Origin of the sequence: Marinomonas sargassi (genome assembly GCF_025716875.1) — a bacterium.
Taxonomy (GTDB): Bacteria; Pseudomonadota; Gammaproteobacteria; order Pseudomonadales; family Marinomonadaceae; genus Marinomonas; species Marinomonas sargassi.
Genome location: NZ_JAOVZB010000001.1, coordinates 747,166 through 862,508, shown reverse-complemented (window position 1 = coordinate 862,508; position 115,343 = coordinate 747,166). Strand labels below are relative to the sequence as shown.

Genomic DNA, 115,343 nt, shown 5'->3' with positions numbered 1-115,343 from the left:
TTTTCACGCTGCTCATTTGCCTATGTACTGCTCTTTTGGGTTTTATCGCCTACATAGGGGACACCTCTCATAATAATGATCGCCGAGTTTTCGAAAGCTCCGTATGGAATGCATTACAACTACAAGTTCAGTCCTACCGCTTTATAAACTACTTTTCCTCACTGGACAGTAGTAGCGCAGTAACACACGATGATATTTCCTTTGAATACGAATTGTTAATGAGCCGAATCGATTTACTTAGAAAAGGCGAGATCGGGGAGCTTATCCGAGAATTTGATGACGCTCGTATTATAAAGCTGCTCAATGTCATCAATGGTGAGCTAGAGCTAGTCAGTTTTGATATTGCAAAAATTGAAGAGGGAGATAATAGCTACATAGAAAAGTTATTAGTCCGAATGAATCGCATTGAGCCCAACATAAATGAGCTCATTTCTTTAATTAATAAAGATAACACTGAGTACATCAACACTAAATTCCTTGAGCACCAAACAAACCTCACCACGATTGAGGTACTTTCCGGCATTCTCGCCACTTGTCTCCTGCTACTTTGTTTTTTTTCGATGAAAGCCTTGTCAGAGTTGCGTGCCGCTTTTGTAATCAACAAAAGATTGCAGTCTGGTATAGAAACGATTCATGAAAATAAAACCAATATGACAACTCATGTACTCCATGAGATGCGACACCCTATTAACGCTATATTAGCAGCGACAAAAGCGCTAAGAAATAAAGATGAGGCCTCTCCTCTCACTAAAGCGGAATTACCTAACCATATTGAAGAGTCTGGCCAACAACTGTTAAATACCGTAAATATGTTTTCTGATTTATCTGAAATCAACATTCAAAAACTCTCACTGTCTCCTTACTTAGAGCATTTACGTAACCGTGTCGAAACTTATATCGACACTTTAGAGCATCAGCTAGCGCGTAAAAATCTACTATGCTCAGTCTACGTAGACCCTAGCTTACCAACCTATGTTTCTTTGGATTTCAATCGAGTTAAAGCCATCGTTATTGGGCTAGTGCAAAATGCCATATCCCATACCGTAAAAGGCAGTATTTGTATCCAAATTCGACCTTCATCTCTTACTACTCCTCTATTATCAGGACCAATGCAAGAGGATCGAATCACTCGTGGTAGTGATACGCGAATGCTACAAATTGCAGTCAAAGACACAGGGCTTGGTATGCCGAGCCAATTACAAAACGACTTAAGAACTATGCCTTCCTTACGAAGAAAAGAGGATGAAGATATTCTTGATAAAGTTGGCTTGAATTTATCGCTCTGCTTTAAGCTCGTTGAATTGATGAAAGGGGAAATACAGTTCACTTCAGTAGAAGGGGAAGGTTCTGAATTCTGGGTGGATATTCCATATAACTTGCCTGAGAAACAACCTGAACAGCCTACTCAACTAAAGCTTTCCAATACACGTGCCCTAATCATTGAAGAAGACCAGCAGCTGCGTGAAGTAATAGCGCAACAGCTTGCTATATTTGACATAAACACTTCGCTTAGCTCTGAGTGTACAGGGCATAACAATCAACAATACGATCTCATTATTTTAGGGAGAACAGACTGTTATGAGGGCGATTTACTCGAAGCGATTAATCAATGGCATACTGAAGCGACGCCTATTATTAATTATCAATCGAAAGTTTTTAAAGGCATCGAAGCAGCCTTAACACCGATAACCTTCCCCCTTCTACAAAGTAAATTAGAAGAGACACTAACTCATTTGTTTAAACACAAGATCGCAGAATAACGACTGATTAGCCCAACCTACTCGGCAAAAGTCCAAGCAAAGTCCGTACATTGAATAAATGTGTCTACTAATAATTCAATACCTTGCTGATCGACTTTTGAGAATCGCCCAACCTTCGGGCTGTCTATATCAAATACAGCAATAAGTTTACCCTCAGCCACTACTGGAATAACAAGCTCAGAAGCCGACATTGCGTCACATGCAATATGACCTTCAAAGGCATGAACATCCTCTATTCTCTGTGTTTTCAGACTAGTCGCAGCAGCCCCACAAACGCCCCTGCCAAAAGGTATTCGAGTACAAGCCACTTTGCCCATATAAGGCCCTAGAACAAGCTCAGTACCACGAGAGAAGTAGAAGCCAGCCCAATTTAAATCTTCTAAGGTCTGCATGATAAACGCGGAGAACTGAGCCCCGTTACAAATGAGATCTCGCTCACCACTGAGTAATGCTTCTAATTGGCTATTTAATTCCACATAAGCTTCATAAGATTGGGGGGAGGTATTCGCTTCTATGTTAAACATGTCATTCCTTGGTTTATAGAAAACCAAATCATAACAAAGCCAGAGAGAAGCAACATTAAGAAAAAGAGAGGGGAAGAAGGGAGACTCCTCTCTTAACAACTCGAGTCATTAAGAGAGGAGTAAAAAGACGCTTATTCGGCGTCTTCTAATTCAGATTTAAGGTCTTTTGCCTTAACGTGGCGAACATCAACACCTTTAATCATATAAATCAAATGCTGGCAGGTATGGCGAGCATGGTCACCAATACGTTCTAATGAACGAAGTACCCAGATAACATTAATAATGTTAGAAATGCTACGAGGGTCTTCCATCATATAAGTCACTAATGAACGCAAAGCAGTCTCGTATTCTCTGTCTACTTTACGGTCTTTGTTAGCCACTTTAATCGCAAGATCGACATCTAAACGAGCGTAAGCATCTAAAGATTGATTGATCATTTTAGACACCATTTGACCAATACGGTTAATTTCAACATAACCGCGATGCGTTTCACCTTCACCCATCAGAGTCAAAGACAATGACGCAATCTTCTTCGCCTCATCACCAATACGCTCTAGCTCACTCACCGCTTTGCTGATTGACAAAATCATACGCAAATCCGATGCCGCTGGCTGGCGTTTCGCTAGAATACGCGTACATTCTTCATCAATAAGTCCATCAAGCTGATTAACAGAAGCATCTCTTTCTCGAACTTCTTCTGCTAATTCACCTTGTGCTTCTAACAAAGCCTGTACAGCATTTTCAACTTGAGTCTCTACCACACCACCCATAGTAAGGAAGTGTTGGCGTAACATTTCGAGTTCTTGATTGAACTGCTGAGAAATATGATCCGTAGTTAACTCTTTCATAACTCTTCCTCCTACTAGCCGTAACGACCAGTGATGTAGTCTTCCGTTTGCTGCTTACTCGGATTAGTGAACAAAGTGTTTGTGTCACCGAATTCGATCAAATCCCCCATATACATAAACGCCGTGTAATCTGAAACACGTGCTGCTTGCTGCATGTTGTGAGTTACGATAGCAATAGTGAAATCATTCTTAAGCTCATGGATCAGCTCTTCAATTTTCAATGTAGAGATTGGATCCAACGCCGAAGCAGGCTCATCTAATAGTAACACTTCAGGTTTTACTGCAACGGTACGAGCAATAACCAAACGCTGCTGCTGACCACCAGACATGCCCAAAGCACTTTCATGAAGACGATCTTTCACTTCATCCCATAGTGCTGCAGAGCGCAACGCCCATTCAACTGTTTCGTCGATGACACGCTTTTTGTTAATGCCCTGAATACGTAGGCCGTAAGCCACGTTTTCATAAATGCTTTTCGGGAATGGGTTTGGCTTTTGGAATACCATACCAACACGACGACGAAGCTCAGCAACGTCTGTTCCTTTCGCATAAATATTGCTGTCATGAAGGTTGATTTCACCGGTAATACGGCAGCTATCAACCAAATCATTCATGCGGTTAAAGCAACGAAGAAGAGTCGACTTACCACAACCAGAAGGCCCGATAAATGCCGTCACTTTCTTCTCAGGGATGACCATGTCTACCCCTTTAAGTGCTTCTTTTTCGCCGTAGTAAAGGTGCAAGTCCTTTACAGAAAGGCAAACGGTTTCGTCTTCGATGTTCAACGCTTGTTGGCTGCGTTGCATCGCTGAAATATCAATTGAGTGTGTTTGTTCTTCGCTCATAATAATCTCTTCTTCTCCGCTTACATTTCTAGCGATTTGTATTTTTCACGTAGGTGGTTACGAATAGTCACTGCTGAGAAATTCAACAAGGCAATAACCATCACAAGTAATAGGGCTGTTGCATACACTAACGGACGAGCCGCTTCTACGTTCGGGCTTTGGAAACCAACGTCGTAGATGTGGAAGCCTAAGTGCATGAATTTTTGATCTAGGTGAATAAATGGGTAGTTACCATCTAATGGTAAAGTCGGTGCTAATTTCACAACACCTACTAGCATTAGCGGCGCTACTTCACCTGCAGCACGAGCAACGGCAAGGATAACCCCTGTCATAATCGCAGGGCTTGCCATAGGTAATACCACACGCCATAAGGTTTCAGCTTTAGTTGCACCTAATGCAAGGCTACCTTCACGGACGTTACGAGGGATACGAGATAAGCCCTCTTCTGTCGCTACAATAACCACAGGTACTGTCAAAAGAGCCAAGGTAATCGACGCCCACATCAAACCACCCGTACCAAATGTTGGTGACGGTAATGCTTCTGGGAAGAAGGCTTGGTCGATACCTGAACCTAGGAAATAAATAAAGAAACCTAAGCCAAATACACCGTATACAATGGAAGGTACACCAGCCAAGTTGTTTACCGCGATACGAATGATTCGAGTAATCAAACCTTGTGTTGCATACTCTCGCAAGTAAACAGCGGCAACTACACCAAAAGGCGTTACCAACACTGTCATTAACAAGACCATCATCACAGTACCGAAGATAGCAGGGAATACACCACCCTCTGTATTGGCTTCACGAGGTTCGCCTGATAAGAAGTCCCACACTTTCACAAAGTAGAAGCCCATCTTCTCAACCACACCCATCGCGTTAGGACGGAAAGCATGAACAATCTTAGACACCTGCATCTCATGCACCGTGCCATCCATCACTTGTACAGTGAAGGTATCACGGTTGATTTGCTGATAAAGTGCCGCCAATTGTTGCTGAAGGCCTTTGTATTCTGCATCGTATATTGCACGCTCTGCAGCAAGGTCCGCTTCTGCTTCAGGTGTTAGATCATCATTCAACTCAAGACGGCGCTGCTCTAAACGAATGCGCTCAAGGGCGTAGTTGATCTTGCCGATATCAGCCTTCTCAATTTCCTTGATCTCATGATGGATCTCAGTCGCACGTTCAATGCTTTTCTCAAAAGCAGCCCATGTCGCCAGTGCAGAGTCTGTTGGTGTAATGTCTTGAGTTTCAGACACCACCTGACCATTCTCTTTTACCGACTTAACATAGCCGTACAAGTTACCCCATTCGTGTCGTTCTGCTGTGAACAACATTTCTGGTGTTTGAGAATCGCTAATGTATTGATCAATTACCCAGCCAAAATCAGCACCGTAAACATCACGGTTACCCATTTTCAGCAAGGTACGTTGTAGCAGTTTGTCACCTTCATCAGGAAGGTTGATACCCGCTTCACGAAGCTGTGCAGAAGTAACATCAACACTTTCTACACGCTCAGCCGTCACTGTGTACGGTGTTTCACCCGGTAGAGAGTAAGTTGATTGCACAACATCAGCAGGCCAAAAATGACTTAAACCTCGAACAGCAATCAAAAGTAATAAACCTACTACCATGATAACTGAGATGGCCACTGCGCCAGCGTTTAACCACACCCATGGATCACCAGAGCGAACCCATTCAGATACGGACTTTTTTTCCATTTTCATTTCAGTGCTCATTATAACGACCCGTATTTTTTGCGTAGGTGCTGACGCACAGTTTCAGCGATGGTGTTCACTATGAAAGTAAAGATAAACAACACAAACGCCGCCAAGAAAAGAATTCGGTAGTGCGAGCTACCCACTTCGGACTCAGGAACCTCAACCGCTAAGTTAGCCGCTAAAGTACGCATACCTTCAAAGATATTAAAGTCCATAATTGGTGTATTACCCGTCGCCATAAGTACGATCATAGTTTCACCAACCGCACGGCCCATACCAATCATGACTGCCGAGAAGATACCCGGACTAGCGGTTGGAAGAACAACGCGTGTCATGGTTTGCCAGTATGTTGCACCTAAGGCTAGAGAACCTTGCGTCAAGGCTTTTGGCACACTGAAGATCGCATCTTCGGTAATAGAGAAGATTGTCGGAATAACCGCAAAGCCCATAGCAAAACCAACCACCAGCGCATTACGTTGGTCGAATGTAATACCTAGGTCGTTAGTGATCCAACCACGAATATTACCGTCAAACGCGTACAACTCGATAAATGGACTCATACCTAGACAGAACCAAGCCAACAGAATAATCACTGGGATCAAAAGCAGTGGCTGCCAGCCTTCAGGAACCATCCAACGAATGTTCTGAGGTAGACGAGACCAAAGGTAAGCAAAGGCCACAATACCAAGAGGTAAAATAATCAGGATACTAAAAGTAGCCGCTAGATTTTCCTCAAGGAAAGGCGCAAAGAACAAACCTGCTAAGAAACCAAGAATAACGGTAGGCAATGCTTCCATTAACTCGATAATAGGCTTTATTTTTCGACGTAAGGCTGGCGCCATGAAGTAAGCCGTGTAGATCGCACCACAAATCGCCAAAGGCACCGCCATTAACATAGCGTAGAACGCTGCTTTCAAAGTACCGAAAGCCAATGGCATTAAGCTGTATTTTGGTTCGAAGTCATTATCCGATGCCGAGGACTGCCAAGTGTAAGTCGGTTCTTGATAATCTTCGTACCAAACTTGACCCCAAATAGAAGACCAAGATACCTCTGGGTGCTCATTATCTACATAATAGAAATGAATGCCCTTACCATCTTCTAACAACAAACCATTTGCACGAGGTGCAAAGCTGATGAGTCGAGCACTTTCGTCGCTCAACACTTCATCAATCACTTGACGCTCAGAAGTGGCATTGTAAACAGCAACCAGTCCACGATCATCTAGTGTCGCAAAACCTTTACGACGTTGCTCCATCGCGATATTCGTTAAACCAGATGTCTGATCAACATCACGGATGAAAGTCAGCTTCTCTTCATTGGTTGAGTTATCACGAACATTAAACCACTGGCTTACTCGACCTGAAGAGTCCGCTAGCATCACTGAGGTATTACCTAGTAAGTAACTCATCGAGACAAGTTGAGCATCACCTTCTAAGGCTTGAATCGTGTCTTTTAAACGAATGTTGCTAAAGTCACGCAGATCAAACTCATTAACTTGGCCAGACTCTGTAGCAACGTATAAATAACGCTGATTACCACTGACTAATAAACTATGAGTATTTTCAATGAAAGGTAAGGTTTCTTGCTCTTCTGTTAACTCAACTTCTTCTGTGATGAAGTTAACATCCTTAGTGACTTTCAGAATAGTGCTTTGAGACTCACCTGACGCCGCTAAAGTGAAACCTTCTTCACCTTCACGGAACGACAAATTAGTAATTGAGAAATCGGCAACTTGAATCGCATCTTCACCATAAGGGTATTCAACAAATGGTGTGATTTGACGTACGCCGTCTGGGTAAGAAATACGGTAATTGTGTTTCGTCACCAGGACTTTACCGTCTTCATAGCCAAATGCTAACAAACCACTTGTATCGGATTCTACTGCAAAACCGGTAACCTTCTCTTCACGAGGGTTAGTTACTGTTTGAATTACAGATCCGTCTGCAATAGAAAAGAAAACAATGCTGCCATTACTAGCAACACGCATCCCAATCTCGGCTTGCTCTTCCGTGGTTAAATAAAGGCTTTCCCCTTCTTGCTGAGCAGGTAGCGAGTAGGTCGCCTTATGCTCAATAGAAGCACCCATGAAAAGAGGGGCTACTTCATAAAGAAGGTAAAAACAAATCAGCAATACAGCAAGGATTACGCTGCTGCCGCCGATGGCAATACCCGTTCCAGCCGCACGGTCTTTCAGGGCGCGAATTTTACGGTGACGCTTTAACGCTGGTGTATCAAAATCCAGCTCAGGCATCTGATGGTCAGTTGTTTTAGTCATCCGATTTCATCTTTTTTTGTGACATTTTTATGACACAGATTAGAGCGAAAAAGCAGGATAGTGATTAAACTATCCTGCTTCTATACGTTCTATCCGAATCGCTAAGCTTACTTGATACCTAGTTTGTCTAGGTAACGATCAGCAACTTTAGCTGGTAGAGGTACGTAACCGTCTTTTACAACAACCTCTTGACCCATTTTAGAAAGAACCATTTTAACGAATTCACGTTGTAGTGGTGCTAACGGCTTGTTAGGCGCTTTGTTTACGTAAACGTAAAGGAAGCGAGACAGAGGGTACTTACCAGTTGCTGCATTTTCTAATGAAGCTTCAACAAATGCACCGCCTTCTTTCTTAGCGATTGGCAAAGCACGTACTGAAGACGTTTTGTAACCAATACCAGAGTAGCCGATACCATTTAGAGAAGTTGAAACAGATTGTACTACAGATGCAGAACCAGGCTGCTCATTTACGCTGTTTTTAAAGTCACCTTTGAAAAGAGCGTTTGATTTGAAGTAACCGTAAGTACCAGATACTGAGTTACGACCGAACAATTGAACGTCACGGCCAGCCCAAGCACCAGTCAAACCTGCTTTACCCCAGTTAGTGATGTCTTCGCTGTAACCACCTTTACGAGTAGAAGAGAAGATTGCGTCAACTTGAGGAAGAGACAAACCTTTGATTGGGTTATCTTTGTGTACGAATACTGCTAGAGCGTCGATAGCAACTGGGATAGCAGTTGGCTTGTAACCGAATTTCTTTTCGAAAGCAGCGATTTCTTTGTCTTTCATTGTACGAGACATAGGACCGAAGTTAGATGTACCTTCAGTCAAAGCTGGTGGCGCAGTAGAAGAACCAGCCGCTTGAATTTGAATGTTTACATTTGGGTATAGACGCTTGAAGTCTTCTGCCCATAGAGTCATTAGGTTTGCTAGAGTATCAGAACCAACACTAGAGATGTTACCAGAAACACCGCTTGATTTAGTGTAAGTCATTAAGTTTGAATCAACACTTGCGATAGCGTTAACAGAAACGCCCATTGCTGCTGTGATTGCTAAGCCTGCAACTAGTTTTTTCATTTCATAAACCCCAATGGTTATAGTCAAATAATACGAGCAAATGCTCATGTCTCTTTCGATGGTTGCTACTATAAAAAAGAAATGTGACAGAAATGTTAAAGAATGAAATATTTCTAAAAAATTTAGCACAGGGCCTAAAAGCTGCAAATTAAACAGGGAAAATTTACGATATATATAGAGGGGATAAAGGCCGCTCTTGTGAGGTTATTGCTGTACATATAAAAGGAGCAGCTTTTTTATATACGTAAGTAGAACGAATTTTTTAGATTAGACAGACTGTCTTTCTCAACCTATATCCCTCCAATAAACCCTCAAACGCCTTATTACATGGTATTTACACTGGGTAACATATTCCCATAAGTGGCGTTATCCAATAGACTAACCCTCCCTATTTTTCCGCTTTATAGAAGCGTTTGAAAAATAACAATTAAAACATTATGGGTACTTTTCTCTATGTTAAATAAACTGGTCCGTTTTGCTGAGACCATTTCCCATTACACTGGAAAATGCGTCGCTTGGCTCACGTTGGGTATGATGCTACTTACCTGTCTTATTGTATTGCTGCGCTATGGCTTTGATTTTGGTTCCATCGCCCTGCAAGAGTCTGTGCTGTATCTCCACGCTATGGTGTTTATGCTAGGTGCCGCTTATACCTTTAAAGACGACGAGCATGTTCGTGTTGATGTTTTCTATCGTGGCTTCTCTGCAACTAAGAAGGCAGGGGTAAATGTCATCGGTGGTGTATTCTTTTTATTGCCCTTTACCCTCTATACCGCTTATTTAAGTGCTAATTATGTTGGCGCATCTTGGAATGTGTTGGAGACCTCTCCTCAACCTGGCGGGCTACCTTTCGTTTATTTATTAAAAACCCTGATTCCTGTGATGATGATATCGCTGATTATTCAAGGTATTGCTGACATTTTGAAAAATGTTGGCGTTATTCTTTCTAGCCGTGAAAACATTCCCACTGCTACTACAACAAATGAAGGGGTCAAGTAATGGCTGAATTTCTTCCTTTATGGCTTTTTGCTGCGGTTTGCCTTTGCCTTTTATTTGGATACCCGGTCGCCTTTTCTCTAGGTGGTACAGCATTAATATTTGCAGGTGTTGGCTCTTTATTTGGCACCTTTGATGGTATTTTCCTCGAAGCTTTACCAAACCGCTTATTTGGCATCATAGGAAATGAAACCTTAATCGCCGTACCGCTATTTGTTCTCATGGGCGTACTATTAGAAAAGTCTAAACTTGCAGAAAAACTGCTCGATTCCATGGCGATGCTATTTGGTACGCTACGTGGCGGCTTAGGTATCTCTGTAATCATAGTGGGCATGTTACTCGCCGCGAGTACTGGTATTGTTGGTGCAACCGTTGTGACCATGGGCATGATATCGCTGCCTACTATGCTACGCCGTGGCTACGACCCAGCATTAGCAACAGGCACTATCTGTGCGACAGGTACATTGGGGCAGATTATTCCACCTTCCATTGCCTTAGTGCTATTGGGGGATGTTATGTCCAATGCCTTCCAAAAAGCGCAATTAGAAATGGGGATCTTCTCTCCAAAAACCATTTCAGTTGGCGACCTTTTTGTCGGCGCATTGATTCCGGGTCTAATATTAGTTGGCTTGTACATCCTGTACGTAATCATGGTGGCTTGGCTACAACCCCATAAAGCGCCAGCGGTACCGCGGGATGAATTGCGTAGTGGCTCAACGGAGCCTCTTGCTCTTCAATTGTTTAAAGGTTTAGTTCCACCACTGGTTCTTATCTTCTCTGTGTTGGGCTCTATTCTAAGTGGTATCGCCACACCAACAGAAGCCGCTGGTGTGGGTGCATTTGGTGCCGCTATTTTAGCTCTTGCCAGTGGAAAGTTGAGTTTACCGACCCTAAAAGATGCCGTGTACTCGACTACGAAAGTCACCTCCATGGTATTTATGATTTTGATCGGCGCGTCTTTGTTCTCATTGGTGTTCCGAGGCTTTGGTGGTGAAGAGTTAATTGAAGAGTTCTTCTCTCATCTACCTGGTGGTGTATACGGTGCACTCTTAGTCGTAATGCTGCTGATGTTTGTGCTTGGTTTCATTCTAGACTTTATTGAAATCACTTTTGTGGTCGTTCCGATCGTCGCCCCTGTGTTATTGGCAATGGGGTTAGACCCTGTTTGGTTGGGTATTATGATGGCTATCAACTTACAGACGTCCTTCTTAACACCGCCGTTTGGTTTTGCTTTATTCTATCTACGCGGTGTTGCACCACCAGAAGTGAAAACTCAGTCTATTTATAAAGGGGTGCTACCCTTTATTTTGATACAGCTATTTGTACTCGTTATGCTAGTTATCTGGCCAGAGCTTGCCACTTGGTTACCTGAGCAAGTGTACGCAAACTAACTTTATAGAGGACCTATAAATGAAAGCTATGCAGATTATGAATTACGGTACAGCGAATGATTTATCCTTAGTGGAGACCGCTGTTCCTACGATTAATGAAGATCAAATTCTAGTTAAGGTTGGGGCTGCAGGCGTCAACCCAGTAGACACTTACATTCGCTCGGGTACAAACAACTACACAGCTAACTTCCCTCACACTCCGGGCTTAGACGGCGCTGGAACTATCGTCGAGTTAGGTAAGAATGTTGTGGGCTTAGAAGTTGGTCAACGTGTGTATTTCAGTCGCAACCTAACAGGTTCTTCTGCTGAGTATGCGGTGTGTGCCACTACTCATACCTTCCCATTGGCAGACTGCCTGTCTTTTGAAGAAGGAGCTGGCATTGGCATTCCTTATACAACAGCTCACCGAGCTTTGTTTGGTCGTGCCAACGCACAGGCTGGAGACAAGGTATTAATTCATGGTGCCACAGGTGCCGTTGGCCTTGCCGCTGTACAACTCGCCCTAGCTTCGGGAATGGAAGTGGTTGCTAGCTCAGGCACCTCAGAAGGCGCAGAGTTACTTCGTCAACAAGGTGTGGGCGATGTCATCATGCACAATGAAGAAGGCCACCTAGCACCTTATCAGTCGCTAGAGGCAGGCTTTGATATCGTTATCGAAATGTTAGCCAACCATAACCTAAACCAAGATTTAAAAGCTCTGGCTGTGGGTGGTTGTGTTGCGGTTGTTGGTAACCGAGGTACGGTTGAAATCAACCCTAGGGACTTAATGGCTCGTGACGCTTCTGTTATCGGTGTTGCGTTAGCGCAAATCAAACCAGCTGAATTAGCGCTCATCGCTAAATCATTACGCCCTTTGTTTGAGAAAGGTGTTTTGAAGCCTGTTGTACGACGCGCTTACGCTCTTGAAGAATTACCGCAAGCCCATGAAGATGTATTGAAAAGTGGTGCGCTAGGAAACCTAGTCATTAGTATCGAAAACTAAGACCTAGACTCCTTATAAATAAAGGCTTTGATTAGGTTTACCAAACCACATCAAAGCCTTCTTTTTATGTGGGTTTTATGGCTCTAAAAGACGTTGAGCTTGTCGTTGCTAATAGGCAGCATTCAGCTTGTTTGCTTTCGGTTAGCCTTTCCCCCATTATACTTTTGATAATGACACACGCCTTCAGATGGACTCTTTGTGACCAAACTCGACTCTGACATTTTAAGCCTACCAAGCGAAGCCAGTGCCCACGATCACGACTACCACCAGCTAGTAGTGGTATTGGACGGCAATACGGACTTCGATATCCAAGGTAAAGGCAAACAAATGCATATGGGGGAAGGTTGTATTCTTCCTTCTGAGAACAGCCATGCTTTTGCAGGGTTAGGGGAAAACCGCATTATGCTGGTCAACTTACCGGTTCCTCCCCAAAAAGCAATTACCGATGAAGAGTATGAGGTTGTTTCACGTTTATTTGACCAAGCCGCCTACTTTCAATTGAATCCGCGTTTACAAATTCTGGCTTCTGCCTTATCAGGTGAATTACAACAATATCCAGACGACCCTATGCTAGCTAGGGCTTGTGGTAACACGCTACTCAGTGCCGTTAGACACCAAATCAACAATCAAAGTAAAACAATTCGAGGAAAGCATTTAGACATAGATAAGCTTGACCAGTTTATCGAGTTAAACTTATCTCGTCGTGTGCACATAGATCAATTGGCTAATTTTTGTTTCCTCAGTGTTAGCCAATTCCATGAGCGATTTAAAGAAAAAACAGGTATCACACCTCATCAATATCTAATGCGTAAACGCTTAGAACGAGCTAAACACCTACTTAGGGAAGGTTTCACCCCTATTCAAGTGGCAGAAATGTCAGGCTTTTCTAGCCAAAGTGCCATGACCAGTGTCTTTACTCAGGTACTGGGGGTTTCGCCTGTGAAGTTTCAAAAAAGTTTACTCTGATACTAGTTAACCTCATTTCCTTTGCATAAAACCTCTTACTGTTATATCTCCTCAGTCACGTCTATTTTTAATTTAGTTGATCGGATTTTTTTGTAAAAAAAACCGAGTTTTTCGAAAGACAGTATCTTCCCCTAATGATTAAAGTGTCGTCATTATTTTTATACTAATGCGGGAGAACATAATCATGTTTACAGCTATTGAAGTGCTTAACCCAAGCTTCATAAATCAATCACCCAGCACGCTATGGTCGCTCATTTCTCCTCTTTATAAAGTTGATGAAGAAAGCTGGCTAAAAGAGCTTTTACCTCTTGCCAAACCATCAGCAGAACAATTAAAAACTCAAACAGATAATGCCTTCCATTTGATTACTGAGGTACGTAAAGATGACGAGAGCATGTCTATGATTGATGCGCTTTTGTTGGAATACAGTCTGGACACCAAAGAAGGCATTTTACTTATGTGCCTTGCCGAAGCCCTAATGCGCGTGCCAGACAAAGACACCGCTGATGCTTTTATTAAAGACCGACTCAGTGTTGCGGATTGGGCATCACACACTAAGAATTCAGATTCCTTCTTCGTCAATGCTTCTACTTGGGGTCTATTGCTTACGGGCAAAGTCGTGACCATGAGTGAAAAGCAAGACGGCTCACCGGCTAATTTAGTAAACCGCATGGTGAACCGTGTATCCGAGCCTGTCATTCGCAAAGCAATGAACCAAGCCATGAAGATTATGGGGCATCAGTTTGTTTTGGGTCGTGATATTAAAGAAGCGCTATCCCGAGGTAAAAAATACCGCGATAGAGGCTACACCTATTCTTTCGATATGCTTGGAGAAGCTGCATTAACCGCAGACGATGCTAAAAAGTATCTGACTTCTTATGAACGAGCGATTCAGTCCGTTGGTAAGGATTCTTATAAACAGGATCATCGTCCAACCATTTCCATTAAGCTTTCTGCACTTCACCCTCGTTACGAAACAGGTTGTGAAGAACGAGTCATGACAGAGCTGTTTGAAAGCGTTAAAGGGCTTATTCAGCAAGCTCGCGCCGTCAATGTAGGCATTACCATAGATGCAGAGGAAGCCGACCGTTTAGAGCTGTCTTTAAAACTGTTCGAGAAGTTATTTCTTGATGAAGTAACCAATGATTGGAACTTGTTTGGCCTTGTTGTACAAGCTTACTCAAAACGCGCCCTAGCTGTTTTAGCTTGGCTTACGGCGTTATCCAAGCAACAAGGTAAACGTATTCCTGTACGTCTAGTAAAAGGGGCTTACTGGGATTCAGAGATTAAGCTCTGCCAGCAAAAAGGCGTGAACGGCTACCCTGTTTATACACGAAAAGAAGCAACCGACGTGTCTTACCTTGCTTGTGCGCACTTCCTATTAAGTGAACATACTCGCGCTAACTTGTTCCCTCAGTTTGCTAGCCACAATGCCCATACCATAGCGACCATTCATACTATGGCGACGCAGCTAGATGCGACAACAGATGAGTTCGAATTCCAACGTTTACACGGTATGGGAGACGCACTTTATAACCATTTAATAGACAAGAATAATATCTGTGTCCGTATTTATGCCCCTGTAGGCAGCCATAAGGATCTCCTTCCTTACCTTGTACGTCGCTTATTAGAAAATGGTGCCAACAGCTCATTTGTTCACAGACTGATCGATGCCAGCTACCCAGTAGAAAATTTGGTAGAACACCCTGTTACCTTATTGGAAGGGCGCCAGTCTTTGGCTAACCCTTATATCAAGCTACCTGAGAGCTTATTCAACGACAGAAAAAACTCATTCGCTCCAAATATTGAAATAGATTCCGAGTGGACTCCTTTCCAAGAGAAGGTAAATCACTTTATGTCAGCAGATATACAGTGGCGCGGATACTCTCTCGTTGGCGGCGAAAAAGTGGCGACGAATAACTCTCCAATCGTAAAAAGCCCTTACGATCACTCTCAAGTAGTGGGTAAAGTTGATTGCGCCGAACCAAGCACTGTCGATGAAGCCATTAATATCGCTCAAGAGGCTTTCCCTGCTTGGTCTTCTCTCACTATGGGTGAACGCGCTAATTGCTTAGAGAAAGCCGCAGACTTGCTAGAGGAAAACTATGCAGAGCTGGTTGCTATCTGCCACAGGGAAGCAGGCAAAACAATTCAAGATAGCCTTGATGAAGTAAGAGAAGCCGTCGACTTCTGTCGTTATTACGCCCAACAGGCAAGGGATCATTTATCTGGCGAAAAAATATATACAGATTTTCTGAAAAATGAAAAAAGGGTTCAAATAGTGGGGCGAGGTGTATTTGTTTGCATTAGTCCGTGGAATTTCCCTTTAGCTATCTTTATGGGTCAAGTGGCTGCCGCATTAGTAACGGGTAATACCGTTATCGCCAAACCTGCTGAGCAGACAAGTCTTATTGCTTTTCGTACCGTAGAGCTTCTCCACGAAGCGGGTATTCCAACCAATGTGCTGCACCTTGTTATAGGTAAAGGCTCTTATATAGGGAATAACCTTACGAATAATCCACATATTGCAGGGCTGGCTTTTACTGGCTCAACGGGTACTGCACAAAGGATTAATCGTAGCTTATCAAACCGTGATGTTGACCCTATTCCTGTTATCGCTGAAACAGGTGGGCAAAATGCCATGTTAGTGGACTCCACCTCTCTTCCAGAACAAGTAGTACGAGATGTGGTTCGCTCTGCCTTTGCGTCTGCAGGCCAACGTTGTTCAGCTCTACGTGTCTTATTTGTGCAAGAAGACATTGCCGATAAAGTTATTGTGATGATTAAGGGTGCCATGAAAGAGCAATCTGTCGGTCTACCCTATTTACATAGTACGGATGTGGGCCCAGTTATCGATAAAAACGCCCAAGAAATGCTCTTAGACCATATAGAAGACATGAAAGTAAAAGGTAAATTAATTGCTCAAGCAGCATTACCTAGCTTTGCTGAAAATGGCACCTTTGTACCACCTACGGCATTTGAAATAGATAACATCAATCAAATCTCGGATGAAAAGTTCGGCCCTATTTTGCATGTCGTGCGCTATAAAGCTCGTGAGCTAGACCAGATTATCGACACCATTAACAACTCAGGGTTCGGTCTCACCATGGGCGTCCATAGCCGAAACGAAACAACGTGTGCCCGTATTGTTGATCGCGCTCGTGTCGGTAACATTTACCTTAACCGTGACCAAGTTGGTGCTGTTGTTGGTGTACAGCCATTTGGTGGCCAAGGTTTATCGGGCACTGGGCCAAAAGCAGGCGGTCCCCACTACCTTCCACGTTTCGCATTAGAGAAAGAGCTTTAGAGGAAAACGACTATGACAACAACACATACAAACCAAATTCAGGTCGCTTTAAATGCTTTTGAGCGATGGGACAGACTGGGTGTCACTGGGCGCTGTGATGCGCTAAGAAAAACACTCCCTTTATTAGCTGAAGAACAGCAAAAAATGGCAGAGTGGCAGCTCAATAATGCCCAAGAAAAAATAGCTGATAAGCAGATTATGCCGGGACCAACAGGTGAGCGTAATGAGCTATTTTCTCAAGGTAGAGGGCCATTTCTATGCTTAAACGATCTCGCAGGTGAACATGTCAGCACAGCGTTAGTTGGCCAAGTTTACACAGCGTTAGTTGCTGGTAACCCTATTATTACGTCAGGGTTAGAAGGAAAGCGCCTTATAGATATACTGCAGCCTTTGCTCCCTGAAGGTGTTGTGCAGAATATCAGTGATGTGGTTTTAGATGCTTTACTAGAAGCTGACTCGTTAGCTGGTGTGGCCATCCTATGTGATATGAAAAAAGCCAAGTCATTGAACTCAAGACTAGCAGCAAAAGAAGGTTTACTTTGCCAACTGGTCGCTGAAACCAGTGATACGTTAGCAAGAATAGCAAAGCCTAACTATATTCTAAATTTCATAACCGAAAAAACTGTATCCATAAATACAACGGCTATTGGCGGAAACGCAACCCTGTTAGAACTTGGCAGCAAAGCAGATTAATCCTGCTCATAAGCTGACAAAACCTAACAGCAAAGTAGCCCAAAAAAAGAGCCCCTTTTACTCTTCAGTAAAAGGGGCTCTTTTTAAGCTATAACCCTGTTTATTCTGTCTCACGACCATTGATATAAGCACGTTCAGACACTTCGTGCCATGCTCGAACCTTGCTACCAAAGTCTTTAAACGAGTCATACACTTTTCGACTTAGTGGATCTGCAGAGGCAACCTCTTCTAATGTCTCATCAGATGCTTTTTTCAATGCAGACAATACATCAGCAGGGAAAGGTTTAAGGATAACGTTATGCTCATTCACCAAAGTTTGTAGAGCAGAGTTGTTCAACGCTGTGAACTCATCAAGCATTTCTGCGTTGGCTTGACGTGTCGCTGCGCGGACAATTAGCTGTAGATCCTGCGGTAGAGCTTCAAATGCTTCTTTGTTGAAAAGCGCTTCCATTGTAGAACCTGGCTCATGCCAGCCCGGGTAGTAGTAGAATTTAGCGGCTTTATACAAACCAAAAGCTAAATCGTTGTATGGGCCAACAAACTCAGTCGCATCAATAGCTCCCGTCTGTAGTGAAGTAAAGATTTCACCACCCGGCAAGTTAATTGGTGTGCCGCCTACTTTCTTCAAGACTTCGCCACCCAAGCCCGGGATACGCATTTTTAAGCCTTGGAAGTCTTCAAGGGAATTGATTTCTTTGTTAAACCAACCACCCATTTGTACGCCTGTGTTACCAGCTGCCATTGGAATCAAATTAAATGGGGCGTAAATTTCTTCCCATAGCTTCAAACCGCCACCATGGTGAATCCAAGAGTTGATCTCTTGAGCGGTAAAACCAAAAGGTACCGCAGTAAAGAATTGAGCTGCAGGCGCTTTACCTTTCCAATAATACGCAGCACCATGGCCCATTTGAGCTGTACCACGGGATACCGCATCAAATACTTCTAAAGGTGGAACAAGCTCACCGGCCGCATAGACTGTAATGTTTAAGCGACCATTGGACATATCATTAATACTTTTTGCTAAATTCTCAGCACCAGTACCTAACCCTGGGAAATTTTTTGGCCAAGTTGTCACCATTTTCCATTCAATGGTTTCTACTTTTTTCTCTACTTTAGCGGTTTCTTCGGCTTTATCAGAGCCTCCGCATGCCACTAATGTCGCTGTTGCTAAACTAACAAGAGCTAACTTGCTCCATGTTTGTATTTTTCTCATTATGTTTTCCTCAGGATATTTATTTTTATGTTTTCCATTAAGTAACCGGCTTGCTTGACCTTTGTTTTTCAAAATAGCTAAAGAAAGTATTAGCCATTTTTATAAACTAAGTAACGAAATAGTATGAATTGATGCCCCTATCCTCAAGTTCTTTTTTGCGTTTTGGTAACTTTCTTATTATTAAAAAAAGAAAAGCCCCATTATTAAAAATAATGGGGCTTTTTCAACCAAGATAAAACGATAAAATTAACTTAGTCGTTTGCTCGGCCATTAATAAAGGCACGCTCAGAAACATCATGCCAATCGCTTACTGAGCTACGGAATGCTTTAAAAGCGTCATATACTTTTTGGCTATCCGCATCGCTAGCAGCCACTTCTTCTAGAGTTTCTTGAGACGCTTGTTTTAGCGCTTCCAATAAATCTTCTGGGAAAGGCTTCAAAATAACACCATGGTCATTAACCAAAGTTTGTAACGCAGCGTTATTACGGGCAGTAAACTCACTTAGCATATCTAAGTTCGCTTGCTGTGTTGCAATACGAACAATGGCTTGTAAGTCGGCAGGCAAAGCTTCAAAAGCATCTTTATTGAAGATAGCTTCTACCGCTGAACCCGGCTCATGCCAACCTGGGTAGTAGTAGTACTTAGCCGCTTTGTATAAACCAAAAGCTAGGTCGTTATATGGTCCAACCCACTCAGTTGCGTCAATAGCACCGGTTTGAAGAGATGTGAAAATTTCACCGCCTGGCAGGTTAATTGGTGTCGCACCAATTTTCTTAAGTACTTCTCCACCTAAGCCCGGCATACGCATTTTCAAACCTTGGAAGTCTGCTAAAGAATTGATTTCTTTATTAAACCAACCACCCATTTGTGCACCTGGGTTGCCTGCTGGCATAGGAATCACATTGAAAGGAGCATACAGTTCTTCCCATAGCTCTAAACCACCACCGTGATAAACCCAAGCATTAAACTCTTGTGCTGTCAGGCCAAAAGGTACTGTCGTAAAGAACTGTGCAGCGGGCACTTTGCCTTTCCAGTAGTAAGAGGCACTGTGACCCATTTCTGCAGTGCCACGAGAAACGGCATCAAACACTTCCAATGGTGGTACTAGCTCACCTGCCGCATATACTTTAACCGTTAAACGGCCACCAGACATTTCCGTTATGTTCTTTGCTAGAGATTCAGCACTGGTACCGATACCTGGAAAGTTTTTCGGCCAAGATGTGACCATTTTCCATTCAAAACTTTGTACCTTTGTTTCAGAATTTGTTTTTTCTGTAACTTGTTCTTCTTGTTTATCAGAGCCACCACAGGCAACCAATAAAACGGCGAACAATCCAACAAAAGCGAATTTACTCAACTTGATTAGGTTCGACATATTTTCCCCTCTGGGAATAAGTTAGGTATTAAAAATAAGCGTCTATTAAAAGCATTGGTATAAAGAAACTTCTCTTCAGCTTTTTATAACCATGCTTCTATAAAATGTTGTTATTTTTTTAAGGTAGACAAGAAAAAGCCCTTGCTCGGCAACATGCTTAACAAGGGCTATGGATGATAAGAATTGCTAGGTCTATGCTCAACCTTTATTTAAATAAAAAAGCTAAAAATTCAACTTAATGGCATTTTTATAGCCTTTCTATTCAATTAAGGGCTTTTTCGCTATTTAAAGCACTTCTAATTTTGCAAAAGATAAGACCAACCACTTGCTGCCTTCATCATCAAAATTGACCTGAACGCGGGCTTGGGGACCTTGACCTTCGTAGTTAATCACTAAACCTTCGCCAAACACAGGGTGTTTGACTCTATCCCCCATGCTGACGTTCACTTCAGGAGCTTTATGTTGATTCAAGACACTGCTGTTCTTCAGCTTCATTTTTTCTAGGTTGTAGTCTGGACGATCTAAAGAAACAGGACGACTCACTTGCGAGCGTAAACGCACTTCCTCCAAACATTCCGCTGGAATTTCTTTAATAAAACGCGAAGGACTATTGAAAGACTCACTACCAAAGAGACGGCGCGACTCAGCGTAGGTGATGTAGAGCTTTTCCATAGCACGCGTTATGCCTACATAACAAAGTCGGCGCTCTTCTTCTAAGCGACCCGGCTCTTCGAAAGACATTTTGCTCGGAAAAAGATTTTCTTCCACGCCCGTTAGGAACACCAATGGGAATTCTAGGCCTTTTGCAGAGTGTAAAGTCATCAGCTGGACAGCATCTTGGTATTCATCTGCTTGAGCTTCACCAGCATTCAAAACAGCTTCGTCGAGGAAGGCCATTAGAGGTGAGTTAAATTCTTGATCTTCTTCACTCCAGCTAAAGCCACCAGCGGCACCCACCAACTCTTTTAAGTTCTCGATACGTGCCTCGCCTTTCTCACCTTTCTCTTTCTCATGGAAAGGGATCAAGCCAGCTTCTTCAATGACCTGTTCAAATACATCGTTTAAGTTCAGCTCAGGGTTATTAACCGTTGCACTTAACCCTTCAATAAGATGGAGGAAGGCTTTAATTGCATTAGTTGCTCGCGCTGTCATTAGAGACTGACGAACCACTTCTTGAGCTGCTTGCCACATAGAGAAGCCATTATCACGGGCAATTTCTCGAAGTGTACCAATACTTCGCTCACCAATCCCCCTAGGAGGAACATTGATGATCCTCTCCATGGCGCCATCATCATTAGGATCAAGAGCTAAGCGAGCGTAAGCTAATGCATTTTTGATCTCTAGCCTGTCGTAGAATCTGTGCCCACCATATATACGATATGAAATCTGTTCCCTAACTAGGCATTCTTCCAGTACACGAGACTGGGCATTGGAGCGATACAGTATTGCCATATCCGATAAGCTGGTGCCTTTATCACGCCATTGCTTGATGATGCCGACAATAAAACGTGCTTCATCTTGCTCATTGAAACCTGCATATAGGGAAATAGGGTCGCCTTCCCCACTGTCCGTCCACAGCTCTTTGCCTAGTCTATCGTCGTTGTTTTTGATCAAGCCATTAGCCGCATTTAGGATATGGCCTGTCGAACGGTAGTTTTGCTCTAATCGAATTGTGCCTACATCATTGAAATCTTTAGTAAAATTTTGAATGTTTTCTATTTTTGCACCACGCCAACCATAAATGGATTGATCGTCATCCCCCACCGCCGTGATGGTGCCCTGGTCACCCACCATGATTCTCAACCAAGCATATTGAATGGTGTTGGTGTCCTGAAACTCATCCACCAGCACATGGCGAAAACGTTCTTGATAATGGCGCAACAGTGCAGGAGTACTTAACATCAACTCATGGGCACGCAGTAATAACTCACCAAAGTCTAACAAGCCTCCTCGTTCACAGGCTTCCTCATAGTGATAATAAAGTTCACGCATACCTTTGGAGAATGGATCATGGCTATCTGGCACATGGGCAGCACGTCGACCTTCATCTTTTTGAGCATTAATAAACCACGACACTTGCTTTGGCGGCCATCGAGTATCGTCGATATTCAGTTCTCGCATGATTCGCTTAATCAAACGTAGCTGATCATCGCTGTCCATTATTTGAAAGTTCTCTTTCAAACCAGCATCACGCCAATGAGCTCGCAGTAATCTATGTGCCAAACCATGGAAAGTACCAACCCACATACCTTGCGGTGGCACACCTACTAACTGCTCAATACGGCCTTGCATTTCACGAGCGGCTTTATTAGTAAAAGTCACGGCCATTAAGCTATATGGCGATAATTCATAGGCGTGCATAAGCCAAGCAATTCGATGTACCAATACACGTGTTTTACCCGACCCCGCACCAGCTAATACCAAGCTATTTTGAAGAGGAGCAGCGACTGCCTCCCTTTGCTTATCATTGAGAGAATCGAGAATAAAAGAAACGTCCATTACATTCCGCCGTGGTTAATTAATTTATTTGTCATAAAAAACAGTTAAAAATAGGTTGATTTTTGTGCAAATTATGTTTTTTATTAACTTGAACATGAGTTGTCTGTCTATTTTGTCTTTTTTCAACTATCGATGACAGTAGTCTATGCGCTTCTATGTCGTCGTAAGGCCAAAAGGGTGTCACGATGAGCAATGTTTCCGAAACATTAACTGAAGTAAAAACTGACATTATGCATGCATCTATTAGCTTGGATAATGAAATCAAACAAAAAAATCAAAAGGAAGACGCGGCACGTATGTTAAAAGCCCGCCGCGCAATTGAACAGCATTTAGAAGAAAAACGTTTAAATGAAAATATTTCCAGCGGTTGGGATGATTAACATTTCTTGATCTTTACCTAAGAAAGGTGCCCCCAAAAAATAGCACCTTTCTTAAACTGTACCCACACTTTCATTGATCAATTTGATTGATGATGAGCCTCTTCTGCCATAAATAGAACGACTTCTCCTAAATATACAAATATATACGTGATAACCCCCTCCTAATTTAAGCAATTTATAGCTGTTATTGGCGTCTTGGAGTACCATATGCTCTGATTTTTTAGATCCTCTAAACCCATAATAAGAACAGAAAATAACCCTCTTGGGGGAGTTACCATGTTTGAACACATTCAAGCCGCTCCTGCAGACCCAATTCTTGGTCTGAATGACGCTTACAAGAAAGATGAAAACCCAAATAAAATTAATTTGGGTGTTGGTGTATACAAAGATGAAAACGGTAATACACCTATTTTAAAAGCCGTTAAATTGGCAGAAGAACGCTTATTAACGAAAGAGCAATCAAAAAGCTACTTGAGCATTGAAGGCTCTCCAGCTTACTGCTCTGCAGTCCAAAAGCTTTTGTTTGGGCAAAATCACAATATTATTGCTAAGCAACTTGCCAAAACTGCCCATACACCTGGCGGTACAGGCGCACTTCGTGTTGCTGCAGAATTCATAAAAAAACACCTTTCTGGCGCTACGATTTGGGTCAGTAACCCAACTTGGGCTAATCATCAGTCAGTTTTTCAATCCGTTGGATTAGAAGTAGGTAGTTATTCTTACTATAATGCTAACAGCAAATCTCTGGACTTTGAGGCTTTGCTAGCAAGCTTGTCACAAGTGCCTGAAGGTGATGTTGTTCTATTCCATGGTTGCTGCCATAACCCAACAGGAATCGATCCAACCCCTGAGCAATGGTACCAACTTGCTAAATTAGCAAGTAAACAAGGCTTCTTACCTTTATTTGATTTCGCATACCAAGGGTTTGGACAAGATCTAACGGAAGATGCGCAAGGCTTAAGAACCTTCCTTGAACACGTTCCTGAAATGCTAATCGCTAGTTCTTTCTCAAAGAACTTCGGTCTTTATAACGAACGTGTTGGCGCATTAACGATTGTTTGTGACAGTACAGATCAAGCTGAGGCCGCTTTTACTCAGGTGAAACGCTGTATTCGCACGAACTATTCAAACCCACCTTCCCACGGTTCTGCAGTTGTATCTGAAATACTTAATGATTCAGAACTGTACTCATTATGGGAAAGTGAGTTGAAAGATATGCGTACTCGTATACATGAAATGAGAAGCTTGTTTGTTAACACATTGAAATCTAAAGGTGTCGATCAGGACTTTTCCTTCATATCTCAACAACAAGGTATGTTCTCTTTTTCTGGCCTTACCCCTGATCAGGTTGCGCAATTACGTAGAGACTACGGCATTTACATTGTTGGTTCAGGGCGTATCAATGTTGCGGGCATGACTCACAACAACATGGAACCTTTATGTGACGCTATTGCTGCAACACTTAAAAGCTAAGCTCTAGGGAAGGTGCGAATAATAAAGGTTTATCCACACGCTGAAGCCAGTGGACTTGTTCGTACCTTCCCTAGATTTAGATTCCATTAAAAAGCGGTTATCACTTTAGGGTGATAGCCGCTTTTTTTGTATTAGGCTCTTTCTTTTGTTCTTTATTTATCAATAAGTTGCTAAGTTATAGCACTCAGTTTTTCATTATTTAAGTTTTTGGAGGCATGTATGACGGCCACTCTCATCTATTGTTACGACCCTATGTGCAGTTGGTGCTGGGGGTTTCGCCCCACATGGGACAAGCTAAAAAGCGCCTTACAGCCACTTATCGATGCCGATGAGCTAAATATTCAATACCTACTTGGTGGCTTAGCTGTAGACTCAGACAGGCCTATGGAAGAAGGTATGAAAGCGGGGCTTGAAGCGACATGGCAGAGAATACAAAGTACATTGGGTACAGAGTTTAACTATGAGTTTTGGCGATCTGCGTCTCCACGTCGCTCTACCTATCCTGCTTGTCGAGCTTGTTATGTCGCACGAGATACCAGTCTAGAAGATGAAATGTACCATGCGATTCAAAAGGCCTACTATTTGAATGCTAAGAATCCATCAGATTTAGATACCTTAAGTGAATGTGCTGAACAAATAGGGTTAAAGGCAGATAGCTTTTTAAAGTCCATGCAGCATGTCAAAGATAACGCTTTGCTAGAAGATGAGATTCAACAAGCTAGACACCTTGGATTAAACTCTTTCCCTTCCATCGCGCTACTCATTGCCGATCAACTTGTCTCGATACCATTAGATTACAAAGATCACTCTAGTATGCTTGAGGCAATAAAAAAGGCGCTGTCATAGCGCCTTATCTTTTACCTATTTAATTAGCCAAAGTCATGATTAATTAAATCTAACATAGGATTATAAACAGGCTCCGCCGCTGCATCCTTAGACTTACTTTCACTCTCTTCACTCTTTGCTTCACTAGTTTGTTGAATCGTTTCTTCTTTACTATCAGTCTGTGCTTTGTCTTCTACTAGAGAATCAGAGGCGATATCTTCTTCTATTATTTCTTCCGCTATTAGCTCTTCTGGGTTTATTAAGGACTCTTCGTCACCGCTCTCTGACTCACTATCACTAGTGGTGCCTTCGTCTATCTCTGATGGTGTTTCCTCAATCATCAAAGCATCAACCAAGGCTGCAGCTAGTGGCTCAATATCATCCAAAGATAGGTTAACGGCTAACCAGTGATTCGCATCCTTTTCATGGGAGATGAGCTCTCCGGGCACTATTGCATGTCGATAACCCACTAATAGAGACGTCATGTTACTCATATCTATGGGAGTATCTAAATATAGCCATAGAGACAGTCCGCCTTTGCTAGAAGCAAAGCTAACTCTTTCCCCTAAACTAGACTCTAGAGAAGCTTTTAACTTTTCTGAATTAGCCCATATATTTCTAGCTCTTTTTGTAAGTGAGCGTTTACTTGATGGTTTTAATATATCATTTAAGGTGACTTGCTGAGCATCGTTTAGTGCCATATCTGCACCTAAGAACGCACCTTCTAGCAATGCTCCATGGCGTCCAGGTAAGCACCAGCTGTAGGATAAACCAGCGCCTTTTGACTCTACACCACCGATATAAACAATATGATCCGACTGATCTAAGGATTTATAAGTAAGCGTTGCTGAAGGATGATAAGCAAGGTGAGAACAAAGATCCCATTCAATCGTTGGTAACTTCATTTCATCAATAATAGCTAACCATCTACGTAAGCTTAAATTACTGATTAATTGACCCGTGGGGAAAGCAAACTGGCTAGGTAAAACAAGTAAATGTATCTCTTCATCTCGTAGACAACGAATCACTAAATCTAAATCAACGCCTCGTTCGCCAGCACTAATAGAAATGACCTTTCTACCAAGACTTTGTATTGTTGTGGTTATTCTGGGATCACAAGGGCTAAGAACCAATACTGTATTACCCGGTAAAGTTAAGCTTTGAACTGTTTGGGTAAAGAAGGTTAAAGGGGAATGACCTAGCCAAAGATGAGAAGCATGGGACTTTATACCAAGGCGGTTTAAGTAGTTACAAACCGTCTCACGAGATTCAAGATTACCTTTCCCTAAAACAGGAAGCGCACCTGTTTCTTGACCGGATAAAGAGCTTACAAAATTATCGCTTTGATCAACTAAAGCGCCACGATGAGACAAACAAGACCAAGCAGGCTTTATTTCGTCTGCTTTTAATCGACTAAGCTCCTCACCTGCTAGCAATAAAGCAGGCTTACGCTCGCTTCTATGGCACACAAAGTAACCAGACTTAGGGCGTGATTCGATCCAACCATCTTTACTTAATAACTCATAACCATGAATTACGGTATTTAGGCTTAGACTCAGCTCTTTAGAAAGTGCGCGTAACGAAGGCATCTTCTCGCCGGGCACAATTTTTTCCTGTGACATCTGATCAAGAAACCAGTCTACGACACCTTTATATAAAAAATCTGCCACGTTATTTGTACCTTTGCTTGTTTATTACTCACCATCTGTCATCAATGATTATAGTTGTTTAAAAAAAACGCAAGTAAAACACCAATATTTCCCGCTTTTTATAGGAGTTAGGGTACAATTTCACTTAATTTGCGCTTACTTACACTTGTATTGTCTGTTGAATAACAAAACCGTATTGATTGCTAACCCCTTTATTAAACCTATGTAGTAGAACCCATGGCTTTTGATCCTTCATTGCTTCGCTCACAGTTTCCTATTTTATCTCAGCAGGTAAATAGCCACCCCTTAACCTATTTAGATAATGCTGCAACCACTCAAAAACCGGCTTGTGTTCTAAAAGCTGTCCATGACTATTACTGTACTAGCAATGCCAATGTACACCGTGGCGCTCACTTTCTGAGTGATAAAGCAACCAACCAATTTGAGCAGGCAAGGGAAGTTGTCCAAGACTTTATTAATGCCCCATTAAAAAGTCACATCATTTGGACAAAAGGCACAACCGAATCAATCAACATGGTGGCTTATGGTTTAGAGCACATTCTTAAGCAAGGCGATGAGATCTTAATTACCAGCCTAGAGCATCACGCTAACCTAGTTCCTTGGCAACAATTGGCTTTTCGCACTGGGGCACGCTTAAGAGTATTACCACTAACCTCTGCCGGAGAATGGCAAGAAGAGTTCGCCTCTTACTTCACAAACCGAACTCGTATTTTCGCAGCGACACAAGTTTCGAATGCAATTGGTACCCACACACCATTAAAAGAAATGTTACTTAGAGCTAAACAACAAGGCGCTTTTACTTTAGTGGACGGTGCTCAAGCGGTTGCGCATTACCCAGTTGATGTAGAAGAGTTAGACTGTGACTTTTATGTTTTTTCAGGTCATAAAATGTATGGTCCCACAGGTATTGGAGCCTTGTATGGAAAGCAACACGCTTTAGAGGTACTGATTCCCTATCAAACAGGTGGTGAAATGGTACTAAAAGTAGCTTATCAAGCCACTGAATTTAATGTGTTGCCTTATCGCCTAGAGGCAGGAACACCTAATATAGAAGGCGCTATTGGCCTAGCCGCTGCGTCCGAGTTTTTAAACAAACAAGATAGAAACGCTTTGTTAGAGTGGGAACAAAAACTCGCAAATCATGTTTATACGCGACTCAAAAAAGCAGGGGGGATTGAAATCTACTCTCCAGAGAAACATACAACACTGGTGTCATTTTCTGTACCCAATATCCATTTAATTGATTTGAATGGCTACCTTGATGGCCAAGGAATAGGTATTAGATCAGGAAGCCACTGTACCCACCCACTAATGGAACAGCTAGGGGTTCACGGAACCCTAAGGGCCTCCTTTGCTTGTTATAATACCTTAGAAGAAGCTGATCGCTTTTGCGATGCATTATTTGATGCTATGGAGCTACTAGGCGATGAGTGAATATTTAGACATAAAAAAACAACTACAAGCCTGCCGTAGTAAAGAAGAAACCTTCAAATCTTTGGTAATGTTAAGCAAGCAGCTTCCTCGGCTTTCAGACGATGAAAAAGTAGAAGAAAACAAAGTAAAAGGCTGCGAGAGTGCAGTTTGGTTAATAAGCGAAGAAATAAATGACTCTCGCCACTTCAAGGCCGATAGTGATGCCAAGCTCATGCGCGGTGTATTATTCGCTATTCTTAGCATTGTCGAAGGAAAAAGTGTCGCTGATATTCAATCTATGGATATACAGGCAGAACTCACCGATCTTAACCTCTCCAGCTACTTAACTAGCTCACGATCGAATGGTGTGCTGGCTATCTTAGAAAAAATCATTGCCTCGTAATGCATTTAACTATGATCGCACAATAAACTCTGGCATTAGAGGCACGACGCTTTTAATCGTTTGAATAAAATTATGCAAAGATGCATGCGCTTTAATATTCGTTGGGTACGCGATACCGTACGGATAACTAATATCTGGCTTAAACTCTCTTAAAATGACTCCTTTCCCCTTCCATGCACTTGCTGCAAATGGCTCTAGTACACCAACAGATATACCCGATGCAACAATAGCGTAAGCGGTATGAGAAGTATCAATATGAATACCCTGATGGATTTGCTCTTTAACAGGAGCAAGAGCACTCTCCAGCCTATTCCAGTAGCCAGGGTAAGTATCCATAACAGCTAGGACAGACTCGCCTATCAAGTCTTGTGCTGTCACTACCTTCTTATCTTTAAGCCTATGCTGAGCATGCATAGCAAATACGAAACGAGCATCTCCAATAAACTTTCTTTCTATTCCTGCTAGTTGAGGAAGTTCTAACCCAACAGCTAAATCAATAGAGTTTGTCTGTAGCTTCATGGCAATTTCAGACATGGGCAAAGTATAAATCGTAATATGCTCTTCCGGATAAAACCTCTTATGCTCTTTTAATACCAAAGGGAGTAAAGAGCTGGATATAGCCGAAGTACAGGCAATTTTAAGTTCAGTGGGAGTCTTATTACGTATTCTATCTGCAACAGATTCCAATTTTTGAAAACCTAGGAAGCTCTCTTCTACAGATCGAAAAAACTCACTTGCTTCTTGGGTTGGGTGTAAACGCCCTTTTCTTCGATCAAATAATTGAAAACCTAATGAATATTCCAAATCACTTAATAGCCGACTAACGGCAGGTTGGGATATATACATCTTCTCAGCAGCTGCTGATGTCGTTCCCTGCAACATGGTATAGCGAAAGGCTTCTATCTGACGAAACTTCATAAGGCATAACCTTTGATTATTAACTATTAATAAATATAAGTAGATATAATAACATTAAGTTTTCATTATAAAAATATATGGGTGCTAATCGCTCTTTGCATTGCATGAGTAATTACATGAGCTCTTATTAAGAAGCACCTTTCTTATTACGCGAGTTTTTGATGAGAAAATATAAATAATGAAAGAAAGCCGACTGCGCTCAATACTAATCAGAGAGAAGCTATCAAGGAAAAAGTACTCTCTACTAGATACTTACTCACTGAAGAGTTTGGCTCCAACAGGTAAAACGCCACAATGAGTAATATCTTTTCAGCGTCTATTCAAACGACTACTCAATGGTTGGTCGAATACTTTGGGAAAGACGAGTACAAAAACGCCAGTGTCGAAGCATGGGTATTTGCTGATAAACAGCAGCGACTTGCAGCAGAGTCAGCTTTACTCAAACTAGGGGTACAATCCAAGATACAAAGTACCTATAAGCCTTTACTACACTTTTTCTTAGAAGATATGCCACTGTCCTGTAAAGAGTTTGTTCGTGCTGAAGTTCATTACCCTATTCACAAGTCAGCAGTTAGAAATCGATTTTTATTAGAAACATACCCCCTAGCAGGAATTTTTGATGAGCATTTAATCGATTTTATTGCTGACACTAACTCACAAAATACATATACGGTTATTTTCCACCTAGTAACTGGAGAGACGGTAACGAAAAAGGTATTTGCCCCAAACCATCTACACCAAGACTTAATTAATGAAAGCCGCCTTTCTCCAACGGGTTGGTTAAGAATTACTGACCCTTCAGGGAATATCATTAAAAATGAACGACTATTTACAGACTATGAAAGACTATTTCATGATGGAATATTAGCTATTTCCGCCTATCAATGGCCTAAAGTAGAGCCCCATTTTGAAGAACTCAATATTCAAGTATTTTTACCTTGGAAAGATGAAAAACTTAGCTATCAACAAGAGGTTATAAGCTTAAAAGAGGCTCTTCATGAAGATTTTTATTTTTCAATTCTTGAATGGTTTAACGTTAAGTCTGGTTACAAATTAAACTCTAGACAAGGTCAACCTGGGCAAATTATCCCCGAAATTATCTATAGTGATAATGAACGTATTAGCATAAAAATAGAAACTCGACCCTACCAGTTAAATACTTCCACAGGTAGACAAATATTGGCTAAAGCTAGCTACCCTATTAGCATGGAGCAAATTAGCGAAGAACTTAATAGAGTTTCAGGTAGTTCCTTTTTTACTACAACAATTACAGGTCGAACTGTACAAGCGCGATACCATAAGGGAGAAGACTCTCCTGTCATGATAAGTGGAGGGCAGCACGCTAATGAAACCACTGGGGTAGTAGGCGCGTTAAGGGCAGCACAAGTTTTAGACCAACAACCGAATAGCCACTTTACGATATCGCCTTTAGAAAACCCTGATGGTTACGCATTACACCAACGGCTCATCGCGGATAACCCATACCATATGCATCACTCAGCTCGATATACAGCACTAGGTGATGATTTAGAAAGCCGAGATTCCCACTCACTTTATGAAAAGGAAATCCGGCTCATTGCAAGAAGTCTTAGCCGAGCTAAGCTACATATAAATTTACACGGATACCCTTCTCACGAATGGACTCGCCCTTTATCAGGTTATGTACCAAAAGGTTTCGATATGTGGACTCTGCCGAAAGGCTTTTTCATTATATTACGCCATAGGCCGCAAAAAGAATGGAGAGAATATGCGGAAGCATTTCTGACATTAGTAACAAATGAGCTAAGTAAAATTAAAGGCCTAATGGAATTTAACGCCAAACAAATCAGTCTTTACCAAAAATACACGGGAGAAAACAACTTTCGTTTTATTAATGGTTTCCCCTGCCTTATATCCACAAGCAAGTCGGAAGATGTGCCAATACAGCTGATTACTGAATACCCGGATGAAACACTATATGATGAACATTTTATAGAGGGTCATACTGTTCAAAAGCATACTGTGCTTGCGGCCTATCATGCTCACCAGAAGCTATCTAACAGTATTAGCTAACCTATCTAACACCCTAGAAACGGCAACAAAACCAAAGGTTGCTGTGACTGCGGTACTGGCACCAAAGCCTGTATCGCAGTTCATTTTTGTTTCTGTATCCCCTTTTAGCCTACTATGTGAAACTGTACCATCACCCTGAGGGTAGTTTAATTGCTCCATAGAAAACACACATTCAATTTCAAAACGACGCTTTGGGTTACGGCTGAAGTTATAATAACGACGGAGAAAGTTTCGCAATTTAGAGGCTAAAGGGTCCTTTTCCGTTCTTGATAAATCCGCAATCTGTATTCTCGTTGGATCCATTTGACCACCGGCACCACCAACCGTGATCACTTTGCGTTTATTGCGCTTACACCAAGCCATAAGAGCCGCTTTTGGTTTAATACTATCAATGCAATCAATAATGTAATCAAATGGCTCAGATAGAAGCTCAGGGATGTTATCAGGGGTAATGAAGTCCTCGATACAGTTAACTTGGCAGTCTGGATTAATTAACCCTACTCGTTGGGCCATAACATCCGTTTTTGCTAGCCCTACAGTACCATCAAGAGCGTGTATCTGACGGTTTGTGTTCGTGATGCAAACATCATCCATATCAATTAGCGTGATATGTCCTATGCCAGAGCGCGCTAATGCTTCTGCAGCCCATGAACCAACACCACCAATTCCAATAATACAAATATGGGATTGTCTAAATTTTTCGTATGCAGCATCGCCATAAAGGCGACGTATACCACCAAAACGTTGATCGTCTGTCACTTTTTCTCCTCGCAGCTAGATAGGCCTGCGCTTTTCATTTTAATCGGTGTATTCTTGCCATTATTCGTTTCAGGTTTTATGGGATAAGGTTTTCCAATGATTCAACAAGCTTTTGAGCAACTTGGTTTAACAGCAAGAGAAACTTTGCTTTATCAAACATTGTTAAAACTGGGTCCCGCTTCTATCAGGGATATTGCCGAACACAGTGGTATCAATAGAGGAACCGCCTATGAAGCTTTAAAGCAACTGCAAACAAAAGGGGTTGTTAGTTACTTCCCTAAAGGAAAACGTCGCTTCTTTACGGCTGAAAGCCCAGAAATATTACTAAACCTCGCAGAAGAAAAGCGTAACCGTTTAGATAAAACCATTGAATCACTAAAAAACACCATTATTCCCAACCTTCACCAACAACAGCCAGATTATCATCAAGCAAATGTTCGCTATTATGAAGGCGATGATGGTATCGAATGGGTTTTACGCGACATTTTAAACGTGGTTTCTCAACAAGACCATAAAGAATACTGTGTATTTTCCTCTAAACCCATACGGCCTTTCTTATATCGCCCTTTCCCGAACTACACCAAACAAAGGGTAAAGCTAGGAATTAACGTAAAAGTAATCGCTTTAGGTGAAGGTGGTGAAGATGCGGAATTATCTGAACGTAAATGGATAAAAACAGAAGGCTCCGTTGATGCAAGCTATATCGCTATTTACCCACCTAAATGTGCCATTATTTCACTGGCTAGTGACAATTTTCCATCAGCCGTTGTACTAGAATCAAAAGATATTGCTAAGGCACAGCAAATCATTTTCGATACACTTTGGAAGATGCTTTAAACGCCTTTCAAATTCATTCTAAATAGACATAAAAAAAGCAGCCCTTAGGCTGCTTTTTGCTTTTCTATTCAATCAGTTGCTTAGTTAGAACTAAACTGCTGAATCGTACGTAAACGAGCAACCGCTTCGGCTAACTCTGCTTTCGCACGTGAATAATCGATATCTGTGCTTTGACTCGCTAATAGCTCTTGTGCGTGCCCTTTAGCTTGCTGAGCTGCACTTTCGTCAAGATCTTTCGCACGAATAGCAGTATCAGCCAAAACAGTGACTTTGTTTGGTTGAACTTCTAAAAAGCCACCAGAAACAAAGATAAATTCTTCTTCACCGTTTTCTTTAACCACACGAACAGGACCAGGTAGCAAGGTTGTTAACAACGCTGCATGACCAGGCATAATTCCTAAGTCGCCCTCAATACCAGGAGCAACGACAGAAGCAACTACGCCAGAAAAGATCTCTTGTTCAGCGCTTACGATATCGCAGTGTACTGTGATAGCCATAAGTAGCCTCTCTTAATCATACAAAGTTAAAACAGCTTTCACTGCTTTAACTTTGTTTCGTGGTTAAAGGTTCTTAGCTTTTTCGACAGCTTCGTCGATACTACCAATCATGTAGAAAGCTTGCTCTGGAAGGTCATCATATAGACCATCCAAAATGCCTTTAAAGCCAGAGATAGTATCTTTCAAAGATACATACTTACCAGGAGCACCAGTAAATACTTCAGCTACGAAGAAAGGCTGAGACAAGAATCTTTGGATTTTACGAGAACGGTTAACCGTTTGCTTATCTTCTTCAGATAACTCGTCCATACCCAAGATTGCGATAATGTCTTTAAGCTCTTTATAACGCTGAAGAACCATTTGTACGCCACGAGCAACGTCATAGTGCTCTTGACCAATTACAAGTGGATCAAGCTGACGAGATGTAGAATCTAGAGGATCGATCGCTGGGTAGATACCCAAAGATGCGATGTCACGAGACAATACAACTGTTGCGTCCAAGTGAGAGAAAGTCGTTGCTGGAGACGGGTCAGTCAAGTCATCGGCAGGTACATATACTGCTTGTACCGATGTGATAGAACCAGTCTTAGTAGAGGTGATACGTTCTTGAAGAACACCCATCTCTTCAGCAAGTGTAGGCTGGTAACCTACCGCAGATGGCATACGACCTAGCAATGCAGATACTTCCGTACCCGCAAGCGTGTAACGGTAGATGTTATCTACGAAGAAAAGAACGTCACGACCTTCGTCACGGAACTTCTCAGCCATAGTCAAACCAGTCAATGCAACACGTAGACGGTTACCTGGTGGCTCGTTCATCTGACCGTATACAAGAGATACTTTATCGATTACGTTCGAATCCGTCATCTCGTGGTAGAAATCGTTACCTTCACGTGTACGCTCACCAACACCAGCGAATACAGAGTAACCACTGTGCTCGATAGCGATGTTACGGATAAGCTCCATCATGTTTACGGTTTTACCTACACCGGCACCACCGAATAAACCAACTTTACCACCCTTAGCGAAAGGACAAACAAGGTCGATTACCTTGATGCCTGTTTCTAGCAACTCATTACTAGAAGACTGCTCAGAGTAAGAAGGCGCTGAACGGTGAATAGACCAACGGTCTTCTTCGCCGATAGGGCCTTTTTCATCAATTGGGTTACCTAGAACGTCCATAATACGTCCTAGTGTTTTCGTACCTACAGGAACAGAAACTGGGCTGTTTGTGTTTTCAACAACCAATCCACGTTTCATACCATCTGTAGAGCCCATGGCAATAGTACGAACAACGCCGTCACCTAGTTGCTGTTGAACTTCCAACACCAACTCTTTGCCCTCAATTGTGAGAGCATCATATACTTTTGGCACTTCATCACGTGGGAATTCCACGTCGATAACAGCACCGATAATCTGTACGATTTGTCCGCTACTCATGTTCGGATCCTCTTAAAATACCTAAATACCTTAAACCGCTGCCGCGCCGCTGACTATCTCAGATATTTCCTGAGTAATCGCTGCTTGACGAGCCTTGTTGTACACCAGTTGTAATTCATCAATGATATCACCAGCGTTATCTGTTGCATTTTTCATGGCAAGCATACGTGCAGCTTGTTCACATGCAATGTTCTCAACAACTGATTGATACACTTGAGATTCAATATAGCGAACCAATAATTTATCCAAAATCTCAACAGGATCGGATTCGTAAATATAGTCCCAATGGTGCTGTAACTCTGTACTCTCTTCTGCTTCTAATGGCAAAAGCTGATTAACCGTCGGCTTCTGAGTCATTGTATTAACGAACTCATTTGAAACCACATAAAGACGATCAATACGACCTTCATCAAATGCATCTAGCATAACTTTTACACTACCGACTATATTGTCGACTTTAGGTGCATCACCTAAACCAGTAGAAGCTGCTGCTACATTTCCGCCATAGTTTTTAAAGAAAGAAACTGCTTTTGTACCAATTGCACAGATATCGATTTCAACACCTGAATCAGCAAACTGTTTCATTCCTTTTAGGGCTTCTTTGAACACGTTAACGTTCAAACCACCACATAAACCACGATCAGAAGAGACTACGATATAACCAACACGCTTCGCCTCACGCTCGGTAAGGTAACGGTGTTTATACTCAGGATTCGCGTTGGCCAAATGACCAACTACTTGGCGAATTCGTTCCGCATACGGACGAGAAGCGGCCATACGATCCTGAGCTTTACGCGTTTTACTTGCAGCTACTTTTTCCATAGCACGAGTAATTTTACGCGTATTGTTAATGCTCGAAATCTGAGTACGTATCTCTTTTCCGACTGCCATAATAGAACTGCCCTTGTGAGAATGTTATTTCACAAACTGCTAGAAATGGTGGCAAATATAACCTTTGCCACCGAATTCATTACCAAGTCTGCGTCGCTTTAAACTTCTCGATTGCCGCTTTAAAAGTCGCTTCAATCTCGCCGTTATAGTTACCAGTTTTGTTAATGTCAGCCATAAGCTCAGTGTGTTCACTGTTCATGTAGCTCAACAAAGAACTTTCAAAACTGCTAATTTTGCTTGTTTCAACATCTTCAAGGAAGCCATCATTGGCAGCGTAAAGAACTACGCCCATATCAGCTACAGACATAGGAGAGAACTGCTTCTGTTTCATCAGTTCTGTTACTTGCTTACCATGTTCTAGCTGCTTACGAGTCGCTTCATCTAGGTCAGATGCAAACTGAGCGAAAGCCGCCAATTCACGATACTGAGCCAAAGCAAGACGAATACCGCCACCAAGCTTTTTGACAATCTTAGTTTGCGCAGCACCACCAACACGAGATACCGAAATACCTGCGTTCATTGCTGGGCGAATACCAGAGTTGAACAAGCTTGATTCTAGGAATATCTGACCATCAGTGATGGAAATTACGTTTGTCGGTACGAAAGCCGATACGTCACCACCTTGAGTTTCAATGATTGGCAATGCCGTCAATGAACCTGTTTGGCCTTTTACTTCACCATTTGTGAACTTCTCAACGTAATCTGCGCTTACACGAGATGCACGTTCAAGAAGACGAGAGTGAAGATAGAAAACGTCACCTGGGTATGCTTCACGACCTGGTGGACGACGAAGTAGCAAAGAGATCTGACGGTAAGCCCAAGCTTGCTTGGTCAAATCATCATATACGATCAATGCATCTTCACCACGGTCACGGAAGTATTCACCCATAGTACAACCAGTGTAAGGAGCAAGGTAAAGCATAGCAGCTGGGTCAGATGCACCCGCTGCGACTACTGTCGTATATTCCATAGCGCCAGCTTCTTCAAGCTTACGTACTATGTTGGCAATAGTTGATTGCTTTTGACCAATGGCAACGTACACACACTTAATACCACTCTCTTTCTGAGCGATAATAGTGTCGATTGCTAATGCTGTTTTACCGATCTGACGGTCACCGATGATTAACTCACGCTGGCCACGACCGACTGGTACCATGGCATCAATTGCCTTGTAACCAGTTTGAATAGGTTGATCAACTGACTGACGAGCAATTACACCCGGTGCCACTTTTTCAACTTTATCAGTTAGTTTTGCTTCGATAGCGCCTTTGCCGTCAATTGGGTTACCCAATGCGTCAACTACACGACCTAGCAATTCTGGTCCTACTGGAACTTCCAAAATACGACCAGTACATTTTGCTTTTTGACCTTCTACAAGGTCTTGGTATTGACCTAGTACTACCGCGCCTACAGAGTCACGTTCTAGGTTCAATGCAATACCGTAAACGCCGCCAGGGAATTCAATCATTTCCCCGTACATAACGTCTGCCAAACCGTGAATCAGAACGATACCGTCTGCCACGCTGACAATTGTGCCCTCATTTTGGGCATCAGAAGCAACATCAAGTGTCTCGATGCGCTTCTTGATAATCTCGCTGATCTCAGATGGATTCAGTTGCTGCATGCTAAATTCCTCAAACCCTGGTTTCGAATAAACGAAACGCTAGGAGTTTATCGCCTCGGACAGTTTCGCTAATTTACCGCGAACTGAACCGTCGATGATTAAGTCACCTGTACGAATAACCACGCCACCAATTAGGCTTGCGTCTGTTTCACTAGCCAAATTAACCGTACGGTCTAATTTTTTCGCTAATGAAGCGGCTAATACTTGTGTTTGTTCTTCTGATAATTCGAAAGCAGAAGTAAATGTAACATCTACTGCTTTTTCAAAATTCAGTTTGAACTGTAGAAACAAATCGTAAATCGCAGGAAGAAGCGATAAACGTTTATTTACAGCAAGAGTTAGCAAAAATGCTTTCCCTTGTTCTGTTGTTGTTTCAACACAAACTTCCGCTAGAGCGTTTGCCTTCTCTTCCGCACTAAAAGCTGGGTTTTCAAGCGCTACTTTCAGCTTAGGCTCTAAAGTAACAGTAGCTAATACGTTTAACATATTAGCCCATTCTGAAACTTGACCTTGCTCTCTAGCAACTTCAAAAACCGCTTTAGCGTACGGTCGCGCGACTGTTTTTAGTTCAGCCATTAGACCCTCGCTTAAAGCTCTTTGGCGAGCTGTTCTACGATCTCGCTATGTGCTTTTTCGTCAATGGTGGCGCCCAAAATTTTCTCGGCTCCGGCGTAAGCTAAAACAGAAACCTGAGCACGCAATGCTTCTTTAGCACGCATGACATCTTGTTCTATTTCCGCTTGAGCAGCTTCGCGTAGGCGTTTGCCATCAGCAATAACTTGCTCTTTTGCCTCGTCGATCATTTGATTCGCACGTTTGTTGGCTTGTTCAATTATCTCGGCCGCTTGTTCCTTGCTATCACGTAATGTCTTATTAGCTTCTTCTTGCGCTAATTCAAGATCACGAGATGCACGGTTAGCTGCTTCCAAACCGTCTGCTATCTTCTTAGTACGCTCTTCAAGAGCAGCAATAATTGGTGGCCACACGAATTTCATGCAGAACCACACAAAGATAGCAAACGAGATAGCTTGGCCTATTAGTGTGAGATTAATATTCACGCAAATATCCTCGCTCTAGTCGTTCAAAAAATAAGTCACTTATAATACAGCGAATTATTAGCCAGCAACCTGAGCAATGAATGGGTTCGCGAAAGTGAAGAACAACGCAATACCAACACCGATCATAGATACCGCATCAAGAAGACCAGCAACGATAAACATTTTAGTTTGTAGCATAGGCGCAAGCTCTGGTTGACGAGCACTCGCCTCCAAGAATTTACCACCTAAGATAGCAAAACCAATCGCTGTACCCAGTGCAGCCAAACCAATAAGGATTGCTACAGAGATAACAGTTAAACCTACTACAGTTTCCATTTTAACTCCTAAATTTCACAGTTTTTAAAGATTAAAGTTTTTTATTCAAAAGAATTAGTGTTCTTCATGTGCCATGCTGAGATACACGATCGTCAACATCATAAAGATAAATGCTTGCAAAGTTATTACTAATATATGGAAGATCGCCCATGGAACAGACAGCGCCCATTGAGCAGCCCAAGGTAATATAGCAATAAGAATAAAGATCAATTCACCAGCATAAAGGTTACCAAACAAACGAAGTGCCAATGATACTGGCTTCGCCAATAAACCAACCATTTCTAACACAAAGTTAAAAGGAATCATGATTGGTGTATTAAAAGGTTGTAAGGTTAATTCTTTAATGAACCCACCAAACCCTTTAATGCTGATGCTGTAGAAAATGATCAAAGCGAATACAGATAAAGACATACCCAAAGTGGCATTAAGATCTGTAGTCGGTACGATTTTGAAATAATTCAAACCGAACACGTCATGAGCAATTCTTGGTACGAAATCGACAGGAATCAAATCCATCAAGTTCATTAAGAAAATCCAGACAAAAATAGTCAGCGCTAATGGCGCTATTACTTTGCTTTTGCCGTGAAAACTTTCTTTTACTGATTTGTCGACGAACTCAACCATCATTTCTACAAAGTTAAGTAGACCTGAAGGTGTCTCTGCAGTCGCTTTTTTTGCTGCTATGCGGAACAACCATAAAAATAGAATACCGAGACCAATTGAGAATCCCATCGTATCTAAATGAATTGCCCAAAAGCCCATATCAGCAGCTTCTTTAGATGATTCCGCAATACCCCATGAACCGTCAGGATGTTGACCAAAGGTCAAATTCTGAAGGTGGTGCTTTATGTATTCGGAAGCACTTGGATTTTCACTTGCCATATTTACATCCACGCTCTCTTAATGATTAAAACTTTTACCTTTCCTGCTCTTAGCGATTTAGCAAGAAAGGGCTGAGCCAATGACTCAAAATAGCAACACCAAAACCTGCTAGAAACGCCTCTGCAGATAAAGGTTTTATAAGTACAAAAGCTAATGAAAGTAGTATGGCTGTTATAACTAACTTTCCTGCTTCTCCACGATAAAAAGAACTTACCACTTCTTTTGCTGGCCGAGCACCTTTGTGCCCAAAAATGCGCCACGCCATATAGATGCTAGGCAATATACTGGACATTGCTCCCAATATAAAGGAGTACCAATGAAGGCCACCAGCAAATAACAACACTCCCACGGATATAAAAACTATGAGACAGCACTGTAAGAGGATAAAACGAAAAATAGCCCGTTTTTTTGCGCTAAGAATAGCACTTGAACTTAACGGCTTATTCATCCCCATTGCTTAACTCTCTACCCTGCACCAGATGAGTGCAACTCACGTGGAAATTAATAAATCCGAGGCATTATATGGGGTTTAGCTATAGTGTTCAACATAAACTAATTAATTGAATTTATTTCCAATTGTCTGACTTTTAGATAAATTTAATCTATAGATTGGCTTTTATTGATCTTTTGTAAGTTCACTTATCAGCAGCTCTAGATGCTCAGGGTTTCTATATTCAATAACTAACTTCCCTTTACCTTTTGCTGATGGCTGAATTTTTACTGACGCATTAATCTTTTGGCTAATACGTTCAGCATGCTCACTTAGATCAGGCAAAGAAGGTGTGTCTTCAGGCTTCTTCTCATCTGTTTGAAAAGTTTTTACTAATCTTTCAGTTTCGCGAACGGATAATGATTTAGTAACAACGATAGAAGCAGCTTGAATTTGGTCATCATGCTCTAAAGGCAATAGAGCTCGGGAATGCCCCATCTCAATATCACCATGTTCTAGTAACCTTCTTACTTCAGGCGTTAAACCTAATAACCGCAGTAGATTCGCAATAGTCGATCGAGATTTACCAACAGAGTCAGCCACCTCTTGTTGAGTTAAGTTAAAGTCGTCTATCAAACGTTGTAGTGCAAGAGCTTCTTCTACTGGATTTAGGTCCTCACGTTGAATATTTTCTATAAGAGCCAATACCACAGCATCAGAATCTTCAACATGACGAATAATGACAGGAACTTGAGTCAAATCAGCAATTTTTGCTGCTCTCCAACGACGTTCACCAGCAATTATTTCGTACTTATTGTGGCCTATTGAACGCACTACAATAGGTTGCATAATACCTTGCGTACGAATAGAAGCAGCTAGATCTTCAAGCTGTACAGGGTTCATATCACGACGAGGCTGAAACTTCCCTTTAGAAAGCCATTCGACAGGCAGGTAAGTCAGGCCCTTTATTTGATCATCATTAGAACCATCTTCTTGCGTACTTGTTTCTGTATTTTTTGGTGCTAATAATGCGTCTAGGCCGCGACCTAAACCTCTTTTTTTCATCGTCATTTAATTTAACCCTAATTAACCCTACAGCATGCTTGATAAGTATTTAGCGTGTTGCGCATTTACGAATGAACTCTCCAGCCAATGCAAGATAAGCGATTGCACCACGTGAACTTTTTTCATAATGCAGCGTTGGTAAACCATAACTTGGTGACTCAGCTAAACGAATGTTCCTTGGTATAACCGTATCATAAACCTTATCTTCAAAATGCTTATGAAGCTGAGATGATACATCATGAGTCAAACTGGGACGAGGGTCATACATAGTTCGCACAATACCTTCTATTTCAAGAGAGGGATTTAATGCATTGGCAATGTGTTCAATGGTCTGTAATAAAGCTGTTAATCCTTCCAAAGCATAATATTCGCACTGGACAGGAATTAAGACACCTTGTGCTGCAGATAAAGCATTTACTGTCAGCATGTTTAATGAAGGAGGACAATCTAACAGGATATAGTCAAAATCATTATCAACTTCATAGAGGCCAGCTCTAAGACGTGTTTCTTTACTTGGTAAATCCAGCAGTACAACTTCAGCACCGGTCAAATCACCATTAGCTGGTAATACCCAAAAATCACCCGGTGAGGTTTTCTTCATCACCTCTTTTACGCCATGTGTACCCACTAAAACATCGTAAACACTGGTTTCTAATTCCTCTTTTATTAACCCACTGCCCGTTGTGGCATTTCCTTGAGGATCTAAGTCAATCAATAAAACACGTCGTTTCATAGCAGCAAGTGAAGCGGCCAAATTGACGCAAGTGGTCGTTTTACCTACGCCACCTTTTTGATTCGTAACTGCAATAATTTTTGCCATGTTTTATCCTTTACGAGTCATTATGACCATATGTCGCTCAGCCTCAACACTCGGAACATTAAGAGGCTCTACAGACTGAACTTCCACTTCTTTTGGTAAAGCATTAATTTCATCACTAGGGTATACACCTTTCATTGCTAGAAAGTTACCTGATGACTTAGGGAGAGGTAAAGTCCAATTGATCATATCTTGCAAAGATGCAAAGGCTCGTGAAATAACATGATCGTAAGAACCTTGGTTGGCATGCTTTTCTACTCTTTCATTAGCAACGGTTACATTTCCTATTCCCAACTCCATTTTTACTTGAGTAAGAAAACGCATTTTTTTTCCATTACTATCGAGTAATGTGAAGTGTTTTTCTGGATAACATATTGCAAGCACCATACCTGGTAAACCAGGTCCTGTACCCACATCAATAATTTTGTCACCTTTTATATAAGGCAATGTTGCTAGACTGTCTAATAAATGCAATGAAATCATTTGGTTAACATCACGGATAGCGGTCAGGTTATAAGCCTTATTCCACTTTTCCAATAATGCTAAATAATCAACAAGAGTCTGAATGGTGGTATCAGAAAGTGCAGCGCCCATTGATTGGGCGCCTTTTTGGATAGTTTCAAAGTGCGTCACAGCTAGCCTATTATGCAAAAGTAATAATTAACCGACAATTCTAGGCACTTTTGTGAGCAATGGCACGCTTTTTAAGATGGATTAAAAGTAAAGAAACTGCCGCAGGCGTTACTCCTTGAATACGAGAAGCCGCTGCTAGCGTTTCAGGACGAAGCTGATCTAATTTTTGCTTAACCTCATTAGATAGTCCTTCCATACTCATATAATCAAGGTCTTCCGGTAGCGTCATATTTTCTTGGCGACGCAAGCGCTCAATATCTTCTGCTTGTCGAGATATATAACCTGCATATTTCACCGCTATTTGAACCTGTTCAGAAACTTGCTCATCTACCGCTTCTTCAGGTGCATTTTTTAAGTGCGCTACATCAGAATATGTAATAGTTGGTCGTTTCAGTAAATCTAATAAGCTGTACTCATGACTAATCGGTGTTTCTAATTTTGGATTAATTTCTTCTGCTTCAGATGTATTAGGAACAATCCAAGAAGATTTCAAACGCTGTGTTTCTTGCTCAATTGCCTCTCTTTTTTTACAAAAAGCAGCCCAACGTTCATCCGAAACAAGACCTAACTCTCGACCTTTTTCAGTTAATCGCATATCAGCGTTATCTTCACGTAAAATGAGTCGATATTCCGCACGGCTAGTAAACATACGATAAGGCTCTTTTGTCCCCATAGTAATTAGATCATCTACTAATACACCAAGATAAGCCTCATCACGACGAGGTGACCAAGACTCTTTATCTTGCGAAAGTAAGGCAGCATTTAAACCAGCAAGTAAACCTTGTGCCCCAGCTTCTTCATAGCCAGTTGTACCGTTAATTTGCCCCGCAAAAAATAGTCCGGGCATATGTTTTGTTTCTAATGAGTACTTCAAATCTTGAGGATTAAAATAGTCGTATTCGATAGCATAACCGGGGCGCATAATATGCGCATTTTCCATCCCCTTCATTGATCGAACCATTTCAATCTGCACATCAAAAGGTAGAGATGTCGAAATACCATTCGGATAAAGCTCGTGGGTAGTTAATCCTTCTGGTTCGATAAAGATTTGGTGGGAGTTTTTATCGGCAAAACGAACAATTTTATCTTCAATAGATGGGCAGTAACGAGGGCCAACACCTTCAATAACCCCCGTGTACATAGGGGATCGGTCCATACCAGAACGAATGATATCGTGTGTTTTTTCATTAGTATGGGTAATAAAACATTCTATTTGTCTTGGGTGCATAGCACGGTTACCCATGTATGACATAACCGGAGTAACATCATCGCCGGGTTGAGCCTGCATTTGAGAAAAATCTACTGAACGAGCATCAATTCTAGGTGGTGTACCCGTTTTTAAACGATCTACTCTAAAAGGCAAAGAACGTAATTTTTCAGCTAAGCCAATAGAAGGTGGATCTCCAGCACGACCTCCGGAATGGTTTTGTAGGCCGACATGAATGATGCCACCTAAAAAGGTACCGGCAGTAAGCACAACGGTTTTACTATTAAAACGAATGCCTGTTTGAGTAACAACACCACGTGCCGCTCCATCTTCAACAATTAGATCTTCTGCAGATTGTTGGAAAAGCCATAAGTTTTCTTGATTCTCTAATTTATGACGAACTGCCGCTTTATATAAAATACGGTCAGCTTGGGCACGAGTTGCTCTAACGGCAGGACCTTTACGAGAATTTAAGGTCCTAAATTGAATACCTGCTTGATCTGTAGCTAAGGCCATGATGCCGTCTAAAGCATCAATTTCTTTTACTAAGTGGGATTTACCTATACCACCAATCGCTGGATTACAGGACATTTGCCCCAATGTTTCAATGTTGTGAGAAAGTAATAATGTTTTAACTCCCATACGAGCTGCGGCTAAGGCTGCCTCTGTACCAGCATGTCCACCACCAACCACAATAACATCAAAACGACTTGGGAAATCCACAAAAACCTCGGTATAAAAAAGAATAAAAAACGATCAATACGTTGAGGCCGCTAGTATATCGGTAAATTATGAAAAAGAAAGTCAGTCTCCCTTTCTTTCCCCGGTCATCAATATAAAGAATAAGATTATATATAGTATGTATTTATGTTTATTACTCTTATATAGCAGATAAAAATCTGTTGATAATTTATATTTTTATATATAAATCATAGTTTTACTGTCTTCAAAACCTGTTCTCTTTAGGGTAAGTATCTTGTTATGTGGATAACCCAAACCTGTGAATAAAGTGGTGAGTTATACACGCTGTTTTTAAAAGTCTATTTTTATTAAAAACTGTGCAAAACTTCCTATCAAGGTATTACCATACTTATTAACAGGTGGTTTATTTTGGAATAAAAAGATTTTGTTATTGATTTTAAAGTAATTTATTTGATTTTTTGTATTTTTAGATGAGCTTTCTTAAAAAAAGTATCCACAATCAAAAAAATTATACTTTTTGTTAATTACTAAACTTTCTAGCTTCTACTATGATCATGGGAGTCAAAAAATAACTATGTAAGCTGATAAGTTAAGCTGTTTCTTAAAAAACTGAATGAATAGCAGGAGTTTCTATGTTTAAAGCCCTTCAAGTCACAAATATAGATGGTAAAACATGTGCCTCTATTTCGTTGATAGACGAAGAAGAACTGCCTAAATCTGAAGTAACGATTGAGGTTCACTATAGTACGATAAACTATAAAGATGCCTTGGCGATAAAAGGTGCGGCACCAATTTTACGGTTTTTTCCTATGGTTCCAGGAATTGATTTATCAGGTGTAGTAACGCATTCAGAAAGTAGCGAGTTCAGCAAAGGGGATTGGGTCGTACTTAATGGCTTTGGTGTAGGTGAGAAGCATTGGGGTGGTTTATCTGAAAAAGCTTGTCTTCAAAGTGATTGGTTAATTCCTTTACCAAAATCTCTTACAGCAAAACAGTCTATGGTAATAGGCACTGCTGGCTACACTGCTATGCTATCTGTATTGGCGCTAGAAAAACAAAATGTCATGCCAAATTCAGGGGATATATTAGTAACAGGTGCTAATGGTGGTGTTGGTAACTTTGCTATTATTTTATTAAATCGTCTTGGTTATAAGGTAGTAGCTTCAACTGGACGATTAGAAGAAGCCAATCACTTAAAAGCTTTGGGGGCGACAGAGGTTATTGATCGACAGTCTTTATCTGAGCCGGGTAAACCATTACAAAAAGAGCGTTGGGCAGGCGTTATAGATTGTGTAGGCAGTCATACTCTAGCCAACGCATGTGCGAGCACTCAATATGGCGGTGTTGTTACTGCTTGTGGTTTAGCTCAAGGAATGGATTTTACCGCTTCCGTTGCACCTTTCATCCTAAGAGGAGTTAAATTAATTGGTATTGATAGTGTCATGCGTCCAAAACAAGACAGAATTGAAGCATGGCAACGACTCTCTGATCTTCTACAAGAAAAAGACTTTGAAAGCCTGTATACAGAAGTCACCTTAGAGGAAGTCGAGGAAACGGCCTATAAATTGCTTGATGGTAAGGTACGTGGTCGAGTTCTAGTTAACATGAAACCTGACCAGTGACATTACTCTATTAATATATGAATAAAAGGATGCCTATGAAAATCATCATTGCACCGGATTCCTTTAAAGAAAGCTTAACGGCACTTGAAGTCGCAAATGCAATAGAAACCGGGTTTAGCTGTATCTATAAAAATGCTGAATTTATTAAAGTTCCAATGGCCGATGGTGGGGAAGGTACGGTTCAGTCCATGGTGGATGCGACGCATGGCTCTTTTATTGATATTGAAGTAACAGGCCCCCTTGGAAATAAAGTATTAGCTCAATATGGCATTTTAGGCTCACAACAAAATGCTAATACGCAAACTGCAGTAATAGAGATGGCTTCTGCTTCAGGGCTTCATCTAGTACCAAGGGAAGATAGAAATCCACTTGTTACCAGTAGCTATGGAGCTGGAGAGCTCATCAAGGATGCACTCGATAGAGGCATAAAACATATTATTTTAGGGTTAGGTGGCAGTGCTACTAATGATGCTGGATTAGGTTTAGCACAGGCATTAGGCATTAAGTTTAAAAATATAGAAGGTGAGGAACTGTCTTCTGGCGGCCTTGCTTTAGCCGAGCTTCATAAAATAGATATGTCTGAAGTCCACCCTTTACTGGCTTCATGCAAAATAGATGTGGCTTGTGACGTTGATAACCCTCTATGTGGTGAATATGGTGCTTCTGCTATTTTTGGTCCTCAAAAGGGCGCGACAAAAGAAATGATAGAGCAATTAGATAGTGCGCTAGGGCATTTAGCTGATGTGATCGTAAAAATGGGAGGAGAAGATCATAGGCTTTTCCCCGGTGCGGGCGCGGCTGGTGGTATGGGGTTAGGCGTAAAATCCTTTTTGGATGCAGAGCTAAAACCCGGTATTGATATTGTTATGGAAACCGTCGGTTTAGCTGATCATTTAGAGAATGCTGATCTCGTTATTACTGGTGAAGGTCGAATAGATGGCCAAACGGTTTTTGGTAAAACGCCGATGGGGGTTTTAAAACAAGCGAATCAAAAAAATGTCCCTACCATTGGAATTGCAGGGACACTTGGTAAAGACGCTGAAGCCATTTTAGAACATGGAATGAAGGCTATTTTTCCTATCATCCCTGCTTTAGATAGTCTCGATAAAGTATTAGCAGATGCTGAAAAAAACCTTATCAATACATCACGTAATATTGCGGCAAGTATGATGTTATTTACCGATACAAAATGAACCAAAGATTCGACCAAGCAAATCATCACTGGTAAAGGCACCAGTGATTTCACTCAATGCTTGCTGAGCTTCTTTTAAGTCTTCAGCAAGCAACTCTCCTGCTCCGTAGCCATGTAACTGCTCATTACCAGCATCAAGAAAGCGAGCTGCTTTATTAAGTGCTTCTATGTGTCTACGACGTGCTATAAAACCACCCTCAGTCGTGCTATCAAAGCCCATGACACTTTTTAAATGCTCTGTTAACTCGTTAACACCCTCACCTGTTTTCGCAGATAAAGAAACGACAGGGATACCATTTACCGTTTCGATCCCAGTTGTTTCTTTAGTTAAATCCACTTTATTTCGAACAAGCGTTAAGTGTTTAGTATTTGTGAGTTTTTCAATAAATTCAGGCCAAATTTCATGAGGGTTTTTACTATCAACGGACTGGCTATCTACCATCATTAGAATTCGATCCGCCTTACTTATTTCATCCCACGCTCTTTGAATACCAATACGCTCTACTTCATCAGGGCTATCACGTAAGCCTGCTGTATCGATAATATGTAAAGGCATACCATCTAGGTGGATATGTTCTCTTAAGACATCACGGGTGGTACCTTCAATGTTGGTGACAATAGCGGACTCTTTGCCTGATAAGGCATTCAGTAAACTGGATTTCCCTGCATTAGGTCGGCCAGCAATCACCACGCTCATACCTTCACGTATTAGAGCACCTTGATTCGCTTCTTTAAGGACTTCTTTTAATGTACTTTGAATCCCAGCTAGCTCATTAGCCACTTTACCATCACCAATAAAATCAATTTCTTCTTCAGGAAAATCAATTGCTGCTTCCACATAGATGCGTAAGTGAATTAAGGCTTCTACTAACTCATCAACACGTTTTGAAAATGCACCTTGTAATGAACGTAAAGCGCATTTTGCAGCTTGTTCGGATGTACTGTCGATTAAATCTGCAATCGCTTCGGCTTGAGTTAAGTCCATTTTATCATTCATGAAAGCACGTTCAGAAAATTCCCCTGGTCGCGCTAAACGGGCACCTAAAGACACACAATGGCTTAGTAGCATATCCATAATGACTGGGCCGCCATGGCCTTGTAGTTCAAATACATCCTCCCCTGTAAAAGAGTTAGGGCCAGGGAAATAAAGTGCTAACCCCATGTCTAATTGATCATTATTAGCATCTTTGAAAGGTACGTAATGGGCGTAACGAGGCTTTGGCTCGAAGCCTATAATTGTTTTGGCAATGGATAAACTTTTAGGTCCTGATAAGCGAATAATTCCCACACCTCCCCGTCCTGGAGCTGTTGCTTGTGCTGCAATTGTGTCTTGATCAGCGGTGTATTGGAAATCAGTCATAATGTTACTCTGTACAATTAATTGAGAATATTTGTATTGTCGGTTAGCTCGAGGTTCATGGCAATCTAAACATAAAAAAGGCTCCCCTTAGGAAGCCTTTTTTAATAGCAGAGAGAAGAGCTTTTTTAAGCTTCTCGCTCAATACGTTTGGTAATGATGTATTGCTGAATAATAGACAAAGTATTATTCACTGCCCAGTAAAGTACTAGACCACTTGGGAACCACAAGAAGAAGAAGGTAAATGCGATTGGCATAATCTTCATAATCTTGGCTTGCATTGGATCTGGAGGTGTTGGGTTTAGTAGTTGCTGAGCAAACATACTCGCACCCATCAAGATAGGCAGCACAAAGTAAGGGTCCATTGCAGATAAATCATCAATCCATAAGAAGAATGGTGCATGACGAAGTTCAACAGACTCCATTAGTACCCAGTACAAAGAAAGGAAAACCGGCATCTGTACCAAAATAGGTAAACAACCGCCAAGAGGGTTAATTTTCTCTTTCTTATAAAGGGACATCATTTCTTGAGACATACGCTGACGATCATCACCGTATAAATCTTTTAGCTTAGCGATTTCTGGCGCGAATTTACGCATTCTTGCCATAGAGCGATAACTTGCTGCAGAAAGTTTGAAGAAAATGGCTTTCACACAAACAACGATCAAGATGATGGCAATACCCCAGTTCACTACAACAGACTGGATAATAGTAAGTAACCAGAAAAGAGGCTTCGCCAACCACCATAACCAACCGTAGTCTACTGTTAACGCTAGGTTTTCTGCTGTTGCTTCAAGTTGATCTTGTAATTTAGGACCAACATAAAAAGTAGAGCTTAAAGTACCTTGGTCACCGGATGCTATCTCAACAGATGGGCCTGTGAAGCCAATAATGTTAAAGCCATTATTATTTCTAGCTTGCAGGGTCACTTTTTGACCTTGCTCAGGAACCCAAGCAGAGACAAAGTAATGCTGAAGAACGGCTACCCAACCTTGTGTAGTAGTAACCTTTACAGGCTCTTCTGCCATATCAGAGAAAGAGATTTTGTTGTACTTGTTCTCTTCATCAGAAATTGCACCACCAAGATAAGGCTGTAAGCCCATGCCAGTTGCTTGACTTGGATCTTCAGAGTTATCACGTTTAATTTGAGCAAATAAGTTACCACGCCAGTTTTCTGAAGAGGTGTTATCCACAGTAATTAATTGGCGAATGCTGTATTTGCCTTTTGAAAAGCGGAAAGTCTTTGTGTATTTCACGCCATTGGCATCGGTGAAGTATAGGTTTACATCAATAGACTCTTGACCTTCTTCTAAACGGTAAGAAGTGCTTTCAGACTGATAAACAGGACGACCGTCTTTAGAAGCATCAGGACCATTCTTACCAATTAAGCCACTCTGTGTAATATAAGTGCGTTGAGCACCATCTTCTAGAATGACAAAGTTCTCAGATTGGCCTAATTCTTTTTGATATTGTAGAAGCGCTGCTTCAACTAGGTCACCACCAACAGGGTTTATAGAAACTCGAAGTGTATCTGTTACCACTTCAATGAGTTGTCCTGATGCGATTGTGGTTGCACCTTTAGGAGTTTCTGCATTCGCGGCAGAAGTATTTTGTGAAGCTACTGGTAAATCAGCGCCGGTATCTGTACTTATTTCGCTTTGAGTAGCGTTAGCTACACTTTGCTGAGAGGACTGAGAACCATAATCCTGGTTCCACTGTAAAAACAGTAGGTAACCACTAAGGAAAAGCGCAGCCCATAAAATATAACGTCTGTAATCCATGGTATTCAACTAATCTATTTGGTTAGACAATCGGTTCAATGAACCCTAATTAAAATCACGCGCTATTAAAGCAGTCTTTGACAGTTTTTTCAGCCTATTTCTGCTTATCTGAGTGGTGTTTTTTTCTTTGAGGAGGTTTTGAAGCCTTTTTTGCTAATTGATCCCATGCTTTATCAAGGCGGCGGTGTAAATTCGCATTATCTATGTCTTTAATGCCATTTCTAGCGAGGAAGACAATATCTAATCCAGACAGCAATACTTTGTGGTGTCTAAAAGAGTCGCGAACAACTCGTTTGATGCGGTTTCTGCCGACAGCATGTTTATCCGTTTTTTTGGATACAATAAGACCTAACCGTGTTTGGTTATCATCTCTTTTTCGTGTCAATAAAAGGAATTCGCCAGCGAAGACTTTAGAAGAGGTGCCATTAAAGACAGATTGATAATCCTCGGCATTCAGAAGTCTGACATGCCGAGGAAAACAATAATCGGTCATCAGCGTATTATGCGCTTAGAACCTTGCGTCCGCGAGCGCGGCGACGAGCGACGATTTGACGTCCACTTTTTGTAGCCATACGTGCACGGAAACCGTGGTTACGTTTACGTTTTAAAACGCTAGGTTGGAAAGTTCTTTTCATTTTCATTTTTAATGCTCTCACTGAATGCAGTGTTTGAGTTTTGAGGGTTAGCTACCGCCAAGCCTCTGCAATTTGATTATTAAATCAGGGCGCGAATTCTAGAGCCTTTCCCTAGGTAATTCAATGCTTTCAGAGGAATTTTTACTTAAAAAATAGCAATTTAATATATAAAAAAATACACACAGGTTTGTACCTGCTTAGTGGATAAAAAAAACTAACAAACTTAAAGTTACCCACATTGATTGGGTGTTTTTAGTTTTTGTGTATAAAAATCATAAAGATAAAAATAAATTTTTCTGTGAATAAGTGAAAAATATGAATATATTTACATGTTGATAACTAGACGCTTTATGCACACATGTTGTTTTTATCTACTCCTGTTAATAACTTCTTCTGTTATTAACATATAGCAAAGGGAAAAAGAAAAAGTTTTTTATTTTTTGGTGTGGATAACTTGCTGCAACCTAGGTAGAATCTCTACCTTATCTGTCATTTTACTGGGAGTATGCATACAGTGTCTTTGGAGCATTGGGACCTTTGCCTGCAAAAACTGCAGGGCGAGTTTTCCACATCTCAATTCAACACATGGATTCGTCCATTGCAGGCTGAAATGATGTCGAATGGTGATTTGTGCTTAAGTGCACCAAATCGATTTGTCTTGGATTGGGTCACTAATAAATATCAGGCCCGCATAAAAGAGCTATTATCGGAGTTTGCTGGTGATGGTCATGCGCCGGCATTACAGCTTGTTGTCAAATCATCAAACTTTGCGCAAGCAAATACGACCCCACCACCCCCACCTCCACCGACTCAAGTTGAGCCGCCGGCGAATTCTTTTAACAGCGAAGTCGTTAATGACTCAGGCTATAGACCTGGTTTTAATTTAATGGATGAAGGGGACAAAAGTTCCCATGCAGACTTAGAATTCGAAGCACCATTAACATTGTCTAGCTCAAGCCTACGTGGTGACCTTGAACCAAACGAGCAAGGGCAATTACCTCTTACTCCGCCAAAAAGAAAGGTACAAGTAGAAGGTGGTATCAACCATGGTGCGAACTTAAATAACTCATTTACATTTGATAACTTTGTCGAAGGTAAATCGAACCAATTAGCCCATGCTGCTGCATTACAAGTCGCTGAAAACCCGGGTGGTGCATATAACCCACTATTTATATACGGTGGCGTTGGCTTAGGTAAAACCCACTTAATGCAAGCCGTGGGTACCGAGTTAATGCGCCATAATCCAAACGCGAAAGTGGTTTACTTACATTCGGAGCGTTTTGTTGCGGATATGGTAAAAGCATTACAGCTGAATGCGATTAATGACTTTAAACGTTATTATCGTTCGGTGGATGCTCTACTGATTGATGATATTCAGTTCTTTGCTGGTAAAGACCGTACCCAAGAGGAATTCTTCCACACCTTCAATGCGCTATTAGAAGGTGGTCAGCAAATGATTCTGACATGTGATCGATACCCGAAAGAGATTCAAGGCTTAGAAGATCGTCTTAAATCTCGTTTTGGTTGGGGACTAACCGTCGCTATTGAGCCTCCAGAACTGGAAACTCGAGTTGCAATTTTAATGCGCAAAGCAGATGAAAGTGGTATCAAACTGTCTTATGATTCAGCTTTCTTTATTGCACAAAAAATACGTTCAAACGTGCGTGAATTAGAAGGTGCTTTGAAGCGAGTTATTGCCAATTCACACTTTACTGGCCGTGCGATTACGCCGGACTTTGTTCGTGAATCATTAAAAGATTTACTCGCACTGCAAGACAAGCTGGTAAACATTGATAATATTCAACGTATTGTTGCGGAATATTACAAAATTAAAATTAGCGATTTATTGTCTAAGCGTCGTAGCCGCTCTGTTGCTCGCCCTCGCCAAGTGGCAATGTCCCTTGCGAAAGAGCTGACCAACCATAGCTTACCTGAAATAGGTGATGCCTTTGGTGGCCGTGACCACACGACAGCTTTGCACGCTATACGCAAGATAAAAGAATTACAGGATACCGATTCGGATATCCGAGAAGATTACAAACAACTAATGCGAATCCTGACCACCTGATGGTCTAAGACTTTGAGTTTACGAGGAAAATAATGAAATTTTCAGTCGTCCGCGAGACACTTCTTAAGCCATTACAATTAGTGGCAGGCGTTGTAGAACGCAAACAAACTATGCCTGTATTAGCCAACGTATTAGTCGAAGTAAAAGACAATGTATTGACGTTAACTGGCTCAGATTTAGAGGTTGAGTTAATCGGCCATCTACCATTAGACGAATGTGAAGAAGGTCGAATTACCGTACCTGCTCGTAAGTTAATGGATATTTGTAAAAGCTTACCAGACAGCGCAGTAATCGAATTTGCGCTTGATGAACAAAAAGCTGTGATTCGTTCAGGTCGTTCTCGTTTTAGTTTATCTACCTTGCCTGCAGAAGAATTTCCAAATATTCAGGATATGCAAGGTGATTTAACGGTATCCATCGCACAAAATAGTGTTCGTCGATTAATTGATAGAACTGGCTTTGCCATGGCAAACCAAGATGTGCGCTACTACTTAAACGGTATGTTATTAGAAGTAGCGGATGGTCAGTTACGTGGTGTGGCGACTGATGGTCACCGTTTGGCTACCGCAGTAGAAGATGCTCAAGTATCAGGTGATTTAACGCAAGTTATCATGCCTCGTAAAGGTGTCCTAGAGTTAAACCGCTTGTTGGCAGACAGTGACGATTTAGTTGAGTTAGTGATTGGTGCCAATCATATTCGTGCGAAAGTAGCAGACTATGTGTTCACTTCTAAATTAGTAGATGGCAAGTTCCCTGATTACCACCGTGTTATTCCACGCAACAACGAAAAAATCATCATTGCTGATCGTCTAGAGCTGCGCCAAGTTTTCTTACGAGCTTCGATTCTGTCGAATGAAAAATACCGTGGCGTGCGTTTGATTCTTTCCAATGGCATGTTGCAGGTATTTGCTAACAACCCTGAGCAAGAAGAAGCTGAAGAATCTGTATTGGTACAGTATCAGGGTGAAAACATGGAAGTTGGCTTCAATGTTGGTTACCTATTAGATGTTCTAGGCGTGGTTGATTCCCAAGAGGTTCGCTTGTCTTTGAACGATTCCAACAGCAGTGCTTTGATAGAAGAAGCACAAAGCCATGCAGCACAATACGTTGTGATGCCAATGCGTCTATAACCTTTATCACACAAACAGTACCCGCTTAGCTCTGCTGGGCGGGTTTTTCTTTATATGAGTAAGGTTCCGCTGTTATGCCGCTAATGCGTTTGGACATATCCCATGTTCGCAACCTTTCTAGTGTGCGTTTTGAGCCCTCATTACAGGTTAACGTCATTATTGGCGAAAATGGCAGTGGTAAAACCTCCATATTAGAAGCGATTCATCTTTTATCCTTCGGTCGTTCCTTTCGTAGTCACAAACACAAAACCTATATTCAGCATGACAATGACCATTGTTTGGTCTTCGCCCAACTTGATCAAGAAAAGGGCTCACCTATCCCTGTGGGCTTACAACGTCATCGAGATGGTCAAGTGGATGTGAGAATCCAAGGACAAAGAGCTCAGTCAGCCACAGAGCTTGCAGAACGCCTTCCAGTACAGCTAATTAACCCCGATTCTTTTCGATTATTGGAAGGCTCTCCCAGTGTAAGAAGACAATTTGTTGACTGGGGAGCCTTTCATTTTGATAAAGGCTTTATTTCTGCTTGGAGAGGCTGGCAAAAAGCATTAAAACAGCGGAATACCTTGCTTAGACGTGGTAAAATATCCAACAGTTTATTGGCGGCATTTGATTCGGAATTGATCCGACTTGGTGAACAAGTAAATGCGTCCCGTAAAGCCTATGTTGAAAAGCTAACACCCTACTTTTTAAAGGTTTTATCTCAGCTCTCTGAGGACCTAAAAGTAGACTTACATTTTTTCCAAGGCTGGGATGCTCAAAAATCACTAGCCACTGTGGTCGACGCTGGACGTGATAGAGACATTGAACTCGGTTACACCAGTACTGGGCCACAAAGAGCCGATTTAAGAGTCAAGACAAATAATGGCGATGCGCAAGATAGCTTGTCTCGTGGGCAACTAAAGCTGGTGGTTTCTGCTTTAAAGATTGCCCAAGGGCAATTACTGATTGATATGGGTCGTCCTTTGGTTTTTTTGATTGACGATTTAGCCGCCGAATTAGACGCTAATCACCGACAAAAGCTTTGTCAGTTATTAGCATCATTAAATAGCCAAATTTTTATTACAAGTGTTGCTCCAGATACAACGGACTTGGTTTGGGGTGACACAACAGACGTTCGCCAGTTTTCAATAAGAGATGGCGAATTGTCTAAATTGAGCAATGGTTTGCAGGAGAGTTAAATGAGTGAAAATAATTACGATTCGTCCAGTATCAAAGTGCTCAAAGGGCTAGATGCCGTTCGTAAACGTCCAGGCATGTATATTGGTGATACGGATGATGGTACAGGTCTACACCACATGGTGTTTGAAGTCGTGGATAACTCCATTGATGAAGCTCTTGCTGGCCACTGTGACACAATAACTGTACTCATTCACCCAGATGAATCGATTTCTGTTTCTGATAATGGTCGTGGTATCCCAGTAGATATGCACGAAGAAGAAGGTGTTTCTGCTGCCGAAGTTATCATGACGGTATTACACGCCGGCGGTAAGTTTGATGACAACTCCTATAAAGTATCAGGTGGTCTTCATGGCGTAGGTGTTTCAGTGGTAAACGCACTATCTGAAAGCTTGACACTGACTATCCGTAAGAACGGCAAAATCTACGAACAAAACTACGTTCATGGTGTTCCTCAAGCCCCTCTTGCTATTGTTGGCGATACTGACGGTGCAGGTACTAGCGTTCACTTTAAACCTTCTGCCGATACCTTTAGTAACATCCTTTTTGTTTATGACATCCTAGCAAAACGTCTTCGTGAGTTGTCTTTCCTAAACTCAGGTGTTGCTATTCACCTTAAAGATGAGCGTTCTGGTAAAGAAGAGTTCTTTAACTACGAAGGTGGCTTACGCTCTTTCGTAGAGCATTTGAACACCAACAAAACGCCAATTAACGATATTTTCCACTTCATTTGTCAGCGTGATGATTTAGAAGATGGCATCGCCGTTGAAGTTGCATTGCAGTGGAATGAAGGCTTCCAAGAAAACATCTACTGTTACACCAATAACATCCCTCAGCGTGATGGTGGTACTCACTTAGCAGGTTTCCGTGGTGCGTTAACTCGTACGCTGAATAACTTCATCGAAAGTGAAGGCCTAGCTAAGAAGCAAAAAGTAGCAACAACAGGTGATGATAGCCGTGAAGGTTTGACTGCCATTGTTTCTGTGAAAGTGCCAGATCCTAAGTTCTCTTCTCAAACCAAAGACAAGCTGGTTTCTTCAGAAGTAAAAACGGCGGTTGAGCAAGAAATGGCGAAACGTTTTGCTGAATACCTTCTTGAGAAGCCAAACGAAGCGAAAATCATCGTTAATAAAATGATTGATGCGGCCCGTGCCCGTGAAGCAGCCCGTCGCGCTCGTGATATGACTCGCCGTAAAGGCGCATTGGACATTGCAGGCTTGCCGGGTAAATTGGCCGATTGTCAGGAAAAAGACCCTGCGCTTTCTGAAATCTACCTAGTGGAGGGTGATTCCGCTGGTGGTTCTGCGAAACAAGGTCGTGATCGCCGTACACAAGCGATCCTTCCGCTTAAAGGTAAGATTCTAAACGTTGAGAAGGCGCGTTTTGATAAAATGCTGTCTTCTGCAGAAGTAGGTACACTGATTACTGCATTAGGTTGTGGTATTGGCCGTGATGAATTCAATGTAGAGAAGCTTCGTTACCATAGCATCGTTATCATGACCGATGCCGATGTGGATGGATCTCACATTCGTACCTTGCTATTGACCTTCTTCTTCCGTCAAATGCCTGAAATTCTTGAACGTGGTCACATCTTTATTGCTCAACCACCACTATTTAAAATTAAGCGTGGCAAGCAAGAGCAGTATATTAAAGATGAAGCGGCGCTAGATCAGCACTTAATTGAAGTTGCTCTAGATGGTGCTCATATGCATGTGAATGAAGAAGCACCAGGTATTCAAGGTGAAGCCTTGGCTAAACTGGTTCGTGACTACATTCATATTGAAGAAGATATTGAGCGTTTGTCTCGTGTGTATCCAAAAGATGTAATGACGAAACTTCTGTACTGCAAGCCTCTTACTCAAGAAGACCTTGCATCTGAAAGTGTTGTCGCTGAATGGGTTGAAGAAATTCGTGCGCACATGCCACAAGATGCTCGTACTGGCTTCCGCTTCGACTTCTCAGTCGATAAAGACGAAGAGCGTAATATCTACCTTCCAGTAGTGGATATCATGTCTCACGGTGTTTCTAACCGTTATCGCTTTGAAGGAACCTTCTTCAACTCTCCTGAGTACAAGCGCATTGTTGATATGGCTGAAACGGTTGCTGAGCTATTTGGTGAAGAGTCGTACATTCAGCGTGGTGAGCGTCGTCAGCCGATCACAACCATCAGTGATATGAAAGCTTGGTTGATGAAAGAAGCGTCTCGCGGTATGACAATACAGCGATACAAAGGATTGGGAGAGATGAACCCTGAGCAACTATGGGAAACCACAATGGACCCAGATGCTCGTCGTATGCTTCGCGTTACTATTGATGATGCGGTTGCTGCGGATCAAATGTTCACAACCCTAATGGGTGACGAAGTAGAACCTCGCCGTAACTTCATCCAAGACAACGCCTTGAGCGTAGCCAACCTAGACGTTTAATTGTCTAAGTAAATTACTAAAAAGCCCCTATTCCTGAGGAATAGGGGCTTTTTTATGGGTACTAGTTCTAACTATCAAAAAAATATAGCGCGAATTAATTCCCTCTGATGTGCTTAATAGAGTTTATTTGTAGGTTCTCCCCTTCCAGTTCGTAAGCCTTACCAAAGCCCTTCACGAAGCGCCCTGATGTTGGTGTGAGCTGAAATAGTACAAAGTCACCTAACTGACTTAGCTGTGTCACTTGCTCTCCTAACTTCTCCGTCATAGCTTGGATAGCTTGATGCCATAATGGCTCATCTCTAGAAATCACATTCGATGTTATTTGGTAGCTTAAGCGCAATCTGGCAAAGACATTGGCGCAGTTGTCTTCATCTTCAATAAATAGCAGCGAGGCATGAGGTCGATCTATTAGGTTTTGAGTATGTGAAGCCAGCCCACTAATAAAAATATATAGGTGCTGGTCATAGGTAACAAAAGGGGCGTAGGAAGCAGAAGGTAAATTATCTTCCCCAAGAGTAGAAAGCATTAAGCTTTTTCGGCTTTGTATAAAGGCTTCAATTTCCTCTATTACCTTTTGCCCTAGTTTTGCATTAGCCATGAAAATCTCACTCACTTAGTTTGTCTTTAAGCTGCATTATATAGGTTTACCACCCTTAAAGAAGCAAGGTATTAGCTTCTTCCATGTTGTCGGTTCTTGAGTAATAGCAGCATGAAATAACTACCGCCTATGATAGCTACCATAGTACCTGCTGCTAGGTGATTCGGGTAAATCACTGTTTGCCCTAACCAATCTGCGGCTTGTAGTAAGCTTGCACCAATTAAAGCAGAGACAGAAACTTGTGAAATGACATTACGTGCTCCTAGCAGGCTGGCTAAATGAGGCGCAACAATACTGACAAAAGCAATAGGCCCAAGCAATGCCGTTACGGAGGCGCACAAAGCTGCAGCCAGTATCAGTAAGAATATAAAACTTGGTTTTATGGCTATACCTCTCGCTGCTGCGGTTACTCTGCCCATAGACATAAGTGTTAGCCAGCGATGCAAACTCAAGGTTAGTGCAACTAATACTGCGCTCACGGCAGTGAGTAGTAAGGCTTGGTCAGGCGTGACACGATAGGTTGAGCCCGCTAGCCAACGTAAAATGTCATATATATCCTCTGTACCTTTCATTAAAGAGAACTGAACAAGTGTTTCTATAAAAGCAGCTAAGGCAACGCCCGTTAGAATCATTGGTGTTGCTGAAAAGCGAAACTTTCGACCTAAGAAGAGCAATATACACAGAATGGTCGCACTACCTAAAAAGGCGACTAAAGGCCCCACCTCACCTAAGCGAATACCGAAGAAAGCACTGCAACCTACCATAGCCAAGACTGCGCCTGCAGATAAGCCAAGTAAATCTGGGCTGGCTAATGGGTTATGTATGAGTCTTTGCATGATGACCCCTGAGACTGCCATAGCAGCCCCCGCAGATAAGCTGGCGGTAATTCTGGGCCACTTTAGTTGCCAGCTAAATGAATTTGGCCAATGTAGTACATATTGATTGTTTTGGAAGTGAGAAAAAATACTAATGAATACAATCAAAACCAGCATGCCACCAATGATGCTAATAGAAGAGCGAGATAGGCTTCTCTTACCCACTATCATCTGAAAGCTACTATTGTTGTCTTGGTTGAGTTTTTGGCGAATCAGCCAAATAAGTAAAGGGGCTCCAATTAACGCAGTGCTTAACCCTGTAGGAACAATATCAAATGTGGCTAAGCTTATGAGTACAGATATATTGTCGGCCAGAATTAAGAGCGTGGCTCCAAGTAGGCTAGACCAGTAAAGTTCAGAGGTTGGTGTTCTCGCTCCAATTAGGCGAGCTAGATTGGGGGCGACAAGTCCAAGGAAGCCAATAACCCCAACCATGGTGATGGCTGCGGATAACATCCAGAGTCCGAATACTAGCAAGACTAAAAATAGTGCTTTTACATTTAAACCCCGCCCAGCTGCGCCATTTTGCCCGAGTTTTAGTAAGGCCAGTGGTTTTCCTGCATAGAGCAGTATGCCTATTGCGATTAAACAATGGGGCCATAGCCATTGCACTTTATCCCAGCCATTTTGGCTTAAGTCTCCTGCTCCCCAAATGAATAAGTTCTGGGCATATTGTTCGTTGAGTAAGATAAGCGCGGTGGTAATGGCACCAAACAGTAGATTTACCGCCATACCAGAAAGAACGATGGATAATCCAGAGAACTGTCTGATTCCGCATATGAGTAAGACTAAAGAGAGCGCGATTATTGAACCTAGCATAGCCGCGAACACTTGATAGTTAGCTTGCCCTTCTGGCCATACTATGGATAAAACGATTAAGCCTAACCAAGCGCCACTTGAAGTCCCTAGGGTGGTAGGAGACAGTAAAGGGTTCAAGGTTAGTTGCTGAATCACACTACCAATAAGGCCCAAACAAGATCCAACTAATAGAGCAATTACCAGTTTAGGGAGGCGTGAGTAAGCCCAGTCTACCTGCTCAAAGTCTTGCTCTACGTTACCTTGTATTATCTGCCATTGGGTAGTGATATCGAGGCTGGTATCTAATTGTAGAAAGATATAAATAAACAGGATCAGGGCGCTTATCGCCCCGAACTGTTTTTTCGTGCTAGAGGTGCTCATTGCTGATTAGCAACCTCAAGCAGTGAGTCTGTCATTGCTTCTGCTAAATATTGTAATGACATAGCGCCACCGTAAGTCCATGTAGACGCGACAGACGCGACCTTATTCTGTTGCACAAAAGGCATAGCTTTCCAAAGAGGGGAAGCGTTCAACTTTTCTTCTTCATAGAAGGGTTGGAAGTACAGCAGCACATTAGCGTCAACACTACGCAGAAACTTCAATTTCTTTTGGGTTACACCCCATTGTGTATTGGCTAAAGAAAGTGCATTTTCTATTCCCACTGCTTCTAAGGCATATTGAGGCATAGCATTATCGCCATATACATACGCGGATGTGGTGTTCGCAAAACGCATACTAGCGACTTTTGGAAGTCCATTTGGGAATGCTGTATCTAGCTTAGTTTTTAATTCTGCGAACACTTGTGTTCTCGTTGCGAGTTTTTGCTTAGCTTCTGCTTCCTTGTTTAGCAAAGTAGCAATACTCATAAAGGCTTTGTCGACCTGCTCCGCATTGTTATGCTCTGCTTGGTAGGAATGAAAAAAGACGACCGGTGCTATTTCTTCAAGCTTTGACTTTATGCTGTATAAGGCAGCACCAATGAGAATGACATCAGGCTTTAACTCGGCTAACTTCTCTAAATTAGGTTCTGCCCTGTCACCAATATCTTGTGTTGTTTGAGGTAATTCAGGACGTTGTACCCACTCTCTGTAGCCAGCAATATCAGCTGTCGCAATAGGAGATACACCAAGCTCGATTACATTCTCGGTTAGTTCCCAGTTGAGAGAAGCAACGCGCTTAGGTACCTCGGAAAAGACTTGCTCACCAAGACTGTCTTGAATCTTGATATCAGCAAAAGCCATACTAGAAAAACATAGTGTAAGAAGGCTTACGGCCTTTCTTACAGTAGATAAATTAGAAGTAAGTACTAACATACAATTGCTACCTTAGAGTCGTGTTTGGGGTGATTAATAAGAGTCATTGGAATGTCGTATAGCGTTTCTAGTGCGTCTATTTGCATTAATTCGTCAGCATTTCCTTGGAACAAAACCTGCCCCTGTTTCATCGCAAGAATATGGTCCGCGTAACGAGCGGCTAGGTTGATATCGTGCAGAATAATCACCATCCCTTGCCCTGTTTTTTGGTTTAAATCTTTTAATAAACTGAGCAGCTCATACTGGTGGGAAACATCCAATGCGGAGGTAGGTTCATCCAATAATAAGACGGGAGATTGTTGTGCAAGCAACATGGCAATCCAGGCTCGTTGTCGCTCACCACCAGATAAGTCTTCTATAAATTGATCTGAATAGCTTTCTAAAGATACTTGCTCGATAGAACGGTTAATAATTCGATTATCTTCAGCTTGCATCCTTCCCCAAGTGCCACGCCATGGGAACCGACCTAATTGCACAAGCTCCCTAACCGTCAGGCCTGATGACGCTGGTAAGTGCTGAGGTAGGAATGCAATTTCTTGTGCTAGCTTTCTTTGAGAGAAGTGATTGATATCTTGATTATTAAAGACAATAGAGCCGGTATCAGGAGATAACTGGCGAGCTAGGCATTGCATTAGTGTGGTTTTCCCCGAGCCATTGTGCCCGAGTATTACGCAGAGCTTGTTACTAGGCAGTGTTAGATGAGGGACATCTAAAATCTGCTTTTGATTTCTTTTAATGGCAAGGTTAGCGAGTTCAAACATGGTGTTCTCTGACTTTATGTTTCTTATGGATACGGGGACAGTTATTGCAAAACTCGCCATCATTACGTCTATAATGTAGGCAGCAAGTACGGCGATAAAAGATTAAACTATCTGTACCTTCAATTTTAATTTTTGATAGATCTGTATTTAAATTTAATGCGGTCGCCCACAAGATATATTCTGCTTTTATAGTTTCAATACTGGCAAAAGCCTGTCCTGCATTCACCATAGAACTAAGTAAAAGGTCCGCTAAGATAGCTCGATATTGAGATTTTTTGCCGCCTAGCAGTGTAATGTGGGTGCTTTCTAAAGCTTCAAATAAGATTAGAAGCTGCTGAGCTGCGTATTGGATAAGTAAGTTGTGTTCACCTGAGAACCATTCACCATCAGGTAATGCATATCCTGCAACATAATCATGCTGTTGAGCTTGGTGTAGAGCATGTAACTCTTTAGGGACTAACTTAATGTGATAGACACAAATCAGTGCTAAATAAATAGGTTGCCAGCAACTTAATTCCCAAGACCTAACACGCCAGTAAGGCATACCCGTTTCTGGGTATGCCTTACTGAGAGTGATATGCAAATTTTTTAAGAAAGGTGTGGCCGATGAAGGGGATAACAACATCGGACTACCTTCTAACTGAGGATCTAACTCGCACCCTTTTAAGGCGGCTAGAAACTCTTTGCTATCGTTAAAAAGGTGCTCTAAATGCCCTTTCATTTATCTTCAAACCACTTAGAACTCATAACGACCTTTCAACTCGAAATAGCGATCTGCACCAAACCAGCAGTTAGATGTGTCGTAACAGGTGTAATAGACTTCATCGAAGGCGTTAGATACAGCGAACTGTAAACTAACTCCTTGCCAATCGGCGGATAAGTAAGAGAGGTCATATCCAACGGAAAAGTCTACAAGGGTATACGACGGAACTGTATCTGAGTTCTGCGCATCAACTTGAGTTTTACCTACGTGACGCACACCTAAGTTAAATTTAGAGCCTATTAGCTTTCCTTTATTAGGTTGGTACGATAACCAAGTATTGATTAGTTTATCAGGCGTCCTAATTGGTGTATTACCAGTAATTGCATTTGTTGAATCTTCAGTAATTTCAACTTCTTGGAAAGTAATCGAAGTCGCCAAATTCAATTCAGGAGTGATTGATTTTTGAATATCGATTTCAATACCGCGAGAACGAGCTTCTTCGACCTGCCTCGTGACATAAGTGCTTGTAGTTGGCGTTAAGAAGTTATCTTTAATAATTTCATATGCCGTAATACCCGCATGAAAACCATTCGACGTGTACTTTAAGCCGGCTTCAATCTGATCAGAGATTGATGGTTTGTTAACATTACCGCCACTGTCTGATCCACTTAAAGCCTCGAAACTCTGAGAGTAACTCGCAAATGGTGATAGACCGTTTTCAAACTGGTAGAGTGCTGCAACTCGGCCTGAGAATTCACTAGCATCAACGGTATCTGTAGCGTCGCTACCATACTTTGTCCCGCTTTCTTCATAATCATATTGATCATAGCGTCCACCCGCTATAAGTACCCATTGATCTACTCTAATTTGATCTTGTAAATACAGACCTAACTGAGATCTTTTTATATTGAAGTCACTACTATAACCGGATGCGGCAAAGTCTAAATTACTGAGACTAAGCTGATAATAATCTGGATCATATAAATCTATAGTCGCAGCTACAGCATCTTCATATTTAATATCAGAGGTTAAATACTGATAATCAATGCCAGCGAGAATATTATGTTCAGCATTGCCTAGATCAAATAAGCCAGATAATTGGTTATCAATATTGAAGCCTGTTGAAGCCTCATCAGTAATGTAGGCTCTTCGGTTAAGCGTACTTTCGTCTGAATCTAGGCTCGTTGAGTAAACATTTTGTTGGTAGGCTTTAGCAAGCGTCACTCGAGCATTTTGGAGTAAACTCCAAGTGTTATTAATTGTATGGTCTAATTTATAGCCAAACAGTAATACTTCACGCTCATATGTTTCCCAGCCAGCATCGCCAGCATAAGCATCTGAATCTAATTGACCATTAATATTTTCATATACTGTTCCTTTAGAAGGTAAGGCCGAATACACCCCCATATCTGGATCATTTTGATAGTACATGTTGATGTTTAATTGAGTGTCTTCACTGATTTCGATATCAATAGATGGAGCGATCATAATTCGCTCTTCGCCAGCAGTTGTAGACTGAGCATCTTTTTGTCGAGCCAAGCCTAACACCCGATAATTTACCCCTTCGCTTATAGCGCCTGTACTATCAAAAGAAACCTCTGTTTTATTGTCGCTACCTAGAGCAATATCAATACTATTAGATGATTCATCTTGAGGTGATTTGCTTATCATATTGACCATACCGCCAGTTGCGGTTGCGCCATATAGCGTTGATGTTGGACCTTTAAATACTTCAATTTGTTCTATAGCAGTGCTATCTATTTGAGGTTGAATATTCCAACCATTAAAAGGTAGCTGTAAACCATCATAATAAGCGATGTTGTTACTAAAACCGCGAACATTGAAGAAGTCAAAGCGTGTAATTGCACCACCACGTAATTCACTGTGGACACCCGAAGAATAACGAAGTGCTTCAGACAAGCTTTCTACGCCTCTTTCCTCTAATTCTTCACTAGAGACGATTGTAATGGCCTGTGGTGTTTCTTCAATCTCCAATTGTGTTTTGGTTGCTGTGTTACGGTAAGCTTGACCTTTAATTTCAATTGTTTCTAATCTAACTATTTCATTTAAATCTGTATCTGTTTCTTCTGCATAGGAGAAAGGTGCGCTTGCCGCTGAGATCGCAACGGCTAACAAAGTAGGACGAAAGTGAATTGAACGTTTCATTAGTGCTCCAACAATACAATAAGGATGTTATTGATAATGAATCTCATTGTATTGATTGAAAAACGCTGAAACTTAACCTTTTGGTGCATCTTTACTCAAATAAGGTGAAAACTTGACGTATTCCTAGGCTCAATAGGCAGCCAATATTCCATATAGCTGTTTTTATTATGGGGGTCATAATTTGGTGTGTAGACTTCGAGCTCAAAGCCTGGGGTATTGCAGTAGCTTGACTCTGGTAGCCAATGAAAGAAAAACCATTCAACAGCAGATTCTAGTGCTCTCACCTCTCCATGTACGGGAATAACAGCGTACTCCTGCTCTGGAACTTCAAGGGTGCTTTCTGCCTGTTGAGAGTTTGTTGTGTAACCTGCCCAATATAATAACTCATCTGGATGCTTTTGATTCTCTCTAGTGTCAATGACGCCGATAGGATTTTGAGTTAATTCATTAAAGTGAGTTGGGTAGTTTTCTACAAAGCTTTGCCAAACCTTGGGTACCTGCTCTAAGAAGTTAGGTTCTTTTGAGAAAGGACCGCTTATCCAGTCACAGTGCCCCATAACCTTAAAGGCAGGACGGTTCTCTATGCGGATTTGAGTAAAAGCGGTAGGGCTCACCCATTTTCGTTTTGGCATACAATGTTTGAGTGGTGTTCTTAGCCCGACTCTCTTGCCTCGTTGGCGATATTGCTTTGGCGTACATTGAAACATTTGTTTAAAAGCGCGACTAAAACTAATCTCTGAATCAAAGCCGCACGCGATGGCAATTTCTAAGTGTTTGTTCTGACCCTTTAATAGCAACTCAGCTGCTTTGCTCAAACGCAGCTCTCGAATGTATTGTGCTGCAGTTAATCCTGTAGCAATGCCAAAAACCCGTTGGAACTGCCAGCGTGACCAGCAACTCTTTTCAGCTAAGTCCGTTACTTGTATAGGTTCATCAAGATGGGCATGAATGTAATTCAGTACATTCTCAATACGTGTGAGCGTGGTATTTTGCATAGGAATAATACTTTACAGCAAGGTATTTAATGATAATGATTCTCATCATTCTATCATGAGTCCAATAAATTGGGTATTAGGAATACTCACATTTGATGAAATTTTGTTCGATATTTTAAGGTTGAGTAAAAAGCTATTTGAGTTAATGTGGTATAAGGTAAGTGATCACTTACTTTATACCGCTACATTATGAATGGTTATGTAAGACTGATACGGCAAATGCTGATAGATCGGTATAGATAGAGAAGGGAAAATCGATTTCTTTGCTTTGAGTCGTACGACCTTTTCCTGTTAATACTAGGACAGGGGTGCAGCCTCTTGCTTGGCCTGCTTCTAAGTCCCGTAAAGAGTCCCCCACCATAATGGCTGGGTAAGTTTCAAAGTTTACTCCCAGTTGTCTTTCGATTGACTCTATCATTCCGCTTTTAGGTTTACGGCATTGGCAATTATCGTCTGGTCCATGGGGGCAATATTCGATACCTGATATGACACCCCCCTCTTTTTCAACTAGAGCAATCATTTTATCGTGCATCGCTTTGAGTGTGTCTTCGTTATAGTAACCACGGGCAATACCTGATTGGTTAGTTACCACAAAAATTTTAAATCCAGCTTTCGATAATGCTGCAATAGATTTAATGCTACCGGGAATCGGTTGCCATTCTTCAACTGATTTTACATAGGCAGCAGAGTCTTGATTGATCACGCCATCTCGATCGAGCAGAATAATGGGTTTGTTTTGTGACATAGGAAGGGCCCTTGTTTTATTAATGTTATGTTTTTCTTTCGCCAATATTGGCGAACAGCGAGCGGTGACATGCTTTACTTAAGTCATCGGGAGATATACCTATATCTAAGCCTCTCTGGCCACCGCTAACGTAAATTGTTGAGAAGTTAAGGGCAGTTTGATCAATGCAGGTGGTAAGGTCTTTCTTTTGACCTATGGGGCTAATACCACCAATGAGATAGCCTGTTAGACGTTCCGCCTCTTTAGGTTCCGCCATGCGTAATTTCTTCACTTCAAACACGCTTGCTGCACGCTTTAAATTAAGAGTGCCGGTAACCGGTACGATAGCCACAAAGAATTGTTTGTCATCACTTACTAACAGTGTCTTAAAGACGCTAGCTGGGTCTAAGTTCAGCTTTTCAGCGGCTTCCTCACCAAAGTGGGTACATTGCTTATCATGTTCATATTCACGGAGGCTAAAAGATAAGCCCTGTTTCCTTAATAGATTTATTGCTGGTGTCATAGATATACCTTGGCTGCTTTAACTACTTCTGCCAAAACATTGGGGTGAATAATACCAGTAGAGTAAATACTTCTAAACGGCCTAGTAACATGGAGAAACACAGCATCCATTTTGCAGCGTCTCCAATTCCCGCAAAGTTTGCCGCTACATCGCCAAGCCCCGGCCCCAAGTTGTTTAAGGTAGCAGCGACAGCAGACCAGGCTGTGACTTGATCTAACCCTGTTGCCATCAAACCTACCATAAGGATGATATAAATCATTAAATAGGCTGAGAAGAAGCCCCAAACAGCAGAAACAACTCGCTCTTGTATGGCTTTCCCGCCGACTTTAACTGGTATTACTGCGCTAGGGTGAATGAGTCGTTGAATCTCACGTAGACCTTGTTTAAGAATCAAGAGAATACGAATAACCTTCATACCACCACCCGTAGAGCTCGCACAACCACCAATGAAGGATGTCACTATCAATAAGAAAGGTAAAAAGTGAGGCCAGCTAGAGAAGTCGGCAGTGCCAAACCCTGATGTGGTCGCAATTGAAACGCTTTCAAATACTGCGTAGCGAATCGCTTTGTCCCATTCATAAGTTGAGGTCATGGCAAGCACAAGTGCGGTAAGTACAATGGTGCCAGAGAGAATGAATAAGAAGAATCGCGCTTCTGGATCCTTCAAGTAATGCCAAACACTTTTGTGTCGCCATGCATAGAAGTGAAGAGCAAAGTTAAATGCGCAAATGATCATGAAGAAAGTACAAATCATTTCAATAGCGACACTGTCGAAATAGCCAATACTGGCATCATGTGTTGAGAAGCCGCCAATGGCTACGGTCGAGAAACTATGACAAATCGCATCGAATAATGTCATGCCCGCAGCCCAATAGCCTAATGCACATACTGCTGTAAGGGTGGCGTATATGTACCAGAGTGCTTTCGCTGTTTCTGCGATTCTGGGTGTCAGCTTGCTGTCTTTTACTGGCCCTGGTGTTTCGGCTCTATAAAGCTGCATACCACCAATGCCTAACATTGGCATGATAGCAACGGCCAAGACGACGATACCCATACCACCTAACCAACTTAACAATTGACGGTAAAATAGAATGGATTTTGGTAGGTCATCGATGCTTGTGAGGATTGTTGCACCTGTGGTTGTTAAGCCTGAAATAGATTCAAACAATGCATCAGTAAAGGCCAACGCAGGCATTTCTGCTAAGAAGAAAGGCATAGATCCGAAGAAGCCTAGTACTGTCCAGAACAAAACAGTTACTAGAAATCCGTCACGTATTTTTAGTTCGCCACGCTCTCGCCTAACAGGCAACCACAGTAAAAAGCCGGCAACTAGGTTGATCCCAAATGAATAAATAAAGGCATTCAGTGCGCTGTCAGAATAGATAAGAGAAACAATAATAGGCGGGATGAGTGATACGCTGAACACCATAACCAACAAACCGATGACGCGTAAAATTACCTTAAAGTGCATGTTTTTGTCCTACAGTCTGACAGTTAGTTTGGTCAGGTATCACAGTTTTTAATAGTCGTTTTCGTTCATTCTACATCTATTAGATTGGAACCTATTAGATCAGAAGAAAGTTAGCCCAACCTGGAAGAGCTGCTCAACCGCTGGGATTTGTTTTTTGTTGGTGACGAATATGATGACATGGTCTTCTGCTTCAATCACTAATTCTTTAGTGGCAATGATTAGCTCTTCTTCACGAACGATAGCACCAATAATGGCACCATCAGGTAAGTTTAAGTTCGCGATACTACGGCCAACCACTTTAGAGGATTGGAAATCTCCATGTGCTACTGCTTCGAGTGCCTCTGCAGCGCCTTTACGCATGGAGTGAACATTCACAACATCACCGCGTCGGATAAAACTTAATAATGAACTTGTGGTGGTTTGTTGTGGTGATATCGCGATATCAATCATACCTTCTTGAACAATATCAACATAAGCTGGGTTGTTGATAATGGTCATAACGGTTCTTACACCTAGCACTTTTGCCAACATGGAAGCCATGATGTTGGCTTCATCATTATTGGTTAATGCACAGAATACATCGGTTGATTCTATATTCTCTTCGAGGAGTAGTTCCTGTGTAGAGGCGTCACCATTCAGGACAATCGTATTGTCTAATGTTTCTGATAAATATCGGCATCGCTCGGCATCGCGTTCTATGATTTTAACCTTGTATTCTTTCTCTAAACTGCGAGCAAGTCGTTCACCTATGTTACCCCCTCCTGCAATAATGATGCGCCTATACGGGTTATCTAGAGGGCGTAATTCACTCATAACATCTAATACATCACGTTGAGCCGTCAGGAAAAACACTTCATCGTTAGCATGTATTTTTGTATTGCCATCAGGTGAAATAGATTTACCGTTACGATAAATTGCTGCAATTCTGGTGCGGATAGAAGGCATGTGCTCCTTCAAATAGCTGATTGGTTGGTCGATAAGTGGACCTCCCTTCTCGGCTTTTACTACCACTAACTGGACCCTACCTTCGGCAAATTCCATGACTTGTAACGCACCCGGATAACGAATGAGCCTGCTTAGATGTTTAGTAACCTCTTTCTCTGGACTAATTCGAACATCCATAGGTAAAGCCTGATCACAAAATAGCTCTGGGTATTTTGAGTAAGCACTAGAGCGGATACGGCCAATTTTTGTGGGAGTCTTGAAAAGAGTATGGGCAACCTGACATGCCATCATATTCGTTTCATCTTGGTTACTTACGGCAATTAATAAATCTGCATCATTACACCCAGCTCTTTCTAACACATCTGGGTGCGCGCCATTGCCTTCTACAGTTTGTATATCAAGCCTGTCTTGTAGTTCTCTAAGGCGGTCTAAATTAGTATCAATTATGGTTACGTCGTTATCTTCACTGGCTAGGTTAGCTGCTAATGTACCGCCAACTTGTCCTGCACCGATTATGATAATTTTCATATGTTGCCTTAGAGTCTAGTACTCAAAAATTGTAAAAAGGCTTATCTATCGCCCATTTCTACTGACTAGTTAATGAAGTATATGTGGCCTTGATTTTACTCTCATCATAAATAGAAATTAACCAGAACTTAAAAATAGTCGATATTATTTTCGCTGACGATTATTTTCCTATTTTGGCCGTTCTCATAGACTAATTTCATATTGCTTTTAGATAGGGTTTATATTTACCGAGCTATGGACTGGTGATTAGGTCGTGTCAGTTAAAGGTATTTTTGATACAGACTTGCCGCAATTGGTAACAGTTTATAGAGTGCACATAAAGAAGGGGCATTGTTTCATGTGAAACAATGCCCCTTCTTACTCTACGATTTTTCTAAAACGATCAGAACATTAAGAGTCCATAATTGTAGTAGCTGAAATGACTCAAGCTTTCTTTTTTAGCAGACAATAATAAAAACCATCGTGACCATTTTCGTTGGGAAAAAGTTGTCTTCCGTGGCTCACCTCTATCCCCCACTCTATTTTTAGTGTCTCGTTTAGAGAATTTAATGGGATTTCATGGGCATCTTTTTGGGTTTCCAGAAAGTCAGCTATTTGTTGTTCATTTTCTTCTGGAAGTAGAGAGCAGGTTGCGTAAAGCATATAACCATTTGGTTTTAATGTTTTCCATACATTATTTAAAATGGCTTTTTGAATGACAAGTAACTCTTCAATATCAGCAGGCTTTCTGTTTATTTTGATATCAGGGTTTCTTCTTATTACACCTGTAGCAGAACAAGGAACATCGAGAAGGATCTTGTCGAATTGATTATTGTCCCACCAAGCCGATAAATCTGAAGCATCAGCACAGATAAGATCGGCTTGATAAGAAAGGCGTTCGAGATTCGATTCGATTTTCTCTAATCGCCACGGCTCTAACTCTACGGCTGTAAGCTCTATAAATGGAGACATTTCTAGTAAATGGCCTGTTTTACCCCCCGGCGCTGCACAAGCATCTAGTATTTTATCTCCGTTTTTTGGGGACAAAATATGTGCAGATAATTGTGCCGCCTCATCTTGTACACTTACCTCACCATCTAGAAAATTTGGTAGCTGATTTACTCCAACTGCTTTTTTAAGGTATAGAGAAGTTGGGGAATATGGCCCTTCAAAGCAATCTATACCCTCTTCTTGTAATTTTTCTATGTATGTTTCACGTGAAACTTGCTGCTCATTTACGCGTATGCACATAGGCGGGCGACTGTTTCCAGAAATTATAGTTTTCTCAAACTGTTCACTCCAATGCTTTTTAAAACGCTTAACTAGCCATTTTGGATGGTTGAATTCGACAGACGGCATCTTTATCAGCTGATCGATAATTTCGCTCTCTTCTCGCTGGTAACGCCTAAGTACTGCATTGATAAGTTTGGTTGCCCATTCTTTATCAAGGTAACGACAAGCCTCGACAGATTCGTTGATTGCTGCATGATCTGGAGTATTCATGTATTTCAATTGGTAGAAGCCGAGCAATAAAAGAGCATATAAATCGGTGTCTTTTTCTTCGAAGGGATGTGCTAATAAATGAAGCCCAATGCTGTTCAATTTTGGGTATTGATGGCAAACACCAAAGCATAACTCTTTCAACAAAGGTGCGTGCTCGATTGCCACGCTCGACTGGTGTCTCGCCAACTGAGTGCTAAGAGAGCCTTTTTTGAGAAGAATGTTGCTAAGCACTTTAATCGCAACATGTCTTGGCTTTTGGTGTACTGAGTTTGTGTCTGCAGACGTCATCATAGTTACTCGTTTGTGCTTAGGTGGGGTGTATTAATAACAAAGCTAGCGTTGGCAAAACTAGTTGTTTTCATTGTTTGAAGACGTTAGCTTTTGTCCTACTTGCAAGGCTGCTTTATGTTTGCCATTAAGCGCATCTTGAACCGACATACGCTTGCTGCCCGCAAATTGAATACTCGTAATTAAGATGCAGCCATCTCTTGTAGATACCAAAAGACCCTCTTTAGTTGCTGCAATAATTTCACCGGTGCTTGCGTTAGTCGTACTTGCGTTAGTAGAAGTGTCTGAAGGCTGAGCTGCGTGAATCTTCATAATGCCAGCTTGGCTTGTTGTGAAAGCGGTCGGCCAAGGCGATAGACCACGAATTTTTCGAGCAATGGTCTCCGCATCTTCGGTCCACTCTATATCACCTTCCTGCTTTACCAGCTTAGCGGCATAGCATGTGAGGTTTTCATCTTGCTGTACTGGCTCAAGCTTATCTGCCTGCAGAAGATCTAAGGATTGAATCAGCGTCTGTCCACCTAAGTCTGCTAACTTGTCATGTAGGCTGGCTGAGGTATCTGTTTCTTCAATCTCACAATATGATTTAAGTAACATATCTCCTGTGTCCAATCCCACATCCATTTGCATGATGGTGATACCGGTTTCTTTATCGCCAGCGATGATGGCTCTATGGATAGGAGCTGCACCTCTCCATCGTGGCAATAGAGAAGCATGAACATTAATACAACCTAGTTTAGGTGTATCTAAAACCACCTGAGGCAAAATGATTCCATAAGCCGCGACAATCATAAGGTCTGCATTTAAGGCTGCAAGTTCAGCTTTGTCGTCCTCGTTTTTGAAATTTAGAGGTTGGAAAACGGGAATATTGTGAGCTAGAGCTAATTGCTTTACTGGACTTTGAACAAGCTTTTGCCCTCTCCCTGCTGGTCTATCTGGTTGAGTGTAAACACCGACTAACTCATATTGCTTAGCTTCTCGGTTATCAAGTAAGGCTTGTAAGCTTGCGGCCGCAAACTCAGGGGTGCCGGCAAAAACGATTTTTAAAGGAGAGGTTGGCATGACAGTGTCCTTAACAAAAAATCAGGCGATTGCCTGATTTTGTAATAAATATTGATGCACGATATAAAAGAAATTTAGCCTCTTTTGGCAGCTAGCTTTTGCGCTTTTTCCAACTTGCCTTTAATGCGATTACGTTTCAATGGAGAAAGGTAGTCGACCATAAGTTTACCATCTAGATGATCTACTTCGTGTTGTACGCATACCGCTAGCAATTCATCTACTTCCATTTCAAACGGTTTGCCGTGACGATCTAAGGCTTTCACTGTCACTTTGGCTGCACGATATATGTGTTCGTAAAAACCAGGTACAGATAAACAGCCTTCTTGGAATTCATTTGGCGCATCATCGATGATATCGAATTCAGGGTTTATAAATACGATAGGTTCGTTTCGCTCTTCTGAGAAATCCATAACAACGAGGCGGTGGTGATAATCCACTTGTGTTGCTGCAAGCCCCAAACCATTTTGGTCATACATGGTATCTAGCATGTCATCAATTTGAGTTTGCAACTCATCAGTAAACTCTGTGATAGGTTGTGCGACTTTTCTCAAACGTTTGTCTGGGTATTCAAGTACAGGTAAAACGGCCATGATTCTTATCCAATGAAAATATCTTTGTTCAGCAAGAGAGTTACCACTCTCTATATTTTATACGTCTATTGTAACGTAACTGCTCAGCTTGAGCAGTGATCTATTGATGCATTTGGTGAATATATTTCTATCTCTTAGATAAAAAATACCAATATCAAACTGATCTATCTATTGCCCCCTTTAATGCTAATTACGTCATCGCTGCTGGATGAACTAAACTGACAATACCTAATGCTTCATCAGATATGCTGCATGGGGTATTTGTTGGATGATTTGAAAGGATGCTAGTCATGGATATCTCTAATATAAATGAGCCCAACGCTACGGGGTTATCACTGGTGGATTGGCTAAGTTTAAGCTTTGTGTCTGGAATAGGCCCTGCTCGACTCTCGCGGTTATATACGTATCTAAGCCACCCTAATTTAGCACTATCAGATAATCAGCAAAAAACGGATAGTAAGCAAAGCTTACTGATAGAGCCTAGTTCCAAACCTTCTGGTAGCTCCATTATTTCCTATGAAGTTTTGACATCGCTAAAGTGGCCTGATCTGACGGCTCAACAAGCAATGGCCTATTTATCCACGGGCAAACTCACATCAGAGCAAGAAGCAAAGAAAGCCATATCACTCGCTTGGTTAGCCGAAGACAACCATTACATTTTGCTTAGGCATACCCCCTACTACCCAGATGACCTAGAGGAAATTAGTACAGCACCTGCTTTCTTCTATCTTGAAGGGTCTTTAAAAGGTTTGAGTCTTCCTAAAGTGGGTATTGTCGGCGCTAGAAAATGTACTCGTTATGGACATGACATAACCTTTAGACTTGCCGCTGAGCTTTCAGCTCGAGGTGTTTGTGTGGTGAGTGGTGGCGCTATCGGTGTTGATACTGCAGCACATTGTGGCGCTCTTTCAAGTACAGACTCACCGACCATAGTAGTTATGGGAACAGGCTTATTACACCCTTATCCAGCTAAAAACATTACCTTATTTCATGATGTACTAGAAAAGGGTGGCGCTCTGATAAGTGAGTATCCTCTTATGACGACGCCTAGACCTCACCTTTTTCCGCCTCGAAATCGAATTATTAGTGGTTTAAGTAAAGGAGTATTAGTGACTGAAGCCTCAGTGAAGAGTGGATCATTGATTAGTGCTAACTATGCGGTACAGCAAAACAGAGAGGTGTTTGCTGTACCTGGGCGAGTCACCGACCCCCAATCGTTTGGTTGCTTTGAATTATTGAGGCAAGGGGCAACCTTGATAAGAGGTGTTGACGATATTTTAGAAGAACTGCCAAATTTAGGCCTTTTAAAAAGCGACCAATCTAAACCAGAGATGGAAGCGACACAATCAGAAGCAAGCTCTAATGTTTCACGTGAAAGAATACATTTGGCAGTAGAGGAGTCTCATCAGGATAGGGAAACGTTTCAAAAGCTACCCGAAGATGCTTCTGAGGCTGCACAGGTGGTATTAAAGGTTTTAGATAAGGAAGAAGGCAGCCCGCTAGATTTCGATCGGTTAATCGTTATGAGTGGGCTTGAGGCAAATCAAATGATGCAGGCGCTGATAGAATTAGAACTGTCTTCATGCATTGAAAACAGGTCTGGCTTATATTTCCGAATTTAGTAATGAAGTCACGTTTGAGATAAAGATATTCTTAATCTAGGTCGCTGAAAATATCTTTCTTTAACTGCTTAATGTCCCTACGCTCTTTCTTATTTGGCTTGTGATCAGACATGATACGCCCGCCAAAGGACTTATTCTCTAGCGCTCTTTTCGCGCGTTTCTCAACAGACTCCGGTGTTTCCTCATAAAGCAGTTGAGCTTCAGGAGCGCCTCTCCGTTGTTCACTAATCGCTTTAATCTCGACGACTTTTTCATCCCAACCAATACGGATACCAACTAGCGCACCGACTTCTACATTACGACTCGCTTTGCCCTTGCTACCGTTATAAGTCACCTTGCCACCGTCAATAGCGTCTTTACATATTGATCGTGTTTTAAAGAAACGCGCTGCCCAAAGCCATTTATCTAGTCTAACCGCTTGTGGAGAAGCCTGCTTTTCTGGTTTACTCATAACTACGTACTGACCCTATTCTGTTGTCATCATTTAGAGGCTGCCATGCAGGAAGCAATAACACACCCTACTTATTTAGCATTGAGAAAAATAATACATGAAGCAGCGGATGCTATCATGAATATTTATCAAGGTGCAGATTTAGGTGTTGAAGAAAAAGCGGATGATAGCCCTGTTACTGCGGCTGACCTAGCCGCCCATGAAATTATCCTAGCGGGTTTGCAAACACTTACTCCTGATATTCCTGTGTTGTCAGAAGAAGCTGTTATCCCTTTTGAGGTTCGCTCAAAGTGGCCTATCTTGTGGCTTGTTGATCCTCTCGATGGCACTAAAGAATTCATTAAGCGAAATGGTGAATTTAGTATCAACATTGCTTTAGTGGAAGACGGCGTTCCTATCTTGGGAGTGGTGTATTTACCGACCACGACAGAAGGTTATTTTGGTGTCACCAAAGCTTGGAATAACCTGCCTGTAGGAAGCATAAAATGGCAAGGTGATGATGCCCATGAGCCTATTAAATTGCGTGAACCAAGAGAGCCTATAGTAGCTATGACAAGTCGTAGCCATGGCCCTGCCCTGCCAGCTGATTTAAAAGAAAGCTTAAAACGTGATTTTGAACAAGTGCGTGAGTTGCCAAAAGGCAGCTCAATTAAAGGCTGCCGAATTGCCGAGGGGATAGCGGATATTCATTTGCGCCGCGGCCCAACCAGTGAGTGGGACACTGCGGCTCAGCAAGCCATCATTGAAGCTGCTGGCGGTATGCTGGTTACGCCTCAAGGTAAACCTTTTCGTTACAATCAAAGAGAAACGTTACTTAACGGACACTTCTTTATCACAGGACCTCAGCTGGCTCCCTATGTAACGGATTGGTATCTCAACCATAATGACGAGAACCTAGACCAAGACTAAATCAACCTAATAGCCACAGTAGAAGTGAATACTTACATATGCAAATGCTTCTCTTTTCCAATATGCTTTTTTAACACTATTTGGAATGGCTGTTTAGTGTATTGATAATTCGTTCTTGTGCACGCTTTATAAAATCGCTTTGTCGTACAGCGTTAAAAGATCGTGCAATTGTGACTGTTCCTACTAAAGAAATGACCGTTTCTTCCGCAACTTCCTTGGGTTGTGTTACCCCTCTTTTTAATAGAATCCCACTAAGACGATCGACCAGTGAATCAAAGCAACTTTGATAGACCTGTCTAACCTTCTCATCTTTATGTGCTGCATCCGTGACTAAAAATTCTAGTGGCGATGGATGCTCTTTATCGTTTTTACTCCAACTCAAATAGCGAGTAACAAGTGCTTTTAAATGCGTTTCTTTTGTTTCTGTTTGCTTTTGATTTCGAGCCCAAAATCCATTGGAAGAAGCAAACTCCATAGCGGCTTCATACAAACTACTCTTTCCCGAAAAATGAGCGTAAAAAGCGCCGTGGGTCATGTTGGCCTTTTTCATAATTTCAGTAAGCGTTACTCGATCAAAGCCGTGAGAACAAAACAGTCGTGCCGCAGCATGCAATATACGTTGGCGGCTTTGTTCTTTATGTCTGGCTGTATAAGGCATATATAACCTCCTGAATATTATCTTGATCATATATAGAGTCACATTAGCATGTGCTGTGTTGTTATGCAGACATATTTAGGAGGCTTGCATGAAATTCTCAGAGCGTATTGTTATTACTGGAATGGGACTAGTTTCACCACTAGGTGTTGGTGTTAATGAGGTTTGGCAACGACTGATTAATGGTCAATCCGGTATTAGTGCATTACCGACCTCAATATCGGACGGCCTTTCTACAAGTATTGCCGGTCAGGTGCCGAGCCATGAGGAACAAGCTAATGGACTAAACGAAGATGACTATCTGAACCCAAAAGAAAGAAAGCGAGTAGATCTGTTTACATTATTTGCGTTAGCTGCGGCTAAAGAAGCTTTGTCTCAGGCAAACTGGTTCCCTTCATCAAATGAAGATAAGGAAGCCACAGCGACAATCATTGCGACAGGGATAGGTGGTCTACCTACTATTACGCAAGCGCACACTGTATTGGAGAAGCAAGGTGCTAGGCGTTTATCTCCTTTTACTGTACCTGCTTTCTTAGCAAACTTAGCAGCAGGTAATGTATCCATTAAATACGGTTTTAAAGGCCCTATTGGTACACCTGTTACAGCTTGTGCAGCAGGTATACAAGCAATAGGGGATGCTATGCGTATTATTCGGTCTGGAGAAGCTAGTATTGCTTTAGCTGGTGGCACTGAGGCATGTATTGATCCATTGTCCTTAGCAGGCTTTGGCGCACTAAAGGCGTTGTCAAAAAATAACCTTGAACCTCAACAAGCATCAAGACCGTTTGATAAAGACAGAGAAGGCTTTGTGATGGGGGAAGGAGCTGGATTAGTGGTATTAGAAACACTGGAGCATGCTCTTTCTCGAGGGGCTACACCTTTGGTGGAATTAGTTGGCTATGGCACGAGTGCAGATGCGTATCACCTGACAGCTGGACCTGATAACGGTGAAGGGGCAGCTCGAGCAATACAGGCGGCATTGAAGATGGCAAATATTGATACTTCACAGATTGGTTATGTGAATGCCCATGCTACTTCTACCCCTGTTGGGGATAAAGGTGAAATCAATGCTTTAAGATCTGTATTTAAAAGTGAGCTATCAAACGTGGCTATCTCTTCTACCAAGTCGGCAACCGGTCATTTACTCGGTGCAGCAGGAGGAGTTGAAACTATTTTTAGTGCGCAATCTTTATTAACTGGCATGCTACCTCCAACCTTGAATTTACATAATGTCGATGAGGCCATGGCGGACTTGGATCTTGTGCCTTTGGTTGCACGTGAAAAAGAGGTTGATTATGTGTTGTGTAATGGTTTTGGTTTCGGTGGGGTTAACGCAGCTGTTATTTTGAAGCGTTACTAACTTGGACGTTTGAATGTTATTAAATAGAAAAGGGTTCCACTAGAAAGTCTTCTAGTGGAACCCTTATGGCATAGCATATGTATGCTTGCGTTTTAGCTTGTACGTTTTAATTTGGCTTTCTTATTAGGCAGATCGGTAATACTGCCAACACCCACCTCTGCGGCTAGACCAACAGTCTCATGCAAACTTGGGTGGGCGTGAATGGTGAGAGCTACGTCTTCCAGTGTTGCACCGAATTCAATGGCTAGTGTTAGCTCACCTAATAGTTCGCCAGCATGGGAGCCGACAATACCTGCGCCAAGCACTCGCTCGGTTTCTTCATCATAAATGAGCTTAGTTTTTCCTTGGGTAACGCCTGAAGCAATAGCTCGTCCGCTAGCCGTCCATGGGAAAGCTGCGGTTTTAACTACAAGACCTTGCTGCTTAGCTTCGGTTTCTGTTAATCCCACCCAAGCCACTTCAGGGAAAGTGTAGGCAATAGAAGGGATTGCTAGAGGCTCGAAGTCCACCTTATGCCCAGCAATAACCTCAGCGGCTATATGCCCTTGATGGGCGGCTTTGTGTGCCAGCATAGGTCCATGAGTGACGTCACCAATAGCAAAAATATTGGGTACAGATGTTCTTCCTTGGTTATCAGTTAGTACAAAACCTCTTTCATCTATATTAACTCCTATTTCAGGCACCCCTGCTTTTCTACCGTTAGGCGAGCGTCCTACGGCTACCAAGACGGAATCTACATTTAAGGTTCTTTCACCACCCTTGTCTTTTAGAGAAACAGCTAATGTTTCAGGAAAGGCTTGAATATCCGTAACCTGAGTCTTAGTCAAAAATGTCATTCGATCTTTGTTGGCTTGCTCAAATACACGTACTAGATCTTTGTCTGCACCAGTCATGATTTGATCGCCTAGCTCAGCAACGGTGATTTCTGAACCAAGTGATTGATAAACCGTCGCCATTTCTAGGCCGATAATCCCTCCCCCTAATATTAATAAATGTTTAGGGATGTTATTGAGTTGAAGCGCACTGGTTGCATCAAGAATACGAGGATCATCATAAGGGATAAATGGCAGCCGAATAGCACGTGAACCAACAGCGATAATGGCGTTTTTAAAATTCAGTTTGGTTTCACTATCCCCCTGTTTAACCGTGATAGAGGTAGTGCTATCGAACTCCCCTTCCCCATGAATGACATCGACGTTGCGCCCTTTAGCCATCAACGCAAGGTTGCCTGTTAATGTGTCGACGGTTGTTTGGCGGTGCTTACGAATGGCATCGAGATCGATAGTGGGCTGATTGAAAGCCACCCCATGGGCAGGTTCATCCACCATTCTTATCTTCCCTGCAATGTGTAAAAGTGCTTTTGAGGGAATGCAGCCAACATTTAAGCAAACACCGCCAATGGCTTGGTGTCTTTCGACCATGGCTACTTTTAAACCTAAATCGGCTGCTCTGAAAGCGGCAGCATAGCCACCTGGGCCACTGCCTAATACTACAAGATCGTATGTCATATCTTTTTCCTTGAGAAAATACTGTCGAGTTTCTAGCGGATAGGAAGTACTAAACTCTTATCTACCTATCACATGGTAGATAGAATATAGCTTGTCAATTTCGCTTAAGTCAATAAAATACCTATCACTAGATAGATAATATTTTATGAGGTCTGCGGCGTTACTATGGTGAGTGATAAGGTAAATACAAAATCCAAAATACAGGATGTTGCAGAGGGTTTTATTATTAAGGGCGGCTATGACTCCTTTAGCTTTCGGGATATTGCGGAGGCTGTCGGAATAAAAAGTGCGAGTGTTCACTATCATTATCCGACCAAGGGAGATTTGGTTGCCGCTGTAATGGCTCGTTATATTTCCCACTTCTCAAGTCAGCTTCCTGATCCCCTTTCAGTCGAGCTAAACCCAATTGAAATGCTACATGGCTTTATTGATGGCTTTAAAGTGAAAGTCGTTGATCAGGGAAATATGAGCCTGTGTACTATGCTGACATGGAATAAAAGTGTGTTACCTGATGTGGTATGCGAAGAGCTAGCGAGCTTTTATAACATCATCTTGGATTGGCTGATTAAGATCTTTATGCGCTTGGACTCTGTGAATGATGAAAAAGCGCAATTACAAGCCAACCAACTTTTTGCTTGCCTTCATGGTGCTTCTATTCTTGCTCAAGGTACAAATAATGCTAATTGCTTTGATCAAGCCGTTGCTTATTGGCGAATGACTTACCCGTTAACTGCATAGTTAGTGAAAGGTTTAGTTAGTGAAAGGTTTAGTTAGTGATGGGGTTAGCTAGTGAAAGATTCAGTTTGCTAAAAGCTTCATTCGCAAAAATAGCGGCGCTATATAAAGGGAGATACCCTTAAGGTAATATGGGTATCTAAAATGAGACCTCCTTCTTTTCTAAATGATTCGGATCAAATGAGTACAGCAGATAAAAATATACATAACCCGCAATTCCAATGGCGTTTTTTAGCTCCTCAGTTTTGGGGGACATGGTTAATTGTCTTAGTAGCAATACTATTAGCTTACTTGCCTTTTCGGCTCCGAGATAAGCTCGCTAACAAGCTTGTAACCTTAGCTATGAAAAAGCAAACAGGTGCCTTAAAACGTGCTCGTATTAATCTGCAATATTGTTTTCCAGATAAAAATCTAGCAGAAAGAGAGGACATCCTTCGTCGAAGCTTAGAGGTGGGAACGCAGTTTTGTTTGGCTTACGGTGAACTTTTTGTACGTAGCGAAAAATATAAGAAGAGCCGTACCGAAATTATCGGTGGTGAGAACCTCTTCCCTTACTTAGATAATGGCGAAAATGTTATTACTCTGGTTCCCCATTGTTGGGCAATCGATTTTACTGGTTCATTGATTGCCTCCTTAGGCTATACCTTAACTACCATTATGAAGCCCCATAAAAACCCATTAATCGACTGGATCATGCACAAACAAAGAATGCAGTATGGTCGTGGTGTTGTTCATCCACGTAGTGCAGGCGTTAAACCCTTTTTACAGTCTGTTCGTAAAGGTTATGTGGGCTATTACTTACCAGATGAAGATTTAGGCTTACAGCATTCCGAATTTGTACCCTTTTTTGGTACTAATAAAGCCACAATTAAAGGTTTAGGCAAGTTAACGAAATTATCTAAAGCGCACATTGTTCCTATGTTTCAAGCTTACAACGCGAAGTCTGGTAAGTATGAACTTCATATCTTCCCTGAGTTAGAAAACTTCCCAACAGGGGATGATAAAGAAGACGCCATTCTTATGAATAAAGCATTAGAGGCGATGATAGAGCCTAATGTTGAACAGTACATGTGGATACTAAGCTTATTGAAAAGCCGTCCTGATAGAAGTGATATTTATCAGGGAGAAGTACGCTAGCTTTCTTTAACATTCTCTATAAGGCTTCCCATTACTATGGCCAATACATCAACCGTGCCAGATATACAGGCATTTAAGCGTTACTTGCTTTCACTACAAGATCATATATGCGATTCGATAGAATCTCTTGAGCCCTCTACTAAATTCCATGAAGACGCGTGGGATAGAGAAAATGGCGGTGGCGGTCGTACTCGTGTCATTGCCAATGGTGATGTTATTGAAAAAGGCGGCGTTAATTTCTCCCATGTATTGGGAGATAAACTTCCCCCTTCAGCAACGGTAAATCGTCCAGAGTTAGCTGGTGGTCGCTTTGAAGCGCTTGGCGTCTCTCTGGTTATTCACCCCAAAAACCCCTTTGCCCCTACGTCCCATGCGAATGTTCGTCTATTTATCGTTTATAAAGAGGACATGGAGCCTGTATGGTGGTTTGGTGGTGGTTTTGATCTGACACCATATTATGGATTTGATGAAGACTGTATCCATTGGCACCAAGCTGCCCATGATGCTGTTGAGCCTTATGGACAAGGTTATTATCAAAAATTCAAAAAATGGTGTGATGAGTATTTCTATTTAAAGCATCGTGGGGAGCCCCGTGGTATTGGTGGTTTGTTTTTTGATGATTTTAATGAAGGCAGCTTTGAGCACTGCTTAGCCATGGTGGAATCCGTTGGTAATGCTTATACCAAAGCTTATATGCCGATCTTAGAACGTCGTCACTTGTTGCCATTTACTGATCAACAAAGAGACTTTCAGCTGCATCGCCGGGGTCGCTATGTAGAGTTTAATTTGGTGTTTGATCGAGGAACGCATTTTGGCTTACAAAGTGGCTTAGGTCGCACTGAGTCAATTTTAATGTCTCTCCCTCCCGAAGTGCGTTGGACATATGAATACCCAATAGCCCCTAATAGCGAAGAGTCTAAATTGACGGATTACTATCTAACATCGAAAGATTGGCTAGCTTAGAGCGCATAACGCGACCTGTAGAAGCATCATAAGAAGGGGTACCGTTAAAGAGGTATTTCTTAAGAGAATGAGTAAAAAGAATAAAAGAGGAATCGTTTTGGACCAGTACGCCGTTTTTGGTAACCCAATTGCCCATAGTCAGTCACCTAATATTCACATGCATTTTGCCAAAGAAACTCAGCAGGCTATTAACTACACCCGTATTTTGGGTGACGATGTTGAGTTCGAAAACCAAGTACGTGAGTTTTTTGCGAAAGGTGGTAAAGGACTTAACGTAACTTCGCCTTTTAAAGAGCGCGCTTTTGCTATGTGCGATGTGTTAAGTGAAAGAGCAGAACTCGCTGGCGCCGTAAATACTTTAATGATCAAAGAAAATGGCGAGCTGTTTGGCGATACGACGGATGGTGTTGGTATGGTGACAGACATCATAAACAATAATCAGCAGTCTTTGAAAGGCAAGCGTGTCTTAGTAATAGGTGCTGGTGGCGCTGTTCAAGGAATCCTAAAAAATGTCTTAGATGAAAGTCCTTTATCTGTAACCATTGCTAATAGAACTGTATCGAAAGCAGAAGCCCTTGCAGAAAAGTTTTCTTGTCTTGCTTCTTCTTTTGAAGATTTGGAAGGAGCCTTTGATATTATCATCAATGGCACGACAGCCAGCCGCTCAAGCAGCCTACCGCCACTGAAAGATGAGCTCGCTAATGAAAGTACATGGTGTTATGACATGACCTACGGTAAAGGTAGAACTATCTTTTTGCAGTGGGCAGATGACCACGGAGCAACAGGTACGGATGGTTTGGGGATGTTAGTCGGTCAAGCTGCGGAGTCCTTCTCTATCTGGCGGAATGTGCAACCAGATACTGCCTCCTTGTTAGCGAGTATGCGTCAACAACTAGAAGCCTAGGGAAGGTATGAACAAGTCCACTGGTTTCAGCGTGTGGATAAACCTTTATTATTCGAGGCAAGATTCGCCGTCCAATATTGAACATATTGGCAAGAGGCTTAACAAAGAATAAAAAGTGTTTAGCCCACGTCCTTCGGGTCTTTCAGAAAAACGGCCTCTCTGTGTTAAGAGTGATAGAAAGGTATTAACATTCCTGCTCACTCTTGCCTTAATAGACCGTTTCACTGATAAGACTGAAACTCAGAAGGCTTATTCGCACCTTCCCTAGATTAGGTAAAAAAGTTATGAAGGCACAATGGTTTAGCTCTTTGGATCAAATAGGTGAGGCTCAATGGCAAGCTGCTATTGGTAAAACCAGTTACCCATTTGCCCAGTTGGCCTTCCACAAAGCACTCGAGCAAAGCCAATGTTTAGGTGACGGTACCGGCTGGTATCCAGAGTATTTGTTAGTAACTGATGATGACGATACTCCTATTGCTATTGCGCCAACCTATTTAAAAACCCACTCTCAAGGCGAATTTGTCTTCGATTGGTCATGGGCTGATGCCTATCAGCAACATGGTCTACAGTATTACCCGAAGCGTATTTGGGCGGTGCCCTACTCCCCTGTTACTGGGCCAAGAATATTCTCGCGTTTAGAAGAGCATCAAGAAGAAGCAGAACTTTTGCTGCATCTGTACCCATCGCTTGCAGATCTAATTACAAAAGCCAATCAAGAAAGAGGCTTTTCTAGTTGGCATTTACTCTTTTCTGAAGGGGATAAAGCAGAAATTCTCGCAAAGGATGAGTCCTTTCTACATCGTATATCTTGTCAATTCCATTGGTTTAATCGTGACTATAAGGATATGGCTGACTACTTTTCCCATTTTTCCAGTCGGAAGCGAAAATCTGCTCGAAAAGAACGTGAGAAAGTATTGGCTCAGGGTATTTCCCTCGATAGGAAGCTCGGCAGTGAATTAACGGAAGAAGAGATAGCATTTTTTTACCAGTGTTATCAATCCACTTACGCAAAGCGAGGTCAGCAAGGCTACCTTTCTTTGGCCTTCTTTCAACAGCTAGTGGACAGCATGGGGGAGCAAATTTTGCTGGTACAAGCACGCCGCTCAGGCGAACCCATTGCGGCTTCTTGGTGTTTTTTTGATGATAAGTCACTGTATGGCCGTTATTGGGGGTGCGTGGAAGAAATTGATTGCCTGCACTTTGAAGCATGCTATTACCAAGGAATAGAGTTCTGTCTAGAGAGAGGTTTACAGCACTTTGACCCAGGTACTCAAGGCGAGCACAAAATAGCGCGAGGCTTTGAACCTGTTTTTAGCCATAGTATTCATTACATAGAACATGAAGGTTTTCGACACGCTATTGCGCGCTTCTGCGAGGAAGAGGCTCAAGCAGTGCGTGAGTATCATAAAGATACCCACGCTTTGTTACCTTTTAAAGAAGCCCCCTAAAGTAAAAGGGTTTAAACGTCTTGGTGTGGGCCAAATACTTCATAATGGATGCGCTCTCCACTGACACCTAGGCTTAGCAGTTGCTGTTTAACATTCATCATAAAGCCAATAGGTCCACAGAGGTAATAGTCCCCTGTTTCTAACGGGAGAGAATCTTTAATGGGCTCTAATACCATTTGCCCTTCAAACACACCTTCTTGATCATCATCTAGTTGTTCATACCAAGTCTGTATATTAAGGTCTAATGAGCTCTTTAGATTGTTTACATGCTCTTTAAAAGAGTGGTGGCTAGCTTTGGGACAAGCATGTAAGTAATGAACTGGTTGGGCATATTGCTGTTTCGCTAATGTGTCTAGCACAGCTTGCATAGGGGTTAAGCCAACACCACCGGAAATAAGAACAACAGGCTGTTGTTTGTCTTCAAAACAGAAGTCGCCCGCAGGCGGCATAGCCTCAATGGTATCGCTAACATTAACTTGATCGTGCAAGTAATTTGACATGATACCGGCGATTTGACCTGTTGATTCACGTTTAACGCTAATACGGTAAGTTTCTTGGTTTGCTGTAGTGGAAAGAGAGTACTGGCGAATTTCTTCAAATTCGTTATCTTTCGGTTTTATCTTTATACCTAAATATTGACCAGCCTTATAATCTATTACTTTTTTCCCGTCCACAGGTGCAAGAACAAAGCTGGTTACTCGTTCAGACTCTGGTGTTTTAGAGATCACCTTAAATGCTCTGAAGTCTTCCCAGCCTCCTTGCTCATTAGCATTTTGTTTATATAAGTCCCCTTCAATCTTAATGAAAATATTGGCGAGTTGTTGATAGGCTGCAGTCCACGCCTCTTCTACTTCAGGGGTAAAGGCGCCTGGCACAAGCTCGCGTAGAGTCTCTATCAAATGGTGGCCGACAACATCGTATTGGCTGGGTTGAATATTGAAACTAGTATGCTTGTGGGCAATGCGCATCACTGCACTGGTAAGCACTTCTAAATTATCAATGTGCGTAGCGTATGCAGCGATAGCATTAAACAAAGCGGTTGGCTGGCGGCCTGTGCTTTGGTGGCTCATGTTAAATATATTCTGCAGCTCAGGGTGATGTGTGAACAGACGATTATAAAAGTGCTCTGTAATAAGGGTATTGGCTGAGACAAGTAAAGGAATAGTAGATCGTACGGTATCAATATGTTGTTGGGATAGCATGGCCGCTCCTCAAGTAAAGAATAAATAGATACCATCTATATAGCGAAGTTTGTGCCAAATAAAATTTACATATAAAACAATAGCTTAGTTATTTGTAAATCTATTTGAGTCATTATGACTTAGACAAAATAAGAGTCAAAAAAATTTTTATGTGTCAAAATGACCTTGTCTTCTATGGAGTCTTGAGATGAGTCAAATTTCTAATAATGCTTTACTTAGTTTTGCCTTAGACCTTGCTAGTGCCGTAACACAGCAAAACCGTTTTTCAGAACTTATTCATGCTATTCGTAGCGCAATAAATTGTGATGCAGTGGTTTTGCTTGTTCACAGTCATGGTGTATTAACGCCACTTGCTCAAAAAGGTTTATCTGATGACCTAATGGGACGACGCTTTATCATAGATGAACACCCTAGATTCAAAGCTATATGTGAAGCTTATTACCCAATTCGTTTTCCATCGGACTCCAGTTTGCCAGACCCCTATGATGGCATGGTGCTAGGGCATGAGGGGCACCTAAAAGTACACTCTTGTATGGGCATCCCGCTTCATATTGAGGGGCGATTAATTGGTGTTGTCACGTTAGACAGTGTTACTCCCGGTGTTTTTGAAGATATATACTCCAGAACCTTGGAAGTGATTGCCACCATGGCCGCGATAACCTTGAACACAGCCATGTTGATGGAAAAACTTGAAGACAATAATCTACGTGCTCAGCATGTTTTTGCTGCTATGAATGAGCAAGTTCGCGTCAAAGACGGCGGTGAAATGATTGGGCAAAGTGATGCTATGAGCCGCCTAAATCAAGTGATTGACCTAGTTGCGGCTTCTGATTTGGCCATTCTCATCGAAGGTGAAACGGGTGTCGGGAAAGAGCTGGTGGCCAGAAAGATACACCAAGAGTCAAATCGTTCATCTGCACCTATGGTTTATGTTAACTGTGCATCTATACCTGATAATCTTATTGAAAGTGAACTATTTGGTCACGTTAAAGGGGCATTTACAGGGGCTAATAGTGATAGGCAAGGTAAGTTTCTGTTGGCAGATGGTGGGACACTGTTTCTAGATGAAATAGGTGAGCTCCCCATTGAGGTTCAAGGCTCGCTGCTTAGAGCGATTCAGAACCAAGAAATTCAAGCTGTTGGTAAAGATCAAGTTCGTAAAGTTGATGTACGAATTATAGTGGCAACAAACCGACACCTAGAAACGGAAGTAAACGAAAAGCGCTTTCGTGCAGATTTATTTCATCGCCTTAGTGTATTTCCAATTCAAGTCCCTGCTCTACGAGAACGTACAGGCGATATTCCTCTTCTAGTGGGCTTTTTCGCTGAAGGCTTTCGGCGCAAGCTGGGCTTACAACAATTAACTGTTTCGAGTTCAGCTATTGAATTGTTAGAGGGCTATCACTGGCCTGGTAATGTTCGTGAATTGGAGCACACCATATCGCGGGCATCGCTATTTGCTAAAGCTGAAGCTCCCACAGGCATTACCACTATCATGTCTGAACATATTGTAGGGTTACAGATAGATAGAAATGAGAGTAAACAGAAACAAAAATCAGAAAAGCCTTTATTTATAGAACAAGAAAAAATAAATTTTCGTTTAGAAACAGAGTCTTATCAAAAAACAATGATTCTAGCCGCATTAAAGAAAGCGGATGGGAATTGGAGTAAAGCATCCCATTATTTGTCGATGGATAGAGCCAACCTAGCACGCTTAGCAAAGCGGCTAGGTATCAAGGTCACCAAAACCGTGGAATGAAGTGATTAGAGGCTATTTTTAATCGTGCTTACTTGGCGAATACGTTCGGCAGGGAATTCCAGTTGTGGAAGGAGGTAATCTTTTAATTCTTGTGAGTAGCCACATTCATCCAGTGCTGCGCTCATACAGTTTAGCCACATGGCTTTTTCTTTTTCGGTGACGATTAAGTGGGCGTGAGCCTGTGGTAAGTGAATTTTTCCGTAGGTTTTAGCGAAGAGACGTTCGCCACCCATCCAGCCAGATAAAAAAGCGACTAGCTTATTAATAGTTAACTTTGTGTCTTCTGGATGCATATCAAACAGAGGTCGGTATGCTTCTGTGTGTTCCATCAAGCGATAAAAAGTTTCAACAAGGTTTTGTAGGCCTGTTAATCCCCCAACGGCTTGTAACGTAGCGTCACCTTCCCCGTAGACTGGGTTACTTTTCATTATCAGGCTCGTGTTGGCGTTTTTTAGCTAGAGCCGCTTCGTCCATTTTTACTGAATTTCTATAACCACCTACTGTTGCCAAAGCACCAATAATAAGGCTCATATACATAGGCAGGGCAAATATCATAGTAATGGTCACGAAAATACAACCTACTGCTAGGCCTTCAATAAAAGGTTTTGTTTTCTTAGTTAGAATTTTCATAGTTTTCTCCAAAATCAAAATTAGTGGCAGTTTAGCAAAATTCATTGCTTGTGTTGCTACTTGTGGAAAAAAACGTCACTTATCCAATGTTTTAGTGCCTGTAATTTTCTTCAAATTACATTTTTCGATATGTGGATAAAACCCACAAAAGTGCAAGAAATTTTCAATTAGATGCTACTTCTCCTGAGAAAGTGAAGAAAACCGACAGAAAACAAGCTGTACATGTGAATAAGCGATATAATTTCCCACATTCTATATTTTCGGTAATGTTTCCTAAGTGGTGTGTTATCCACAAAAACGAATTTTTATTCAGAGAGCCATTAATTGAAAAAACTCTTTCAAAATAGCATTTTCTCCGCATATCGACGCAATATTCGCTTAAATACTAAGATTTGGCAGATGGCTTGGCCTCCTATGGTGTCCAATATTACGACGCCTTTATTGGGTTTAGTGGATACCGCCGTAGTGGGCCACCTCGGTACCGCGATGCATCTTGCTGCTGTCGCCATTGGTGCCAGCATATTCAGTTTTATATTTTGGGCATTTGGTTTTTTGCGCATGGGATCGACGGGTCTCACGGCTCAAGCTTTAGGTCAGAAAGATGAAAGGCGAGTACGAGAGCTGTTTTTACAGTCCATCATCATGGGACTGAGTATTGGCTTTTTACTCATTCTCTTTCGAGAACCACTGATTAATGTGGCTATTTATTTAATGGAGCCCAGTGTTGAAGTAGAGCCGTGGGCACGAATGTACTGTGAAATTCGTATCTTTAGTGCACCAGCCGTATTAGCTGGCTATGCCATTGTTGGCTGGTTCTTTGGTATTCAGTACTCCAAAGGAGCGTTATGGATGCTCTTGGTGATAAACGTCGCCAATATGCTATTAGATTACTACGCTGTCTATGGTTTAGGCATGGCGAGTGATGGTGTGGCATGGGCCACGGTTATTTCTCATTATTTAGGAGTAGCTCTAGCAGGCTTATTAGCTTGGTATAAGCTTAAGGGCTTTTCAGGCAGTGTGCCTCTTTCTGTATTAATGAAGTGGCGAGAGTATGTGGAATTAGTACAAGTAAACCGCTATCTATTTGTGCGTACTATTTTACTTTTACTGGTGATGTTGTTTTTTACTGCTCAAGGCGCTCGCCAAGGAGACTCTATATTGGCAGCGAACGCCGTATTAATGACCTTCTTAATGATTATTTCCAATGCTTTAGATGGCTTTGCATTTTCTATAGAAGCCTTATGTGGTGAGGCATACGGCCGAAAAGATAAGAAACTATTTTCTAAAATCGTTAAGCTTTCAACCTACTGGGCTTTGTTCGCTTCAGGCTTACTGGTAATGATATTTTGGCTATTTGGCCCATTCATCATTAATTTGCTAACCAATGTAGAAAGTGTCCGCAATGAAGCTAATCTGTATCTAATATGGTTAATATTTTTTCCTCTGTTAGGTGTTTGGTCTTATATGTTGGATGGTATTTTCATTGGTACAACCAGCGTCAAACAAATGCAAAACACCATGGTAGTTTGTGTAATAGGCGTCTTTTTCCCTGTTTGGTTTATGTCCCAAGGGCTGGGGAATCACGGGCTCTGGCTAAGCCAAGCAGCGCTTTTTACCGCTAGAGGGCTAACCTTGTACTGGTGCTACCAGAAGAATATGAAAAACGGTGTTTGGTTTAAGGAGTAATAGATTTTTCTTTTGCTAAAGAGTGTCAAAGTAAAATCAACGCCGGATACAGCTTTTCGCTACAGCCTTGTAATAAGGCGTTGACCATACTTTGTAAGTGCTGAGTATCTCATTATTTATAACCAAAACGTCGAATACATTCCAAAACTACAAACCACTAATAAAGCGACGCCTATGTATTGGAAGAATACCGGTGTTTCCGCTTGCTTGATCTTTTCATGTAGACGTTGCCCAAAAACATGGCCTATGAGGGCGCAAGGCAGTAACCACAATTGGTGAATAAGTTGTAAGTCGATGCCTGCAATCAGGAAAGATGACATCTTGATCATCACTAGGATAAACCAGAGGACAAATAAAGTGTCTCTTAGTTGGTGACGAGCCACTTTGGTTGCAAACACAGAGACGATAAGTGGTGCGCCAATTAACGAGGTGCCACTAACATAACCACCTAGCATCAAGAAGGTGGTGTCTAACACTTTGTTATTGGACTGAAATGGCTTGTTTATGATGTAAGAAACAGCAAAGACAGCGACTATGACAAAAATCACTCCTGTCACTATATCGTTAGGTAAAGTTAACAAACCAAATACCCCAATAAGCTTAGGAATAATCATGATTTTTAACGCTTTTTTTAGATAGCGCCAATCAATATTTCCCTCGGCTCTGCTGCTATCAGATTGCCCTACAGCCGCTTCTTTTTTGGCTGATCTAGCGCCTTTTATAGCAATCCAGCTAGAAAATATGAGCAGATGGATGGAAATAATAGGTAAGAAGAGCAAAGGATCATTTTCAACTAATAAAAGAAAAGGTAATGAAAGGACAGCACCACCAAAACCTAGCCCACTTCGAACAAAGCCACTCCAAATAAAGATGATGCCGATTAAGCCATATTGCCACCAGAGTAGAGCTTCCATATAAATCCTTTAATAAAAGTGAAAGTGTTCAGTAAATGTCGAAGAAACCTTAGTGTTATTAGGCTTACAGAGGTAAAGTCCCACCCTTGATTGGGTATTTAATCATGTTTTTAACTTTTATGAAGCCGGAAACAATAATTTATCCTTGTTCTACTTTACCGAACTGAAACCTAGGAAAAAGCTATGAAATTACGAGTATATTTCGCCATATTGATGTCAGGTATTATGTCATTGATCGTTTCTGGTTGGGTAACTGTGATAAATGTGGGAATGGCTGAGCATTTTATTAGCTTCTGGCTAAAAGCATGGTTGTTAGCTTGGCCTGTAGCGGGTGCAGTTGCTTTTCTTTTTGGTCCATGGGTACAGAAATTGAGTAGTAAATTAGCTGAGAAGAGTTAACTGTCAATAAAGTAGAGCAGCCGTTAAGCTAAGTGCATAGTTTTACTTTTGCTTAACGGCTTTGCTCAAAAAGCACTTGGGGTGTTGGGAGTAATGTATGACTCACTTTGTAGTGGGTCTGTTTCAGCTTCTCCCCATGAGCGTTGCAACGGGATAACTCCTGCCCAAACTGGCCAGTTATAATCTTCTGGGTCGTCTTTTGGAGGCTCAGCACGCATTTTGATGGATGCTTCTTCTATTTTGATACGAGCTAATCCGGTTGCTTTCACTTCTGCATCATTGACTGGCCTTAATTCCTGCCAACGGCCAGGACTTACCTTGTCCATAAAGAGCTCAAAGTGGCGAATCTTTTCTGCTTTATCTTCGATAAGTTCTGGTACTCCGAACAAGGTGACTGATCGGTAATTAACAGAGTGATGGAATGCGGAGCGTGCCATAACCAAGCCGTCTAAAAGGCTGATATTAATGCATATTTTTTCTGGTTCACCGATTACCCCACGGATGTTTCTCGCCTGAGAGTGGGCATGCCAATATAGGTAATCACCTTCTCGCCAATGGCAAGTGGGTATTACAAAAGCTTGTCCATTTTGAGTTTGTGCAATATGGCACATCAGTGCTGAATCAATAATATCAAAGGCGGTTGCTTTGTCATAAAGAGCTCTTTTAGCTCCCCTTTTCACTTTACTTAACTGGGTTTTTTCTAATGATTCACTCATATTCTCATTCCTTTTCTAAAACGAAAGCTTAGATATCCAGTTCGTAATACACGCTTTGGCTTTTTGTGAAACCGACTTTTTCATAGAGTGCTTGTGCTGGCAGGTTACTGGCAGAGGTTTCTAACATAAGCCCACGAGCCGATGTGCGGACGGCCAACTCTCTGGCTGCTGTGATTAATTGCTCTGCAATGCCCTGCTTGCGGTAGTTTGCATCGACAAATAAATCATTGAGTAGCCAAAGCTTTTTCATTCCTGTGGAGGAGAACAGTGGGTAAAGTTGCACAAAGCCAGCAATATTCTTGCCTTCAGTGGTGTTTTCGTCGCTGCTTTCAGCAATAAAAATGGTTGATTCACCTTTTTCTATATGGCTTCTAATAAAGTCCGTTGCGCCGATAAGATTGCTTTCTTGTTGGTAAAAGCTTCTATATTGCTCAAATATGGCAACAACAGCGTTTAAGTCTTCTATGCTTGCTTCTCTAATAGTAATCATGTCTCTTCCCTTATTAGATACAAAATAATTAATTCATCCAGAGTAGGTATAAAAATCCCAGTTACTTTGATTCGTTTTCATTGAGTCATAAAGTCTCTTCGCTGCGCTGTTCTTAGGTGACGTAACCCACTGCAACCGTACCGCGTCATTTGCTTGAGCATATTGCCAACAATGCTCTATGAGTTTTCTGGCGATACCTTGACTGCGATAACCTTCTAGAGTGAATACATCGTTCATCACTGCGACTTTGGAAATGATGCTAGACGCATAAGAAAAGTAGACAGTGGCAAAAGCAACGACCTTGCCTTCTTGGCGATAAAGGAACTGACAGCCAAGAGAGCTTGTTTCACTGAATTGCTCAAAAAAGGCTCTGTTCTTTGAATCAGATATATTGTCTATTTTGTAAAAGCCCTGATATGCCTTAATCAAAGGCAATATGTCATCAAGGTTGTGATTGTTTACACTTTCAATCATTTTGGACTTTCTCCTGCTCTACTATTTACCCATAGTAAGAACATCTGGTATTTATATAAATATCCAGTTTCTATATAAATTAGCAGGCCAGATTTGAAGCACGCCATTGCAAGTTTGCGCTTTTCTCTTGAAGAGAATGGTGCCCCTTTTTACCAACAACTCATCTTGCAAATACAGGCAAGTATTGAGTCTGGGGAGTTATCCTCAGGAGATAAACTCCCTTCATCTCGCTCGTTGGCCACCTCATTAGGAGTGTCACGTAGCACCACATCGCGGGTATATGATCAGCTGATTGCTGAGGGCGTGCTGGTGAGCGAAGCAAAGAGAGGCGTATTTGTTTCTAGTTTGCCAATGGTAAACCGAAAAATTCAGAAGAATACGCAGAATATTCCACACCTAGAAAAGCCTAAAAAGCCTGCTTCCTTGATGTTTGATGCTGGGGTTGATGTTACCGAGTTCCCAACCAAAGAGTGGGCTTCAAGCATGAGACGGAGCTGGTTAACGCCAGACTTAGCTTTGTTGCAAGGTGGCTACCCAACTGGCTATCCCGCTCTAAAAGAAGCCATTGTGGAATATTTGTATCGAGTGCGTGGGCTTCAATGTCATGGGGAGCAGATTATAGTCACGGCTGGTAATCGTGACTCCTTAGTCTTACTTCAACATGCTTTATCTCGTATTGAGTCTTCACAGAATAGAGAACCCGCTTGGTGGTTAGAGTCGCCCACATACCCCCCTATCAGAGAAATATTCTCTCAACAATCACCCAATTATTTAGAGGTCGATGAAGAGGGTATGTGTATTCCTCAACAGGAAAATAAATCGAATGCGGCAGTAGTGACACCGAATCGACATTACCCTTTGGGAACCAGTTTAAGCCCACAAAGAAGGCAGCAGTGGCTGCAAAAACTACAGACTGAATCCCACAACTGGTGGCTAATAGAAGATGATTATGACAATGAGTTTATATATCAAGGGCGTAGTGAAGTGCCTCTTATGCAGGCGGCCAGTTTGTATGATAAAGCTCGTGATAAAGTGTTCTTTGTTGGGAGCTTTTCGAAAGTGTTATTTCGTGGTTTAAGGATGGGCTTTATCGTCGTGCCAACCCGTCATATTGAGGTATTAAAAAGCACTCAAAGAACACTTGGCTCATCGGCTTCTTTGCCTATTCAACCTGCGGTTGCTGATTTTATGTTGCAAGGTAGTTTCGATCGTCATATCAATAGAATGCGTAGGCGATATCGATTAAAAAGAGACGTGCTGCTAAGCCTTTTAGATGAGCATTTAGAACCGTGGTTTGTTTGGAAAAAAACTCGTGGTGGTATGCATATTTTAATTGAGTTTAAAGCTGAGTTACTGGCTGTTCTTGATGCAGCTTATTCTAATCAAATAGCTCCGGATACCTATGTTGCCGAGCAGCTTGCGTATCAAGATATACGACTCTCTACTTTATCATCCCACTATTCCGGCACGGCCGTAGCAAGATATGGCTTTGTATTGGGTTTTAGTGGCACTGACGAGGCGACTATGGAAAAAATCGTGACGGCTTTAAGAGCATGGCTGAAAGACTGTGAGATAAGTGAATAGATACTTACTTTTTACTCTATTTATAAGAAGGGCCAATACTTCTTTAACCATTTATGCACGGGGCGATCATAAGGTGGCCTTAACATTCGAATAGTATTGAATAAGTGACTTTTATTTAAAACAGATTTGCCATGTGAAAAAGTCCGAAAACCCTCTGCTGCGTGGTATTGCCCCATACCAGATGTACCAATACCACCAAAAGGCAAGTCCGGCTGAGCAACTTGAATGAGAGTATGGTTGATGACGAGACTGCCACTGATCATTTGCTCTTCACAATATTTTTGTTCTTCTTGGTTCTGACTAAATAGGTACATGGCCAGAGGCCTAGGTTTACCTTTCATATAGGTAAAAGCTTGTTCTATATCCGTATAGGTCAATATAGGTAGAAGAGGTCCGAAGATTTCATCTTGCATGACACTGAGCTCATCCATCGGTGAATCTACTATGTGTAACCCTAGTTTATTCTGTGTTTCGCCAATTGCATCCTGCTCCATCAAGTTCTCACAGGTTACTCCTGCCGCTTTTGCCTCGGTCAAATAGCCTTGTAAACGGTCCATCTGTTGCGCATTAATCATGCTAGTGTAATTAGTATCTTGAGTGCCATTTGGGTAGCAAATAGCTAATTCATGACGAATATGCTTTATCAGCTCTTGCTTCTGATCTTGATGGCAAAATACATAATCGGGCGCGACACAGGTTTGGCCTGCGTTGAGCATTTTTCCGAAGATGATTTTCTCTGCGGTGTCTTTTAGATTCGCAGAAGGAGCTACAATCAACGGCGATTTACCGCCTAGTTCTAGGGTGACAGGAGTTAAATTTGAAGTGGCATTTTTCATCACCAATTTGCCAACCGAGGTAGAGCCGGTAAATAGTAAGTGATCAAAAGGTAGAGAGCTGAATGCATTTGCGGCTTCAACTTCTCCTTCTATTAAAGTCACCCACTTCTCTCCCAATGCGGCATTCAAAATATTTTTAAGCACTTTATTGGTTTCGGGGCAGAGTTCAGACACCTTAATCATGGTGCGGTTTCCTGCTGCCAATGAGCCTACTAAAGGTCCGAGACTAAGTAATACTGGATAATTCCATGGTGAAATAACACCAATAACCCCTTTGGGTTGATAAACCACTTTAGCTGTCGCTGGAAAAGCGCTGATATGAATGTTTCTTTTCGTCGGCTTCATCCATTTTTTGAGATTCTTCTTAGCATGCTTTATCTCTCCTAAGAGAGGGATAAGTTCAAGAATACGTGACTCTTCATGAGCTCGATTGCCAAAGTCTTTTTGTAGGGCATTTAGCAGGGGAGTTTCATGACGTAATAGAGCTTCTTGAAGACAAGTCAGTGCTTGAAGGCGCACAGTTAGACTTGGATAAGGGGTTCCTTGAGCCAGCTTTTTTAGGTTTGAAAATATAGTAGGAAAATGCTCTATAGGTGAAAGTGTTGTCATGACGCTTGGAGCCAAATAGTTATGTGCAAGGCCGACAATAGTAGAGTATTTACCTTTGCTTACGAAGTGTTTTTTCGCATGTGTGGCTTTAAGTCTCGGCCATAGATACTTAGATATTATGGGGATACATTGAACTAATACCTATGCTCATTCTTGGCTCCAAGAGAAGTAAGTACTACCTTATTTTATTTTTTTTGGGAATTATCCCCAGATAATGTGTTTTCCTCTATCTTAAGAGCATTTAGTTACAGAATTTGGTTTATTGTAATTAGTTACTCTTTTCAACGATGTTTGTCTCTTTTCTAAACACAGAGCTTGTTTAATCTTACTTTGAGGTTATTTGGAGCTAGTCACATAATTTATGATTAAAAAATAAGCAAATTTAGATATTAAGTTGTTGTCTTTTATTGATTTTTTATGATTGATGGATATGTGTGGTTTTCAGTGTTTTTTCATTGCGGAGTGGATAGCTTTGACTGAGGGCACAAACAATAAGGCTTTATTCGTAATTAATAGCGGATTAAGATTTATTAATCACAGTGTACTCAGATTTGCAGCTGATATTTTAATTTATTTTTTAAGCTTTAATTTTCTTAACAAAGTTATCCACATAGTTAATACTTATTGAATGTTGTAGCGAAAGCGTACGTTATGTCATTTTTGTGTTTCCATATGGTCCATTTTATGTGTTTCTAGGGTAGTGAAGTTTTTGTAATATAGATAGCTTATATAAAGTGTACCTTTTTAGAGTTGCTAGCCATTGTGTATGGAGTCATTAAATTGTTTTCTTGGTTGTTTCTTTAAGGCTCTTTGAGATGATCGAAATGCGGCCAGTTTGTCCGAGCCTACTAGTGGGAAAATATGAGCCTAAAAAAGCTAAATCATAAGAATAAGCAGCGCTTTTCAGCCCTGTTAAAAGAAGCAACTCATCACTTAAAAGTCCACCAGTATCAAGCGGCTCTTCAGGCCTACAAAAAAATCTATAATCTGACCCATGACCCCCGTAGTCTGCAGTTGCAAGGCCTTTGTCTGTACAAGCTCAACCAGCTGGACGAAGCGATTAGTGTGTCTGAACTTGCTTTAGCTAAGTTTAAACAAATAGGTCAGTTAGACGTTCCGACTCTTGAAAACCTAACGGAAGTGTATGGTATCCATGGCGATGTAGAGAAAAGCCATTACTATGGAAAAAAGTGTTTACAAGCGAAAGACAGCTTAGCTATGAAGGGAGCGAAAAGCTTTCAGTTGCTTGAAGCTTCAAGCTCTTTAGGGAAAAAGCAGGTATTCAGTTTTTCGTTATTTGGTGCTAGTCCAAGATATTGTGAAAACGCCATATTAAATGTGAAAGCTGTACAGCAAATTTTCCCTGACTTTATCTGTCGTTTTTATATTGATGAGAGTGTCCCTAAGCAGGTTCAAAGTCGATTAGTTGCAGAGAAAGCGGAAGTCGTTTTAGTTGAGAGCGACTTTCGGCCTTTACCTGGAACCATGTGGCGATTCTTGGCTTTAGATGACGAAGAAGTGGCTGTGGTTATTTGTCGAGATGCGGACTCTGTGGTGAGTATGCGAGAGAAAGCAATAGTCGAAGAGTGGTTATCATCAGACTTTAAAGCGCATGTTATTCGAGATTTTCCTTCCCATTGTGAGCTCTTATTAGCGGGTCTATTTGGTATTAAAAGAGGCGCTATATCCCCTATCAAAGGGGCTATGCTAGGTTTTGTTGAGGCAGCTAAAAATGGGCGTTATACAGACCAACAATTTCTACGCCACTGTATTTGGCCTCAGATAAAACTTACGGCATTAACACACGATAGATGTTTTCAATTCGGTGAACATATGGGTACAGAAGCCTTGCCGTCGCCAGCTTCGTCAACGGACCATATTGGTTCCAATTTAGGCGCTAAATCCATTAGCCTGTCGTCAGATTTACCCGATGGATCTCACGTTGAATTTTACTTTGTCTTTGACTCCCATGATAAGCGAGGGCCTTATCAAGCGGTGGTGAAGAACAAATCTTGGTCATCCCCTATTCCAGATGCCTATATAGATTCATTGAACGAGAAAAGCATGACCATTGAGTGGAAGCGCATAGCTAGTTAGTACTCACCTAATACATAGTCTCCTAGCACATAGTCATGTGCTGCTTAGTGCCGCTATGCTTCCGCATACTGTCATAATAAAAAGAAACCATTTGAGGTGCTTTGGTTGGGCTTTTATCGCCAGTTTTACCGCAATATAAGAGCCCGATATGGTGCCACAGGCAAGGATTAATCCGGGAAGCCACAATACTTGATCGTTCCAAATAAAAACGCCTAATGCTAATGCGGTAAAGCCCATAGTACAGATCATCTTAAGAGCATTAGTACGAACTAGGTCGTAGCGCAAAGTGCCCGCTAGCGCGGCAATGAGAATAAAGCCAACCCCAGCTTGTACAAAGCCACCATATACACCTGCGAAAAATAGCGTCAGCCATGCACTTGGCTTTTCTTTGATCTTGAAAGGCTGTGTTCCCTCCGGTGGAACAATAAGGCTAGGACGAAAGATCATAATTAAGGTCATGCAAATCATTGCGCCTAAAAGCAATGGTTTGAGCCATACTTCGGGAGCATAGCTGGCAGCAAAAGCACCCACTAAGCCTCCGATTAACGACGGTATCATGACAGGTAAAATATCGTTTGTATCAAGCTTGCCTGCTTTCTTGAACCCCAATGAAGCGGAAATTCCCTGTAAAAACACTCCCACGCGATTGGTCGCATTAGCAACATCTGCGGGCATTCCCATCACCATTAATGCGGGTAAGGTAAGGTTCGATCCACCGCCTGCGAGAGTATTGATAATTCCAGCAATAAACCCTGTACCAATAAGTAAGGCGATATTGAGTAAGCTGTAATCCATAAAAGACCTTAGGAATCTTTAGGGGTGAGGTTTTAGAGGTATGAAGCTGTTGAATTTTTGATCATACAATAATATATTTGAGCGAGGTTAATTGTACCTTCCTTAGCCTTCAGCGCGCTTCATTTTAGTGAAGATTTAGGCGCTTTAATACCCATAAAATAAAGATAATACGGGAAAATAAGATGAAAAATATATTGAAAGTGATTGGCACGACAGCCTTATGCGGCCTTGCTACCTCAGCGCTTTATGCCGAGGGTGTGACCATTGAAAACCCAAGTTTTGAGGATCGCTGGGCGGGTTGGGAAGATACAGATCCTTCTGCTATATCAGGTGAGCCCTACGATGGAAGTCGTTCGGCAAAACTAGAAGGCGCTGGCGCCAAAATGGAACAAGTTGTTTTGGTAGAAGAAGACACCAACTACACATTAACCGCATGGATTAAAGGCAAGGGCCAAGTAGGTGTGGTGATTAACGGCACGACCAAACTTGCAGATTATGTTCCGGTTGATGCCGATGCGGAACCTTCTCCTTGGAAACAAGTGGCTGTGTCATTTAATTCTGGCTCTAGTGAAAGTGTGGTGATCTTTGGTGCTTATTCTGAAGCAACAGGCCGATTTGATCACTTCTCGATGGTTAGCAACTAACTGCCATTTTCCTGAAAGCAGCTTTTTGAGTGATCTATCAAAGAGCTGTTACTCATTTCTCCTATCAATGCACTGAGTTAAGCTTTCTATTTACGGCAATATTCGCTATTTTGTATCTATTTATTTGAGCCTCTACGACAAGGCAGTTTAAGCGTCATTTCTCCTTTAAATTTGGAGTGATGCTCGTAATAGGATGATGTAAATGAAAGCCCTTTCCTCTTCGCTCATAGTATTAACCTGTTTTATTCTCGCTCTTGGGGCGAACTTCGCTAGTGCTCAAGCATTCGATTGTCGGCTATTGCCCGCAGGTGTGCCAGAAGACGTTGAAATCACCACCGAAATGCGTGGTGCTGATAAGGACGTAAGAAGCCCTTATTGCTTTGTAAAAGGGACCATGGCGCAACGTACTAGTGAAGACAAATATTTTTACTCCATTCAATTTGAAATACGCTTACCTAACTTTTGGCAAGGGCGTTACGCCTATCAATTTAATGAAAGCCGGTATGGTGAAGTAAAGCCTGCATTAGGCGCTGTGACAGGTCTCCAGCCTTATCAATATGCGATCAATCAAGGTTTTGCTGTTGTCTCTAGTAATGGCGGCTATTATGCCCAAAAGTCAGGTAAACTATTTGGCAGCGAGTTGTTTTCTGCTGATCCAGAAGCTCGACTTGATCACGCCTATCGTTATGTTGAAAAAGTGAACCCTGTGGCGCGTTTAATTATCCAGCGCTACTACCAAACCCTGATTAAGCACTCTTACGGTATTGGCCAATCTGATGGCGGTCGAGTGGCTATGGTCATGGCATCTCGTTATCCGATTATGTTCGACGGTTTCTTAGTCGGTTCTCCTGGTTTTAATGCCCCTAAAGCGGCTTTACAACATGCTTGGGACGTTCAAGCTTTGAAACAAGTAAACAAGGATGTTCGTCAGTCTTTAAGCGAGCGGGACTTAGCGCTTGTGGCACGCAGCGTATTAAATCAGTGTGATGCGTTAGATGGTATGAGCGACGACTTAATTTTTGCTACAACGGCCTGCCAACAAGCTTTTAATCTTCAAGCCTTGGCCTGTTCCGGTGATTTTGACCGCTATTGTTTATCCCAAGATAAGATTTCCGCGCTGACTAAAATGCACCAAGGCCCTCGTAACTCCAAAGGGCAAGTTTTATATACGGATTGGCTTTACGACACAGGGATACGCTCGAAAAATTGGCGCCAGTGGAAAATAGAAAGTGAGATATCAGAATGGTATGAAAAGCCTTTTGGTTTGGTACTTGGCTCAACGGCTCTAGCGCACCTTTACACCTCACCTTCCCCTAAACTTGACCATGACCTAGTTTCCTTAGAAGAATATCTTTTAGATTTTGACTTTGATAAAGATACACCAAGAATTTACCGAAAAAGCTCACGCTTCCACTATTCTGCAATGGAAGCTATGTCACCACCAGATGCGGCAAAACCATCCCTCACAGAATTCCACAAAAACGGCGGAAAAATGATAGTTTTTCATGGCAATAGTGACCCTGTTTTTTCTGTTAAGGACACAATACGCTGGTATGACTACCTAGATTTTAATCTTGCTGGTGGAGCCAAGGACTTTGTTCGCTTATATCCAGTGCCGGGAATGCCTCACGGTCAGGGAGGCACATCGGCTGACCAGTTTGACATGCTAAGCCCTTTAATTTCTTGGGTAGAAAGAAAGCAGGCGCCTTATGCAGTAGTGGCGGCTGCCAGAGCCGACAACCCTGAACTGACTGAGCGAATGGTTGGATTGACTCGCCCTCTGTGTCCTTACCCTTCTTATGCTCGTTATCAAGCAGGCCATTATTTGCAAGCTAAGTCGTTTGCTTGTGTTATTGACCAATAGAGGCTGTTTATATCTTTTACAGGGATACTTTTAGGGTCTTTGCTAGTACTGGCATGATCGAAAGGCTATTATGCCGCGCAATTGGACTTGATTTCTCTTCTCCTTCATTTAGGCATCACTATTTTCGGACCGCACTATTTTTTGGACTACGCAATGAGCACACAGAGTAGACACTTTATTTTGGGTTATGGCAGCCTTATTAGTTCTGAAAGTCGAGCTAAAACCGGCGAGACAGGTCAGGTTTGGCCTGTGAAGTTACATGGATTTGAGCGTCATTGGGCGTTAATCAGCGAGTGCTATGGTATGAGCTCTGTTGCCGTTGTTAAGGCTCCCGAAAAGAGCTGTAATGGTGTCTTGATTGAGGTGCCTTACGAACAACTTCCCCTTTTTGATGAAAGAGAAAAAGGCTACCACAGAGGCGAGGTTCGCTCTGATCAGTTAGCAAAATATCAAGATACTCCACTTCCAGAAGGGACATACTGGGTGTATTACACAGATAAAGTCGTGTCACCTAATGCCAACAATCCGATTGTACTAAGCTATCTGGATGTCATTTTATCTGGCTGCCTAGAGCATGGGGAAACCTTTGCCCAAGACTTCCTTGATTTGACTCAAGGTTGGCACCAAACAACGCTAAATGATAGGCAATCACCCCGTTATCCAAGAGTTCAACCCGACTTAGATATTGCACCATTAAATGCACTATTAACAAACACTGTAACCCTTACTAATAAAGAGCTAGACATCCATTATGAGCCTTAATTCTACCAGTCAATTATTAATCCGTAATGCCGATGAGCTAACGGGGAAAGTCCTGTTCGCTAACCCAGAAGACGTTTACCCGAAAGAGGTTAGCTCACAGGCGGATGTTTATGCTTGGTGTCAATCTAAGACCTGTGCGGATGCATTAACTGCAGCAGGGTTTAACGAAGAGAAACTTCGACTAACTGCTCAATGGACGATTGAAGATGGTGCAGAGTTCGATGTCGTTGTTATTTACCAGCCCAAAGCCAAAGAATTACTCGACTATTTATTGGCTGCGACATTACCTCTATTAAAAGAGAATGGTCAGGTCTGGTTAGTTGGTGATAACAAGAGTGGTGTTAAGTCTTCGATGAAGCGCCTAACCACTCACCTTGATGATGTCGGCAAAGTGGATAGCGCGAAACATTGCTTACTCTACACTGGCTATAAAAGAGGCTCAGCTAAACCTTTTGTTTTTGAAGACTGGGTCACCACATGGCAGCAAGAAGTGGCTGGACAAACCATTACCCTATGTAGCCTGCCCGGCGTATTTGGTCACGGTAAGCTGGACAAAGGTACGAACCTATTACTCAATCAGCTGAATGAGCACAGGTTCATGAGTGATGTTAGCCATGCTCGAATACTCGATTTTGGTTGTGGCGACGGCATTATTGCGCTGTGGTTGTACAACAAAACAGGTGCTCGCATTACGGCCTTAGACGACAGTGCTTTGGCGTTAAAAGCAACGGAGCTGACTTTTGCGGCTAATCAGGCAAGTGATGCTCTGACTTTGGTTGCGTCTAATGGTTTGACGAATGTGAAAGGCCGCTTTAACTATGTGGTGACTAACCCGCCCTTCCATACCGGCATTAGCACAGACTACAGTGTTCCAGAAAGCTTCTTTATGTCGGTAAAACAGCACCTTACCTTAAATGGAGAGCTGTTTGTTGTAGCCAATGACTTCTTACGTTACCCGCCTATTATTGATGCTTCCTTAGGTGGTCATACTCGCCTATTGAGGGAGCAAGGTTTTGCCATCTATCACGGCAGACAAATCAAAAAGCGCTAGGCTATAAAGGGTAAACCTCCCAGTAATGGATCGCATAAGGATAAATAAATGATCGCACGAGAATGGAAAGCCCGTTGTCCAAAACAACATGTGCAAGGCTTTATTGATTATTTGTACCAAACAGGCGTTAAAGACACCTCGGGCACAGCAGGCTTTAAAGGAGCACAAATCTTTCAAAGGGAATTACCAGACGGCATGTCGGAAGTGACTTTAGTGACCTATTGGATTAATTATGATGTGATCGTGGCGTTTTCTGGTGAAAATATCAGTGTGGCTAAACTTTACCCTGAAGATGATTTTTATTTATTAGAGCCAGATACCTTCGTACGACACTATGAAGTGATTGAAAACCAGTGGTTGTAATAATAGGTGCTACCGCATTACCTAAAATGTCCTTTTTAACTATGGAAAACTATTTTGAATAATAATGATGTTCTACGCCGTTTACGTTACACCTTTGACCTGAAAGAGTTGGCTATTGTCGACATCTTTGCTGCTGCTGACAGTGTTGTGAGTCAGCAACAGGTTAGTGAGTGGCTAAAAAAAGAAGACAGTACAGGTTATGTAGAAATGCAAGACATTGAGTTGGCGAGTTTTCTTAATGGTTTTATCAATGTTAAGCGTGGAAAGCGCGAAGGTGCTCAACCAGAACCTGAAAAGCGTCTGACAAATAACGCTATTTTCATGAAGCTGAGAATCGCCTTAAACCTGCAATCTGAAAATATATTGGTGTTGATGAAGCTAGCAGAGTTTAATTTGAGTAAGCATGAATTGAGCTCTTTCTTCCGTAAACCCGGTAGCCGCCAATATTGCGAATGTAAGGATCAAATCTTACGTAACTTTCTAATGGGTTTGCAGAAGCAGTATAAAGGCTAATCCCCCCATCCCTTCCTCCTCTTTATAATGGTATTAGACTTATAGCTAATACCTTTCTTCGAAAAATATACTATATTATCTCCACTTAATGCTGTTTTTTATATGATAAAAACAGCATTAAAGAGAAGATTTCATTTTATCATTCGTTTTCTTTGTAGGTGTCGTGCAGCGCTTTATGCGTCATGTTGCCAATCGGGAAAGGGGGGAGTCATTAAGTGCTTTAACGCCCAACATAGTGGTAAAGAGCGCTTAGTACTCACGAATGAAAACGTCATAAAAAACAAAAATAAAGGTAACCGTATGAAAAGTATCCTTAAAAGTACGCTAATTGCTGCTGCATTCACTTTCGTTGCTGGTGTTTCTGCCGCTGATTACCCTGCAAAAACTATCCGTCTGGTTGTGCCATTTAGCCCAGGTGGTGGTACAGACTCTGTTGGTCGTGCGATTGCCGATGCAGCTAAAGATGAGCTAGGCCGTAACATGATTGTTATGAACCGTACTGGCGGATCAGGTGCAGTTGGTATGAGCTTTGGTGCTCAACAAAAGCCAGATGGCTACACTCTTACTGTTGTCACACGTGAAATCGCGTCTTTGCCTCAGATGGGCTTGATGCAACACGATGCTGAAGACTTTAAATTAATTCGTATGGTCAATCTTGACCCAGCGGTTGTGTTAGTAAGCAAAGACAGCCCATTCAATAATATTAACGATTTAATTGCTGAAGCGAAAAAACGTGACGGCGGTCTTAAGTTTGCGTCTACAGCTAAGCCAAACTTCTACTTGATGGCGCTAGAGAAAGATCAGGGAATCAAGCTTAATGCGATTCCTTACAATGGTGCGTCAGAAGCTATCCCTTCTGTATTGGGCGGCCATACTCAAGTCACTATGGTGACTCCGGGTGAAGCACTTTCTCAAATTAGAGCGGGTCAGTTAAAAGCCTTGGGTATTATGTCTGAAGAGCGTATCGCTTTCCTTCCTGATACACCGACTCTAAAAGAGCAAGGTGTTGATGTATCGACAGGTACTTGGCGCGGAATTGGTGCTCCAAAAGACACTCCAGACGCTATCATCAGTACATTAGGTAAAGCTTTCGATCGCATCATGTCTTCTGAAGACTTTAAAAACTTCATGCAGAAAGGTGCTATGACAATTCATAACTTAGATGAAAAAGAGTTCACTGAATTTGTTGCAACAGATACGAAAAACCTAGGTGTTTTGATTAAGTAATGTAATGACCATCAGGAACCGTCGCTTAAGGAAGAGCTGAGCTACTCTCATGCTCTTTTAAAAGCGGCGGTTTTTGTGATTTAGGCGATAAATATGAAGGTAAAAAACCTCTTTGTTCCCATAGTAATGATCATACTGAGTGTTATTGTGCTGTTTCTAACCAGCCAATTTCCAACACCCTTGTATCAGGACTCGAGTATTAGCTCGTCATTCTTTCCAAATGCCGTTGCGGTTTTGCAAATTATTATTTGTTTGGCGCTGATTGTTGGTGAGTGTTTGAAAGGGAAAGTGCAATCAAATCAAGGGGCTGGATTTAACAAGTACTCTCTGTTCGGTGCTGTATTCATTGTTTCTTATGCAGTAGCCATTTATCTATTTGGTTATCTGATCTCAACTTTACTGGCTTTTCTTGTCTATTTGTTCTTTTTTCGAAGCAAGAATGTTTGGTATTACGTCACGGCGTTAGTGTTCACCTCGGTTGTCTATTACGTCTTTACCAATGTGTTTTATGTGGTTCTCCCTGAAGGAACCATAACAGGTTAAATTATGATTGAACATTTATTAAATGGGCTGCTTACCGCGCTGAGTTTTGATGTCTTTCCCGTGCTGTTATTTGGTGTCGTTGGCGGCATTATTCTAGGTGCTATGCCGGGTTTAACTGCCACTATGGGAGTAGCGATACTACTCCCCTTTACCTTTGGCATGGACTCAACTCCCGCTCTGGTTATGTTAATTGGTGTCTATATTGGGGGCATTTACGGTGGCTCAATTGCGGCTATTTTATTGAATACCCCCGGCACTCCTGCATCGGCAGCCAGTGTTTTAGATGGCTATACCCTAACGAAAAATGGCCAAGCAGCACGAGCGCTAAGTATTTCTGCGGTGTCGTCTTTTGCTGGTGGTATGATCAGTACCGTTCTACTGATTGCATTTGCACCTATCTTGGCAAGCTTTGCATTACGCTTTAATGCACCTGAGTATTTTGCTCTGGCTTTATTTGGTCTCACCATTATTTCCAGTATCTCAGGGAATAACATTCTAAAGGGTTTGATGGCGGGCATGATTGGCTTGCTTGTCTCCACCATAGGCTTAGATCCTATTAATAGTGTTCCTCGTTTTACCTTTGATATTTTGGATTTACACAGTGGTATTAGCATCATTCCTGTTTTGATTGGCTTGTTTGCTTTGTCAGAAGCGCTTTCACAATTAGAAGATATTGTTAGCGATAAAAAGCACACATTACGCCGTTTTAGCCTAAAAATATTGAGCAGAAAAGATCTCAAAGAGATTACCCCAACCGCTGTGAAAAGCGGTGTTTTGGGTACGGTGATTGGTAGTATTCCAGGTGCAGGTGCCGACATTTCCTCCTTTGTTTGTTACAACGAAGCGAAGAGAGCGTCAAAAACACCTGAAGAGTTTGGCAAGGGTTCTATTAAAGGGCTAAGTGCAGCTGAAGCGGGTAACAATGGTGTAACTGGTGGTGCCCTAGTGCCTTTATTGACGCTAGGTGTTCCCGGAGATGCGGTAACGGCGGTATTGCTAGGTGCTTTAGTGATTCAAGGGCTAAGCCCGGGCCCTCTTCTATTCACCTATAGTCCTGATTTGGTTTACGGTATCTTCAGTTCCATGTTGGTTGCCAATATCGTGATGCTGTTGGTGGGGCTAATTGGGATTCGCTTCTTCTGTAAAATCATCGAAATCCCAAGAATATTAATGATCCCTATTATTATGTTCTTATCGATTATTGGTGCTTATGCGATCAATAACTCAATGTTCGACATTGGTGTTGCGGTTTTCTTTGGGCTATTAGGCTTTACGCTTATTAAGTTTAAAATCCCATTGTCCCCTATCTTGATCGGTATGATCTTAGGACCAATGGCTGAAACGAATTTACGTAAATCCTTGATGTTGTACGAGAGCTCATGGTCTTTCTTGTACGATAGACCAATTGTTTTGTTCTTCTTAGTTTTGACCGCATTTTCGGTGTATACCGCAATTCGCCTTGGTCGTAAGAACTCCTTAAACTAGAGAAATGTAAAAGAGTCTGTGAAATTTAATATCTTAAGCACAGACTCTTTTTATCTATGATGGTGTTTAGCCTCATACATCTTATTGTCTGCTCGGTGGATGATACTTTCAAAAGAATCATTTTCTAAGACATCACTGTAACCAACACTAAACTGAATTTTTAGTGTTTGTTCTCCCGCATTTAGCATTAAAGAATAATTGTCTTGTTTGAGCTTTTCTAATATAGAGCCTTGATCTTGATGGTTTGTTTCATTAGTAATAATGAGAAACTCATCCCCTCCCCACCTTGCAACCTCTCCTTTGTCAGCAACGACTTTTTGTAAATAGTTAGCGAAGCTTTTTAATACTGAGTCTCCAATAGCGTGTCCATATGTATCATTTATTTTTTTAAAATAATCCATGTCTATATAAATTAAGCTGAATTCCTGCTGGTTCTCTTGCCAGTTGTCTAGGTATTTTACAACCTGCTCTTGAAAGCCGCGCCGATTATACAGTTGGGTTAAAGAGTCTAATTGGGCTATCTTTTTCAGTTCTGCGGTTCGAGCATTTACCTCTTCTTCTAAGGTACTTTGGTACTCTAATAATGACTGGGAAGTACGGTTATAATGTTGCAATACCGTTGTAATTTCTGAGCTAGCAAAGCGATGAGGTGTTGCTATATGTTGAGTGTGATCTTCTAGCGATAATATAGAAAGCTTTAACTCATTTAATGGTTTGATCATAATAAATTGGATCAAAAAATAGACGGTAACAAGTGCGAAAATTAAACTGACTAATAGTACGATTAAGAAGCCTGAAAATTTAGACCAAGGTAAAAAACGATCTATTTCAACAAAGTTTACTTGAAACCAATTCACTTCGGGAATGTAAAGGACACTGGCTAATTGCCGAACCCCATCTTTCTTTACCATTGCTGTTGTAACAAGGTGCGGGGAGTTTTTTGCAATGTCGAAGCTCTGTTGCAGTTCCTTCTTTGATATTTCATCATCTAACAATTGGAAAATAAGCTTTTTTTCAGCCTGTTGCTTGGTGATATCAGCATAATTAATCAGCTCTTCTTGTTGGTATAACTGAATAGCACCTTCCAATGTAGTGAAAGTAATTGCCGAATTGATATCTTGTTTGGCAACGATACCTTGTAGAAATGGCGTAAGGTCTAAGCCGCTTCCTACAATGGCTATGGGCTTTCCTTGCTCATCACGTATGAGGGTATCAGACCATAGTTTAATAACGCCTAAATTCTCATCTGGATTGATATTTATATAAAAGTCTAAGGAGCTATTGATAAGGCTATAAAACCAAGCGTCAGGTTCGTTGTTAGCATTGAGCGTGTAAGCAAGGGGGCCTTTTAAGGCGTCTTGTCTATTATCATCACGGTAATAATATTGGTTGTTTTTTACCAAGGCGATGAAAAAGGAATTATCTGAAAAACGATGGCGAAAATTTTCGGCTTTTTGTAATGCGAGCTCTTTTAAATGACTATCGTTAGGTGCCTTTGCCCACGCTATAATTTCCTCTATGCTTGCAAACTCTTTAGCTGTCTCTAATTCTTGGGTTAAAGGCAGTAAAGTACGTACCTCATCGTAATGTAGCTGTTTTTCAGCATAAAGCTTTACCCAATTCGTTACTATTTCTTCTGTGGCGACCCTAATGGACAACCATGAGAAAAGTCCTGTCAAAATAAGGATAATGGCAACAGCGATCAGAAAGCGGAGTTTAATTGTCATGAATGAAGCTTTGTATAGTTTGTTGGGTTAGCCTTAATAAAAACGAAGATAGGCTTTCGAGAATAAAAGAGCTGATACAGTTTATTACCTACCCATACTGTACTTGTACTCTAGGCCTAAAGTAAGACAATTTATTAAATATTCATAACAAAACTTTTAGGTTGGGAATAAATTCTTAACTTAAATACTAATGAGAGACAAAATGCACTTTATAGAACTGGGTTTATTGCCTGAAATTACAGAGAATACTGATGCTTTAGGTTACCAAGCCCCAACGCCTATCCAAGAAAAAGCGATTCCTATCATCCTTGAAAAGAAAGATCTGATGGCGGGTGCTCAGACAGGCACAGGTAAAACAGCTGCCTTTGCTTTGCCTCTTATTCATAACGTCTTACTGAGAAAGAAAACACAGCCAGAGAGTGTTATTCAAACGTTAGTACTGACGCCAACCCGTGAGCTTGCTTTGCAGGTTCACGAAAGCTTTGAACGCTATAGCCAGTCATTGAATGTTCGTTCGGTTGCGGCCTATGGTGGTGCTAGTCTCAATGTACAAATTAAAAGTCTCAAGCAAGGTTGTGACATTTTGGTGGCAACGCCAGGTCGTTTACTTGAGCTTTTGATGAAAGAGTTAATTGATATCAGTTCGTTACAAACCTTGGTTCTGGATGAAGCGGACCGAATGTTGGATATGGGCTTCATTGTTGATATTAAAAGAATATTAAAGAAGCTACCTAGTAGCCGTCAGACGCTGTTTTTCTCTGCAACTTTCAATGATGATATTTTTACACTGAGTAAAACTCTACTGAATGCGCCAGAGCTAATTGAAGTGAATCAACGTAATAGCGTGGTTTCTAGTGTCGATCAAAGTTTTTATTCTGTCGATAAACACAAAAAAAGTGGTTTTGTTTCCTATTTTATCGGTTGGAAAAACTGGCACCAAGTACTGGTGTTCACTCGTACTAAGCAAGGAGCAGATGAACTCGCCTCAGAAATGAATAAAGACGGTATTAAAGCGCAAGCCATCCATGGAGATAAATCACAAGGAGCGCGTAATCGCGCCTTAGCTGACTTTAAAGCTGGAAAGGTACGTGCATTAGTAGCCACCGATGTAGCTGCCCGAGGCATTGATATAGACCAGCTACAATACGTCATTAACCATGAGCTTCCTTACCAAGCAGAAGACTATATACATCGTATAGGAAGGACCGGAAGGGCGGGAGAATCTGGCGTTGCCGTTAGTCTTGTGACGGAAAAAGAGCGTTATTTATTGGCGGATATTGAAACCCTATTGAAGGAAAGTGCCATGTTGCAGTGGTTGCCAGGTTTTGAACCTGACTTAACTCAGCAAGACTCGACGAAACCAAAGCGCCCACCCTCCAAAAAAGAATTGCGGGCGAAAGCATTAGGGCTGACAGCGAAAAAGCCGAATAAAAAGCGCCCTAGAAGATAACCAGTAATACGGCCTCGTGTATTCTTGTTACTATAGGTTTAATGCTTACCAATACGACAATAGAGATTTATGAAGATACCAAAGAGAATCGCACCATTAATGGAAGAAGGCTTAATTGATGAAGTGCTTCGACAGTTGATGAGCGGAAAGGAAGCGACAGTGTATGTAGTACGTTGTGGCTCAGAAATACGTTGTGCGAAAGTCTATAAGGAAGCTCGTAAGCGTAGCTTTAAACAAGCCTCACAATACCGAGAGGGGCGTAAAGTTCGTAATAGTCGTCGCTCCCGTGCAATGGAAAAAGGCTCGAAATTTGGTCGAGAAGAGCAAGAGAACCTATGGCAAAACGCTGAAGTAGATGCTTTATATAAGCTTGCTGATGCAGGTGTTCGTGTTCCTACTCCCTATGGCTGTTTTGACGGTGTGCTGCTCATGGAGTTAGTCACAGAAGAGAGTGGCGAAGTAGCGTCTCGTTTAAACGATGTAGTGTTGACCCCAGAGCAAGCGAGAGAAGATCACGCTGCCATTATCAAAGACATCACTCGTATGCTGTGTGCAGGCTTGGTGCATGGTGACCTCTCTGAATTCAATGTGCTGGTGGACTCTTATGGCCCTGTCATTATCGACCTACCGCAAGTGGTTGATGCTGTGTCGAATAATAATGCCCAGTGGATGCTAGAGCGCGATGTAAACAATATGCGCAGCTATTATGGTATGTCTGCTCCTGAATTATTAGAAACTCAGTACGCCAAAGAGATGTGGGCCTTATTTGAAGACGGTAAACTCACACCAGACACCGAACTGACGGGTGTATTTGAAGAGCCTACAGAAGCGGCTGATGTTGACGCTGTGATGACAGAAATACGAGAAGCCTTTAATGAAGAGCAAGACCGCTTAGCGCGTATTCAAGCGGCAAACGAAATAGACTAATCGTATATTCTGACTGTTTTTTGAACAAAAAATTGAATATCGGAAGGAGTTATGTATAATCGCGCTCCGGTTTGACCACAAGGTCAAAAAAATAAACTGAGCAGAGCAATACGATATAAAGCGATGCTTTTGGGTTCCCTCACCCCAATTTAACGAAAAAGGTGACAATATGAGTTCGTTTACTTTTGAGCAACAGCGCAAGGCGTTGTGCTTTCTTGCTGTTTTTCATTTAATTATTATTGCGTCCAGCAATTACTTGGTTCAAATTCCTTTCACAGTATTTGGCTTCCATACCACATGGGGGGCTTTCTCTTTTCCCTTCATCTTTCTGGCAACCGATTTAACGGTACGGATATTTGGTGCTTCGCTTGCTCGTAAGATCATCTTTTTAGTGATGCTACCATCGCTCATTTTATCCTACGTTTTATCTGTGATTTTTGCCGAAGGTGCATTCCAAGGTTTTGCTAATTTAGCTAGCTACAATGACTTTGTAGGCCGTATAGCCATTGCCAGTTTATCGGCTTACTTACTCGGTCAATTGCTAGATATCAAAGTTTTTAACCGTTTAAGAGCTTTAAGCTTATGGTGGGTCGCACCAGCCGCTTCCACCTTGTTAGGTAATGGTTTGGATACCTTAGCATTTTTTGGTATCGCGTTTTATCAGAGCCCTGACCCTTTCATGGCTCAACATTGGCAAGAAATTGCATTGGTGGATTTTGGCTTTAAAGTGATTATCAGCCTTGGCTTGTTCCTTCCTTTATATGGCTTATTGCTGAACTACCTTACTAAAAAGCTCACCAGCGTCGAGCCAGAACCAAGCGCAGCCTAACGTCAATCTTTCCAAAGGTCTCCAAAGTGATCTCTGTGGTTTAAGTAAACACGGAGATCAAACTCAAGCTGGTGATACTCCGCTTCCATATAACAGCAGAGCTTATAAAAGGCTTTGCTGTGCTCTTTCTCTTTTAAATGAGCTAACTCGTGTACCACGATCATTTTTAAAAATGGTTCGGGAAGGTTTCTGAATAACGCTGCAATACGAATTTCATTTTTTGCTTTTAACTTCGATCCCTGTTTTCTAGAAACATAGGAATGAGTGCCAAGGGCGTTTTTAATGGCATGGATTTTATCATCGTATATGACTTTGCTGATGGGGGAAGAGCTGCGCATATTTTGGTTTTTTAATGCGATAGCATATTCATATAAATCACCAATATTATGCGGTCTTGGGTACTTATTTAGCAGCCACTTACTTGATTGTTTCGAAGCTAAAAGATGTTCCACCTGTTTTAATAATGCCTCAGGGTAACCATTTAAATATTGAGCTTTTATAGAAGAATCTTTTATGGGTTTCATATTTTAGAAGGTGGTTGCTTTTAGGGAGTGGTGATTGAAGAGGTGTAATAATCAGAATAGAGAGGGCGTATTAGTGTAGACCTCATGGGACACTTTATTTTTACCGGTTTTTTTAGACTGATAAAGTGCTTTATCTGCCTTGTTAAGCAGCTCTCCAAGGGTGCAGTAATGGGTATCTTTCCCTTTTGATGCTACACCGATAGAAACAGTGAAAAATACTCTTTCATTCTCGGAACTCAATACCATACTTTTTTCTATATGATGCCTTAGCTGCTCAGCAATAGATAACACATGATCGATATCCTGATGAGCCAGTAAAAAAGCAAACTCTTCACCGCCAATGCGTGCCGCAATGTCTCTTTTACTCAGAATTTGTTCACTAATGTCCGCCAATTTTTTTAATACTTGGTCACCTGTTTTATGGCCGTAGATATCATTAATCTTTTTAAAGTCATCGATATCTAGCATGATAATAGCCAGTGGCGTTTTCTCAATCGCAGTGCTTTTAAATATTTCTTCTCCTTTATCAAAGAAGTGCCCTCTATTGCTTAAACCTGTGAGGAAGTCAAAGTAGGCCCTTTGTTCTAGCTCTTCTTTGGCCCGGAAGCTCTCAATGGCAATGCTGGCTAGTCGGCTAGCGAAATTGATTAAGTCGAAGTCTTTTTCAGAAGGTGTAGAAGGATAGCGTTTGTATATCGCGAAGGTGCCTAATAGCTCACCTGTTGAGGATAAAATGGGGTCTGACCAACACGCAGCGATACCAGCTTCTTTAGCAAGTTGTGCAAAAGGTTGCCAGTTTTCGTGGGAAGCAATATCGGCAACAATAACACGTTTTTTCGAATAAGCCGCAGCGCCACAAGAGCCTACCTTTGGGCCTGCTTGTACACCATCAATAGCTTCGTTGTAGAAGTTCGGGAGGTTGGGAGCCGATCCTACTCTTAAACACCCTTGTTCTTTATCAAAGAGTAAAATGCTGCAAATAGATTGGGTATTTTCTTGCTCGATTTGATTAACAATCGTGCTGAGAATGTCCTTAAGAGCCGAGCTTTTTGCGACCATTTCAAGCATGTTGCTGCGAGCTCGTAATCTTTCTTCTGCTACCCAGTGGTCTGTGAAATCGGTAAAGTACCAAATCTTCTTATCGTTCAGCTTTGAAATATAAATATTAACGTGTTTTATCGAACCATCTTTGCAAATGAGATTGGATTTTATATCTCTCGCTGAAGAGAGGTTTGTATTGTCGATAAAAGGCCCGATCACATTATGGTAATGATCTTTTTCGGGTGTGGCGTTTACATACCAAGATTTAATATCAGAAAGGTCTTCTAAACGATATCCAAAAAGGTTCGTAAAAGCCTCATTAATGTATTCTATATGCCCAGAAGAAATGCTTGAGTAGGCTACGGCTATAGGTGTGGTATTTAAAACATCATTAATATTATTGTGAATGCTTTCCATATTCCTTACTCAAAGAATTACACTTACCTATTATATTGATTTGAGCAATTAATACACAATAGGTAACGTAAAACAAGAAAAAGGAAATAATGCATTCTTTTTTCTTAACCTTGAGAAAGA

Annotated in this window: 103 protein-coding genes (1 of these 103 running past the window's edge); 45 read left to right on the top strand and 58 right to left on the bottom strand. The window is 41.8% G+C overall.

All coding sequences use genetic code 11. The annotated features are described in order from the left end of the window. Nucleotides 1-1,760, top strand: the 3' portion of a protein-coding gene (locus tag OFY17_RS04130; protein ID WP_263529436.1) for a sensor histidine kinase. The gene continues 61 nt to the left of window position 1, outside the view; the window shows 1,760 of its 1,821 coding nt (coding positions 62-1,821); the start codon falls outside the window, past its left edge; the stop codon is at nucleotides 1,758-1,760. Between the two features lie 17 nt (nucleotides 1,761-1,777). Here the strand turns inward: OFY17_RS04130 and OFY17_RS04125 are convergent, their stop codons facing one another. The 6 genes from OFY17_RS04125 to OFY17_RS04100 all read right to left on the bottom strand — a co-directional run bounded on the left by OFY17_RS04125 (nucleotide 1,778) and on the right by OFY17_RS04100 (nucleotide 9,047). Beyond that, a complete protein-coding gene (locus OFY17_RS04125; protein WP_263529435.1) occupies nucleotides 1,778-2,284 on the bottom strand; it encodes a GAF domain-containing protein in 507 nt (168 codons plus the stop codon). Between the two features lie 131 nt (nucleotides 2,285-2,415). Beyond that, a complete protein-coding gene (gene phoU, locus OFY17_RS04120) occupies nucleotides 2,416-3,132 on the bottom strand; it encodes a phosphate signaling complex protein PhoU (RefSeq protein WP_263529434.1) in 717 nt (238 codons plus the stop codon). A 14-nt stretch (nucleotides 3,133-3,146) separates the two neighbouring features. Further along, entirely contained in the window at nucleotides 3,147-3,977 is an 831-nt protein-coding gene (gene pstB, locus OFY17_RS04115) for a phosphate ABC transporter ATP-binding protein PstB (RefSeq protein ID WP_318013646.1), read from the bottom strand. Nucleotides 3,978-3,997: 20 nt separating this feature from the next. Continuing rightward, entirely contained in the window at nucleotides 3,998-5,701 is a 1,704-nt protein-coding gene (gene pstA, locus OFY17_RS04110; protein WP_263529433.1) for a phosphate ABC transporter permease PstA, read from the bottom strand. Nucleotides 5,702-5,712: 11 nt separating this feature from the next. Then, on the bottom strand, nucleotides 5,713-7,971 hold the full coding sequence (locus tag OFY17_RS04105; RefSeq protein WP_263529432.1) for an ABC transporter permease subunit: 2,259 nt from the start codon (nucleotides 7,969-7,971) through the stop codon (nucleotides 5,713-5,715). A 107-nt stretch (nucleotides 7,972-8,078) separates the two neighbouring features. Next, complete coding sequence (locus OFY17_RS04100) at nucleotides 8,079-9,047, bottom strand: PstS family phosphate ABC transporter substrate-binding protein (protein ID WP_263529431.1); 969 nt, start codon at nucleotides 9,045-9,047, stop codon at nucleotides 8,079-8,081. Nucleotides 9,048-9,500: 453 nt separating this feature from the next. Between OFY17_RS04100 and OFY17_RS04095 the strand changes: the two genes are divergently transcribed. From OFY17_RS04095 to OFY17_RS04070, 6 genes are all read left to right on the top strand, one after another. Then, nucleotides 9,501-10,046: a TRAP transporter small permease subunit gene (locus OFY17_RS04095; RefSeq protein WP_263529430.1), complete on the top strand. Its 546-nt coding sequence runs from the start codon at nucleotides 9,501-9,503 to the stop codon at nucleotides 10,044-10,046. Beyond that, entirely contained in the window at nucleotides 10,046-11,434 is a 1,389-nt protein-coding gene (locus tag OFY17_RS04090; protein ID WP_263529429.1) for a TRAP transporter large permease, read from the top strand. Before OFY17_RS04095 ends, OFY17_RS04090 begins: the two co-directional genes overlap by 1 nt. Before the next feature lie 19 nt (nucleotides 11,435-11,453). Beyond that, nucleotides 11,454-12,416, top strand: coding sequence for an NADPH:quinone reductase (locus tag OFY17_RS04085; RefSeq protein ID WP_263529428.1), 963 nt, complete (start codon nucleotides 11,454-11,456; stop codon nucleotides 12,414-12,416). 198 nt (nucleotides 12,417-12,614) lie between these two features. Continuing rightward, nucleotides 12,615-13,382, top strand: coding sequence for an AraC family transcriptional regulator (locus OFY17_RS04080; protein ID WP_263529427.1), 768 nt, complete (start codon nucleotides 12,615-12,617; stop codon nucleotides 13,380-13,382). Nucleotides 13,383-13,566: 184 nt separating this feature from the next. Beyond that, nucleotides 13,567-16,689: a bifunctional proline dehydrogenase/L-glutamate gamma-semialdehyde dehydrogenase PutA gene (gene putA / locus OFY17_RS04075; protein ID WP_263529426.1), complete on the top strand. Its 3,123-nt coding sequence runs from the start codon at nucleotides 13,567-13,569 to the stop codon at nucleotides 16,687-16,689. 12 nt (nucleotides 16,690-16,701) lie between these two features. Then, entirely contained in the window at nucleotides 16,702-17,382 is a 681-nt protein-coding gene (locus OFY17_RS04070) for a 1-pyrroline-5-carboxylate dehydrogenase (RefSeq protein ID WP_263529425.1), read from the top strand. Nucleotides 17,383-17,482: 100 nt separating this feature from the next. Here the strand turns inward: OFY17_RS04070 and OFY17_RS04065 are convergent, their stop codons facing one another. The 3 genes from OFY17_RS04065 to uvrD form a co-directional block, all read right to left on the bottom strand. Further along, nucleotides 17,483-18,595 (bottom strand): TRAP transporter substrate-binding protein, encoded by a 1,113-nt coding sequence (locus OFY17_RS04065; RefSeq protein WP_263529424.1) that lies wholly within the window; start codon nucleotides 18,593-18,595, stop codon nucleotides 17,483-17,485. A gap of 251 nt (nucleotides 18,596-18,846) precedes the next feature. Beyond that, nucleotides 18,847-19,971, bottom strand: a complete 1,125-nt coding sequence (locus tag OFY17_RS04060; protein WP_263529423.1) for a TRAP transporter substrate-binding protein — start codon at nucleotides 19,969-19,971, stop codon at nucleotides 18,847-18,849. A 285-nt stretch (nucleotides 19,972-20,256) separates the two neighbouring features. Then, nucleotides 20,257-22,470, bottom strand: coding sequence for a DNA helicase II (gene uvrD / locus OFY17_RS04055; RefSeq protein WP_263529422.1), 2,214 nt, complete (start codon nucleotides 22,468-22,470; stop codon nucleotides 20,257-20,259). Nucleotides 22,471-22,655: 185 nt separating this feature from the next. Here uvrD and OFY17_RS04050 point away from each other — a divergent pair, with 185 nt between their 5' ends. From OFY17_RS04050 to OFY17_RS04040, 3 genes are all read left to right on the top strand, one after another. Next, complete coding sequence (locus OFY17_RS04050) at nucleotides 22,656-22,850, top strand: PA3496 family putative envelope integrity protein (RefSeq protein ID WP_263529421.1); 195 nt, start codon at nucleotides 22,656-22,658, stop codon at nucleotides 22,848-22,850. A gap of 276 nt (nucleotides 22,851-23,126) precedes the next feature. Beyond that, nucleotides 23,127-24,323 (top strand): amino acid aminotransferase, encoded by a 1,197-nt coding sequence (locus tag OFY17_RS04045; protein WP_263529420.1) that lies wholly within the window; start codon nucleotides 23,127-23,129, stop codon nucleotides 24,321-24,323. A gap of 219 nt (nucleotides 24,324-24,542) precedes the next feature. Continuing rightward, nucleotides 24,543-25,169, top strand: a complete 627-nt coding sequence (locus tag OFY17_RS04040) for a DsbA family protein (RefSeq protein WP_263529419.1) — start codon at nucleotides 24,543-24,545, stop codon at nucleotides 25,167-25,169. A gap of 23 nt (nucleotides 25,170-25,192) precedes the next feature. Here OFY17_RS04040 and OFY17_RS04035 read toward each other — a convergent pair whose 3' ends face one another. Next, nucleotides 25,193-26,818 carry a GntR family transcriptional regulator gene (locus OFY17_RS04035; RefSeq protein ID WP_263529418.1) on the bottom strand — a complete coding sequence of 542 codons (1,626 nt, stop codon included), beginning with the start codon at nucleotides 26,816-26,818 and terminating at the stop codon, nucleotides 25,193-25,195. A 216-nt stretch (nucleotides 26,819-27,034) separates the two neighbouring features. On the opposite strand from OFY17_RS04035, the gene OFY17_RS04030 reads away from it, so the two are divergent. Both OFY17_RS04030 and OFY17_RS04025 read left to right on the top strand, forming a co-directional pair. Next, nucleotides 27,035-28,252 (top strand): aminotransferase class V-fold PLP-dependent enzyme, encoded by a 1,218-nt coding sequence (locus OFY17_RS04030; RefSeq protein ID WP_263529417.1) that lies wholly within the window; start codon nucleotides 27,035-27,037, stop codon nucleotides 28,250-28,252. Then, nucleotides 28,245-28,634 (top strand): SufE family protein, encoded by a 390-nt coding sequence (locus OFY17_RS04025; RefSeq protein ID WP_263529416.1) that lies wholly within the window; start codon nucleotides 28,245-28,247, stop codon nucleotides 28,632-28,634. Before OFY17_RS04030 ends, OFY17_RS04025 begins: the two co-directional genes overlap by 8 nt. A gap of 9 nt (nucleotides 28,635-28,643) precedes the next feature. On the opposite strand, the gene OFY17_RS04020 is transcribed toward OFY17_RS04025, so the two are convergent. Continuing rightward, nucleotides 28,644-29,552: a LysR family transcriptional regulator gene (locus tag OFY17_RS04020; protein ID WP_263529415.1), complete on the bottom strand. Its 909-nt coding sequence runs from the start codon at nucleotides 29,550-29,552 to the stop codon at nucleotides 28,644-28,646. Between the two features lie 294 nt (nucleotides 29,553-29,846). Here OFY17_RS04020 and OFY17_RS04015 point away from each other — a divergent pair, with 294 nt between their 5' ends. Beyond that, nucleotides 29,847-31,604 (top strand): M14 family metallopeptidase, encoded by a 1,758-nt coding sequence (locus tag OFY17_RS04015; RefSeq protein WP_263529413.1) that lies wholly within the window; start codon nucleotides 29,847-29,849, stop codon nucleotides 31,602-31,604. Here OFY17_RS04015 and tcdA read toward each other — a convergent pair. Continuing rightward, nucleotides 31,584-32,363, bottom strand: a complete 780-nt coding sequence (tcdA, locus tag OFY17_RS04010; RefSeq protein WP_263529412.1) for a tRNA cyclic N6-threonylcarbamoyladenosine(37) synthase TcdA — start codon at nucleotides 32,361-32,363, stop codon at nucleotides 31,584-31,586. The genes OFY17_RS04015 and tcdA overlap by 21 nt on opposite strands. A 96-nt stretch (nucleotides 32,364-32,459) precedes the next feature. Between tcdA and OFY17_RS04005 the strand changes: the two genes are divergently transcribed. Continuing rightward, the gene (locus tag OFY17_RS04005; protein WP_263529410.1) at nucleotides 32,460-33,200 is read left to right on the top strand and encodes a TrmB family transcriptional regulator; all 741 of its coding nucleotides are present in this window, start codon (nucleotides 32,460-32,462) and stop codon (nucleotides 33,198-33,200) included. Between the two features lie 80 nt (nucleotides 33,201-33,280). On the opposite strand, the gene OFY17_RS04000 is transcribed toward OFY17_RS04005, so the two are convergent. The 13 genes from OFY17_RS04000 to mnmG all read right to left on the bottom strand — a co-directional run bounded on the left by OFY17_RS04000 (nucleotide 33,281) and on the right by mnmG (nucleotide 44,782). Continuing rightward, nucleotides 33,281-33,697, bottom strand: coding sequence for a F0F1 ATP synthase subunit epsilon (locus OFY17_RS04000; RefSeq protein ID WP_263529409.1), 417 nt, complete (start codon nucleotides 33,695-33,697; stop codon nucleotides 33,281-33,283). Nucleotides 33,698-33,760: 63 nt separating this feature from the next. Further along, on the bottom strand, nucleotides 33,761-35,137 hold the full coding sequence (gene atpD, locus OFY17_RS03995) for a F0F1 ATP synthase subunit beta (RefSeq protein WP_263529408.1): 1,377 nt from the start codon (nucleotides 35,135-35,137) through the stop codon (nucleotides 33,761-33,763). 30 nt (nucleotides 35,138-35,167) lie between these two features. Then, nucleotides 35,168-36,028 (bottom strand): F0F1 ATP synthase subunit gamma, encoded by an 861-nt coding sequence (gene atpG / locus OFY17_RS03990; protein WP_263529407.1) that lies wholly within the window; start codon nucleotides 36,026-36,028, stop codon nucleotides 35,168-35,170. 79 nt (nucleotides 36,029-36,107) lie between these two features. Continuing rightward, a complete protein-coding gene (gene atpA, locus OFY17_RS03985) occupies nucleotides 36,108-37,652 on the bottom strand; it encodes a F0F1 ATP synthase subunit alpha (protein WP_263529406.1) in 1,545 nt (514 codons plus the stop codon). Nucleotides 37,653-37,691: 39 nt separating this feature from the next. Next, on the bottom strand, nucleotides 37,692-38,228 hold the full coding sequence (locus OFY17_RS03980; RefSeq protein WP_263529405.1) for a F0F1 ATP synthase subunit delta: 537 nt from the start codon (nucleotides 38,226-38,228) through the stop codon (nucleotides 37,692-37,694). A gap of 11 nt (nucleotides 38,229-38,239) precedes the next feature. Beyond that, entirely contained in the window at nucleotides 38,240-38,710 is a 471-nt protein-coding gene (locus OFY17_RS03975; RefSeq protein ID WP_263529404.1) for a F0F1 ATP synthase subunit B, read from the bottom strand. Nucleotides 38,711-38,767: 57 nt separating this feature from the next. After that, nucleotides 38,768-39,025, bottom strand: a complete 258-nt coding sequence (atpE, locus tag OFY17_RS03970; RefSeq protein WP_087610906.1) for a F0F1 ATP synthase subunit C — start codon at nucleotides 39,023-39,025, stop codon at nucleotides 38,768-38,770. Nucleotides 39,026-39,079: 54 nt separating this feature from the next. After that, nucleotides 39,080-39,907, bottom strand: a complete 828-nt coding sequence (gene atpB / locus OFY17_RS03965; protein WP_263529403.1) for a F0F1 ATP synthase subunit A — start codon at nucleotides 39,905-39,907, stop codon at nucleotides 39,080-39,082. Nucleotides 39,908-39,956: 49 nt separating this feature from the next. Then, complete coding sequence (locus OFY17_RS03960) at nucleotides 39,957-40,355, bottom strand: ATP synthase subunit I (protein WP_263529402.1); 399 nt, start codon at nucleotides 40,353-40,355, stop codon at nucleotides 39,957-39,959. Nucleotides 40,356-40,523: 168 nt separating this feature from the next. Next, nucleotides 40,524-41,408, bottom strand: a complete 885-nt coding sequence (locus OFY17_RS03955; protein ID WP_263529401.1) for a ParB/RepB/Spo0J family partition protein — start codon at nucleotides 41,406-41,408, stop codon at nucleotides 40,524-40,526. Between the two features lie 43 nt (nucleotides 41,409-41,451). Beyond that, nucleotides 41,452-42,222, bottom strand: coding sequence for a ParA family protein (locus OFY17_RS03950; RefSeq protein ID WP_263529400.1), 771 nt, complete (start codon nucleotides 42,220-42,222; stop codon nucleotides 41,452-41,454). Between the two features lie 3 nt (nucleotides 42,223-42,225). Beyond that, nucleotides 42,226-42,852 (bottom strand): 16S rRNA (guanine(527)-N(7))-methyltransferase RsmG, encoded by a 627-nt coding sequence (gene rsmG / locus OFY17_RS03945; RefSeq protein WP_263529399.1) that lies wholly within the window; start codon nucleotides 42,850-42,852, stop codon nucleotides 42,226-42,228. A gap of 40 nt (nucleotides 42,853-42,892) precedes the next feature. Next, entirely contained in the window at nucleotides 42,893-44,782 is a 1,890-nt protein-coding gene (gene mnmG / locus OFY17_RS03940) for a tRNA uridine-5-carboxymethylaminomethyl(34) synthesis enzyme MnmG (protein ID WP_263529398.1), read from the bottom strand. A gap of 611 nt (nucleotides 44,783-45,393) precedes the next feature. Here mnmG and acuI point away from each other — a divergent pair. Together acuI and OFY17_RS03930 are read left to right on the top strand one after the other, a co-directional pair. Then, complete coding sequence (gene acuI, locus OFY17_RS03935; RefSeq protein WP_263529397.1) at nucleotides 45,394-46,383, top strand: acrylyl-CoA reductase (NADPH); 990 nt, start codon at nucleotides 45,394-45,396, stop codon at nucleotides 46,381-46,383. 35 nt (nucleotides 46,384-46,418) lie between these two features. After that, nucleotides 46,419-47,576, top strand: coding sequence for a glycerate kinase (locus tag OFY17_RS03930; RefSeq protein ID WP_263529396.1), 1,158 nt, complete (start codon nucleotides 46,419-46,421; stop codon nucleotides 47,574-47,576). Here the strand turns inward: OFY17_RS03930 and mnmE are convergent. The 4 genes from mnmE to rpmH form a co-directional block, all read right to left on the bottom strand. After that, the gene (mnmE, locus tag OFY17_RS03925) at nucleotides 47,556-48,935 is read right to left on the bottom strand and encodes a tRNA uridine-5-carboxymethylaminomethyl(34) synthesis GTPase MnmE (RefSeq protein ID WP_263529395.1); all 1,380 of its coding nucleotides are present in this window, start codon (nucleotides 48,933-48,935) and stop codon (nucleotides 47,556-47,558) included. The two genes, OFY17_RS03930 and mnmE, sit on opposite strands and share 21 nt — an antisense overlap. A gap of 125 nt (nucleotides 48,936-49,060) precedes the next feature. Continuing rightward, on the bottom strand, nucleotides 49,061-50,713 hold the full coding sequence (yidC, locus tag OFY17_RS03920) for a membrane protein insertase YidC (protein WP_263529394.1): 1,653 nt from the start codon (nucleotides 50,711-50,713) through the stop codon (nucleotides 49,061-49,063). Nucleotides 50,714-50,807: 94 nt separating this feature from the next. Next, nucleotides 50,808-51,206 carry a ribonuclease P protein component gene (gene rnpA, locus OFY17_RS03915; protein WP_263529393.1) on the bottom strand — a complete coding sequence of 133 codons (399 nt, stop codon included), beginning with the start codon at nucleotides 51,204-51,206 and terminating at the stop codon, nucleotides 50,808-50,810. A 7-nt stretch (nucleotides 51,207-51,213) separates the two neighbouring features. Further along, on the bottom strand, nucleotides 51,214-51,348 hold the full coding sequence (rpmH, locus tag OFY17_RS03910) for a 50S ribosomal protein L34 (RefSeq protein WP_084035504.1): 135 nt from the start codon (nucleotides 51,346-51,348) through the stop codon (nucleotides 51,214-51,216). Nucleotides 51,349-51,862: 514 nt separating this feature from the next. On the opposite strand from rpmH, the gene dnaA reads away from it, so the two are divergent. From dnaA to gyrB, 4 genes are all read left to right on the top strand, one after another. After that, nucleotides 51,863-53,416, top strand: a complete 1,554-nt coding sequence (gene dnaA / locus OFY17_RS03905) for a chromosomal replication initiator protein DnaA (protein WP_263529521.1) — start codon at nucleotides 51,863-51,865, stop codon at nucleotides 53,414-53,416. Between the two features lie 32 nt (nucleotides 53,417-53,448). Continuing rightward, on the top strand, nucleotides 53,449-54,546 hold the full coding sequence (dnaN, locus tag OFY17_RS03900; protein ID WP_263529392.1) for a DNA polymerase III subunit beta: 1,098 nt from the start codon (nucleotides 53,449-53,451) through the stop codon (nucleotides 54,544-54,546). Nucleotides 54,547-54,620: 74 nt separating this feature from the next. Beyond that, nucleotides 54,621-55,727 (top strand): DNA replication/repair protein RecF, encoded by a 1,107-nt coding sequence (recF, locus tag OFY17_RS03895; protein ID WP_263529391.1) that lies wholly within the window; start codon nucleotides 54,621-54,623, stop codon nucleotides 55,725-55,727. Next, complete coding sequence (gene gyrB, locus OFY17_RS03890) at nucleotides 55,728-58,151, top strand: DNA topoisomerase (ATP-hydrolyzing) subunit B (RefSeq protein ID WP_263529390.1); 2,424 nt, start codon at nucleotides 55,728-55,730, stop codon at nucleotides 58,149-58,151. It begins immediately after the preceding gene. 94 nt (nucleotides 58,152-58,245) lie between these two features. Here the strand turns inward: gyrB and OFY17_RS03885 are convergent, their stop codons facing one another. The 14 genes from OFY17_RS03885 to def all read right to left on the bottom strand — a co-directional run bounded on the left by OFY17_RS03885 (nucleotide 58,246) and on the right by def (nucleotide 73,973). Further along, complete coding sequence (locus tag OFY17_RS03885) at nucleotides 58,246-58,749, bottom strand: HugZ family pyridoxamine 5'-phosphate oxidase (RefSeq protein ID WP_263529389.1); 504 nt, start codon at nucleotides 58,747-58,749, stop codon at nucleotides 58,246-58,248. A 71-nt stretch (nucleotides 58,750-58,820) separates the two neighbouring features. After that, entirely contained in the window at nucleotides 58,821-60,803 is a 1,983-nt protein-coding gene (gene fhuB / locus OFY17_RS03880; protein WP_263529388.1) for a Fe(3+)-hydroxamate ABC transporter permease FhuB, read from the bottom strand. Further along, a complete protein-coding gene (locus OFY17_RS03875; RefSeq protein ID WP_263529387.1) occupies nucleotides 60,800-61,735 on the bottom strand; it encodes an iron-siderophore ABC transporter substrate-binding protein in 936 nt (311 codons plus the stop codon). Before OFY17_RS03875 ends, fhuB begins: the two co-directional genes overlap by 4 nt. Beyond that, the gene (locus OFY17_RS03870; protein ID WP_263529386.1) at nucleotides 61,729-62,496 is read right to left on the bottom strand and encodes an ABC transporter ATP-binding protein; all 768 of its coding nucleotides are present in this window, start codon (nucleotides 62,494-62,496) and stop codon (nucleotides 61,729-61,731) included. Before OFY17_RS03870 ends, OFY17_RS03875 begins: the two co-directional genes overlap by 7 nt. Further along, the gene (locus OFY17_RS03865; protein ID WP_263529385.1) at nucleotides 62,489-63,217 is read right to left on the bottom strand and encodes a siderophore ferric iron reductase; all 729 of its coding nucleotides are present in this window, start codon (nucleotides 63,215-63,217) and stop codon (nucleotides 62,489-62,491) included. Before OFY17_RS03865 ends, OFY17_RS03870 begins: the two co-directional genes overlap by 8 nt. Before the next feature lie 15 nt (nucleotides 63,218-63,232). Further along, nucleotides 63,233-65,365: a TonB-dependent siderophore receptor gene (locus tag OFY17_RS03860; RefSeq protein ID WP_263529384.1), complete on the bottom strand. Its 2,133-nt coding sequence runs from the start codon at nucleotides 65,363-65,365 to the stop codon at nucleotides 63,233-63,235. Nucleotides 65,366-65,460: 95 nt separating this feature from the next. Further along, on the bottom strand, nucleotides 65,461-66,360 hold the full coding sequence (locus tag OFY17_RS03855) for an AraC family transcriptional regulator (protein WP_263529383.1): 900 nt from the start codon (nucleotides 66,358-66,360) through the stop codon (nucleotides 65,461-65,463). A gap of 187 nt (nucleotides 66,361-66,547) precedes the next feature. Further along, on the bottom strand, nucleotides 66,548-67,105 hold the full coding sequence (gene gmhB, locus OFY17_RS03850) for a D-glycero-beta-D-manno-heptose 1,7-bisphosphate 7-phosphatase (RefSeq protein WP_263529382.1): 558 nt from the start codon (nucleotides 67,103-67,105) through the stop codon (nucleotides 66,548-66,550). A 25-nt stretch (nucleotides 67,106-67,130) separates the two neighbouring features. Next, a complete protein-coding gene (gene ybaK, locus OFY17_RS03845; RefSeq protein ID WP_263529381.1) occupies nucleotides 67,131-67,607 on the bottom strand; it encodes a Cys-tRNA(Pro) deacylase in 477 nt (158 codons plus the stop codon). Between the two features lie 22 nt (nucleotides 67,608-67,629). Next, nucleotides 67,630-69,078 (bottom strand): TrkH family potassium uptake protein, encoded by a 1,449-nt coding sequence (locus tag OFY17_RS03840; RefSeq protein ID WP_263529380.1) that lies wholly within the window; start codon nucleotides 69,076-69,078, stop codon nucleotides 67,630-67,632. A 99-nt stretch (nucleotides 69,079-69,177) separates the two neighbouring features. Then, entirely contained in the window at nucleotides 69,178-70,551 is a 1,374-nt protein-coding gene (gene trkA, locus OFY17_RS03835) for a Trk system potassium transporter TrkA (RefSeq protein ID WP_263529379.1), read from the bottom strand. A gap of 423 nt (nucleotides 70,552-70,974) precedes the next feature. Beyond that, complete coding sequence (gene rsmB, locus OFY17_RS03830) at nucleotides 70,975-72,324, bottom strand: 16S rRNA (cytosine(967)-C(5))-methyltransferase RsmB (protein WP_263529378.1); 1,350 nt, start codon at nucleotides 72,322-72,324, stop codon at nucleotides 70,975-70,977. A 57-nt stretch (nucleotides 72,325-72,381) separates the two neighbouring features. Further along, nucleotides 72,382-73,383, bottom strand: coding sequence for a methionyl-tRNA formyltransferase (fmt, locus tag OFY17_RS03825; RefSeq protein ID WP_263529377.1), 1,002 nt, complete (start codon nucleotides 73,381-73,383; stop codon nucleotides 72,382-72,384). 74 nt (nucleotides 73,384-73,457) lie between these two features. Next, nucleotides 73,458-73,973, bottom strand: a complete 516-nt coding sequence (def, locus tag OFY17_RS03820) for a peptide deformylase (RefSeq protein ID WP_263529376.1) — start codon at nucleotides 73,971-73,973, stop codon at nucleotides 73,458-73,460. A gap of 290 nt (nucleotides 73,974-74,263) precedes the next feature. Here def and dprA point away from each other — a divergent pair, with 290 nt between their 5' ends. Further along, nucleotides 74,264-75,595: a DNA-processing protein DprA gene (gene dprA, locus OFY17_RS03815; RefSeq protein WP_263529375.1), complete on the top strand. Its 1,332-nt coding sequence runs from the start codon at nucleotides 74,264-74,266 to the stop codon at nucleotides 75,593-75,595. A 31-nt stretch (nucleotides 75,596-75,626) separates the two neighbouring features. On the opposite strand, the gene OFY17_RS03810 is transcribed toward dprA, so the two are convergent. Continuing rightward, nucleotides 75,627-76,046, bottom strand: coding sequence for an RNA-binding S4 domain-containing protein (locus OFY17_RS03810; RefSeq protein WP_263529374.1), 420 nt, complete (start codon nucleotides 76,044-76,046; stop codon nucleotides 75,627-75,629). Nucleotides 76,047-76,091: 45 nt separating this feature from the next. Here OFY17_RS03810 and cysQ point away from each other — a divergent pair, with 45 nt between their 5' ends. Further along, nucleotides 76,092-76,955, top strand: a complete 864-nt coding sequence (cysQ, locus tag OFY17_RS03805; protein ID WP_263529373.1) for a 3'(2'),5'-bisphosphate nucleotidase CysQ — start codon at nucleotides 76,092-76,094, stop codon at nucleotides 76,953-76,955. 76 nt (nucleotides 76,956-77,031) lie between these two features. Here cysQ and OFY17_RS03800 read toward each other — a convergent pair whose 3' ends face one another. Next, on the bottom strand, nucleotides 77,032-77,613 hold the full coding sequence (locus tag OFY17_RS03800; protein WP_263529372.1) for a TetR/AcrR family transcriptional regulator: 582 nt from the start codon (nucleotides 77,611-77,613) through the stop codon (nucleotides 77,032-77,034). 88 nt (nucleotides 77,614-77,701) lie between these two features. On the opposite strand from OFY17_RS03800, the gene fabF reads away from it, so the two are divergent. After that, nucleotides 77,702-78,970 carry a beta-ketoacyl-ACP synthase II gene (gene fabF / locus OFY17_RS03795; RefSeq protein WP_263529371.1) on the top strand — a complete coding sequence of 423 codons (1,269 nt, stop codon included), beginning with the start codon at nucleotides 77,702-77,704 and terminating at the stop codon, nucleotides 78,968-78,970. 92 nt (nucleotides 78,971-79,062) lie between these two features. Here the strand turns inward: fabF and lpdA are convergent, their stop codons facing one another. Next, nucleotides 79,063-80,478, bottom strand: a complete 1,416-nt coding sequence (gene lpdA, locus OFY17_RS03790; protein WP_263529370.1) for a dihydrolipoyl dehydrogenase — start codon at nucleotides 80,476-80,478, stop codon at nucleotides 79,063-79,065. A 165-nt stretch (nucleotides 80,479-80,643) separates the two neighbouring features. On the opposite strand from lpdA, the gene OFY17_RS03785 reads away from it, so the two are divergent. The 5 genes from OFY17_RS03785 to OFY17_RS03765 all read left to right on the top strand — a co-directional run bounded on the left by OFY17_RS03785 (nucleotide 80,644) and on the right by OFY17_RS03765 (nucleotide 85,665). Next, on the top strand, nucleotides 80,644-81,216 hold the full coding sequence (locus OFY17_RS03785; protein ID WP_263529369.1) for a TetR/AcrR family transcriptional regulator: 573 nt from the start codon (nucleotides 80,644-80,646) through the stop codon (nucleotides 81,214-81,216). A 141-nt stretch (nucleotides 81,217-81,357) separates the two neighbouring features. Then, entirely contained in the window at nucleotides 81,358-82,350 is a 993-nt protein-coding gene (lpxM, locus tag OFY17_RS03780) for a lauroyl-Kdo(2)-lipid IV(A) myristoyltransferase (RefSeq protein ID WP_263529368.1), read from the top strand. 36 nt (nucleotides 82,351-82,386) lie between these two features. Further along, nucleotides 82,387-83,313, top strand: a complete 927-nt coding sequence (gene hemF / locus OFY17_RS03775; RefSeq protein WP_263529367.1) for an oxygen-dependent coproporphyrinogen oxidase — start codon at nucleotides 82,387-82,389, stop codon at nucleotides 83,311-83,313. 97 nt (nucleotides 83,314-83,410) lie between these two features. Further along, entirely contained in the window at nucleotides 83,411-84,217 is an 807-nt protein-coding gene (gene aroE / locus OFY17_RS03770; protein ID WP_263529366.1) for a shikimate dehydrogenase, read from the top strand. Nucleotides 84,218-84,501: 284 nt separating this feature from the next. Then, nucleotides 84,502-85,665, top strand: coding sequence for a GNAT family N-acetyltransferase (locus OFY17_RS03765; protein WP_263529365.1), 1,164 nt, complete (start codon nucleotides 84,502-84,504; stop codon nucleotides 85,663-85,665). 11 nt (nucleotides 85,666-85,676) lie between these two features. Here OFY17_RS03765 and hmpA read toward each other — a convergent pair whose 3' ends face one another. Beyond that, nucleotides 85,677-86,867, bottom strand: coding sequence for an NO-inducible flavohemoprotein (gene hmpA / locus OFY17_RS03760; protein WP_263529364.1), 1,191 nt, complete (start codon nucleotides 86,865-86,867; stop codon nucleotides 85,677-85,679). Between the two features lie 187 nt (nucleotides 86,868-87,054). On the opposite strand from hmpA, the gene norR reads away from it, so the two are divergent. After that, a complete protein-coding gene (gene norR, locus OFY17_RS03755; RefSeq protein ID WP_263529363.1) occupies nucleotides 87,055-88,626 on the top strand; it encodes a nitric oxide reductase transcriptional regulator NorR in 1,572 nt (523 codons plus the stop codon). A gap of 5 nt (nucleotides 88,627-88,631) precedes the next feature. Here norR and OFY17_RS03750 read toward each other — a convergent pair whose 3' ends face one another. Together OFY17_RS03750 and OFY17_RS03745 are read right to left on the bottom strand one after the other, a co-directional pair. Beyond that, nucleotides 88,632-89,054 carry a group II truncated hemoglobin gene (locus tag OFY17_RS03750; protein ID WP_263529362.1) on the bottom strand — a complete coding sequence of 141 codons (423 nt, stop codon included), beginning with the start codon at nucleotides 89,052-89,054 and terminating at the stop codon, nucleotides 88,632-88,634. Then, entirely contained in the window at nucleotides 89,044-89,256 is a 213-nt protein-coding gene (locus OFY17_RS03745) for a hypothetical protein (protein ID WP_263529361.1), read from the bottom strand. The genes OFY17_RS03750 and OFY17_RS03745 overlap by 11 nt, the downstream gene beginning before the upstream one ends. Before the next feature lie 324 nt (nucleotides 89,257-89,580). Here OFY17_RS03745 and OFY17_RS03740 point away from each other — a divergent pair, with 324 nt between their 5' ends. Beyond that, the gene (locus OFY17_RS03740; protein WP_318013645.1) at nucleotides 89,581-90,942 is read left to right on the top strand and encodes an MATE family efflux transporter; all 1,362 of its coding nucleotides are present in this window, start codon (nucleotides 89,581-89,583) and stop codon (nucleotides 90,940-90,942) included. 116 nt (nucleotides 90,943-91,058) lie between these two features. On the opposite strand, the gene OFY17_RS03735 is transcribed toward OFY17_RS03740, so the two are convergent. Continuing rightward, nucleotides 91,059-91,856, bottom strand: a complete 798-nt coding sequence (locus OFY17_RS03735) for a sulfite exporter TauE/SafE family protein (RefSeq protein WP_263529360.1) — start codon at nucleotides 91,854-91,856, stop codon at nucleotides 91,059-91,061. Between the two features lie 183 nt (nucleotides 91,857-92,039). Between OFY17_RS03735 and OFY17_RS03730 the strand changes: the two genes are divergently transcribed. After that, nucleotides 92,040-92,255, top strand: coding sequence for a DUF2798 domain-containing protein (locus OFY17_RS03730; RefSeq protein WP_263529359.1), 216 nt, complete (start codon nucleotides 92,040-92,042; stop codon nucleotides 92,253-92,255). A 65-nt stretch (nucleotides 92,256-92,320) separates the two neighbouring features. On the opposite strand, the gene OFY17_RS03725 is transcribed toward OFY17_RS03730, so the two are convergent. Genes OFY17_RS03725 through OFY17_RS03715 form a run of 3 tightly spaced genes read right to left on the bottom strand, consistent with a single transcriptional unit; the run spans nucleotide 92,321 to nucleotide 93,935 of the window. Further along, nucleotides 92,321-92,971 (bottom strand): pyridoxamine 5'-phosphate oxidase family protein, encoded by a 651-nt coding sequence (locus tag OFY17_RS03725; protein WP_263529358.1) that lies wholly within the window; start codon nucleotides 92,969-92,971, stop codon nucleotides 92,321-92,323. Between the two features lie 28 nt (nucleotides 92,972-92,999). Then, nucleotides 93,000-93,461 carry a GNAT family N-acetyltransferase gene (locus tag OFY17_RS03720; protein ID WP_263529357.1) on the bottom strand — a complete coding sequence of 154 codons (462 nt, stop codon included), beginning with the start codon at nucleotides 93,459-93,461 and terminating at the stop codon, nucleotides 93,000-93,002. Nucleotides 93,462-93,494: 33 nt separating this feature from the next. Beyond that, nucleotides 93,495-93,935, bottom strand: a complete 441-nt coding sequence (locus OFY17_RS03715; RefSeq protein ID WP_263529356.1) for a GNAT family N-acetyltransferase — start codon at nucleotides 93,933-93,935, stop codon at nucleotides 93,495-93,497. Nucleotides 93,936-94,028: 93 nt separating this feature from the next. On the opposite strand from OFY17_RS03715, the gene pdxR reads away from it, so the two are divergent. Continuing rightward, nucleotides 94,029-95,519, top strand: a complete 1,491-nt coding sequence (pdxR, locus tag OFY17_RS03710) for a MocR-like pyridoxine biosynthesis transcription factor PdxR (RefSeq protein WP_263529355.1) — start codon at nucleotides 94,029-94,031, stop codon at nucleotides 95,517-95,519. A gap of 20 nt (nucleotides 95,520-95,539) precedes the next feature. Here the strand turns inward: pdxR and OFY17_RS03705 are convergent, their stop codons facing one another. Further along, entirely contained in the window at nucleotides 95,540-96,964 is a 1,425-nt protein-coding gene (locus OFY17_RS03705) for a coniferyl aldehyde dehydrogenase (RefSeq protein WP_263529354.1), read from the bottom strand. Between the two features lie 861 nt (nucleotides 96,965-97,825). Here OFY17_RS03705 and OFY17_RS03700 point away from each other — a divergent pair. Then, nucleotides 97,826-99,061: a tetratricopeptide repeat protein gene (locus OFY17_RS03700; RefSeq protein ID WP_263529353.1), complete on the top strand. Its 1,236-nt coding sequence runs from the start codon at nucleotides 97,826-97,828 to the stop codon at nucleotides 99,059-99,061. A gap of 33 nt (nucleotides 99,062-99,094) precedes the next feature. Here the strand turns inward: OFY17_RS03700 and OFY17_RS03695 are convergent, their stop codons facing one another. Further along, complete coding sequence (locus OFY17_RS03695) at nucleotides 99,095-99,856, bottom strand: sulfite exporter TauE/SafE family protein (RefSeq protein ID WP_263529352.1); 762 nt, start codon at nucleotides 99,854-99,856, stop codon at nucleotides 99,095-99,097. A gap of 182 nt (nucleotides 99,857-100,038) precedes the next feature. Here OFY17_RS03695 and OFY17_RS03690 point away from each other — a divergent pair, with 182 nt between their 5' ends. The 9 genes from OFY17_RS03690 to OFY17_RS03650 all read left to right on the top strand — a co-directional run bounded on the left by OFY17_RS03690 (nucleotide 100,039) and on the right by OFY17_RS03650 (nucleotide 108,308). Further along, on the top strand, nucleotides 100,039-100,500 hold the full coding sequence (locus OFY17_RS03690) for a carbohydrate binding domain-containing protein (protein ID WP_263529351.1): 462 nt from the start codon (nucleotides 100,039-100,041) through the stop codon (nucleotides 100,498-100,500). Between the two features lie 202 nt (nucleotides 100,501-100,702). Continuing rightward, nucleotides 100,703-102,364 (top strand): tannase/feruloyl esterase family alpha/beta hydrolase, encoded by a 1,662-nt coding sequence (locus OFY17_RS03685; protein ID WP_263529350.1) that lies wholly within the window; start codon nucleotides 100,703-100,705, stop codon nucleotides 102,362-102,364. Nucleotides 102,365-102,517: 153 nt separating this feature from the next. Next, nucleotides 102,518-103,126 (top strand): gamma-glutamylcyclotransferase family protein, encoded by a 609-nt coding sequence (locus OFY17_RS03680; protein WP_263529349.1) that lies wholly within the window; start codon nucleotides 102,518-102,520, stop codon nucleotides 103,124-103,126. Further along, the gene (locus OFY17_RS03675) at nucleotides 103,116-104,177 is read left to right on the top strand and encodes a class I SAM-dependent methyltransferase (protein ID WP_263529348.1); all 1,062 of its coding nucleotides are present in this window, start codon (nucleotides 103,116-103,118) and stop codon (nucleotides 104,175-104,177) included. Before OFY17_RS03680 ends, OFY17_RS03675 begins: the two co-directional genes overlap by 11 nt. Before the next feature lie 48 nt (nucleotides 104,178-104,225). Beyond that, nucleotides 104,226-104,540 (top strand): antibiotic biosynthesis monooxygenase, encoded by a 315-nt coding sequence (locus tag OFY17_RS03670; protein WP_263529347.1) that lies wholly within the window; start codon nucleotides 104,226-104,228, stop codon nucleotides 104,538-104,540. Between the two features lie 54 nt (nucleotides 104,541-104,594). Further along, nucleotides 104,595-105,053, top strand: a complete 459-nt coding sequence (locus OFY17_RS03665) for a YehS family protein (protein ID WP_263529346.1) — start codon at nucleotides 104,595-104,597, stop codon at nucleotides 105,051-105,053. Between the two features lie 300 nt (nucleotides 105,054-105,353). Then, nucleotides 105,354-106,280, top strand: a complete 927-nt coding sequence (locus tag OFY17_RS03660; protein ID WP_263529345.1) for a tripartite tricarboxylate transporter substrate binding protein — start codon at nucleotides 105,354-105,356, stop codon at nucleotides 106,278-106,280. A gap of 93 nt (nucleotides 106,281-106,373) precedes the next feature. Then, nucleotides 106,374-106,823, top strand: coding sequence for a tripartite tricarboxylate transporter TctB family protein (locus OFY17_RS03655; RefSeq protein ID WP_263529344.1), 450 nt, complete (start codon nucleotides 106,374-106,376; stop codon nucleotides 106,821-106,823). Between the two features lie 3 nt (nucleotides 106,824-106,826). Further along, a complete protein-coding gene (locus tag OFY17_RS03650) occupies nucleotides 106,827-108,308 on the top strand; it encodes a tripartite tricarboxylate transporter permease (RefSeq protein ID WP_263529343.1) in 1,482 nt (493 codons plus the stop codon). Between the two features lie 50 nt (nucleotides 108,309-108,358). Here the strand turns inward: OFY17_RS03650 and OFY17_RS03645 are convergent, their stop codons facing one another. Beyond that, nucleotides 108,359-110,035 carry a GGDEF domain-containing protein gene (locus OFY17_RS03645; RefSeq protein WP_263529342.1) on the bottom strand — a complete coding sequence of 559 codons (1,677 nt, stop codon included), beginning with the start codon at nucleotides 110,033-110,035 and terminating at the stop codon, nucleotides 108,359-108,361. Between the two features lie 202 nt (nucleotides 110,036-110,237). On the opposite strand from OFY17_RS03645, the gene OFY17_RS03640 reads away from it, so the two are divergent. The 3 genes from OFY17_RS03640 (at nucleotide 110,238) to OFY17_RS03630 (ending at nucleotide 113,241) form a co-directional block, all read left to right on the top strand. Further along, complete coding sequence (locus OFY17_RS03640) at nucleotides 110,238-111,485, top strand: DEAD/DEAH box helicase (protein WP_263529341.1); 1,248 nt, start codon at nucleotides 110,238-110,240, stop codon at nucleotides 111,483-111,485. Between the two features lie 69 nt (nucleotides 111,486-111,554). Next, nucleotides 111,555-112,412, top strand: coding sequence for a PA4780 family RIO1-like protein kinase (locus tag OFY17_RS03635; RefSeq protein WP_263529340.1), 858 nt, complete (start codon nucleotides 111,555-111,557; stop codon nucleotides 112,410-112,412). A 169-nt stretch (nucleotides 112,413-112,581) separates the two neighbouring features. Continuing rightward, nucleotides 112,582-113,241, top strand: a complete 660-nt coding sequence (locus tag OFY17_RS03630; RefSeq protein WP_263529339.1) for a 7-cyano-7-deazaguanine/7-aminomethyl-7-deazaguanine transporter — start codon at nucleotides 112,582-112,584, stop codon at nucleotides 113,239-113,241. A gap of 2 nt (nucleotides 113,242-113,243) precedes the next feature. Here the strand turns inward: OFY17_RS03630 and OFY17_RS03625 are convergent, their stop codons facing one another. Further along, a complete protein-coding gene (locus OFY17_RS03625; RefSeq protein ID WP_263529338.1) occupies nucleotides 113,244-113,765 on the bottom strand; it encodes a YgjP-like metallopeptidase domain-containing protein in 522 nt (173 codons plus the stop codon). A gap of 51 nt (nucleotides 113,766-113,816) precedes the next feature. Then, on the bottom strand, nucleotides 113,817-115,223 hold the full coding sequence (locus tag OFY17_RS03620) for a bifunctional diguanylate cyclase/phosphodiesterase (RefSeq protein WP_263529337.1): 1,407 nt from the start codon (nucleotides 115,221-115,223) through the stop codon (nucleotides 113,817-113,819). Nucleotides 115,224-115,343 lie beyond the last annotated feature (120 nt).

Bases quoted from the DNA above. Each gene is read 5' to 3' on its own strand.
- OFY17_RS04030 (WP_263529417.1), top strand. From the start codon at position 27,035: ATGGCTTTTGATCCTTCATTGCTTCGCTCACAGTTTCCTATTTTATCT.
- OFY17_RS03725 (WP_263529358.1), bottom strand. From the start codon at position 92,971: ATGAGTGAATCATTAGAAAAAACCCAGTTAAGTAAAGTGAAAAGGGGA.
- ybaK (WP_263529381.1), bottom strand. From the start codon at position 67,607: ATGACACCAGCAATAAATCTATTAAGGAAACAGGGCTTATCTTTTAGC.
- OFY17_RS04125 (WP_263529435.1), bottom strand. From the start codon at position 2,284: ATGTTTAACATAGAAGCGAATACCTCCCCCCAATCTTATGAAGCTTAT.
- pstB (WP_318013646.1), bottom strand. From the start codon at position 3,977: ATGAGCGAAGAACAAACACACTCAATTGATATTTCAGCGATGCAACGC.
- OFY17_RS03645 (WP_263529342.1), bottom strand. From the start codon at position 110,035: ATGACAATTAAACTCCGCTTTCTGATCGCTGTTGCCATTATCCTTATT.
- atpG (WP_263529407.1), bottom strand. From the start codon at position 36,028: ATGGCAGTCGGAAAAGAGATACGTACTCAGATTTCGAGCATTAACAAT.
- OFY17_RS03800 (WP_263529372.1), bottom strand. From the start codon at position 77,613: ATGCCTTATACAGCCAGACATAAAGAACAAAGCCGCCAACGTATATTG.
- dprA (WP_263529375.1), top strand. From the start codon at position 74,264: ATGGATATCTCTAATATAAATGAGCCCAACGCTACGGGGTTATCACTG.
- OFY17_RS03865 (WP_263529385.1), bottom strand. From the start codon at position 63,217: ATGAAAGGGCATTTAGAGCACCTTTTTAACGATAGCAAAGAGTTTCTA.
- OFY17_RS03655 (WP_263529344.1), top strand. From the start codon at position 106,374: ATGAAGGTAAAAAACCTCTTTGTTCCCATAGTAATGATCATACTGAGT.
- atpD (WP_263529408.1), bottom strand. From the start codon at position 35,137: ATGAGTAGCGGACAAATCGTACAGATTATCGGTGCTGTTATCGACGTG.
- OFY17_RS04100 (WP_263529431.1), bottom strand. From the start codon at position 9,047: ATGAAAAAACTAGTTGCAGGCTTAGCAATCACAGCAGCAATGGGCGTT.
- OFY17_RS03700 (WP_263529353.1), top strand. From the start codon at position 97,826: ATGAGCCTAAAAAAGCTAAATCATAAGAATAAGCAGCGCTTTTCAGCC.
- OFY17_RS03680 (WP_263529349.1), top strand. From the start codon at position 102,518: ATGAGCACACAGAGTAGACACTTTATTTTGGGTTATGGCAGCCTTATT.
- OFY17_RS03650 (WP_263529343.1), top strand. From the start codon at position 106,827: ATGATTGAACATTTATTAAATGGGCTGCTTACCGCGCTGAGTTTTGAT.
- OFY17_RS03635 (WP_263529340.1), top strand. From the start codon at position 111,555: ATGAAGATACCAAAGAGAATCGCACCATTAATGGAAGAAGGCTTAATT.
- OFY17_RS03930 (WP_263529396.1), top strand. From the start codon at position 46,419: ATGAAAATCATCATTGCACCGGATTCCTTTAAAGAAAGCTTAACGGCA.
- lpdA (WP_263529370.1), bottom strand. From the start codon at position 80,478: ATGACATACGATCTTGTAGTATTAGGCAGTGGCCCAGGTGGCTATGCT.
- norR (WP_263529363.1), top strand. From the start codon at position 87,055: ATGAGTCAAATTTCTAATAATGCTTTACTTAGTTTTGCCTTAGACCTT.
- OFY17_RS03660 (WP_263529345.1), top strand. From the start codon at position 105,354: ATGAAAAGTATCCTTAAAAGTACGCTAATTGCTGCTGCATTCACTTTC.
- OFY17_RS03620 (WP_263529337.1), bottom strand. From the start codon at position 115,223: ATGGAAAGCATTCACAATAATATTAATGATGTTTTAAATACCACACCT.
- OFY17_RS03785 (WP_263529369.1), top strand. From the start codon at position 80,644: ATGGTGAGTGATAAGGTAAATACAAAATCCAAAATACAGGATGTTGCA.
- yidC (WP_263529394.1), bottom strand. From the start codon at position 50,713: ATGGATTACAGACGTTATATTTTATGGGCTGCGCTTTTCCTTAGTGGT.
- OFY17_RS03670 (WP_263529347.1), top strand. From the start codon at position 104,226: ATGATCGCACGAGAATGGAAAGCCCGTTGTCCAAAACAACATGTGCAA.
- recF (WP_263529391.1), top strand. From the start codon at position 54,621: ATGCCGCTAATGCGTTTGGACATATCCCATGTTCGCAACCTTTCTAGT.
- OFY17_RS03630 (WP_263529339.1), top strand. From the start codon at position 112,582: ATGAGTTCGTTTACTTTTGAGCAACAGCGCAAGGCGTTGTGCTTTCTT.
- OFY17_RS04060 (WP_263529423.1), bottom strand. From the start codon at position 19,971: ATGTCGAACCTAATCAAGTTGAGTAAATTCGCTTTTGTTGGATTGTTC.
- OFY17_RS04085 (WP_263529428.1), top strand. From the start codon at position 11,454: ATGAAAGCTATGCAGATTATGAATTACGGTACAGCGAATGATTTATCC.
- OFY17_RS04005 (WP_263529410.1), top strand. From the start codon at position 32,460: ATGATTCAACAAGCTTTTGAGCAACTTGGTTTAACAGCAAGAGAAACT.
- OFY17_RS04070 (WP_263529425.1), top strand. From the start codon at position 16,702: ATGACAACAACACATACAAACCAAATTCAGGTCGCTTTAAATGCTTTT.
- atpA (WP_263529406.1), bottom strand. From the start codon at position 37,652: ATGCAGCAACTGAATCCATCTGAGATCAGCGAGATTATCAAGAAGCGC.
- OFY17_RS03960 (WP_263529402.1), bottom strand. From the start codon at position 40,355: ATGAATAAGCCGTTAAGTTCAAGTGCTATTCTTAGCGCAAAAAAACGG.
- OFY17_RS04020 (WP_263529415.1), bottom strand. From the start codon at position 29,552: ATGAAGTTTCGTCAGATAGAAGCCTTTCGCTATACCATGTTGCAGGGA.
- OFY17_RS03675 (WP_263529348.1), top strand. From the start codon at position 103,116: ATGAGCCTTAATTCTACCAGTCAATTATTAATCCGTAATGCCGATGAG.
- OFY17_RS04045 (WP_263529420.1), top strand. From the start codon at position 23,127: ATGTTTGAACACATTCAAGCCGCTCCTGCAGACCCAATTCTTGGTCTG.
- hmpA (WP_263529364.1), bottom strand. From the start codon at position 86,867: ATGCTATCCCAACAACATATTGATACCGTACGATCTACTATTCCTTTA.
- OFY17_RS03810 (WP_263529374.1), bottom strand. From the start codon at position 76,046: ATGAGTAAACCAGAAAAGCAGGCTTCTCCACAAGCGGTTAGACTAGAT.
- OFY17_RS03625 (WP_263529338.1), bottom strand. From the start codon at position 113,765: ATGAAACCCATAAAAGATTCTTCTATAAAAGCTCAATATTTAAATGGT.
- fmt (WP_263529377.1), bottom strand. From the start codon at position 73,383: ATGCCAACCTCTCCTTTAAAAATCGTTTTTGCCGGCACCCCTGAGTTT.
- OFY17_RS03750 (WP_263529362.1), bottom strand. From the start codon at position 89,054: ATGAAAAGTAACCCAGTCTACGGGGAAGGTGACGCTACGTTACAAGCC.
- mnmE (WP_263529395.1), bottom strand. From the start codon at position 48,935: ATGACTGATTTCCAATACACCGCTGATCAAGACACAATTGCAGCACAA.
- def (WP_263529376.1), bottom strand. From the start codon at position 73,973: ATGGCCGTTTTACCTGTACTTGAATACCCAGACAAACGTTTGAGAAAA.
- cysQ (WP_263529373.1), top strand. From the start codon at position 76,092: ATGCAGGAAGCAATAACACACCCTACTTATTTAGCATTGAGAAAAATA.
- OFY17_RS03695 (WP_263529352.1), bottom strand. From the start codon at position 99,856: ATGGATTACAGCTTACTCAATATCGCCTTACTTATTGGTACAGGGTTT.
- rpmH (WP_084035504.1), bottom strand. From the start codon at position 51,348: ATGAAAAGAACTTTCCAACCTAGCGTTTTAAAACGTAAACGTAACCAC.
- OFY17_RS04065 (WP_263529424.1), bottom strand. From the start codon at position 18,595: ATGAGAAAAATACAAACATGGAGCAAGTTAGCTCTTGTTAGTTTAGCA.
- OFY17_RS03715 (WP_263529356.1), bottom strand. From the start codon at position 93,935: ATGATTGAAAGTGTAAACAATCACAACCTTGATGACATATTGCCTTTG.
- OFY17_RS04090 (WP_263529429.1), top strand. From the start codon at position 10,046: ATGGCTGAATTTCTTCCTTTATGGCTTTTTGCTGCGGTTTGCCTTTGC.
- OFY17_RS03950 (WP_263529400.1), bottom strand. From the start codon at position 42,222: ATGGCAAAAATTATTGCAGTTACGAATCAAAAAGGTGGCGTAGGTAAA.
- OFY17_RS03870 (WP_263529386.1), bottom strand. From the start codon at position 62,496: ATGTTTGAACTCGCTAACCTTGCCATTAAAAGAAATCAAAAGCAGATT.
- OFY17_RS03955 (WP_263529401.1), bottom strand. From the start codon at position 41,408: ATGACGATGAAAAAAAGAGGTTTAGGTCGCGGCCTAGACGCATTATTA.
- dnaN (WP_263529392.1), top strand. From the start codon at position 53,449: ATGAAATTTTCAGTCGTCCGCGAGACACTTCTTAAGCCATTACAATTA.
- atpB (WP_263529403.1), bottom strand. From the start codon at position 39,907: ATGGCAAGTGAAAATCCAAGTGCTTCCGAATACATAAAGCACCACCTT.
- OFY17_RS03745 (WP_263529361.1), bottom strand. From the start codon at position 89,256: ATGAAAATTCTAACTAAGAAAACAAAACCTTTTATTGAAGGCCTAGCA.
- OFY17_RS03885 (WP_263529389.1), bottom strand. From the start codon at position 58,749: ATGGCTAATGCAAAACTAGGGCAAAAGGTAATAGAGGAAATTGAAGCC.
- gyrB (WP_263529390.1), top strand. From the start codon at position 55,728: ATGAGTGAAAATAATTACGATTCGTCCAGTATCAAAGTGCTCAAAGGG.
- OFY17_RS04105 (WP_263529432.1), bottom strand. From the start codon at position 7,971: ATGACTAAAACAACTGACCATCAGATGCCTGAGCTGGATTTTGATACA.
- gmhB (WP_263529382.1), bottom strand. From the start codon at position 67,105: ATGTCACAAAACAAACCCATTATTCTGCTCGATCGAGATGGCGTGATC.
- OFY17_RS03690 (WP_263529351.1), top strand. From the start codon at position 100,039: ATGAAAAATATATTGAAAGTGATTGGCACGACAGCCTTATGCGGCCTT.
- rsmB (WP_263529378.1), bottom strand. From the start codon at position 72,324: ATGATGACGTCTGCAGACACAAACTCAGTACACCAAAAGCCAAGACAT.
- OFY17_RS03640 (WP_263529341.1), top strand. From the start codon at position 110,238: ATGCACTTTATAGAACTGGGTTTATTGCCTGAAATTACAGAGAATACT.
- OFY17_RS03705 (WP_263529354.1), bottom strand. From the start codon at position 96,964: ATGACAACACTTTCACCTATAGAGCATTTTCCTACTATATTTTCAAAC.
- OFY17_RS04095 (WP_263529430.1), top strand. From the start codon at position 9,501: ATGTTAAATAAACTGGTCCGTTTTGCTGAGACCATTTCCCATTACACT.
- atpE (WP_087610906.1), bottom strand. From the start codon at position 39,025: ATGGAAACTGTAGTAGGTTTAACTGTTATCTCTGTAGCAATCCTTATT.
- OFY17_RS03735 (WP_263529360.1), bottom strand. From the start codon at position 91,856: ATGGAAGCTCTACTCTGGTGGCAATATGGCTTAATCGGCATCATCTTT.
- trkA (WP_263529379.1), bottom strand. From the start codon at position 70,551: ATGAAAATTATCATAATCGGTGCAGGACAAGTTGGCGGTACATTAGCA.
- putA (WP_263529426.1), top strand. From the start codon at position 13,567: ATGTTTACAGCTATTGAAGTGCTTAACCCAAGCTTCATAAATCAATCA.
- OFY17_RS03720 (WP_263529357.1), bottom strand. From the start codon at position 93,461: ATGATTACTATTAGAGAAGCAAGCATAGAAGACTTAAACGCTGTTGTT.
- fhuB (WP_263529388.1), bottom strand. From the start codon at position 60,803: ATGAGCACCTCTAGCACGAAAAAACAGTTCGGGGCGATAAGCGCCCTG.
- hemF (WP_263529367.1), top strand. From the start codon at position 82,387: ATGGCCAATACATCAACCGTGCCAGATATACAGGCATTTAAGCGTTAC.
- OFY17_RS04040 (WP_263529419.1), top strand. From the start codon at position 24,543: ATGACGGCCACTCTCATCTATTGTTACGACCCTATGTGCAGTTGGTGC.
- OFY17_RS03855 (WP_263529383.1), bottom strand. From the start codon at position 66,360: ATGCAAAATACCACGCTCACACGTATTGAGAATGTACTGAATTACATT.
- fabF (WP_263529371.1), top strand. From the start codon at position 77,702: ATGAAATTCTCAGAGCGTATTGTTATTACTGGAATGGGACTAGTTTCA.
- OFY17_RS03840 (WP_263529380.1), bottom strand. From the start codon at position 69,078: ATGCACTTTAAGGTAATTTTACGCGTCATCGGTTTGTTGGTTATGGTG.
- uvrD (WP_263529422.1), bottom strand. From the start codon at position 22,470: ATGGACGTTTCTTTTATTCTCGATTCTCTCAATGATAAGCAAAGGGAG.
- OFY17_RS04000 (WP_263529409.1), bottom strand. From the start codon at position 33,697: ATGGCTATCACAGTACACTGCGATATCGTAAGCGCTGAACAAGAGATC.
- OFY17_RS03685 (WP_263529350.1), top strand. From the start codon at position 100,703: ATGAAAGCCCTTTCCTCTTCGCTCATAGTATTAACCTGTTTTATTCTC.
- OFY17_RS03980 (WP_263529405.1), bottom strand. From the start codon at position 38,228: ATGGCTGAACTAAAAACAGTCGCGCGACCGTACGCTAAAGCGGTTTTT.
- OFY17_RS04015 (WP_263529413.1), top strand. From the start codon at position 29,847: ATGAGTAATATCTTTTCAGCGTCTATTCAAACGACTACTCAATGGTTG.
- rnpA (WP_263529393.1), bottom strand. From the start codon at position 51,206: ATGACCGATTATTGTTTTCCTCGGCATGTCAGACTTCTGAATGCCGAG.
- OFY17_RS03860 (WP_263529384.1), bottom strand. From the start codon at position 65,365: ATGAAACGTTCAATTCACTTTCGTCCTACTTTGTTAGCCGTTGCGATC.
- pstA (WP_263529433.1), bottom strand. From the start codon at position 5,701: ATGAAAATGGAAAAAAAGTCCGTATCTGAATGGGTTCGCTCTGGTGAT.
- OFY17_RS03765 (WP_263529365.1), top strand. From the start codon at position 84,502: ATGAAGGCACAATGGTTTAGCTCTTTGGATCAAATAGGTGAGGCTCAA.
- OFY17_RS04050 (WP_263529421.1), top strand. From the start codon at position 22,656: ATGAGCAATGTTTCCGAAACATTAACTGAAGTAAAAACTGACATTATG.
- phoU (WP_263529434.1), bottom strand. From the start codon at position 3,132: ATGAAAGAGTTAACTACGGATCATATTTCTCAGCAGTTCAATCAAGAA.
- OFY17_RS03730 (WP_263529359.1), top strand. From the start codon at position 92,040: ATGAAATTACGAGTATATTTCGCCATATTGATGTCAGGTATTATGTCA.
- acuI (WP_263529397.1), top strand. From the start codon at position 45,394: ATGTTTAAAGCCCTTCAAGTCACAAATATAGATGGTAAAACATGTGCC.
- lpxM (WP_263529368.1), top strand. From the start codon at position 81,358: ATGAGACCTCCTTCTTTTCTAAATGATTCGGATCAAATGAGTACAGCA.
- OFY17_RS04025 (WP_263529416.1), top strand. From the start codon at position 28,245: ATGAGTGAATATTTAGACATAAAAAAACAACTACAAGCCTGCCGTAGT.
- OFY17_RS03875 (WP_263529387.1), bottom strand. From the start codon at position 61,735: ATGTTAGTACTTACTTCTAATTTATCTACTGTAAGAAAGGCCGTAAGC.